The sequence below is a fragment of the Desertibacillus haloalkaliphilus genome, assembly GCF_019039105.1.
GTDB lineage: Bacteria > Bacillota > Bacilli > Bacillales > KJ1-10-99 > Desertibacillus > Desertibacillus haloalkaliphilus.
In genome coordinates, this window is the sequence record NZ_JAHPIV010000006.1 from 1 (window position 1) to 115,343 (window position 115,343).

Annotated in this window: 110 protein-coding genes, 1 pseudogene and 2 riboswitches (1 of these 113 running past the window's edge); of the genes and pseudogenes, 25 read left to right on the top strand and 86 right to left on the bottom strand. The window is 40.1% G+C overall.

The window, feature by feature from the left end:
* From KH400_RS07735 to KH400_RS07755, 5 genes are all read right to left on the bottom strand, one after another.
* A partial coding sequence (locus KH400_RS07735; protein ID WP_217223669.1) for a transposase occupies positions 1-293 on the bottom strand: 293 nt, incomplete at its 3' end.
* Positions 294-364: 71 nt separating this feature from the next.
* A complete protein-coding gene (locus tag KH400_RS07740; protein WP_217223671.1) occupies positions 365-2,473 on the bottom strand; it encodes an S-layer homology domain-containing protein in 2,109 nt (702 codons plus the stop codon).
* A gap of 193 nt (positions 2,474-2,666) precedes the next feature.
* Positions 2,667-4,688: an S-layer homology domain-containing protein gene (locus tag KH400_RS07745; RefSeq protein WP_217223673.1), complete on the bottom strand. Its 2,022-nt coding sequence runs from the start codon at positions 4,686-4,688 to the stop codon at positions 2,667-2,669.
* A 210-nt stretch (positions 4,689-4,898) separates the two neighbouring features.
* Entirely contained in the window at positions 4,899-5,402 is a 504-nt protein-coding gene (locus tag KH400_RS07750) for a VanZ family protein (RefSeq protein ID WP_312889087.1), read from the bottom strand.
* Positions 5,384-5,581 carry a YwzD family small protein gene (locus KH400_RS07755; protein WP_217223675.1) on the bottom strand — a complete coding sequence of 66 codons (198 nt, stop codon included), beginning with the start codon at positions 5,579-5,581 and terminating at the stop codon, positions 5,384-5,386. The genes KH400_RS07750 and KH400_RS07755 overlap by 19 nt, the downstream gene beginning before the upstream one ends.
* 627 nt (positions 5,582-6,208) lie before the next feature.
* Here KH400_RS07755 and KH400_RS07760 point away from each other — a divergent pair.
* The 5 genes from KH400_RS07760 to KH400_RS07780 all read left to right on the top strand — a co-directional run bounded on the left by KH400_RS07760 (position 6,209) and on the right by KH400_RS07780 (position 9,539).
* Entirely contained in the window at positions 6,209-7,012 is an 804-nt protein-coding gene (locus KH400_RS07760) for a hypothetical protein (RefSeq protein WP_217223676.1), read from the top strand.
* Between the two features lie 3 nt (positions 7,013-7,015).
* Positions 7,016-7,402: a GntR family transcriptional regulator gene (locus tag KH400_RS07765; RefSeq protein WP_217223677.1), complete on the top strand. Its 387-nt coding sequence runs from the start codon at positions 7,016-7,018 to the stop codon at positions 7,400-7,402.
* Positions 7,395-8,084, top strand: a complete 690-nt coding sequence (locus KH400_RS07770) for an ATP-binding cassette domain-containing protein (protein ID WP_217223678.1) — start codon at positions 7,395-7,397, stop codon at positions 8,082-8,084. Before KH400_RS07765 ends, KH400_RS07770 begins: the two co-directional genes overlap by 8 nt.
* A 205-nt stretch (positions 8,085-8,289) precedes the next feature.
* Positions 8,290-8,760 (top strand): hypothetical protein, encoded by a 471-nt coding sequence (locus tag KH400_RS07775; protein ID WP_217223679.1) that lies wholly within the window; start codon positions 8,290-8,292, stop codon positions 8,758-8,760.
* 290 nt (positions 8,761-9,050) lie between these two features.
* Positions 9,051-9,539 carry a VanZ family protein gene (locus KH400_RS07780; protein WP_217223680.1) on the top strand — a complete coding sequence of 163 codons (489 nt, stop codon included), beginning with the start codon at positions 9,051-9,053 and terminating at the stop codon, positions 9,537-9,539.
* Between the two features lie 40 nt (positions 9,540-9,579).
* Here KH400_RS07780 and KH400_RS07785 read toward each other — a convergent pair whose 3' ends face one another.
* The 5 genes from KH400_RS07785 to KH400_RS07805 form a co-directional block, all read right to left on the bottom strand.
* Positions 9,580-9,792, bottom strand: coding sequence for a methionine aminopeptidase (locus KH400_RS07785; RefSeq protein WP_217224064.1), 213 nt, complete (start codon positions 9,790-9,792; stop codon positions 9,580-9,582).
* A gap of 762 nt (positions 9,793-10,554) precedes the next feature.
* The gene (locus tag KH400_RS07790; RefSeq protein ID WP_217223681.1) at positions 10,555-11,238 is read right to left on the bottom strand and encodes a DUF4352 domain-containing protein; all 684 of its coding nucleotides are present in this window, start codon (positions 11,236-11,238) and stop codon (positions 10,555-10,557) included.
* A gap of 19 nt (positions 11,239-11,257) precedes the next feature.
* Positions 11,258-11,599, bottom strand: coding sequence for a hypothetical protein (locus tag KH400_RS07795; protein ID WP_217223682.1), 342 nt, complete (start codon positions 11,597-11,599; stop codon positions 11,258-11,260).
* A 346-nt stretch (positions 11,600-11,945) separates the two neighbouring features.
* Entirely contained in the window at positions 11,946-14,099 is a 2,154-nt protein-coding gene (locus tag KH400_RS07800; RefSeq protein WP_217223683.1) for an amidase family protein, read from the bottom strand.
* A 203-nt stretch (positions 14,100-14,302) separates the two neighbouring features.
* A complete protein-coding gene (locus KH400_RS07805; RefSeq protein ID WP_217223685.1) occupies positions 14,303-14,617 on the bottom strand; it encodes a hypothetical protein in 315 nt (104 codons plus the stop codon).
* A 172-nt stretch (positions 14,618-14,789) separates the two neighbouring features.
* Between KH400_RS07805 and KH400_RS07810 the strand changes: the two genes are divergently transcribed.
* The 3 genes from KH400_RS07810 (at position 14,790) to KH400_RS07820 (ending at position 15,494) form a co-directional block, all read left to right on the top strand.
* Entirely contained in the window at positions 14,790-14,999 is a 210-nt protein-coding gene (locus KH400_RS07810; RefSeq protein WP_217223688.1) for a DUF1659 domain-containing protein, read from the top strand.
* Between the two features lie 37 nt (positions 15,000-15,036).
* Positions 15,037-15,258, top strand: a complete 222-nt coding sequence (locus KH400_RS07815) for a DUF2922 domain-containing protein (RefSeq protein WP_217223692.1) — start codon at positions 15,037-15,039, stop codon at positions 15,256-15,258.
* Positions 15,259-15,338: 80 nt separating this feature from the next.
* The gene (locus KH400_RS07820; RefSeq protein WP_217223694.1) at positions 15,339-15,494 is read left to right on the top strand and encodes a YvrJ family protein; all 156 of its coding nucleotides are present in this window, start codon (positions 15,339-15,341) and stop codon (positions 15,492-15,494) included.
* A gap of 133 nt (positions 15,495-15,627) precedes the next feature.
* On the opposite strand, the gene KH400_RS07825 is transcribed toward KH400_RS07820, so the two are convergent.
* The 7 genes from KH400_RS07825 to KH400_RS24045 form a co-directional block, all read right to left on the bottom strand.
* Positions 15,628-16,020: a hypothetical protein gene (locus KH400_RS07825; protein ID WP_217223696.1), complete on the bottom strand. Its 393-nt coding sequence runs from the start codon at positions 16,018-16,020 to the stop codon at positions 15,628-15,630.
* Positions 16,021-16,201: 181 nt separating this feature from the next.
* The gene (locus KH400_RS07830; RefSeq protein ID WP_217223698.1) at positions 16,202-17,011 is read right to left on the bottom strand and encodes a LysM peptidoglycan-binding domain-containing protein; all 810 of its coding nucleotides are present in this window, start codon (positions 17,009-17,011) and stop codon (positions 16,202-16,204) included.
* 104 nt (positions 17,012-17,115) lie between these two features.
* The gene (locus KH400_RS07835) at positions 17,116-18,105 is read right to left on the bottom strand and encodes a dimethylarginine dimethylaminohydrolase family protein (protein WP_217223701.1); all 990 of its coding nucleotides are present in this window, start codon (positions 18,103-18,105) and stop codon (positions 17,116-17,118) included.
* 108 nt (positions 18,106-18,213) lie between these two features.
* Positions 18,214-18,768 carry a transposase gene (locus KH400_RS07840; protein ID WP_217223703.1) on the bottom strand — a complete coding sequence of 185 codons (555 nt, stop codon included), beginning with the start codon at positions 18,766-18,768 and terminating at the stop codon, positions 18,214-18,216.
* A 109-nt stretch (positions 18,769-18,877) separates the two neighbouring features.
* Positions 18,878-19,159, bottom strand: a complete 282-nt coding sequence (locus KH400_RS07845; protein WP_217223705.1) for a hypothetical protein — start codon at positions 19,157-19,159, stop codon at positions 18,878-18,880.
* A gap of 153 nt (positions 19,160-19,312) precedes the next feature.
* Complete coding sequence (locus KH400_RS07850; RefSeq protein ID WP_217223707.1) at positions 19,313-20,596, bottom strand: GntP family permease; 1,284 nt, start codon at positions 20,594-20,596, stop codon at positions 19,313-19,315.
* Between the two features lie 672 nt (positions 20,597-21,268).
* On the bottom strand, positions 21,269-21,382 hold the full coding sequence (locus tag KH400_RS24045) for a putative holin-like toxin (RefSeq protein ID WP_246589456.1): 114 nt from the start codon (positions 21,380-21,382) through the stop codon (positions 21,269-21,271).
* 278 nt (positions 21,383-21,660) lie between these two features.
* Here KH400_RS24045 and KH400_RS07855 point away from each other — a divergent pair, with 278 nt between their 5' ends.
* On the top strand, positions 21,661-22,206 hold the full coding sequence (locus KH400_RS07855) for a hypothetical protein (protein WP_217223709.1): 546 nt from the start codon (positions 21,661-21,663) through the stop codon (positions 22,204-22,206).
* Positions 22,207-22,252: 46 nt separating this feature from the next.
* Here the strand turns inward: KH400_RS07855 and KH400_RS07860 are convergent, their stop codons facing one another.
* The 4 genes from KH400_RS07860 to KH400_RS07875 all read right to left on the bottom strand — a co-directional run bounded on the left by KH400_RS07860 (position 22,253) and on the right by KH400_RS07875 (position 27,009).
* Positions 22,253-23,452 carry a phosphoglycerate dehydrogenase gene (locus KH400_RS07860; RefSeq protein WP_217223711.1) on the bottom strand — a complete coding sequence of 400 codons (1,200 nt, stop codon included), beginning with the start codon at positions 23,450-23,452 and terminating at the stop codon, positions 22,253-22,255.
* A 150-nt stretch (positions 23,453-23,602) separates the two neighbouring features.
* Positions 23,603-23,682: riboswitch (ZMP/ZTP riboswitch) on the bottom strand.
* Between the two features lie 121 nt (positions 23,683-23,803).
* Positions 23,804-24,898, bottom strand: coding sequence for a M14 family zinc carboxypeptidase (locus KH400_RS07865; RefSeq protein ID WP_217223714.1), 1,095 nt, complete (start codon positions 24,896-24,898; stop codon positions 23,804-23,806).
* 363 nt (positions 24,899-25,261) lie between these two features.
* Positions 25,262-26,044, bottom strand: coding sequence for a glucose 1-dehydrogenase (locus KH400_RS07870; protein ID WP_217223715.1), 783 nt, complete (start codon positions 26,042-26,044; stop codon positions 25,262-25,264).
* A 191-nt stretch (positions 26,045-26,235) separates the two neighbouring features.
* Positions 26,236-27,009 (bottom strand): zinc ribbon domain-containing protein, encoded by a 774-nt coding sequence (locus KH400_RS07875; RefSeq protein ID WP_217223717.1) that lies wholly within the window; start codon positions 27,007-27,009, stop codon positions 26,236-26,238.
* A gap of 377 nt (positions 27,010-27,386) precedes the next feature.
* On the opposite strand from KH400_RS07875, the gene KH400_RS07880 reads away from it, so the two are divergent.
* Positions 27,387-28,688, top strand: a complete 1,302-nt coding sequence (locus tag KH400_RS07880; RefSeq protein ID WP_217223719.1) for a TcaA NTF2-like domain-containing protein — start codon at positions 27,387-27,389, stop codon at positions 28,686-28,688.
* Between the two features lie 190 nt (positions 28,689-28,878).
* On the opposite strand, the gene KH400_RS07885 is transcribed toward KH400_RS07880, so the two are convergent.
* Both KH400_RS07885 and KH400_RS07890 read right to left on the bottom strand, forming a co-directional pair.
* Positions 28,879-31,200: a glycoside hydrolase family 2 protein gene (locus KH400_RS07885; protein WP_217223721.1), complete on the bottom strand. Its 2,322-nt coding sequence runs from the start codon at positions 31,198-31,200 to the stop codon at positions 28,879-28,881.
* A 233-nt stretch (positions 31,201-31,433) separates the two neighbouring features.
* Positions 31,434-32,819, bottom strand: coding sequence for a glycoside-pentoside-hexuronide (GPH):cation symporter (locus tag KH400_RS07890; RefSeq protein ID WP_217223723.1), 1,386 nt, complete (start codon positions 32,817-32,819; stop codon positions 31,434-31,436).
* A 129-nt stretch (positions 32,820-32,948) separates the two neighbouring features.
* Here KH400_RS07890 and KH400_RS07895 point away from each other — a divergent pair, with 129 nt between their 5' ends.
* Positions 32,949-34,172 (top strand): helix-turn-helix domain-containing protein, encoded by a 1,224-nt coding sequence (locus KH400_RS07895; RefSeq protein WP_217223725.1) that lies wholly within the window; start codon positions 32,949-32,951, stop codon positions 34,170-34,172.
* A gap of 40 nt (positions 34,173-34,212) precedes the next feature.
* On the opposite strand, the gene KH400_RS07900 is transcribed toward KH400_RS07895, so the two are convergent.
* From KH400_RS07900 to KH400_RS07935, 8 genes are all read right to left on the bottom strand, one after another.
* Complete coding sequence (locus tag KH400_RS07900) at positions 34,213-34,956, bottom strand: sulfite exporter TauE/SafE family protein (RefSeq protein WP_217223727.1); 744 nt, start codon at positions 34,954-34,956, stop codon at positions 34,213-34,215.
* A 524-nt stretch (positions 34,957-35,480) separates the two neighbouring features.
* Positions 35,481-36,611 carry a S1C family serine protease gene (locus KH400_RS07905; protein WP_217223730.1) on the bottom strand — a complete coding sequence of 377 codons (1,131 nt, stop codon included), beginning with the start codon at positions 36,609-36,611 and terminating at the stop codon, positions 35,481-35,483.
* 12 nt (positions 36,612-36,623) lie between these two features.
* A complete protein-coding gene (locus KH400_RS07910; RefSeq protein ID WP_217223732.1) occupies positions 36,624-37,859 on the bottom strand; it encodes an FxLYD domain-containing protein in 1,236 nt (411 codons plus the stop codon).
* Between the two features lie 324 nt (positions 37,860-38,183).
* Positions 38,184-39,596, bottom strand: a complete 1,413-nt coding sequence (locus KH400_RS07915) for a stalk domain-containing protein (protein ID WP_217223735.1) — start codon at positions 39,594-39,596, stop codon at positions 38,184-38,186.
* 101 nt (positions 39,597-39,697) lie between these two features.
* The gene (locus KH400_RS07920) at positions 39,698-40,318 is read right to left on the bottom strand and encodes a RipA family octameric membrane protein (protein ID WP_217223737.1); all 621 of its coding nucleotides are present in this window, start codon (positions 40,316-40,318) and stop codon (positions 39,698-39,700) included.
* A gap of 213 nt (positions 40,319-40,531) precedes the next feature.
* Complete coding sequence (locus tag KH400_RS07925) at positions 40,532-42,550, bottom strand: M14 family zinc carboxypeptidase (protein WP_281418662.1); 2,019 nt, start codon at positions 42,548-42,550, stop codon at positions 40,532-40,534.
* Between the two features lie 224 nt (positions 42,551-42,774).
* Positions 42,775-43,302 (bottom strand): hypothetical protein, encoded by a 528-nt coding sequence (locus KH400_RS07930; protein WP_217223743.1) that lies wholly within the window; start codon positions 43,300-43,302, stop codon positions 42,775-42,777.
* Positions 43,303-43,393: 91 nt separating this feature from the next.
* Positions 43,394-43,783 carry a nuclease-related domain-containing protein gene (locus KH400_RS07935; protein ID WP_217223746.1) on the bottom strand — a complete coding sequence of 130 codons (390 nt, stop codon included), beginning with the start codon at positions 43,781-43,783 and terminating at the stop codon, positions 43,394-43,396.
* On the opposite strand from KH400_RS07935, the gene KH400_RS07940 reads away from it, so the two are divergent.
* The 5 genes from KH400_RS07940 to KH400_RS07960 all read left to right on the top strand — a co-directional run bounded on the left by KH400_RS07940 (position 43,782) and on the right by KH400_RS07960 (position 47,916).
* Positions 43,782-44,615, top strand: coding sequence for a nuclease-related domain-containing protein (locus KH400_RS07940; RefSeq protein ID WP_217223749.1), 834 nt, complete (start codon positions 43,782-43,784; stop codon positions 44,613-44,615). The two genes, KH400_RS07935 and KH400_RS07940, sit on opposite strands and share 2 nt — an antisense overlap.
* Positions 44,616-44,690: 75 nt before the next feature.
* Positions 44,691-45,665 (top strand): Abi family protein, encoded by a 975-nt coding sequence (locus tag KH400_RS07945; RefSeq protein WP_217223752.1) that lies wholly within the window; start codon positions 44,691-44,693, stop codon positions 45,663-45,665.
* A gap of 441 nt (positions 45,666-46,106) precedes the next feature.
* On the top strand, positions 46,107-46,397 hold the full coding sequence (locus KH400_RS07950) for a helix-turn-helix domain-containing protein (protein ID WP_217223755.1): 291 nt from the start codon (positions 46,107-46,109) through the stop codon (positions 46,395-46,397).
* Between the two features lie 125 nt (positions 46,398-46,522).
* A complete protein-coding gene (locus KH400_RS07955; protein WP_217223758.1) occupies positions 46,523-47,038 on the top strand; it encodes a competence protein ComK in 516 nt (171 codons plus the stop codon).
* Between the two features lie 44 nt (positions 47,039-47,082).
* Complete coding sequence (locus KH400_RS07960) at positions 47,083-47,916, top strand: hypothetical protein (RefSeq protein WP_217223762.1); 834 nt, start codon at positions 47,083-47,085, stop codon at positions 47,914-47,916.
* 571 nt (positions 47,917-48,487) lie between these two features.
* Here the strand turns inward: KH400_RS07960 and KH400_RS07965 are convergent.
* The 3 genes and pseudogenes from KH400_RS07965 to KH400_RS24050 all read right to left on the bottom strand — a co-directional run bounded on the left by KH400_RS07965 (position 48,488) and on the right by KH400_RS24050 (position 50,231).
* On the bottom strand, positions 48,488-49,450 hold the full coding sequence (locus KH400_RS07965; RefSeq protein ID WP_217223765.1) for a hypothetical protein: 963 nt from the start codon (positions 49,448-49,450) through the stop codon (positions 48,488-48,490).
* A 47-nt stretch (positions 49,451-49,497) separates the two neighbouring features.
* Positions 49,498-49,657: pseudogene (locus KH400_RS07970) on the bottom strand (ATP-binding protein); the annotation flags it as partial.
* 472 nt (positions 49,658-50,129) lie between these two features.
* Positions 50,130-50,231, bottom strand: coding sequence for a putative holin-like toxin (locus KH400_RS24050; protein WP_246589457.1), 102 nt, complete (start codon positions 50,229-50,231; stop codon positions 50,130-50,132).
* A gap of 702 nt (positions 50,232-50,933) precedes the next feature.
* Between KH400_RS24050 and KH400_RS07975 the strand changes: the two genes are divergently transcribed.
* The 3 genes from KH400_RS07975 to KH400_RS07985 are packed head-to-tail and all read left to right on the top strand — an operon-like array spanning position 50,934 to position 52,855.
* Positions 50,934-51,284, top strand: a complete 351-nt coding sequence (locus tag KH400_RS07975) for a helix-turn-helix transcriptional regulator (protein WP_217223766.1) — start codon at positions 50,934-50,936, stop codon at positions 51,282-51,284.
* A complete protein-coding gene (locus KH400_RS07980; RefSeq protein WP_217223768.1) occupies positions 51,277-52,158 on the top strand; it encodes an ImmA/IrrE family metallo-endopeptidase in 882 nt (293 codons plus the stop codon). The genes KH400_RS07975 and KH400_RS07980 overlap by 8 nt, the downstream gene beginning before the upstream one ends.
* On the top strand, positions 52,148-52,855 hold the full coding sequence (locus tag KH400_RS07985) for a hypothetical protein (protein WP_217223770.1): 708 nt from the start codon (positions 52,148-52,150) through the stop codon (positions 52,853-52,855). Before KH400_RS07980 ends, KH400_RS07985 begins: the two co-directional genes overlap by 11 nt.
* Positions 52,856-52,916: 61 nt before the next feature.
* Here the strand turns inward: KH400_RS07985 and KH400_RS07990 are convergent, their stop codons facing one another.
* The 25 genes from KH400_RS07990 to KH400_RS08110 form a co-directional block, all read right to left on the bottom strand.
* Entirely contained in the window at positions 52,917-53,432 is a 516-nt protein-coding gene (locus tag KH400_RS07990; protein WP_217223772.1) for a hypothetical protein, read from the bottom strand.
* Positions 53,429-54,016 carry a recombinase family protein gene (locus tag KH400_RS07995; RefSeq protein WP_312889100.1) on the bottom strand — a complete coding sequence of 196 codons (588 nt, stop codon included), beginning with the start codon at positions 54,014-54,016 and terminating at the stop codon, positions 53,429-53,431. The genes KH400_RS07990 and KH400_RS07995 overlap by 4 nt, the downstream gene beginning before the upstream one ends.
* 131 nt (positions 54,017-54,147) lie before the next feature.
* Complete coding sequence (locus KH400_RS08000; RefSeq protein WP_217223776.1) at positions 54,148-54,864, bottom strand: IS1096 element passenger TnpR family protein; 717 nt, start codon at positions 54,862-54,864, stop codon at positions 54,148-54,150.
* On the bottom strand, positions 54,861-55,973 hold the full coding sequence (locus KH400_RS08005) for an IS3 family transposase (RefSeq protein WP_217223778.1): 1,113 nt from the start codon (positions 55,971-55,973) through the stop codon (positions 54,861-54,863). The genes KH400_RS08000 and KH400_RS08005 overlap by 4 nt, the downstream gene beginning before the upstream one ends.
* A 308-nt stretch (positions 55,974-56,281) precedes the next feature.
* Positions 56,282-57,448, bottom strand: coding sequence for a nucleotide sugar dehydrogenase (locus KH400_RS08010; RefSeq protein WP_217223780.1), 1,167 nt, complete (start codon positions 57,446-57,448; stop codon positions 56,282-56,284).
* Between the two features lie 103 nt (positions 57,449-57,551).
* On the bottom strand, positions 57,552-58,622 hold the full coding sequence (locus KH400_RS08015; protein ID WP_217223782.1) for a nitroreductase family protein: 1,071 nt from the start codon (positions 58,620-58,622) through the stop codon (positions 57,552-57,554).
* Between the two features lie 44 nt (positions 58,623-58,666).
* Positions 58,667-60,154 carry a lipopolysaccharide biosynthesis protein gene (locus KH400_RS08020; protein ID WP_217223784.1) on the bottom strand — a complete coding sequence of 496 codons (1,488 nt, stop codon included), beginning with the start codon at positions 60,152-60,154 and terminating at the stop codon, positions 58,667-58,669.
* Between the two features lie 45 nt (positions 60,155-60,199).
* Positions 60,200-61,411, bottom strand: coding sequence for a polysaccharide pyruvyl transferase family protein (locus KH400_RS08025; RefSeq protein ID WP_217223786.1), 1,212 nt, complete (start codon positions 61,409-61,411; stop codon positions 60,200-60,202).
* 83 nt (positions 61,412-61,494) lie between these two features.
* Complete coding sequence (locus KH400_RS08030) at positions 61,495-62,451, bottom strand: glycosyltransferase family 2 protein (protein ID WP_217223788.1); 957 nt, start codon at positions 62,449-62,451, stop codon at positions 61,495-61,497.
* A gap of 347 nt (positions 62,452-62,798) precedes the next feature.
* Positions 62,799-63,950, bottom strand: a complete 1,152-nt coding sequence (locus KH400_RS08035; protein ID WP_217223791.1) for a glycosyltransferase family 4 protein — start codon at positions 63,948-63,950, stop codon at positions 62,799-62,801.
* Between the two features lie 88 nt (positions 63,951-64,038).
* Positions 64,039-65,256 carry an O-antigen ligase family protein gene (locus KH400_RS08040; RefSeq protein ID WP_217223792.1) on the bottom strand — a complete coding sequence of 406 codons (1,218 nt, stop codon included), beginning with the start codon at positions 65,254-65,256 and terminating at the stop codon, positions 64,039-64,041.
* Between the two features lie 63 nt (positions 65,257-65,319).
* Positions 65,320-66,459 (bottom strand): glycosyltransferase family 4 protein, encoded by a 1,140-nt coding sequence (locus KH400_RS08045; RefSeq protein WP_217223794.1) that lies wholly within the window; start codon positions 66,457-66,459, stop codon positions 65,320-65,322.
* A gap of 31 nt (positions 66,460-66,490) precedes the next feature.
* Entirely contained in the window at positions 66,491-67,804 is a 1,314-nt protein-coding gene (locus KH400_RS08050; protein WP_281418663.1) for a nucleotide sugar dehydrogenase, read from the bottom strand.
* On the bottom strand, positions 67,776-69,071 hold the full coding sequence (locus tag KH400_RS08055) for a glycosyltransferase family 4 protein (RefSeq protein ID WP_217223798.1): 1,296 nt from the start codon (positions 69,069-69,071) through the stop codon (positions 67,776-67,778). The genes KH400_RS08050 and KH400_RS08055 overlap by 29 nt, the downstream gene beginning before the upstream one ends.
* 80 nt (positions 69,072-69,151) lie before the next feature.
* Positions 69,152-69,793, bottom strand: a complete 642-nt coding sequence (locus tag KH400_RS08060; RefSeq protein WP_217223800.1) for an acetyltransferase — start codon at positions 69,791-69,793, stop codon at positions 69,152-69,154.
* A 33-nt stretch (positions 69,794-69,826) separates the two neighbouring features.
* Positions 69,827-70,462, bottom strand: a complete 636-nt coding sequence (locus tag KH400_RS08065; RefSeq protein ID WP_281418664.1) for a sugar transferase — start codon at positions 70,460-70,462, stop codon at positions 69,827-69,829.
* 5 nt (positions 70,463-70,467) lie between these two features.
* Positions 70,468-71,577: a DegT/DnrJ/EryC1/StrS family aminotransferase gene (locus tag KH400_RS08070; protein ID WP_217224045.1), complete on the bottom strand. Its 1,110-nt coding sequence runs from the start codon at positions 71,575-71,577 to the stop codon at positions 70,468-70,470.
* A gap of 417 nt (positions 71,578-71,994) precedes the next feature.
* The gene (locus KH400_RS08075) at positions 71,995-72,411 is read right to left on the bottom strand and encodes a type II secretion system protein (RefSeq protein WP_217223802.1); all 417 of its coding nucleotides are present in this window, start codon (positions 72,409-72,411) and stop codon (positions 71,995-71,997) included.
* 146 nt (positions 72,412-72,557) lie between these two features.
* Positions 72,558-73,439 (bottom strand): UTP--glucose-1-phosphate uridylyltransferase GalU, encoded by an 882-nt coding sequence (gene galU, locus KH400_RS08080; protein WP_217223803.1) that lies wholly within the window; start codon positions 73,437-73,439, stop codon positions 72,558-72,560.
* A 104-nt stretch (positions 73,440-73,543) separates the two neighbouring features.
* Positions 73,544-73,855 (bottom strand): four helix bundle protein, encoded by a 312-nt coding sequence (locus KH400_RS08085; RefSeq protein ID WP_246589459.1) that lies wholly within the window; start codon positions 73,853-73,855, stop codon positions 73,544-73,546.
* A 230-nt stretch (positions 73,856-74,085) separates the two neighbouring features.
* On the bottom strand, positions 74,086-75,897 hold the full coding sequence (locus KH400_RS08090; protein WP_217223806.1) for a polysaccharide biosynthesis protein: 1,812 nt from the start codon (positions 75,895-75,897) through the stop codon (positions 74,086-74,088).
* A gap of 343 nt (positions 75,898-76,240) precedes the next feature.
* Complete coding sequence (locus KH400_RS08095) at positions 76,241-76,987, bottom strand: HI0074 family nucleotidyltransferase substrate-binding subunit (RefSeq protein ID WP_217223808.1); 747 nt, start codon at positions 76,985-76,987, stop codon at positions 76,241-76,243.
* Between the two features lie 662 nt (positions 76,988-77,649).
* The gene (locus tag KH400_RS08100; protein ID WP_217223811.1) at positions 77,650-78,417 is read right to left on the bottom strand and encodes a tyrosine-protein phosphatase; all 768 of its coding nucleotides are present in this window, start codon (positions 78,415-78,417) and stop codon (positions 77,650-77,652) included.
* Between the two features lie 348 nt (positions 78,418-78,765).
* Positions 78,766-79,455, bottom strand: coding sequence for a CpsD/CapB family tyrosine-protein kinase (locus KH400_RS08105; protein WP_217223812.1), 690 nt, complete (start codon positions 79,453-79,455; stop codon positions 78,766-78,768).
* Entirely contained in the window at positions 79,445-80,197 is a 753-nt protein-coding gene (locus tag KH400_RS08110) for a YveK family protein (protein ID WP_217224046.1), read from the bottom strand. The genes KH400_RS08105 and KH400_RS08110 overlap by 11 nt, the downstream gene beginning before the upstream one ends.
* A 396-nt stretch (positions 80,198-80,593) precedes the next feature.
* Between KH400_RS08110 and KH400_RS08115 the strand changes: the two genes are divergently transcribed.
* The gene (locus tag KH400_RS08115; RefSeq protein WP_217223814.1) at positions 80,594-81,094 is read left to right on the top strand and encodes a phosphatidylglycerophosphatase A family protein; all 501 of its coding nucleotides are present in this window, start codon (positions 80,594-80,596) and stop codon (positions 81,092-81,094) included.
* Positions 81,095-81,155: 61 nt separating this feature from the next.
* Here KH400_RS08115 and KH400_RS08120 read toward each other — a convergent pair whose 3' ends face one another.
* From KH400_RS08120 to KH400_RS08130, 3 genes are all read right to left on the bottom strand, one after another.
* The gene (locus KH400_RS08120; protein WP_217223816.1) at positions 81,156-81,926 is read right to left on the bottom strand and encodes a TIGR01457 family HAD-type hydrolase; all 771 of its coding nucleotides are present in this window, start codon (positions 81,924-81,926) and stop codon (positions 81,156-81,158) included.
* A 493-nt stretch (positions 81,927-82,419) separates the two neighbouring features.
* On the bottom strand, positions 82,420-83,064 hold the full coding sequence (locus KH400_RS08125) for a helix-turn-helix transcriptional regulator (protein WP_217223818.1): 645 nt from the start codon (positions 83,062-83,064) through the stop codon (positions 82,420-82,422).
* A 542-nt stretch (positions 83,065-83,606) separates the two neighbouring features.
* Positions 83,607-84,053 (bottom strand): DUF86 domain-containing protein, encoded by a 447-nt coding sequence (locus tag KH400_RS08130; RefSeq protein WP_217223820.1) that lies wholly within the window; start codon positions 84,051-84,053, stop codon positions 83,607-83,609.
* A gap of 203 nt (positions 84,054-84,256) precedes the next feature.
* Between KH400_RS08130 and KH400_RS08135 the strand changes: the two genes are divergently transcribed.
* Positions 84,257-84,523, top strand: a complete 267-nt coding sequence (locus KH400_RS08135) for a DUF3055 domain-containing protein (RefSeq protein ID WP_217223822.1) — start codon at positions 84,257-84,259, stop codon at positions 84,521-84,523.
* A gap of 147 nt (positions 84,524-84,670) precedes the next feature.
* Positions 84,671-84,898: a hypothetical protein gene (locus KH400_RS08140; protein WP_217224047.1), complete on the top strand. Its 228-nt coding sequence runs from the start codon at positions 84,671-84,673 to the stop codon at positions 84,896-84,898.
* Positions 84,899-84,982: 84 nt separating this feature from the next.
* Here the strand turns inward: KH400_RS08140 and KH400_RS08145 are convergent, their stop codons facing one another.
* The gene (locus KH400_RS08145; RefSeq protein ID WP_217223824.1) at positions 84,983-85,282 is read right to left on the bottom strand and encodes a YutD family protein; all 300 of its coding nucleotides are present in this window, start codon (positions 85,280-85,282) and stop codon (positions 84,983-84,985) included.
* Positions 85,283-85,414: 132 nt separating this feature from the next.
* On the opposite strand from KH400_RS08145, the gene KH400_RS08150 reads away from it, so the two are divergent.
* The gene (locus KH400_RS08150; RefSeq protein WP_217223827.1) at positions 85,415-86,065 is read left to right on the top strand and encodes a YhcN/YlaJ family sporulation lipoprotein; all 651 of its coding nucleotides are present in this window, start codon (positions 85,415-85,417) and stop codon (positions 86,063-86,065) included.
* 613 nt (positions 86,066-86,678) lie between these two features.
* On the opposite strand, the gene lipA is transcribed toward KH400_RS08150, so the two are convergent.
* Complete coding sequence (gene lipA / locus KH400_RS08155; protein ID WP_217223829.1) at positions 86,679-87,581, bottom strand: lipoyl synthase; 903 nt, start codon at positions 87,579-87,581, stop codon at positions 86,679-86,681.
* A gap of 223 nt (positions 87,582-87,804) precedes the next feature.
* Here lipA and KH400_RS08160 point away from each other — a divergent pair, with 223 nt between their 5' ends.
* Positions 87,805-88,800 (top strand): M23 family metallopeptidase, encoded by a 996-nt coding sequence (locus tag KH400_RS08160; protein WP_217223831.1) that lies wholly within the window; start codon positions 87,805-87,807, stop codon positions 88,798-88,800.
* 577 nt (positions 88,801-89,377) lie between these two features.
* On the opposite strand, the gene wrbA is transcribed toward KH400_RS08160, so the two are convergent.
* The 8 genes from wrbA to KH400_RS08200 form a co-directional block, all read right to left on the bottom strand.
* Positions 89,378-90,037, bottom strand: a complete 660-nt coding sequence (wrbA, locus tag KH400_RS08165) for an NAD(P)H:quinone oxidoreductase (protein WP_217223833.1) — start codon at positions 90,035-90,037, stop codon at positions 89,378-89,380.
* Between the two features lie 198 nt (positions 90,038-90,235).
* Entirely contained in the window at positions 90,236-90,688 is a 453-nt protein-coding gene (locus tag KH400_RS08170; protein WP_438821109.1) for a MarR family winged helix-turn-helix transcriptional regulator, read from the bottom strand.
* A gap of 303 nt (positions 90,689-90,991) precedes the next feature.
* The gene (locus tag KH400_RS08175) at positions 90,992-91,108 is read right to left on the bottom strand and encodes a methionine/alanine import family NSS transporter small subunit (RefSeq protein ID WP_217223835.1); all 117 of its coding nucleotides are present in this window, start codon (positions 91,106-91,108) and stop codon (positions 90,992-90,994) included.
* A complete protein-coding gene (locus KH400_RS08180; RefSeq protein ID WP_217223836.1) occupies positions 91,108-92,628 on the bottom strand; it encodes a sodium-dependent transporter in 1,521 nt (506 codons plus the stop codon). The genes KH400_RS08175 and KH400_RS08180 overlap by 1 nt, the downstream gene beginning before the upstream one ends.
* A 341-nt stretch (positions 92,629-92,969) precedes the next feature.
* Complete coding sequence (locus KH400_RS08185; protein ID WP_217223838.1) at positions 92,970-94,523, bottom strand: Na+/H+ antiporter NhaC family protein; 1,554 nt, start codon at positions 94,521-94,523, stop codon at positions 92,970-92,972.
* A 474-nt stretch (positions 94,524-94,997) separates the two neighbouring features.
* A riboswitch (Lysine riboswitch) is annotated at positions 94,998-95,177 on the bottom strand.
* A gap of 71 nt (positions 95,178-95,248) precedes the next feature.
* Positions 95,249-96,049, bottom strand: coding sequence for a sporulation protein YunB (yunB, locus tag KH400_RS08190; protein WP_217223840.1), 801 nt, complete (start codon positions 96,047-96,049; stop codon positions 95,249-95,251).
* Positions 96,050-96,119: 70 nt separating this feature from the next.
* Positions 96,120-96,611, bottom strand: coding sequence for a dihydrofolate reductase (locus tag KH400_RS08195; protein WP_217223841.1), 492 nt, complete (start codon positions 96,609-96,611; stop codon positions 96,120-96,122).
* Positions 96,612-96,632: 21 nt separating this feature from the next.
* On the bottom strand, positions 96,633-97,589 hold the full coding sequence (locus KH400_RS08200) for a thymidylate synthase (RefSeq protein ID WP_217223843.1): 957 nt from the start codon (positions 97,587-97,589) through the stop codon (positions 96,633-96,635).
* Positions 97,590-97,856: 267 nt separating this feature from the next.
* Between KH400_RS08200 and KH400_RS08205 the strand changes: the two genes are divergently transcribed.
* Entirely contained in the window at positions 97,857-98,345 is a 489-nt protein-coding gene (locus KH400_RS08205; protein ID WP_217223845.1) for a hypothetical protein, read from the top strand.
* Between the two features lie 160 nt (positions 98,346-98,505).
* On the opposite strand, the gene KH400_RS08210 is transcribed toward KH400_RS08205, so the two are convergent.
* From KH400_RS08210 to lhgD, 14 genes are all read right to left on the bottom strand, one after another.
* Entirely contained in the window at positions 98,506-99,603 is a 1,098-nt protein-coding gene (locus KH400_RS08210; RefSeq protein WP_217223847.1) for an HD-GYP domain-containing protein, read from the bottom strand.
* 263 nt (positions 99,604-99,866) lie between these two features.
* Positions 99,867-100,175 (bottom strand): YunC family protein, encoded by a 309-nt coding sequence (locus KH400_RS08215; protein ID WP_217223849.1) that lies wholly within the window; start codon positions 100,173-100,175, stop codon positions 99,867-99,869.
* Between the two features lie 111 nt (positions 100,176-100,286).
* The gene (locus KH400_RS08220; RefSeq protein ID WP_217223851.1) at positions 100,287-101,675 is read right to left on the bottom strand and encodes a bifunctional metallophosphatase/5'-nucleotidase; all 1,389 of its coding nucleotides are present in this window, start codon (positions 101,673-101,675) and stop codon (positions 100,287-100,289) included.
* 53 nt (positions 101,676-101,728) lie between these two features.
* Complete coding sequence (locus KH400_RS08225; RefSeq protein ID WP_217223853.1) at positions 101,729-102,550, bottom strand: sulfite exporter TauE/SafE family protein; 822 nt, start codon at positions 102,548-102,550, stop codon at positions 101,729-101,731.
* Between the two features lie 293 nt (positions 102,551-102,843).
* A complete protein-coding gene (locus KH400_RS08230; protein ID WP_217224049.1) occupies positions 102,844-103,632 on the bottom strand; it encodes an SDR family oxidoreductase in 789 nt (262 codons plus the stop codon).
* Between the two features lie 285 nt (positions 103,633-103,917).
* Positions 103,918-105,891, bottom strand: a complete 1,974-nt coding sequence (locus tag KH400_RS08235) for a TRAP transporter permease (protein WP_217223854.1) — start codon at positions 105,889-105,891, stop codon at positions 103,918-103,920.
* A 5-nt stretch (positions 105,892-105,896) separates the two neighbouring features.
* Positions 105,897-106,364, bottom strand: a complete 468-nt coding sequence (locus KH400_RS08240) for a DUF1850 domain-containing protein (RefSeq protein WP_246589460.1) — start codon at positions 106,362-106,364, stop codon at positions 105,897-105,899.
* A gap of 75 nt (positions 106,365-106,439) precedes the next feature.
* Positions 106,440-107,423, bottom strand: a complete 984-nt coding sequence (locus KH400_RS08245) for a TAXI family TRAP transporter solute-binding subunit (RefSeq protein ID WP_217223856.1) — start codon at positions 107,421-107,423, stop codon at positions 106,440-106,442.
* Between the two features lie 172 nt (positions 107,424-107,595).
* The gene (locus tag KH400_RS08250) at positions 107,596-108,963 is read right to left on the bottom strand and encodes a sigma-54-dependent transcriptional regulator (protein WP_217223858.1); all 1,368 of its coding nucleotides are present in this window, start codon (positions 108,961-108,963) and stop codon (positions 107,596-107,598) included.
* Entirely contained in the window at positions 108,941-110,983 is a 2,043-nt protein-coding gene (locus KH400_RS08255; RefSeq protein WP_217223860.1) for a transporter substrate-binding domain-containing protein, read from the bottom strand. Before KH400_RS08255 ends, KH400_RS08250 begins: the two co-directional genes overlap by 23 nt.
* A 686-nt stretch (positions 110,984-111,669) precedes the next feature.
* A complete protein-coding gene (locus KH400_RS08260; protein WP_217224051.1) occupies positions 111,670-112,413 on the bottom strand; it encodes a sulfite exporter TauE/SafE family protein in 744 nt (247 codons plus the stop codon).
* A gap of 322 nt (positions 112,414-112,735) precedes the next feature.
* Positions 112,736-113,668 (bottom strand): glutarate dioxygenase GlaH, encoded by a 933-nt coding sequence (gene glaH, locus KH400_RS08265; RefSeq protein WP_217223862.1) that lies wholly within the window; start codon positions 113,666-113,668, stop codon positions 112,736-112,738.
* Between the two features lie 322 nt (positions 113,669-113,990).
* Positions 113,991-114,320, bottom strand: a complete 330-nt coding sequence (locus KH400_RS08270; RefSeq protein WP_217223864.1) for a DUF3870 domain-containing protein — start codon at positions 114,318-114,320, stop codon at positions 113,991-113,993.
* A 45-nt stretch (positions 114,321-114,365) separates the two neighbouring features.
* Positions 114,366-115,343, bottom strand: partial view of an L-2-hydroxyglutarate dehydrogenase gene (lhgD, locus tag KH400_RS08275; RefSeq protein ID WP_217223866.1) — the 3' portion only. Its footprint extends 240 nt past the window's final position; the window shows 978 of its 1,218 coding nt (coding positions 241-1,218); the start codon falls outside the window, past its right edge; the stop codon is at positions 114,366-114,368.

Consider the following 115,343-nt stretch of genomic DNA (forward strand, 5'->3'; position numbering starts at 1 on the left):
TGTTTCACTATTCCTGGATTTGAAAGGTTATATTTAATGGCAACATCAAGATAAGACTCTCCACTAGTTTGATAATAATGTATAACATCTAGCTTGAATTTCCCAGAATAGCTCTTTGATGTTTTTCTTCTTTCTAACCCTTTTTCACCTACAGTATTATAGATACGAACCCAATTTCTTAGAGGTTTAGAGTCTGGCAACCCCCATTCTTTTGCCAATCTTCGGTAACCACCTTCTCCACTCAGATATGCTTTAACAATCCTTAACTTAAATTCATCATCATATTTAGCCATAAAAAACACCCCCAAAAGTTTGGTCTAACTTTTGGGGGTCGGCTCATCCCTTAGAGGTTTTTTTGTATGGTTTAGTTCATAAAGTTAACAAACTTGAGGAAGCGCTCTAAACTAGTAGCTACTTCTGCACGTACAATACTATCTTTTGGAACAAATTGATTGTTCGGACGGCCTTCAAGAATACCTGCTTGTACAAGTTTTTCTACTTCAGCTTGAGCCCAAGGAGCAACATCTGCTTGATCACTAAAGTGTGCTACTCGAGACAATTCTGATTCGTCATATGAAACAAAGTCCATGGCACGGGCGATCATTGTTGCTACTTGTTCACGTGTAATTGGGTCATTTGGAGAGAACGATCCATTTTCGTGACCTTCAATTAAACCAGCATCAACAGCTGCCATTAATTCATCTACGAACCACTCACTACCACTGACATCAGCGAAACGGTTATCATATTCTACGTCCGTTGCTAAACCGATACTTCTAGTTAGTAAAGCTGCTACTTCAGCACGTGTTGTTGTCTCTCTTGGCTCAAAGTTGCCATTTGGATAGCCTTCAATAATGTACTTCGAAGATAATTTTTCAATGTGATCCTTCGCCCAGTAACCTGCAGTTACATCAGAGAAGCTCACTTCATTTTCAACTACTGTGTATTTACTGTTTGTAAAACTCTTGAATGTTGCACGGTTTCCATTAAACACAGAAGGTACTGGAGTATATGAGCCATCTTCGTTTAAACGTACGACACTTGAACGTTCAGCATTAAAGTCTTCGCCACCCACAATATCACGGCTTACATATTGGTTGAAACGATTAACTGGTGTTGAGCGATCTCCAGAGCTTGCAGATACGCTGAACTCAACAACAGGTGATTTTGCATTTAAAGCATTTTGGCCAATAACATCATCTGTATCTTCTGACTGGTTAACTGAAACTGAAATATTAACTTCATCACTATCAGATAGACCTAACTGCGTGGCTAGCTGTTCACGGTCGATCTCACTTGCAGGTAGGCTGATTGATCCTTCTTGTGATGCCACCTCAACGACCGCATTAGGGTTCTTCTCTTTAACAACATCAAATGCATCAGAAGGGATACGGATCTCTCCTACTTCACCATCGCCTTTTTCGATGTTAAGTGTTACGCGGTCTACAGCCCCTTGGCTATTGACTTTTTCAGTTAATCTTTCGGTATTAACTGTAAGTGTTACTGATGGTTTGCCATCAGGTGTTGTTCCATGCTCAACATCTGCTGAATCACTAGCATCTATACTAGACTCGCCTTGTGATTGATCGTCTTGACCATCACCTGATCCAGAGTCGTCAGAGCCACTGTCTTCACTTCCACTATCTGATCCACCGCTTCCGCCTGAGCCGCCTGAACCTCCAGAACTACCTGAGCCGCCACTGCTGTCATTAGATGAGTCATCATTTTCCCCATCATCTTCCAATGTTGATAAAATGGCATTTGCAAATGCAGTTCTCAAAGCTTTTCTAGTTCCCTCTTCAAGACCTAGCTCTTGATCTAGTGGAGCTTTCATAGCAAAAATATCATTAAATGTAAGACCTGTTGCGTCTTTAAAATTATTCTCTAAATCTTCATATTCAGAATTTTCCTCAACAGTTTCTCTTACATTAGTACGGATAAACGATTCATAATCAAATTCTCCATCATTTAGTTGCTCTGAAATATGCTCTAATAATGATTTAGAACGAACATGGTCTTCAAAAGCAATGAAGAAGCCAAGAAAAGCATCAACCGTTACTTCACCTTCAAAGATTGCATGAAAATCTTCTCTGTGGTTATTTCTAAAATCATTAACTGCACTAGTTAAATCTGAAGCACTTGTTGAATAAACAATTTCTGCAACAGCCTCGGCAATTTCTACAGCATTACCGCTACTAGTTTTAGTGTCGATTTTATTTATCAAATCTGAACCTAGTACATTTCCCCAATTTACGCCATCAAGTTCTCCTTTTGCATCATTAATAATCTGCTTATCCGTATCATTCATCTCGTCATAGATGTTTACTAGACGATCGACAAAATCATCAGCAGTTACCTCTTCCGCACTTACAACTTGTTCTCCTACAGGAACAACGGTTGCGAGTGGTGTTGCTACTAAAGCCGTTGCTAACATCACATTAATTGCTTTTTTACTTAACGGAAAACGTTTCATTTACTTTTCACCTCAATAAAATTTTGTTCTATATTTGACTTAAGAATCCCCAAAGATTTAAAAATTTTATTATCTAGTCCTCTAATCTCAATTTCTATCATGGTACATATGAACAAGTATAGTCTCTTGAAAATATTACCACAATCACCTAGGATAAGTATACTATATTTAAGTGACTTCTAGGACAATAAGTCTAGTTTACAACTGTTATCTCTACATTATAAGTTGTTTTCTTGCTAGTATTGTTGCTATTCGTTAATTCAATAACGATTGCAAATGATTTTGTGTCACCTTCAATATCAGCACCAAAATTAATCAGGGTTGCTAATGCACCTGCATCTAAACTAGACAGATCATCTACCCCAGGTAAGAATAGTTCAAACAAATCTAATGTCTGCTCACCACTATCAAGTTCAACACTAGTTTCAACACTATTAGAATCATCAGTTAACAACCCTAAACGATTGGCACCATTTTGATTCTGAATCTCTTTAATTTCCACTTTAACTGGGACATTAAAATCCCCTGTTATACGTTGAACAGAAGTATTTGCATCAACCTCTGCTCTAAAGGTATTACCGCTTTTAGTAAAATTAATATTATTTATATCAAGGTTAGTTACTTCAGGTGTTGAGTCATTATTAGTATTCCCTTCTCCGCCACCGGCTCCACCAGCGCCATCCGAACCAGAATCACTGTTATCCTCACTCTCGTCTTCCGTTCCTTCGCTATCTTCAGTAGAATCTTCACTCTCTTCTACTTCAGCGATGCGGTCCTTGATGTCATCGAAGTTCTGAATGATATCTTCTACCTTCGAATCTTTTGGCACAGTTACTTTTTTAATCTCACCGTCACGGTCGATTGTGATTTTTTCACTGCCATTAATTGCGACGCTCTCGATATTTCCTTTACCCGTAAGCTTCACTTCTTTTGTACTGTTGAGAACAAGTGATGTTACCGCTGCGTTAATTTCAACATCTTCAGCATCACCTTCGACTGAAACAGACTCAATCGTTTGGCCTTCCTCTGCTGAAATTGATGCGCTCGTCTGCATGCTTACTTCTCGAATTGATGTTGAACCGGTTGCGTTTACACGTACACCATTTTTCTTGACTTCGACTTTTCCTAATGAACTATTCGCAAATGTCACATTCGCGTTTGTACTATTTAAAATGGAAACTTGCTGAGTCGTAAGGATTTTTTCTGAGACGATTGTATTCCCCTCAACGGTTAGTCCATCAGCAGCAAAACTCGTTTCAGAATAGATTTCTAAATCACCAGCCACCGCTAGGTTTGTCACTGATACGTGGTCACCATTTATGACAACATCACCGTTAACTGTATAGTCACCGCCATCAAGGACAAGGATGTCTGATTCCGTACCACCCGCATTGGTCTCAAGGTACGTTACGCTTGTTACCTCTTGACCAGAAGTTTCGACACGGACATTCGCACCCGCTAACGCGTCCTGATTATCTCCATTCAGTAACGCTTGAACATCACTAGCAACTTGATAAGACACACCATCAAGAACTATTTCCTCATTAGAAATGCTCTCAATTGTTTGCACTGGACTCTCCACCTGCTCGGCGCGGTGCAAAAATGTTGCCGCTTGTCCACGTGTCACATCATCCCCAGGTGAAAACGTCGTTGTCGTCGTCCCTGTTGTGATCTCGTGGTCAACTAATGGAGCGATAAATTCGCTGTACCATACATCTGCCCTCACATCTGTAAATGTGCGACTCGCATCGCCACCCTCTTCAAGTTCCGGGTAAGCAAGCACAATCATTTTAGCGATTTCAGCACGTGTCACTGTATCGCCTGGTCGGAAAGTCCCGTCTGGGAAGCCATTCACAATCTCAGCATCTACTAACGCTGAAATGGCGCCCGTATACCAAACCCCGTCTTTTACATCTGAAAAACTAGTGGCTGCAGAGTTCTGACTAGTATCGAACTCTAAAAGATCCGCCAGCATTACTGCAGCCTCAGCACGTGTCACCGAATCGCCTGGTTTAAACGTTCCATCCGGGTAACCTTTCAAAACACCTCTTTCAACTAACGCTTCAATCGCCTCAGCGTAGTAAGCCGAATCGTCTACATCCGTAAAACTCACATCAGCTGCAAACGTACTTCCAGCCACTGGTGCAGCAACCACTGCCGTTGTTGCCATTGATGCGGCTAAAAATTTACTAAAATCGTTTGGGGAATACTTCATCTAAACATCCTCCTATATAAATCTATCAAACCATATATTAATGATAAAAATGGTAACAAACTAGAACAAAATCCTCAGTCATATGAAACTACTTTAAGTATTTTACCACAAACAGTTTTAGGAAACATATTAAATTTCGGTAATGTTCTCTTATGTATCGTCTTAATTAAACGTTTGTTTAAGTGCTTCTGAACATTTCCCTTCAAACAATTATCGGCAAGAACACAATTTTTTTCGATAAACGAAAAGAGCTAACGCAATGCCTAGCATTCCGCCGATCGTATCTAAGACCACATCTTCAACGAGCCCCGTGCGATTCGGGTGCAATAGATGGCGAAACTCATCAACCGCGGCAAAGATGACGATAAAGCCAAGAGTCAATGTTGCACGAGTGATCGTTTTAAGTGAAAAGAGTCGTAAAAAACGATACATTAAAAACGCTAAAACAAAAAACACAACAAGATGAGCGCCTTTGCGGATAAAAAACTCAATAAACCCCGCTGTACCACGTGTTTCAATACTGACGATCGATTCCGAGTAAGTAAAAGAAACCCAAGAAAACCAGCGTTCAACCCAACTCAAATCAAAAGAACCAACGACCGGTCGAGCGTCTTGCTGTTCGTATGGCTGTGTCGATGCAAAAACGATCACTCCACCCCAAATAAACAGCGGCAAAAAATAATAAATGATACGCCCTACCTTACTTGACTGCACGTTGTCACCCCATGTTTTGAAACCTTGTTCGCTTCCACTTCTTGTACAAACGGCCGGAGCTGCTCTGAAATCTCTCCAACAAACGCAGATAGTTCAATCGACTCAGATTCACTATTCCCCTTTTGATAGGCCACTTTTAATATATCTAACAATATTTCCTGTTCACTCTTCGTTTTCACATCCACTTCCATCACCTACTTTTTCCAATTCCATTGCCTCAATTATAGTGGAAAATAACCAGATTGAGAATATCTGTTAATTACTTTTCTATATATATAGTAAAAAAAGGAAGCCGGTCCCCAACTAGAAGTGACCGACTTCCTTTTCTTTTGACTTGATTGACAATAGCTCAATTAACTACGCCAACAAAAAAGCAAGCATCGTGCTTGCTCCAAATTTTTATTCTTATAATTTATGTGAGTTACTGCTTTTAGAGGATCACAGGAAAAACACTCCTCTACCTTCTCCCTGTAATCCGTTTTAAATCCCTGTTTCTAAAGCGCATGTAGTAGCAACCATCATCACCTTTATATAGCTTAATCTTGAAGATCTCTAATGGCGTCCATACCGCGTTCATCTGAATCAAAGGCACTAGCCATACCCCCATTTATTTCCTTTTATACCAATTATACTACAACCATAGTAGAAATACTACCATTTTATTAGAATTATCAGAAAACGGAAGAGAAACGGTGCCAGGCACCCCCCATGTGGTGCCTGGCACCGTTTCTGCAGGTACTCTTGACAGTGTATTAACCAAATAGTACACTAATACTCATATACAATATTCAAAAATGGAGGCGTTCATGATGACCGCTTGGTTGAATTTAACGAAGAAAGAACTGCGTTTAGGGGTACCTGCCTTTATCATCCCACTTGTTGCTTTTGTTTTATTAGTAGCAGTGGCTGCTTATTTCGGACAACGCGCGGGGTATCCTTGGGAAGCTGTTGCCATTGTTGCCTTATCAGCGATCGGTGTCCAAGGAATGTACCTCGTCTATTACTTGCTTTACAGTTTAGCTTCAGAAAGAAAGAAGATGCATCTTTGGCTCCATACGCCAATGTCAGGCTATTCACTTCTTCTAGCAAAACTAGTAGCCGCACTAATTTCGATGGTCATTACCTTTGCTATTACTGGTCTTACGCTGATGGTCGCCGTTAGTAGCGTTGAGAACATCCCAATACAAATCCGTTGGATGGAAGTTGCAGATATCGGCCTTTTGGGTAGCATTCATATTTTTTTAATTGCGATTAATTTTGCGGTTTGGTTTTTATTTTTTTGGATGATTTTCTTATTACTCTCACGCACCCTCAGCACGTTCCTAAGTCTTATTGCAACATTTTTCTCATTTATTATCATTAATGTGATCATCTATGGCTGGTTTACCGAGACAGCATTTTATAGAGCGATCACGATGTGGGGGCCTATCAATCTAGACGAGATTCTCTTTAGCCTTAGTATGACGAGCAGTCTTGACGGCGGGACAGACGTCGCTACCGAAACCGGTCCACTAACGGTCTACTTCGGCTTTTACTTCACCGAAGCTTTATTTACCTTACTAATCTTTGTTGCGGCTTGTTGGATTCTCGATCGAAAGGTTGAGGTGTAGCCGATGGTTGATACATTTCATTCATCAAAACCGATTTATCAACAGCTCGCTGACCGAATTAAGCGAAAAATTTTACGAGGCGAGCTACACCCTGGGGATAAACTGCCGTCCGTACGAGAAATGGGAATCCAATCAAACGTCAATCCAAATACCGTGCAGCGAACATACCGGGAATTAGAAGCGACAAACATCGTTGAAACAAAACGGGGACAAGGAACATTTGTAACTGAAGATCGGGTGATTTTAAAAAATATGAGAGAACTGATGAAACAAGAAGAGATTTTGGAATTTGTTAAAAGTATGCGCGAACTCGGCTACGAGGATGATGAAATTGAAGCTGGTTTAAAAGCTTTTTTACACGAACAAACAGGAGGTATGGGCAATGATTAAGCTCGATCAAGTGACGAAGAAATATTTGCGAAATATCGCCTTGCGTGAGGTTGACCTAGAACTGACAAAGGGGAAAATTATCGGCCTAGTTGGTGAGAACGGCAGTGGAAAATCAACAACGTTAAAACTAATTGCCGGTTTGATCCAGCCGACGAAAGGAAGCGTAACCGTAAATGAGGTTCCTGTAAACCATCGAATCGCCAAGCACGTCTCCTACCTATCAGAGCTTGATGAGTATTATGGCTTCTACAATGTTGGGCAAACAATCGACTTTCATGCCTCCCAGTTCCCTGACTTTAACAGCGAAAAGGCAGAAGAAATTCTCAGATTTATGAAGCTAGATAAGAATGCTAAACTAAAGCACCTTTCAAAAGGGAACCGTGGCCGTTTAAAAATCGTGCTTACTCTCGCTCGTGAAGTGCCAGTAATTTTAATGGATGAGCCGCTTTCGGGGCTCGATCCAATGGTCCGTGACTCAATCGTTAAAGGCTTAATCTCGTTTATTGATCTTGAAAACCAACTAGTTCTAGTCACAACTCATGAAATCAAAGAAATTGAAATGATTTTAGATGAAGTAATCGCGATCAAAGATGGAGACATTATCGGACATCACAATGTAGAACAACTTCGAAGTGAGAAAAATATGGGCATTGTTGAATGGATGACAAGTATTTATGAATAAGGAAGAAATCCGAAAAGGCTGACTCCCTTTTCAGATACCATATTTGAAGTCTACGATGTGCCTAATTGCTCACCTTTAGACGAATAACGAACGAAGCCATGGCTAACAGCTTTGGCTTTTTTTCGTAAAAGAAAACGAAACATGAGACAACCATTCCCAAGCATAGACATGTTGTAACCAAGCTTTCGGAATGGGAGGGACACCAATGAAATCACTTGCTAGAAAGCAACCGAACCCTAAAATAATTGCAGTCGGCGCACTCGTGTTACTGCTCGTTGTGATTATTTCCGCTTGTACGATGATGCACCAACCTGAAACAAAGGTTGTAAAAAAGTTTTATACGTATGAACAGAACCGTGAATTTTGGCATTCTTATGACCTCTTCCACTCACAAATGAAAGAGCGCTTTTCAAGGGATGGTTATGTACAGGATCGCGATCACATCTTTGTTGAGCATTTTGGTGTCAGCACCTATGATTTAGAGATTGGCAGTTCGAATAAGCTGAGCGAATGGCAAATGTCTGAAAATCATGAACCTCTTGCCCCTGTCTATCAAGTGCCTGTCACCAAAACATATAACAGCTCCTATGGCGTCTTTTCAATTCATCAGGACGTTTTTGTCGCCAAGGAAGATAATGAATGGCGCCTGCTCTGGTCGTATAATTATGAGGAATAACGAAGAAATGGACAATTACGAACAAGCGGGTGCCGTTTGGATCTACCTCAATGTCTATTTGAGACGATTAATAGGAGTCGAAATCACGGATAGCGGGTCTTCGAGGGCCAATGCTGTCGAAGTCCTCAATCGTCGGAAATGAATATTCATCATCTGACAATTTCCAAGGAAATAATCCGACAATCCATTGTCGAACGACTATATTTCCACGTTGTCCTGCTGGCTAATTTCCATAAATAAGAAGATTGTGTTAAAGTGGAAATTAACTTTTAAAAAAGGACGTAACGATCGTGAAGCATATTCTACTATTTCTAATGGTCGCCTTCATAATAAAGTCCTCGATGACACCACAGTTACTGGTTACGGAGCCAGCAACATGGTTTCACCTCCCGCATTATGAAGGTCCCTTTCAATTATCTTTTCTCTTTAACGCTGACAGTCCGTTTTACCGATTCTACTCCCTTCGAGTTGAGGAGGAATTTTTATTACGGAAATTAGGACATGTGCTTTCTTACGCAACTCTTACATACTTACTCTATTTGAACCTGTCGATCAAAAACCTCTGGGTGAAGCTATTGGTTGTCTGGGGAGCGGTCACGTTATTCGGTTTCCTTGATGAAATAAACCAAACATTTATTTACTCACGCGACGGACGCTTACTTGATGTGATCCTTAACTCAACGGCAAGCCTCCTCACCGTCGTCATCATTTCAACCGTTGTTATGATTTCAAAGAAAAAAGCAGTGACAAAGATGATAAAAAATAAAAGAAGCATTTGATCAGGAATGAGATCAAATGCTTCTTCATGTTTTGAGCGCCTTATTCACTTGACCAATCAGTAAAAGAGCCGGTACCATTGCATCCCGGACAATTCAATTCATCGGCACTAAAATAACCATAATACTCGCTGATTAGCATCGGATCATACCCCAATCCACTGCAATCAGGGCACTTCCCCGATGCTTGTGCCTTAGCAATTCTCTTTTGGTACCGATCTTCTCTCCATTGATTGAACGCATTAAGTAATCCCATATTCATCCACCCTAAATATTAGTTTTCACTTAGGATGTGACAAATATCGAAAATTCATACATGGCAACCGGGGGTCAGACCCCTCACCAAAATCCTCATTTCATCACACAAAAAAAGAACCTGCGATCCTTGCAGGCCCCTTGTTATCAGCTTTATTTACTTTATCGCATTAATGCAGTGAGGGGGTCAGACCCCTAATTGTGGAGGGCTTTGTCCCCATGATTGGCCTTCGACAATGGATCTACCGAAGTGAAACAGGATCAATGCGATACCAAATGTGAGGGTCGCAACCACAAACTGCGCTTGTATAACCAATAAAAATGTTAGTAACACACTTAAAAATTGAAAAACGGATTGAAGAAGTATTTTTTGAAAATCCTTTTTATACGTCATCATTAAAATTTATCCCCACCTTTTAAGAATTTTTTATACTATTAATCTACCTTCTTTAACGTCAAATCTAAATGCGAAATGTCACAATCCAGCCTAAAAGCTTAACTTTTTTATTATCCTATTAATTAGTCTTCCACCCAACTTCATTATATAAAACCAATATGAACTAAATATGAACTGAATAAAGAAAATTATGTAATTGCACTGAACCCTATCATCATGAAAATCATATCACTCCTCATCTAGCAAATCCTTCAACTTGATAGATAACCTCCCAAAGAAAAAAAGAGATGAGGACCCTATTAACATAAAGAAGGGTCCTCATCTCTTATATATAAATGTGTCATCTTTGCATGAATAACACCACGGTTACTCCACTGACTCAAGGAAGATATATTGACTATCACCACCTGCAAACATCATTCCTGAATCAACTTCAAGGATAAATGGACGATCTAGATCGGGAACTTCAAATGCAACCATGCCATTAACCGTGAATTCTGGATTGACATTTTCCAAGAAAAACGAAAGTCCGCCAGATGCTAGTCTCGTTGCCGTTGAATCTGGGTCAAATGTACTGCCGCTATTGGCATCAATCACTTTTAACATCGCAGAATCTATCATTCTCGCTTCGTTATCATTATTCATAATATCCAGATCAACAATTAAAAACATCCCACTCGTTTCAGCGACTTCAAAATCACCTTCAATACGATCTTGTGCGTAAATTTGGTTCGCTACATATGTAAGCTCACCTGCCTGCACAGCTTCATTCATTCGAAACACCTGTTGTCCGTCATAAACGAACTCATCAGATTCACCTTCACCAGCTTGCTCTGTCTCATCAGCATTAGCTTCACCTTCATTGGTATCGGCCTCTTCCTCTGTTGCAGGTTCATCGGTTGTTTCAGCTGCTTCGTCTCCTTGATTAGATTCTGTCACTTGCTCCTCTGGAGTGGACGAAACCTCTTCGTCCCCATCACCAATAATAATACCTATAAAGACGAGAAATACGAAAAACCCCAAGCCACCTAATAATATCTTTTTAAACATATACTCTTCCCCCTTTCATTTATTGTGCAACGGGTTGCTTTTTGGGTTTACGCATAATGCCCATTAGCCCCGCTGCCACTAGGAATAAAGCTGGTACGACACCAAATAAACTAATAGAAATTAATATAGCTATACCACTAATCACCATCAACCAGCCTCCAGCTTTCGCCTTAAACTTAACAACAATCGCCCCGATGATCGCGAGAGCACTAAATAGAAAAGCACTAGCTCCCAAACCTGATATTTCACTGCTACCACTTACTGCCTCATCAATCCCGCCGATAAACAGTGCCAAAAATGCACCACCAAAACCAATAAGACCACCTATAATACCTAATACCACTTCCGTAGTCCTACTCACATTTCCACACCCTCTTCCATTTTCTGATAACAACACCTATATCATACCACAATAATGGTAATAAATAACTATAATTCGTCAATTATCTACTATAATTTTATAAATAATAGAACTTAAATAGTAAAACAAACCTATGTAATTAGCATTGTTATCGTTAGAAAGGCGCGAATGTAAAAAAAGAAAAAAGGGGTCAGACCCCTCACTAAAAATCACCATTTCCCCGCACAAAAAGGAGCCGCGTACCAGCGAGGCCCCTTTTTACTAACTTTATAAACTTTATCACATTAACGCACTGAGGGTCAGACCCCTAAGGAGGAGGGGAGATGACCCGAACATTTTTACCGAATTAATTCATAGCGTTGTATAAAGACTTTGCAAACTCAACCCGTGAAACAGTTTCTTTGGCCTTAAATTCCTCTGATTTTTCGAATATTCCTTGTTCAACTAAAGTCACAACATCTTCAGAGTGCGCGGGACTAACATCCGCTAGATATCCCATTTCTAGAGAACTCTCAGCAACCGGCGCGATGCCAAATGCCCTCACTAAAACCGAAGCGAGTTGTTCTCTTGTTAAGAATTGATCAGTCATAAATACAGCTCCATTCCCTTTGAACAATCCAGCTTCAGTAGTAGCTGCAATTGCTTTAGCAAAAGAGTGATTGGCATGAATGTCATTGTAATTTTCTAAAGCACCCTCTAAGTTTTCCGGTACATCTAATTGAAGTCCACTTGTAAACATCTGTGCTGCTTGAGAACGAGTAATTTTTTCATCTGAACGAAATTCCTTTGTACCATCCGCTAATTCATATCCATTGATAATCCCAGTTGCTACTAAGTCCATCACCACTTCATAATCGGGATGATTCGGCTGTAAATCAGTAAACGTAACTGGTGATTCAATTAATGTTGGGGATTTTCGATGCCCGGTTGCTTGCTCATAATCATAAGCCATCGCAATAAGGTCAGCTTCACTCCACATCTCACCGAAAAATGCCAACGCAAACGGTGATCCACTTTCGTAATAACCCGCCGGAACAGTTATTAGTGGCAAGCCACTAATGTTAATTTCAGACACCGTCGTCGCACCAATGTTTTCTCCCCCTAGCTCAGGTGTTTCTTTATACATTTGTGGGAATACAAACGCATCAAGTTTATGTTCGTCCATCACTTCATTGATGATTCGTAAGTACTCATTCCTAACCTCATTAAAATGGGTTAAATCTACTTCTACTTCTGGGTTACTTAATGCTTCATCAATATCGACACGTCCAACTAACCAGCTTAGTGGTCCATCCTCTGTCCAAGGGATTTCTCCCGCTTCTGCAAAGACATCGTCAATTGTCAGTGCATCATTATCTGGATCTAAGTTTTTCAAATAGTTTGCTAGATCGTAAAAGAATGACTCATAGCCGACATTCCCTGCTTCCTCAACATAATTTGCAAATTCAGAACCTGCAAATGGATCGTCGACAACCTCTGCCCCTTGGCTTTCTAGTTGTTGAATAGCGAGATTATAAAGCTCTGCTGTTTCTTCTGTCAGTTCGACATCACGCCACCCTGCACCAAAAAGCCCAATTCGTTTACCGTCAAGAGCAGAATCATCAAGAGCTGATAAGTATCCATTACTTGGAACGTTACCAATTGCTGCTTCAGTTAACGGATCCACTTCGGTGTAACCGGCCATAACGTCTAGCATCAACGCAGCATCCTCAACCGTGCGGGCATGCGGCCCTAGTACATCACGTGTACTTCCTGCTAGGGGTGTAACTCCTGTGATCGGTACAAGTCCAAACGAAGGTTTGATACCAACAACCCCTTGTGCTGCAGCCGGGTTTTGGATCGATCCCCCGGTTTCTTCAGCGACTCCCATGACTGCAAAGTTTCCTGAAACGGCCATAGCCGTCCCACTACTACTTCCACCTGGAGCAGCGGTCGGGTTAAAGGCATTATACGTCGGTCCATCCCAACTCGTACTTGCATGTGTACCTGTCGCACTAAACGCTGGAATATTTGTTTTCCCAATAATAATCGCACCTGCTTCTTTCAATCTAGTCACCACTGGTGCATCATTGGTTGGCATTAACTCAATGCCACCAGCTTCCTCACTGAGTGGAGCCCAGCCAAACGTTGTTGGAAATCCACTAACATCAACTGCTTCTTTTATAACGACTGGTATACCTGCTAAAGGTCCAAGCTCTGCTCCTTCCTCACGTAAGCGATCAATTTCCTTTGCATCCTCTAAAGCTTCATGATTCATAAACGTAAACGCATTATATGTTCCTTCGTATGTCTCAATCCTGTCAAGATAGGCCTGAATAATCTCCTCAGTTGAATATTGACCATCCTCATAACCAGATAACAGTTCATTAGCTGTTATTTCCTCAATCTTCAAACCTTCTGATGCAAAGCTCGCAGACCCGAAAGATAGTACCCCTGTCAATCCAATAATGGACGTTAACACTAGATACATTACTCGTTTTATTAACTTTTTTTGTTTCACGTTTTTAACCCCTTCCCTATTTAATAGATCTAGTAAAAATTTTTAGAATTAGCGTCCCCCACCTCCTTTTAAAAAAGGTAACATTTTTAACCATATGAATCTTTTAGATTGAGAGATAATATTTCAAAGAAAAAATGAGGGAAAGACCTCCCCTCATTTCTTCTCCTCACTTTTAACTTTTTATTCTCTAGGGTCAGACCCCATCAGTCCTCTTCCTTTTCCAAAAACTGCTGTAATTGGTCCAGGCGTTGGTCGAATTCTTTCGTATCAATCTCTTTTTCATTGAAAGTATCAAAGTTCCCCATGTCTGGGAATTGACTATTAGCCACCTCCCTACCCGCCGCACTCTGCTTATCCCCTAATTCCTCCACCGGTACAGCGGAAGCGATACTTGGGTCTCGTTGGTCAATCTGACGCAAACGAGTAAACAACCCATCATACTCGGCCTGAAGCTTCTCACGCTCTTGAAAAATTTGCTGCATCCGCAACTGAATTGCCGCTCTCTCATCGAAAGTCATACTATTATTCACCTCTGTTTTATAATTAATTTTATTTTCTAAATTATAACATAATTCAAGAAGGACGAAGTGACTGTAAAACTGCTAGTTATACCATTTTAAAAATTTTTTCTCACATATCACCTGAAACTCATCGTTCTCACTATATATAGAGTGAAAGGAGGTGAGGGTGATGGCAGTCATTAAAAACTCACGACTATCTCTTCAATTCGAAGTTGGGATTGATGATGATGGGTTACCGATCTATAGGACGAAAAGCTTTAACAACGTCAAGTTAAACGCCACAGACGAACAACTAACAAACACAGCACAAGCACTAATTGGCTTGCAACAGCATCCAGCGATGAGCATCGAACGAAACAATGTTTACAGCCTAGTGTAAGGCAAAATTATTTACTTAACGAAAGGAGGAGCTACTCATGGACAAGCAAATTCAATTACAATTTGAAAATGTCGAGGGGCGTACAGTAACCATTTCACTCGATGACCCAATCGAACCCGTTGACCAGGAAACTGTTCGCGCAGCAATGGATACGATCATCTCAGAAGGCGCTATTGCATCAACTCGAGGCGATCTCGTCGCTAAGAAAAGCGCACGCATCGTCGGTCGCACCGTAGAAATGGTCGATATTAGCGAGTAGAGTTGAAGCGGTGTGAGGGTCCTATCTTGGACGGCTCTCACCGCTCTTTTTTCACTATGTACTGAAAGGGGGATACGATTATGGAAGTTTGGTTGCCACTCCTCAGCGAATATGGCTTCCCGATTGTGGTCACACTCTACTTATTACATCGAGTCGAAAAAAAGCTTGATGCTGTCAACCATTCAATCATCGAATTGGGTGCCAGGCACCATAACGCCTATAAAAAAACCAGCTAATAAGCGGTGCCAAATAAGCGGTGCCAGGCACCTTAACACAGGTGCCTGGCACCCTTTTATCCACAAACAAAAAGAGCATCCCATTCAAGGAAAGTGCCCCAATAATTATCTCTATCTATTTTTAGGTTTTGTTTTATTGGATTTTCAAACGGTGAATTTCTAACTTGTTTTTTGATGTTTCTAAATACGTGTACTCAATGTCACTTGTCAATGTATCAAGACGGGTATTTACTTCGGCAAAACGGTCTGTCATCTCTTTTCGGATACTTTGTTGGCCAGCTTTGAGGACTTCAATATCAGCTTGCATTGCCTTTTGACCTTCTTCTAGATTAATCAGTCGACCTTCAATTCCTGTAAAACGCTTGTCCATTTCTCCAAAACGCTTATCCATTCCTTCAAAGCGCTCGTCCATTTCTCCAAAACGCTTGTCCACGGCTTCAAACTTCTCGATCATTTCGTTTCGAAAGTCCTTCAATTCCTTTTGAATAACCGACGTGAGCATTTCCTTTAACTCGTCCATGTTCATACACCATCCCCCACCTTTTTAAATTGGCATAAGACTAAGTGACAGTACAAGACTCGGGATCGAAACATTATTACCCGCAAAACAAGAACATAAGTTCCTTACATAAAATTATACAACAATCCATAGAATTGGTGCCTGGCACCGTTGTTGGGGTGCCTGGCACCAATTCTATACCATACATCTACGTATCAAACCTAATCCGCACTTCAACCAAATCCTGCACGGATCCATCCATCGCACTACGCGTATACACTTGTAGCACGCCAGCGTCGGCGGTTGGTTGATTGTCAAAGGGGATTCGATCTCGAAAACGGCTATAGGTGGGGGCACCGTATTCGGCGGTTGTGAACGTTTCTTCTGTGACTACGACTCCATTGTTATCCACAACTCGGTACAAGACATTCGCCTCAAATGCTCGGGCATACCCAGTGATAACTTGATTATCACGAATCATAAATCCTGGGAAAGGCTGCGTGACAACGATGTTTGTAGACATTGGAAGTGGAATGATAAGCCTCATCCCTTGGTAAAGAACATCAGGTGAAAACGTCAGTCGTCGCTCATTAGCTTGGAGGATAATTGGGATCCCCACCCCTATTCGTTCTGATATTGATGCAAGTGAATCGCCCTCCTCAACTTCATAGACAACAGCAGGAACATGAATTTGTTGATGTGGCAAAATAAAATTAGGATTGTGGATCGTCTCGTTGATCCCAACCAAAAGCTCTGGGTCAGCCGTAAATCGCTGTGCTAAAGCACCTATCGTATCACCTTGTTGAATGACGTACAATGTCAATGTTTCCGTTGCAACCTCTTTGGGGATCACAAGCAATTGCCCCTGATAAATCGTATACGGATCAACAAAAGGCGGATACAAAGCATTAGCACGGGTAATCGACTCCACTGTACTTTCGTAACGGACGGCAAGACTGTACACCGTCTCGCCAGGCTGAACTGTATGCAAAATATGTGTACCAAACATAATAGGCATTTGACACCGCTCCTTTATGAGTTCACTACTTATAGATATGAGTGAGCATGGCGGTGTTATGCCTAGGGTGCCAGGCACCACCAATGCGGTGCCTGGCACCCTCACTAAGACAACGGATCGCGCATCAATGGAAGTGTTAGGCAGTGAATGGCTCCACCTGCTTTTTCAAACTCTGATACATCAACAGCAATGACCTCTAATCCATGCTGTTCAAGCAATCTCATTGTGTTCACCCCTGAAGCTGGACAGACAACTTTACCGGGCGCAATTGGTAGGACGTTAATTGCTAACAAAGGCTCATTGGGGTCGACATGCAAAAGCTCAAAGCCCATTTGATGAAGCTCATCTAAAAACCAGAACGGCAATAATGATTTATTTACGAGCGCTTTTTGACGGTCCAACAACAAAAAAGCTTCATCTAAATGGATGATTGTGGATGGCAAATCAATCGAGATTAATTCGATATTTTGTACAGAAAGGACGTTTCGCAATTGTTCAATCCCACTTTTATTCACGCGTTCGGAGCGACCAATCAGGGCTGTTTGATTATCTAACATTGTAAAACTACCCCCTTCAACGAAACCATCCCCCTGAATGCACCCTAAGATTGGCATTCCTAATTGACTATAGGTTTTCGTTGCATGTAACGTTTCACCGTATCTGAGGTACAATGCGAGGCGCGGCAGTATCACCCCACCAGGAATCACCATCCCTAAATCTCTAGTAAACATCCGCTCCGGCCAATCGGTTGTGATTCCCTCTAAATAGACAACCTCAATCCCTTCATTTTGTAGTACTTGAACGAGACTGTCATGTTGCGACTGCATGAGATTCAAATTAGGTGGTGAGCTCGTATTGCTACCAGGAGTTCTTCCTTTGATATCACCACTTAACACTGATCCCGCTTCGATTTGCTTCGCATTACGTGGCAAATTGAAAATTTCCTGGCCAGGACGATGCATTAACACTTTCTTCACATTCCCGATATCATTGGGGACGCCCCAGTTTTCACCCCAGACTTCCTCTAATAATGTCTTATCATGGAACGGCTCGCTCACAATACTTCTAGACTGATACCGATTAGCACTACCCATATCGATCACTCCCTGCGTAACTGAAATTTTACATAGTTACACTTAGGATTCCCTAAAAATAGGTGAGTTATTAACAGGTAGGAGTACCTTGGTGGTGCCTGGCACCTACTATTGGGTGCCAGGCACCACATTAGTTCGTTCAACATACTTTTGGTAGTTGATTGGTTGTGGATAAGGAAAATATGAGAGAATTTTATTGGTTGTAATATGGGGGTTGTGTTCTTTATAAATGTACGTGCGGTAACTGCTCCAATGGTAATGCTCTGCTTTTTCAACCATATTTGCAGAAAGAGGATTCAGATGAATGTATTTACTCACATCGATTTCATACAACCTTGAATCGATCAGTTCAGCACCATAACGTCCTTGAAAAACGTGACCACTTAACTGATACTTCTGATTAAAATATTTTGCGTAAATAGTATTTAGTTGCAGCATGATTTGACTAATGGGGTCTTCAATCGTTTGTAATTGGAGGTGGATATGATTCGTCATGAGGCAATAGGCATGGAGTTCGAAGGGGAATTTTAACCTTGTTTGCTCGAGAAAATCTAAATAGGCATAGCGATCATCATCATCTAAAAACAATTCAGATCGTCGATTTCCACGCTTTGTTATATGATACATCGCATGCGGAAACCAGACTCTTTGCTTTCTTACCATAACGACACCTCTATTCAATTTTTAATTTTCAAAATAAATAGGTTGGAAAATGTCCTTTTGTGAGGATTTTATGCGGAGAGGCCCCCTTACGAGAAGGCATGCTCGGGGGTTAGTCTAAATGATGTCTTGCTTTCAACTTCTGAATCGCAGCTAAAACCTTATCCAAATCAGACAAGCCATTTGGTTCACTCGGATTTGGCGTCGTTAAAATATGGGCAACCCTGCGATAATTGATCGTCGTCCCGTATCTCATTAAAACGTAAATAGCATGTTCTGTCTGACCATCTTCACGCCAATCAACTTCACCATAACACACACGATAATAGCTATCAGCGCTATGCTGAGGCGCATAAACCTCAATAAAATCAATTGGTTCTTTATGGACAGCCATTCTCTCACCCCTTTCATGATATAGTCACTTACTCGTTACAGATAATTCATTCGACAATGTTTTAGCTTTTCCTTTATTTTTTTATTGGGTACTATTATTGGGTGCCAGGCACCTCCTTAATGGTGCCTGGCACCCTCCTTCCTCCTCCTTCCTCTAGTAGATTCCGATACTTGCTAAAACAATGGCTGGTATAAGCGACAATATCGGGATCGCAATCGCAATAACGGCAATGTCCTTATAACACTCCTTGTGGGTCATACTTGTAACAGCTAACAAGGTTAAGAGTGCGCCGTTATGTGGGAGTGCATCCAGGCCACCTGACGCAATCGAAGCGATCCGGTGAAAAGCTTCTGGGGACATCCCAATCGCGTGAGCCAACTCATAATACCTCGCTCCTAAGGCATCGAGGGTGATCCCGAGACCACCTGACGCTGATCCGGTTGCCCCCGCGATGACATTCGTTGAAACCGACAATGAAATCAACGGGTTTCCTTGCATACTTAAAAGCGAGTTAGCCAACCGTTCAAAGGCCGGAACAGCTTGAACCACGGTTCCAAATCCAACTGCAGCACACGTATTAATTATCGCTGTCACTGAGCCAACAGCTCCACTGTTCATTGCCGGTATAAATCCTTTCGCCTTTTTCAGATTGAAAAGCAAAATAAGGACAATCCCTGTAATCAACGAGATGATGATATCCCACTGCAATATATTTAACGTAAAAACAACGACCGCCAACGGTAATAGTGAGACCAAAACATGTGGATCTTTACCATCATTTTCAACCTTTACTTCATCTTTTGGCGGCGTATATGTCTCCCCCGCTTGAACGAGCTTTTTTTCACGCCATTTTAAGTAGGAAAACCCGAGCCCAAACATAAAGACTGCCGCTGAAAGTCCCATGATCGGCGCTGCTGCGGCTGTTGTATTGAAATATTCCATCGGGATTAAATTTTGAATTTGTGGCGCCCCTGGAAGTGCAGTCATCGTAAACGTAAAGGCCCCTAACCCAAACGTTGCGGGAATTAACCGTCTCGGTAAGTTCGCCTCACGGAACAAAGATAGAGCTAAAGGATAGATCGCAAAAATCGCGACAAAAACACTTACGCCACCATAAGTTAAGACCGCTGAAGCAATAACTACGCCTAAAATCGCTTGCTTTGGACCAATTAATTTTGTAATTCCGATGGCCACTGAACGTGCCATACCTGTAAACTCCATTAACTTTCCAAAAATCGCCCCAAGCATAAAGACTGGGAACCATGTTTTTGCAAAGTTAACGAACCCCTCCATGTAAGGACCAGTGTAGGTTTCTAGTAAATCTAACCCACCAAAAATTGCAACAATACCGGCACAGATGGGTGCCATCCAGATAATCGACCACCCTCTGTACGCTAGAATCATGATTAAAGCCAAACCAAGAAAAATCCCTAACATCGTATCCCCCCTTGGTGTGGTGCCAGGCACCTCTCATTTGGTGCCTGGCACCCTAAATGCGAACCAAATTGACAACGCTTACACATTTTGCGAATACTGGATAAGTAACTTGTTAACATCAAATAATTAAGGTAATTTATGTCTTGTTGAGGTTGTCGAGTTGAATTTTCTAAGTAATCTTCTTCTCTACCAACAGAACAGTTGGCGTGATATGAAAACTGAAACCGGTTATACATATACACCACTATCCTCGAAAAAGAAGAAAAGTCCTCCCCTGCGTTGCAGCCTGCACTTCTCAGCTAACAAATTGCTGATTCATTCTCTCTCACTCATAAAGTCAACACCGCCCTTCCAAAACGAAATTCATTAGGAAGTTATCAAACTAAAAACCTTGTATTATAAAACATAGTACGAGTAGTGCTGATTCATGCTATCTTTTTGTAGGGTGCCAGGCACCTCCTCAATGGTGCCTGGCACCGCTTCTCGCTGTTGCACCGTTAAATGAAGTTCATGTATAATATGGCTATAATCAGCGTAAAAATAAAAAAGACCGAGTGCGGGTAACACTCGGTCAATGCAACTACATGCCGCATGAAGAGCGGCGGCCTAAAAAGTATAGCAGCATTTTTTGAAAAGTAACCACCTTACTCTTTGGTCGAGAGCGGAAAGGGGTTACTTTTTCTTTCTACTGATGACAAGCGCAATAACTGCCACAATCGCTGTTAACGCTGTAGCTAAAAAAGCGCCAAATTGAAAGAGCATACTCATCGCTTCATACGTCACCATCTGATAACACCCCCTTTCAATCAGGGAGTGCCAACCACCCATCCGCCATTATGCAGTTGCTAATTTGATTTTAGCACATACGTTCGTGTTTTTCTATAAATATAATGACAACCTATATTAATTAGGAATAATATACCAATCATTTTTGGTGCCAGGCACCCCAACACAGGTGCCTGGCACCACACATCGGCACCACACATCCATCCCTTCATACATATTCCTAAAAGTCCGTTGGCATAATAAGTATTAAACAACCTAATTCATAAGGAGGAGACATTATGAAAAAGGCATTTATCGTTGGTCTCACTGCCATGATGCTAACCGCTTGCGGAGGTGAAACTCCTGTGGAAGAAGACAATGACCCGATAGAAACAGAAACACCAGAGGTGGATGAAGCGACTGAAGTCGAACCTGAGATGGAGGAAGATACAGCGGCAGAAGGGGAATTTTATCAGGAATTTAACGAGGAAATTGCTGACACCGAAAACATTCGTGCCACATTAATGAGTGTTGAAAAGGTGGTTGATGAAACTTGGGATGATGAACGGATCTTAGTCACATTCGAAGTAGAAAATAAAATGGAAGACACGATCGAAGTACAGGCGCGAGAGGTCTCTGCCGACAACCGGATGATTGATCAATCCATGTTATCGATGAGCCAAGAAGTTTCAGGCGGCAAACTTGCAGATGCTGTATTAACGATTCAAAACTATGATGGTGACCTTCCTGATATTGAAGACAATATTGAGATGATCCTCCATATCTTCTCTTGGGATGATTATGATTTTACAGAACAGCATGACGTTCACATTGATTTAAACTAAAAAAAGTGGTGCAGACACCTTCGTGCCTGCACCACTTTTTGTTTTATTAAGAAATGATATGTGCTGTTACCATGCCTTCAATTTGATTGATGTTTTCTTCTAGCTTAGGAATTACATCGCCGTTTACATCATTTTCAATATCAATGATCGTATACGCGTAATCGCCACGGCTACGGTTGACCATGTCAGCGATGTTCAAGTTAAAGCTAGAGATTGATGCAGTGATCTGCCCAACCATGTTTGGAACGTTTTTGTGGAATGCCGCCACACGTTTTTTCCCTGTGTAAGGAAGAGACGCGTTTGGAAAGTTCACTGAGTTTTTAACGTTTCCTGTTTCAAGAAATTCCTTCACTTGGCGCGCTGCCATAACCGCACAATTTTCCTCAGACTCTTTCGTAGATGCACCAAGGTGTGGGATCGGAACTGCATTTTCCATTTTTAGGATATTTTCATTTGGGAAATCGGTAATATACTTACCTACAATGCCACCCTCAAGAGCAACGGCCATATCCTCTTCATTCACAAGCTCACCGCGTGAGAAGTTTAAAATATGAACGCCTGGTTTCATAAGGCCGAATGTTTCTTCGTTAAACATGCCGCCAGTTTTTTCAGTGAACGGAACGTGTACTGTGATGTAATCAGCGTTCGCAAACACCTCTTCGATTGACATCGCACGTTGGACATTTCGAGACAAGTTCCAAGCCGTATCAACAGAAATGAACGGATCAAAGCCGATAACGTCCATATCTAAGTCAAGTGCATCATTGGCAACAAGTGCACCGATTGCACCTAAACCAATGACACCAAGTGTTTTTCCTTTAATTTCTTTACCAACGAACTGTTTCTTACCTGATTCAACTAGCTTTGGCACTTGGTCCCCTTCACCTTCTAATGTTTTTGTCCAGGCGACACCGTCAAATAGGTTACGAGATGATGCCATTAATGTCGTTAGGACAAGCTCTTTAACAGCATTGGCATTAGCGCCAGGAGTGTTAAATACAACAATCCCTTCTTCTGTACACTTGTCTACCGGAATGTTATTCACACCCGCGCCCGCACGTGCGATTGCTTTTAAGTTATCGCCGAATTCCATCTCATGCATGTTATAGCTACGAAGAAGGTAAGCATCTGGATTCTCACTGTCATTGTCGATCGTATAGTGATCATTGAATACATTTAGACCACGTTCTGCAATATTATTCAATGTTTTAATTGTTTTTACTTTCTCTAAAGTTAGTGTGCTCATAGTGAATTTCTCCTCTTTCCTTTTTTAAAATGTCTTCAAACCTAGTGACCTTCTGCATCAATTAATTGGTTGAAATCTTGTATTTACCAATACTATTAGAATCGACCAATCCCCCCTTAATAGCAGAAAAAGGCAAGGGACACTTTCCCTTACCTTTGCCCAGGCGAACGGCTACGACACTATGTGCTCCCTCGCGGTTCTCCGCGTTTTCGCCAGTCACACATAGCCTGTTAATTTCTTTTATCATATCAAATTCTCTACTAACCTTCAACCCTGAATTTTCAAAAAAAAAGAAGAGGGTGCCTGGCACCATCGCTTGGTGCCAGGCACCCCCTATGGCACCCTCCCCTCTTAATAATCAGTGAAATAGCCTGAAAGTGGTACGCTCGGGATGTCATACCAACGATCAGCATCTGCCTCTAGCATTTCGCCATTGGCAATGCCTGTAAGCAACGCTTCAATGCCTTCTGTGTTCTGACGAATCAAAGCGCCTCTCGATTTTTGACCAAGGTTACCATCTCTTGTGTTTCCTGATGTTTCAAAGAAAATCGCAGGGTGACTGTGATTTTCAGGGTTCAAATCATTATAATTCAAGCCAAGCATCATCGCTGACACGACTCCACCTTTAATATCAATTTCGTAATAGTTTCCAGGAGAACCTACATTATAACGATCAATGTTGATGTGACCGTACTTACTCAATGCATCGTACACATGAACTTGCATTTTGCGTGTGACTTCATCATAGTCTTCGATATCCGGAAGTGTTGGTCCACCCGGCGCTAGAGAAATCCCTAATGACATCGTCACTGGCTCATCAGAATCATACATCGTTTTTAAGCCTTGGTGATGAATATCAATCGCGTAATCTGGTTTAATATCAGCCCAAAATTCATAAAACGCTCGACTTTCTTTTGCTGCAAAACCATCTTCTGCCCAATCTCGGTTTAAATCAATCGAACCTTCCTCATCTTGAAGGATTGTTCGGCGGATATTCATTTCACTTCCGTCAGGGTTATACATAGGAATGAAATACATCGTTAATTCATCCAAGATCTCTTGATACTTAGCAGATCCATTGCTTCCTAAATTTTTTAAAATCTCAAGCGTCGCTTCTGTACCATAGGGCTCGTCCCCATGAATTCGGCTCTGAACCCATACTTTCGTCGGTCCGTTCCCGACTTTTGCCACATATAAATCTCTACCTTGCTCACTTTTATCGTATTCATACTTGTCCAATTCCGCTAGCGTAAATACGTCGATCTCATTTCGACTCGTATGTACTATCCGGTCTAAACTATTGATCATGTCATCATACGTAATAATACTGTCCATACTCGTCTTTCCATTTGTCGACGGTGCAGGACTAGCCATTGTCGCTGAAGTGAAGATTAAAACAAACACTAAAGGCAAAGCTAGTAAACTTCGAAATAAACCTGTTTTCATCTTAGTTCCCCCTAGAATAGAATATTGTATTAAAGCCATATCGTTTCATATCATTGAAACATGCTCCCCATTCTAGAGGTCTTATGATAAAAATGTTGTAACAATCTGTAGAATTGGTAATTTTAGTATAATGTACTCATCTGACATCGAATAGGTGCTAGTAAACGTAGGTACACCGATTCTGTCACGGCTGTCTCCTCCCAGAAAATAGACCTTTACACCACGACTCATTCCTTACAATTGAAAAAATGCGATTCGACAAAATCTGCGTTGTTCCCCTTCCACAAAAAACAACCCACACCATACAGTGTGAGTCATTTTGTGGTGCCAGGCACCCTCATGTCGGTGCCTGGCACCCATATCTTAATACTTATTAGACTGGCCGCCGTCGATTGGGATGACAGAACCGTTAATGAAGCTTGCTTCTCCTGAAAGAAGGAATGCGACAAGGCTCGCCACTTCTTCAGGCTTACCAAAGCGTTTCATCGGGTTGACACTGACGAACTCTTTGCCTGCCTCTTCCCAATTTTCTCCCGCCATCTGCTTTAAAGAGCCTTCCACCATCGCTGTCATGATCGCACCTGGCGCGATCGCGTTGATGCTGATACCGTACTGCCCATATTCCACTCCAGAGTTTTTCGTTAATCCGACGACACCGTGCTTACTTGCCGCGTATCCTGACTGGTTACCAACTCCGCGAATGCCGCCAACGGAAGCCGTATTAACTATCGCTCCAGACCCTTGCTCTTTCATGACCTCTAACACGTACTTCATGCCATAAAACACACCATTTAAATTGATGTTGACGACCTTACTGAATTCGTCACTACCGTAGTCTTCAGTCAAATTCTGCTTTCCTTCAATTCCAGCATTGTTGAAAAAGCCATCGATTCGGCCGAATTTGTCCTTCGCAAACTGGACGTAATTTTTTACTTCCTCTTCGTTTGCTACATTCGCTTCTACTAATTCAACCTGCGCTCCCGGAATTGCTTCCAAGATTTCCTTTTTGCTTTCCTCAAGAGCTTCTTTATTTAAATCGACAAGCACAAGGTTACCACCCTCTTGTGCAACTCGTACTGCCGCTGCTTTACCAAGACCTGAACCACCGCCTGTGATAATGACTGCTTTATCCTCGTATCGTTTCATGTATATCGACTCCTTTTAAAATGTGATAAAACATTATTAGCTTATATAATAATTGTAAGCGTATGCAGGAAAGCGTCTCAATCAGCAAAACATGATTTTCTGTGGACTACGTCGACAGATTCGGCGATTGTGTTGATATTGTGGTGCCAGGCACCGCTCAAGAGGTGCCTGGCACCCTAATCTCCCTAATCTTAAAACATAAACATCGATTGAATATAATCTCGTAGTACTTCAAATAACATGTCACTCATCATGCCGACCGTTATTATGGTGGCGATGTACGTGAGAATCGTTCCATATACCACATCGAGCCCTTCATGACTGCCTTTTTTAAAACTCGAGATCACTAGCGGCGGAACGGTAAAGATCGAACCGATAAAACCTATGACTAGTAAAAGCAAAAAGAACTCCACTTGTAAGAGAGATAACACGAGTGCCACAGCAAATAATCCTACAAATGGAATGAGGATGGTTCCAAAACGCGATAATACATCCTTATATCCGACATTCACTTTGCCTAGTTTTAGCGCAACAAACGTAAAGGATGCTACTAATAAAATGAAGACGGCATAAGCAAGCGTTGGTTTAACCACAAACGATACAAAAGGGCTATCCATATAACTCAAATAATCTTTAAAACCGAAATATATCATGAGCGGAATAAAAAGAGCGTAAATCGCTACCGTAATCATCGCATTTACAAATTGTTCGCCACCGACGGTTTGTGATTCAGAATAAGGTTTCTTCAACACTTTTATAAAAAAGCCCCAATACGACTTTGAAATTTGTTTCGCCTGTTCCAGATGCTGATTTTGCTGAGTGACTGAGGGTTGTGACTGATAAGTTACCTGAGGTTGATTAGGGGCAGGTTGATAGCTAGCTGCTGGTTCACTTACGAGTTTCGTCCCACATTTCACACAAAACTTTCCCCCATCATTCAGATGATCACAATTCGGACAATTCATGGTGTCGGCTCCTTTCAAACTTTTCCTTTTATAGACCTCGAACACAATCATTTCATAAAAACACCCTACCACTTCAAAGCGGTAGGTCCTCCTGCAGAAAGAAAAACATTAGTGATAACGTTATCTGGTTAATATTAGTGAGATACCTCTGATAATAGTACCAAATGAACAAAAAAATAATTGTAATAATCATGATATTTTTTATTATTATTTACAGAAATAGGTAGTTTTGCATGTTCGTAGACAAGGAGAACAAAACCATTAGACGGGTGCTTTTATGATCGATCACTTTTTTGTGAGGTCTTTCATATGAAAAACAGCTCATACGCTGAGTCCGTCTTCTCCAGATAAATCGCAGGCATAAAGGAGGAAGTGCAATGAACTTTTGCAAAGAGTGTGGCACCAAGCTAAACGAAGAGAACTCTTTTTGTTCGGAATGTGGAACCCCGACCACCTTGAGTAGCGCTACGATTCCCCCACCAAATCAGCAGGGTCCTCGTGAAGCCAAGGTCAAAAAGCGTTCGAAAAAGCAGAAAGTCGTTGTTTCTATTATTTCCATCATAGCCATCTTATCTATTATCACTTATCAGGTAGGGGCATACCTGACGAGTAAGGAAAAGGTAATCGAGACATTCGAAGAGGCGATGATTGCCCAAGACACAGCCACCTTATCCACGCTGATTACTTCAGAAGATCCGCGCTTGGTCATTGATGGCCAAACGATTGAGGGACTAATCACGTTCATCAATCAAACCCCAAGTTATTTTAATGAACTAATGAGCGATTTACATACACAAGCAGCTATAATCGATGAACAAACGAACGATGAAATCGCAGATGGCACTAATTCAAATGAGGATTACTTATTTACGTTAAAAAAATCTGGGAAGACAGCATTCCTTTTTGACCACTACCAGCTCTATATAAAACCCTTTTACCCTACTCTCCATACAAACTATGAAAATGTGACCCTTTCGATTAATGATGAAGATATCGCTACCTCTCACTCTGATTCGTTTCAGCAGGAGTTTGGTCCACTTGCCCCTGGCGTTCATAACGTCGTCGCTCATTACCAAAGCGGTGATCACGACTTTACGATCGAAAAAATGATTAACTCTTTCGATCATGGAGAGTATGCCAATGTGGAACTTTTCTTTGATCCTACCGAGATCGAAGAACAAACTGAAGAAAACCTTCATCAGCAAACACCTGAGATAACTGATCATTCTCAAGAACAAGTGCTGGAGACGAGCATAGAGACGAGTACAGACCCTACCGAGCAAATGACATACCAAAGTCCATCCTACACGTTTAATGAGATTGGTCGTTTTGTGGAGACCTATGTTTATGTCACGGTTGAATCTGTGAATAATGAAGATTTCTCAATTGCTGAACCACTGATCGACCCTAATGGTGATAAATATCAAGAACAGAAGGACTACACGGCTTATTTAATAGACCGGAAAATTACCCAAGAGGTGCTGTCCTTTGAGGTGATTGATGTCGCGCGGATCGATGACCGAACCTATGAAGTCACTGCCATCGATGAATACCGAATCGATTACGGAGATGAAGGGACGACTTCATTCAAAACCTTCAAAAGTCGATTTATCGTTACGATTCTCCCTAACGGAAATCTAGCTTTGAACAAGTTAGTCGAAACAACAGAAATCAACTAAAATTTGTGGAACCTCTGGTGCCAGGCACCCTAATTGTGTAGTTCCATGGTGCCAGGCACCCATAAAAGGCACCCATAAAAAAGAGAGAGCCAACCATTTTTATAAACGATTGACTCTCCTATTTGTGGTGCCAGGCACCGCTCAAGGGGTGCCTGGCACCACCACCACCTGGCACCCCCTTACTCCTCTTTTACTTAACGGCTTGCGGCTTTTTCACTTTTGTTAATTCGCGGTTTAGGCGTCTTAGCATTTGATCTGTGAATAAGTCATCTGCCATTTCTGCCATCATATTGACTTTCATCGATTTCATCATGTCATACATTGGTTTTTCACTGAAGTCGCCAAGGTAATGCACGAGTACTTTTCTCGTTTCTTCATTATCCATTAGCACTTCAAATGTATCTCTTGTTGAGTAGACATCATCTGTGATCGTAACTTCTTCGATTTCCTCGTTGTCATCGAGATCATCTGGCATTGTAAACCAGTTAGCGACAACGCCACCTTTTTCCTCAGGTGCTTCATAGCTTTCGTTTGGCTCGGAAACATACGTAACTAAAGCATGATCTTCAAACGTCTCCGTACCATAGCGGCTGACAACCGTGAGTTTCGTGTTCCCTTCCGTAAGAAGTGGCACATCTTTAAAGATGACACGGCCGTTAAATGGACTTAATGTTTGATAAGGATTTCCATTTACAAGCAATGTAACAGATGGAAGGTTCGTATAAACTTTTACATCCGTCGTTTCAGTTGCACGTTCGATGTAACGTTTACCTGTTAAATGAACAAACTTCTCGTCTGACCAATTCGCTTTATACATATAGAACGCATCTTTTTTGATCTTTCTGTCATACGTGATGAGGCCTTTATTATTTCGACCTTGAACACCGCCTTCATCGCGAATGTTTGCACCGAAGTCAAACATATTCCAGACATATGTGCTCCATAGGAATGGTCGCTCCGCAAAAATATCCCAAACTTTTTCGTGATACAAGGCATGATATTCCTCAGTGTAATCCTTCACTTGCGGATCATCTGTATGGTACTCGATAATACCCTCGGCACCATATTCAGAAATCCCAAGAGGAATGTCTGGATTCTCCTTGTGGAAGCCATCGATAAACGGTGCGAAGTCCTCTGCTTTACCTGTATACCAACCGTAATATTTGTTATAACCGATAATGTCAGTCATGCGGTTATAAGGGTCATCATTTTCAACAAACATCACATTCGCTTGCGTTGTCAGTCTTGTCGGATCAAGTGACTTCGTAAGGTCATGAAGCTCTTGGACAAGTCTGCGAACCTCGGCACGCTCTCCACCAATTTGAATCTCGTTTTGGACGCCCCAGAACATGATTGAAGGGTGATTAAAGTTTTGCTTCACTAATTCACGCATCTGTTGTTTTGCGTTAATCCCCTCAAGTTCACCTTTAGACATGACGGAGATGAACGGAATCTCTGCCCAAATCACCATTCCCTCTTGGTCACATAGGTCATAGAAAAATTGATCGTGCTGGTAATGGGCAAGGCGAATCGATGTTGCTCCAACTTCCTTGATTAATTCCATATCCTCGATATGGTCTTCCTTTGAAATCGCCCAGCCTTTCTCTTTTCGATCTTGGTGACGTGATACACCATTTAAGCGAAGTGGCTGACCATTAAGGATGAATCCTTGCTCTGCATCAACTTCAAAATATCGCACGCCAAAAGGAATTTCCACTTCATCGACCGTGTCGTTAAACGATTGAATTCTAACTGCTGATGTGTATAGGTAAGGATTCTCTTTTCCATTCCATAAGACCGGTGAATCAATACTGAATGGGATTTCAACAACCTCAGTTTGGTATGCCGCCACTTCAACCTCTTTGGCATTGTAAGTAACGACTTTTCCATCGGCATCAAGAATATCGAGCCAAACTCTAACCTTCTTGTCTTCGTCATTCTCATTTGTCAGGCGAGTGATCACTTTTACATCTGCCTGTTGTTCAGTCACTTCCTCTTGGACAACATAAACCCCTTGAGATCCTTCATCCATTAAGTCGACATGGATAGACTCAGTGATAACCAGTTGAACATCTCTGTAAATGCCACCGAAGAATGTGAAATCGGCAACCTGTGGATAAACATCATCAACAACCGTATTATCCACTTTCACCGCAAGCATGTTTTGCCTTCCGAATTCGATCGCATCGGTAATATCGAAGCGGAACGTTGAATAACCGCCACGATGATGCCCTTGATGTTTTCCGTTTACATAAACATCCGTTAAACTATTAGCCCCTTGGAATTCGATAAAAATACGTTTCCCTTCAGGTAGTTCTGGAATATCTAGTGGTCTTCGATACCAGCATGCTCCTTTATAGAACTCAAAACCATTGGCTCCATCAACTGCATTCCAAGAATGGGGCACACTTACATTTTGCCAATCCTTCGTATCATGCACCACTTGCTCAGCACCTGCGACATCTTCCTTCTTAAATACCCAACCTTGATTTATATTAATAATTTCTCTCATTCGTATCCCTCCAGACTTGAATTTAAGCGCATACATTTTTATATCAATTAATGTTTGTTTATTTCTATAATCCTATTGTAACGAAAGAACTTCATCTAGTACTCGGATAAAACTATCAAAAACAGGATTTTTATATCATTTTGAGAGGGGTCTCATTTTAGGGTGCCTGGCACCCTGTTATACACAAGAAATGGTGCCTGGCACCCAAACGGGGGTGACAGGCACCATTAACCCTAGCGTTTATCAAGGTCTGTTGCAATTTCGACCATTCGATCATCATCGAGTTTATAACCGAACTTGAAGATAAGTAGGCAGATAATACATGCAATGGCAGGGAAGAGAACCATCATCGATTGCAATCCGAATAATGTCTCTGCGGACTGCGCAACATTAGGAACATAACCGATAATAACAAGTCCTGTTGCACCTGCCCACCCTGCGATCGCCTGCGATAATTTACGCATAAAGCTGTACAGGGAATACGTTGTTCCTTCTTGACGCACCCCTTCCTTCCATTCACCATAATCGATCACGTCGGAGATAAATGCCCAGACGAGAATGTTCGGGATCAGGATTCCTTTCATTCCGATAACTAGTCCGATCATGATTAACCACGGATTGTCAGGAAGAAAGAAGACGATGAACATGGCAATAGCACCTAAGGCAAAGCTGTATAGTGCCAACGATTTTTTACCGATCTTACGCGATAGTACCGGAATAAGCGGTATAAGGATGAGTATTGTTGCGATATTTATCAAATTATAAACCGGAAATAGCATTTCATTTTCCAAGTAGTGAGTGAAATAATAGACACCGACAGCTTGGTTAATCAAGAGCGTTAATAGAATAAAGAATGACATCGCCGAGAGTGCAAGGAACGGTCCGCTTTTTAAAATTCGAAGCACCATTTCTTTATCAACTTTTTGCAGTCGGGAAGACTCTTTAACAACGATTCGTTCTTTCGTATTTCGGTACGTTAGATAATAAAAGAAAATAGCAATAACCCCAAGCATTGCTGCGACTGCCGGGAAGCCGATCTCCCTTGTCGGGAACAGAGCAACCAGCGGTAACACAACAACACCGATGATAAATGAACCGACCATGCTTCCGAAGCCTCTAAATGATGCAAGCGAAGAACGTTGAACCGGATCGCGAGTCATCGAAGCAGCTAGTGATCCATATGGGATATTAACAGCAGTATAGGCCATTCCAAAGAGAATGTATGTGATGTAAGCGTAAGCAAGTTTTCCACCATCAGAAAGATCGGGAGACATAAAGATAAATACCCCTAGGATTGCGACAGGAAAACCTGCCCATTTCATAAATGGTCGAAAACGTCCTTTCGGGCCATTTTTACTGTATTTGTCAATCAGTCCACCCATGATTGGATCATTAATGGCGTCAAAAACTCGTGCTAGTAAAAATAACAAACCAACCGCCGCTGCACCAATTCCAAATACATCTGTATAAAAGACCATCAAATACGTCGAAACCATAGCAAAAGTTAAATTATTGGCAGCGTCCCCAAGACCGTACGACAATTTTTCTTTAAAAGGGAGTTTTTCATTTGCTGTGTTGTTATTTTCCGTCATATCATTCGTGATTTTTGGTTCCCCCATTTTGTATTCTCCTTTCATTATACCCGTTGTAATCGTTTTCTTACATTTAGTATAATGAAAACGTATACATAACAGTAGGACTTTTATTGCATAAACCGAACTATTATTGCCCGTAAAGGATGTGGAAAAATGTCTCACTCTAACCATGCTGAAAACTTATTAGTCATGCTTCACGAAATAACAGATTTAAATGTTGTTCTGTTTCAAGACTCAGGTGTTGAAGTGTTCAGAGAAGAATCTGTTCATTTTCCTGAAGAAGTCATGAAACTATATAATGCTGATTTGAACGCTTTGTTCAAGTTGCTGCTTGAAAAGGACTCAGGTGTTTATGAATTTGATAGTACTTGGCAGTATAAGTTGCTCGGGAAAACGATCGAGGTTGACGGCTTACGGTATGTACTGATTGTTGGTCCATTTTTGATTGAAACGATTGATGTCTTTCAACACTCATTAGAACGAGGACTTAGTCATGACCAGCACCTCCAACTCCAATTTATTGCTGAGCAACTACCAATTATATCACCGATGAAAATGAACGCTTATGGAAAATTGATGTCTTTAGAACCTACCGTTTTTGATGAAAACTTCAAGATCCATGCCATCGATACAGGCGAGAAAAAGAAGAATCAAGACACACCTAATCAGATCGTGAAGATGAAAGAGACAGATATCGAGCTGATTGAGCTTCGCTATAAGATTGAGGATCAGTTGTTGGAGCAGGTCAAAAAAGGAAACAGTGCTGAGGCCGAACGACTAGTGATAGAATCATACAACTATTTTAATTTTGAGGAAAGAATGCCTAAACAGCCGATCCGTCTCTTGAAAAACCTATCGATTATCTTTCATACGCTTGTACGGAGAGAAGCTAGAAATGCAAAAGTTCCAGCCATCCTGGTTCATCGTACGTCAGAAAAATTTGCACGAGAAATTGAAGAATTAAAAAGAGTTTCTGAATTTGAAGAACTAAGAAGAAGAATGATCAAAACATACGCTGATTTATCAAAATCAGAAGCGTTGAGTGGCTATTCAGGAACCGTCCGAAAAGTGATCGAACATTTACAAGTTCATTTTGACCGGCCATTAAATAAAGATGAGTTAGCAGAAAAGTGTTATGTTCATCCTAGCCATTTGTCGAGGAAATTCAAGCAAGAAACAGGAATGACCGTGAAAGAATATCAACAGAAAATTCGCATTGAACGAGCGATTGAAATCCTTGATAATGAAAAGTTATCGGTTGAAGAAGTGGCCTGGTTTATCGGCTATGAAGACCCCTCCTACTTCACACGAGTCTTTAAGAATAAAACAGGCCTAACCCCATCTGACTACAGACTAAGACGCACCAAAACAAAGTGAATGGTGCCTGGCACCCTGTAGGGGGTGCCTGGCACCATTTTCACAACAATGATGATACCACCAGGTTAATCGCTGCTATTGCAACGACAATGGCTGATATTTTTTTGATATTTTGTTGAGGAATCTTTGCGAAGAAATGAACACCTAGACGCGAACCTACAATAACACTCACAAGCCCAATGGCAAAATAACCTAAAAACTCAAGCGAAAAGTCACCATTGACGCCATGTAGCGTTGCTGTAATGAAGTTCGTAAACAAAAATGAGATTTGTAGATTCGCACTGTATGCATACTTATTATCATGAAAAAGCAATAAGTAATAAAACACAAAAAACGGCCCGCCTACCGCATAAATGCCACCGATAAGACCCCCACCTAGTCCTAGAATAATCGGAAGCCACGTATTATTTACCTTCCTATCAGGGTTCGGTGGTTTACTGCGAAATAAATAAATGACCACACAAATTAAAAAGATACCAAGAAACACTTTTAAAATGTCTTGGTCCCCATACTGATCTAAAATGAAGAATGCGCCGATACGACCAACGAGCGCAGCGGACAAAATCACAACTAATGACCGCCATACAATATGCTTAAATAATTGCAATGCGATGCTGACTGAGAGAACAAGTGCTAATGACACAACGAGCAGCGTACTTTCTTTGACTGTAAACAATAATGGTAAAAAGCCCATCGCTAACAGTCCGAAACCAAAGCCACTCACTCCTTGAACGAAACTTCCCACAAACAGGATCAAAAATACGATTAACCATTCTATCCCCATAAAACGAGCGAACCTTTCTTTAGTGAAGTATCTTACTATAGGATTATATCACCCTATTATAACAGAATTGGTAATCCCACTAGATAAAGCTTCTACTAAGTGTTTCTCAGTTGTATATGCAAAGCGCATTTTGATTGTATTTCTTATTAAACTAAAACAGGATCGCTTAACAATTGTCATATAAACAGCGAAAATGCCCTTCATCTGCTTCATGAAGGACATTTCTCACCCTCTTCTAGCTAGATTTGTCCTTCATCTGCTTCATGAAAGACATTTCTCACCCTTTTCTAGCTTGCTTTGTCCTTCATCTGCTTCATGAAAGACATTTCTCCCCCTTTTCTAGCTTGCTTTGTCCTTCATCTGCTTCATGAAGGACATTTCCCTTGTTATCCTTACTAGATTTATCCTTCATCACACTTATGAAGGACATTTCTTACCCTCTTCTGCATACTTTTGTCCTTCATCCATATAATAGTGCCAGGCACCACCCGTTGGGTGCCTGGCACCCCATCACAATCACCCCATCAGATCTTCTCCGCCGTTCCGCTGATGATTTTTAATTGGTCATTTTCATAGCCGACCTGATACGTCACTTTATACTTACTGATCACGGTTACACCATCCCGGCTTTCTTCAGCACTAATGACGGCGACAACGGAAACATAATTACCATCTTCCCAAGCGTCCATCTCATCAATCGTAACAAACCTCGTATTTAAATAGCCCTCACGGAATGAGTCATAACTTGTACCCGTTTGCCAGTTATGCCCGAGTAGCGAGTAGGCGGTGACGTAATCATTTAAGTTGATACTTTCATAGAAGTAATAAATCAAGTACGTAGCAAGATCGATTTCCGACACATGATCGTACCCATAATCCATATACCCTGCAACATTAGGTAAAGAACTAAGCGGCGATGCGGACCAGCCTTCAAGCATCGTGATCACACTAGACATCGGGATGCTAAATCCAATGGTACCCTGGTCCATACCTGCAGAGTTGATCCCTAACACCTCACCCGTTTGCAAGTCAACAAGCGGTCCACCGCTATTACCAGGAGCGATCGGCGCAGATATTTGATAGACATTGTCATAATGATACGGTCCAAGTTCAAACGAACGATCGACACCGCTAATGATTCCTGTTGTTACTGTATTTTGCAAGCCTAGTGGACTTCCTAAGGCGATCACTTCATCTGCAATTTCAGCGTTTCGTTCAGCCGCAAGTGGTAGCGGTTCTACCCCCTGTAAATCCGGTACACGCACAACCGCAACATCGGTGTCCGTACTGATGCCAATCACCGTTCCCTCATACTCCCGATCATCCGCCATTCGAACGGTTACTTTTTCGGTACCGGCGACGACATGGGCATTGGTCACGATATCGCCTTTATCATTATATAAAAAACCTGATCCCGCTGAACCAGTCGATCCAACCTCAATCATAACAACTAATTGTTGCGTGTTTTGAATCACCGCTTTTGGATCGAATGAGTTTTCTCCTTCACTTTCACCCACTATTTCCTCGTCCGCCATATACACCGATGTCACAGCAACTTGATTGGGAATGGAATCAGCTAAATAAAAATAACCACCAACACCAAGCGCCCAGATCAAAACTGTAACCAAAATACTTATTACCCATTTTGTATTCATGTTCCCCACCCTTTAATCAAGATACCAAGTGGCGTCCTCTATACTAATTTCCATATTTTCATAGACTCCATAAAATGTTCCCGAAAAATAGCCGACCTCACCTGGCTCTATATAATATGGATAGACGGAAACCAAAGAACCACCAAGATAGATTCCCTCATGATCATAGACAGAAGCATAAAGCTCGACAGAATAGATCGGTTTCGTGGCGGTATTTTTTATTTCGCCATGAAAGTAAAGATCGCCCCACTCATCAAGATTGGAATCCATAGACACCACTTCTACTGCATCGGTTCGATTTTTTAAATCCTCTTCGGCTGCGGCTATCATCGCCTGTTCGATCCGCTGCTGCTCTGCTTGTTGAAAGGCGATTTGGTCATGTTCTATTTTTTCTCTAAAATTAAGTAGCTTCTCACTATCGGCTGCATGTTGAAGCCCTTTTTCCACATGATTTGAAGCCCCTGAGAAATCATGCTGCTGTAAAAGAGCACTCGCTTGTTCATACGTCACATCAACAATTTTAGTAATGATCTGTTCCTTGATAAGCCCAGCACCCTCTGTTCCCACTGATGATACTTCCGATAATTTAGTTGCTAGCTGTTCATAGGTTGTTAATTCGTCCAACTCATCCCTGATCAAAGCAACCGTCAACCGATCTTCGCTTTCTTGTACCATCGTGTGCAACGGCTGATAGAGTTCATTTGTCTCCTCGTTCAACTTCGCATTCAAATCTAGTAAATTCTCTGAGGCCTCATCGAATGATTTCTCTTGTAATAAAGAATCAACTTCTAGCAAATCCTGTTCGTACTGACTAGCCTTTTCAACGAGCAGCATGAACTGTTCGAGCTCCACATGTTCTGGACGTGTGTGCAAGGCACTTGATAATCGAGAAGCGGCCTCACTATAGTTCGACTCACTTAGCAATTGATCAACCTCTGTCACAATCGCATGCACTTGTTCATTTTTATTTGTTTCAGTGATATAAAAATAGCCGAGACCAAATCCAATAAGAATCATGCTAACAACTGGAATGAACCATTGGTATGCGCGACTCGATGAGGTTTGATCTTGATCCGTTTGCTTCTCTTCCACCCGTTTTTTTGCATCCGTATCTACAAACTCCGTCCCACAATTGGAGCAAAACTGAGCATTTTCAACCCTTTTTTGACCACAAGAATGGCAGTACATCCGTCTCTCCCCCTGTTCCCCATTTGCCTCTATTATAACTGCTTTTAGATCAAAAGTCATAGACAATTAGACTCTTACATAAAATGGGAGGTCGGTGCCAGGCACCATTTATTTGGTGCCTGGCACCCTCTAAACAAAAAAATTCACACCATACAATGTATAGTGTGAACCATTCGACAAAATCCGAGCAGTGCCTGGCACCCTGATTAGGCACCCTGATTAATCCTGCTGCTCCTCAGCGGTCTGATCGCCTTCTACTGCATTTACCTCTTATCCGTTCGTATCATCTACTTTATCCTTCCCCTTCACAATGCACACTGCAAATGGACAAAACTAGTGATTTTGTCCATTAAAGGGGTCTGACCCCTTCAACGCTTTACCGCTTTAATGAACAATCTCCTGCTTAATTTCTGCACTCTTGTCTGCTTGGCTCCATGTCACAGAAGCACCGAGCATTTCTGACACAAAACGAAGCGGAACGAATGTGACACCTTTTCTTATTTCCGGAGCTGTATCCATACCGACAGACGTACCGTTAACTATGGCTTCATTTTCGCCCGCTTTCATCGTGATTTTAATTTCATCATCAGTGATCGTAATTTCACGTGTATTCCCATCCCAACGAACATCTTTACGAAGATGCTCACTGACTATTCTTAGAGGGACCATTGTTCGGTTTGACTCAACAAACGGTCGTTCACCATGCTGCAAGTAGTCAATCTCTCCGTCAACAACAATTCTCCCAGGTGTCGTAAGCGTTAGTAAAAGCGAGATTTCCTCTACTTCCCCGTCATAATAATGTTCGTTCAGTTCAAAAAAGTCTACATCAAAAGTTAATGTTTCCTCTGCACCGTTTCGGGATTTAACTCCTTTCACATCGACCGTATAGACTCCTTCATAGCTCGAAATTCCTTCAGGGCGAAAAATAATTGCATTGTTTAGTCCATAGTTTCCATGATCGACCGTAAAGTACGCTTCAGAGCTCGTTATTTCTGAGTCCTCATGATTCATCACCCACTTTTCACCGTCAGACTCCCGTGTAATCGTCACTTCAATATCTTTAGCATTAGGTCTCTGATAGTGTTCAAGATTCAGAGAGACCGACCATGGATGATTACCACCAAATAACTCTGACGGAAACTCCCCAGCGGGCCAAGTGATGTGGTCATAATTAAAAGATTGCCCACGGCTTCGATCAAATACTTGCATAGCACCATATGAATCTACTAATCCAAAGCCAACTTTCTTAAGAGGCGGATGTAAAATCCAACGACGATGACCAACACGGTCCATATTCCTCCCGATATCGGGCATGTACCCATTTAAGACATTATGCGCTAAGTCTCTCCTTCCCACAGACAAGTTACTACTTGATGTCGAGCCATAGCCACGATCGTACATTTCATCACTCATATCTTCAGGTTGTGACGGATAATGAGTCAACTCACCGATTGCTGCTAGTACAAGCGCCCCATGTTGGGCTGAATCATTTAAGTCCTCATCTAAAACAACATCACCAGGCAACCCGGCTAACAGCCTCACAAAGTTGGTGGAGAGCAATGCCTTTTCTAACATGTTTTCACTCACTACACCAAGTTCATACGGATAGATACTATTTGGGTCCTCGTCATGGGTGATGGAAACATCGATGCTTTGCATTTCATTCCATATTTCTTTCATTTCATCTCTATCAATAAATTCTAGGTCATCCGCCAATACGGGTGCCCCAACAGTCAAATCCATAATGAAAAACACAACAAAAACCGAAAAAATAACTGACTTCCATTTCCTTTTCATTAGTTTCTCCCTCACTTTTCACAAATAACTTGTCTTATTCACCGCTTGTTATCCACAATTAAAATCATCACATTCCTATCAGCTGTTAGCGTCCATGCATACTAGTTATTATTAATAGACTGACTTTTAGTATGAATGATTACAAAACGCATAAACCATATGATGGCCACAATGAAAATACCAGCAACAATCAACCATGTGACGTCGTAATTCCAATGAAAGACTTCTAGGACTAGTGTTTTCACATAATGACCAAAGGCAATATATAATAAGGTAATCATCCAAAACACAAACATTAAATCACTAACAACAATAAGTAACCTTGATAACGAATAATCTCTCGGTCTTAGCAGCCTAATAATTTCATCCTGAGACTCAGTTACTTTTTGATAGAGCTTGTCATACCCATACAATTGCTCAAAATAATCTTTTGCTTTTACTTCCCAACTCTCTTGCCAGGCTTTACTACCACGGTTAGCCAATGTCCAAATAAATGAAAGAGCCACCCCCATTAATGCAGACATAAAGGTTAACAAAACATTTTTATCGTACAAACTAGCTACAGCAACAAACAGAGCCGCAATAAATCCCCAAAAAAACAACGCTCGCTTCCAAAGTAATTCAATTTCAAACTTGCGATTATCAATGGCAATTTCTAAACATTTTTTGAGACATTGCTCATCAAGCTGCTCCCGTTTCTCCTCTACTTCATTCCCCATCATTACACCTCTAAGCTCTTTTCTAATTACAATGTAATAGTACTATTTATCGTACCATAATTTACTAGTTAACCACACAAAAAAAGGCGATTATAGGCTAATCCATGTTCTAATTTCCCTTATTGTATTGCCTCCCCCTAGACGTGAACATTAAAAAATGAGTGGCATAAAAACCACTCACTTTTACTCTCTATTTGATTCAATTTAATGTTCTGATTAAATTTCTTCCTTCACCTTTTCTTGATCAACTTGCTGCTCCTCAGCTGTCTGATCGTCTTCTTCACTTATCTCTTCTTGACCATCCGACGACTCTTCATTCGACTGATCGCCTTCTTCTTCTCTTATCTCTTCTTGGCCATACGACGACTCCTCATTCGACTGATCGTCTTCTACTTCATTTCCTTTTTCTTGACCATCCGGCGACTCCTCATCCGTCTGCTCATCTTCTACTTCATTTCCTTTTTCTTGACCATCCGGCGACTCCTCATTCGACTGATCGCCTTCTACTTCATTTGCCTCTTCTTGGCCATCAGGCGACTCCTCAGTTGTCTGCCCGTCTTGGTCTTCATTTAGCTCTTGACCGTTCGTATCCTCACCTTGTTCTTCTGTTGCTTCTTCAAAATCAATAGATTGTATGCGTTGAATTAATGCGGCAAACTCAGCCCTTGTTAGAGGGTCCTTTGGGTTGAAAAAGCCATTTGGACCTCCTCTGAAAATACCTTTTTCGTTTGTATATGAAATCGCATTTGCTGACCAACGCGATGGGTCAACATCAGGGAAAGGTTTTTCTTCTGTCATTGATGCCTGTCCATTGAAAATTCGCGTTAAAATCACTGCTATTTCCTCTCTCGTCACTGGGGTATTCGGGTTAAAACGATTGGCATGCGTCCCTTTCATAATGCTGTGATGCTTCATCGCTTCGATTGATCCATATGCCCAATGACTTTCAGAAACATCAGAGAAACTTGAGTTTGCAGGCGCGTTTGTTGAATAAGAGAAAAGCCTTGAGATCACAACGGCTGCCTGAGCTCTTGTGATCGGTGCACTTGGTGAGAAATACAAATCATCTGTACCAACCATAATTTTGTTTTCAAACGCAAAATCAATGACACTTCTTGCCCAATGTGTATTGGAGACATCGATAAAGTTTTGTTCATGCAACTTTTCTTCAATATCTGAAATAGACACCCAGCGATCCCCCATGGATGTGGATACTAAATACCAATTCCCTTGTTTCTTATGAGCACTTACAACTTGCGCCGATAGTTTACTAGCAGTTCTTGACTCAAAAGAAGGTGATTTATAAAGGTAGTAATCCTTGTCTAATTGAATGTTCGCTTGAATCGGTATCGTGCTGTCACTGTGAAGATTTTCAGATTTAGAAGCCATCCACAGTCCTACTGTCCTATTTTCGTCCCAAATCCTCGAAAAGTATTCAGGCGGCACATGACGATTTCCAACATAAGGACTGATCTCTGGCGTAAATGCAGGTTTATTAAACTCTTGAATAAACCAATCTGTATAGCCTTTTCCACTAGGATTCGAGACTGGTGGAACCGGAGAATACCCTGTAATAGCACCAAGTTCCCGTACTAGTTGATAATCTCTTGATCTGTACTTGTTATGAAAATGCCAAAAGATAATTTCTCCAGAAGAATGGTAGGAAGAAGCCATGTCCGGTTTTATTTCATAAGTAAAGTCCCTTACGTACTGGGTTTCCTTTTCTTGAAATGGCTGTTGACCTTTATACCCGTGCCAATACGGTCTACTTACTGCAGTTCTAGAATGCCAATTTGCAGGGTATTGTCTATTTAAATCAACACCATTCGCATTCGATTTCCAACGTGTAAAGTCTCTACTTCCATCATTCATGTTGATTAATTGTTGATGCACTTCTTTTGGGAATGCTGATAGACCTTGCTGTTGAAGAGTCACACCGTCAGGATTAACCATCGGAATAAACCATATCGTATATTCGTTTAATAAATCATAGGCGCTATATTTACCAACAAGCGAATCATTTTGATAAGCGTTCGCGTATGTGTCAATCATCTTCATAAGGACTTGAGTCGTCATCCACTCTCTCGCATGGTGAGAACCGTTTAAGAAAATCGTTCGATCTCCATTCCCTAATTTAACCGCCCATACATCTCTGTCGTAATCTGTTTTTCCGAGTGAATGATAGTCAACGATCGATGGATAACGTTCCTTCAATGTTTGTAAATCGTCTACCATGACCGAATAAGTGTATATTCTTTCATTCGCAATTTCAGCATTTGCTTGTAAAGGTTTAAAAGCTAGTAGTAAAAATAAAAAGATTAATAGAACTCGAATCGTATTCTCCCCCTAACAAGTTATATATCTCCTTCTATTTTACCACTACGTGTGTCATAATGTGACGAAATTTATTGGCAAAATAAAAGTTAGGTGCCAGGCACCACTGATGTGGTGCCTGGCACCTACATTAATTGTTGGAGCCATTCTTCAAATTGATCTTTATATTTTTTCATTTTTTTATACTGGTCTTTATAAAAAGTCCCTTCATGTATGTCGTGTTGTACAGCATGCTGTTCGTGAACGTAAGCATACGTTTTTTCTTGTAGATATAAGAGATCTAATTTCAAATTTACATATGTTTCATGATGTTCATCTACTATTGAGTAGTGACTTATTTCTTTTAAAAGCGAGATGTACTTCTCAATATATTGTAAATGATAGTTGATTTGTTCACTTTTTTGTTCGTCTGAAACATCACTCTTTTTTATTTCATAAATAAAATATGTATGTGCGACAACTAAATTCAATACCGAATCAATAAGTCGGTAACTTTTAATAGATTGTGATATATGTTCTCTTTTTTCTTGTATTTTACTACTTTTTAAGCCAAGCATAAGGATAGTCAGTGCGGTTATTCCAATAACTATAGCCATTATGGCTATGAATTCTTGGGTGTTAAAATGATTGAAATAGAAAATGATTGTTTCCAAGTTTACCTCCAATAAATGCTACGATTAATTTTTATATCTATAGTAGCATGTATTGTCGAAATTTGTAACGATAATATAACTTTCTCCATGGTCAATAAGGTGCATGAAATCCGGTGCCAGGCACCCCGCTGAGGGTGCCTGGCACCCAATTATCCACAGCAGGTCGCTTATTCACATAGTTAATAAACTCATTCACGCGAAGGATTGGGCAGTCGTCGTCCTGTCGTCCCATCCACTTTCCAGAAGGGGTCGTTAGGATAACAACAGGTTTAACTTGTTGTTGATATCCCTGACTTACTAAGTAGTTTCTTAGATGCTTGGCATGGTAAAAGGATTGGTGTTGTGGATTCTTAAACGACCGTTTTCTTGCGAACATTTCCCCGACTATTGATCGGGTACCATAACCATCCTTCTCGATGTGGATAAAATCCCCATCAAAAGTTACAATAATCGTAATACCAACTAGCAAGGAGAAGCTCATGTTATTATTCCTAAACTTTTTAAAAAAGAAGAAAAAGAACGAAACCAAACCAAAACAAGCTAATGTAACCTCATCAAAACCAAAAAAGACAAGTGAACAGGTTGCTACTAGAAAAGGTGAAATAGGAGAATATAAGATTGACATTCAACTAGACCAGCTGCCAAAGGATTGTCGTTACTTAAGCGACCTCCTTGTAAAAAACCCCAAAGCAAAGTCAGGATATTCACAAATTGACCATGTGGTTTTAACTCCATACGGCATCTTTGCCATTGAAACCAAGAACTACCAAGGCACCATTTATGGTGGGAAAGATCGAAAAACATGGTTGATTAATGGGAAGTTTAAAATGATGAACCCTTTTGTACAAAACTACGGGCATATTAAGGCTTTAACATCTATAATTGATGAAAAGTACCATGATTTATTTATTTCAATGGTTTCTTTTACAAAACGCTGTACTTTTAAAGTAGACTTAGATTATCGTAAAATAGCTTCCAATGAATTAATCGTATATGACATAGAGCTATCGGATTTTATACATAGGAAAGTTTCTGTATTGAAACTACAATACAAAAAACCACTTCTGAATAAACAAGACGTCTCAGACATTTATAACGCTTTTTCAAAGGCAAACATTTCCGACCCTGAGATTAGAGAAGAACATAAACAGGCATTACAAGCAAAAACCACTTCTGATAAAATCACTAGCCCACAAGCTACTTGTTCCATTTGTAATAAGGCTGTTTCAGAGAAAGTTAAAACTTATTGTCTATCGAATAAGAAATTCAACGGTAAAATCTACTGCTTTGATCATCAGAAGACTGTTCGATAACTTAAAAAATTTGTAGTGTAGTTTTCCGAAAACCTTTATAATTAATTATAGTAGCTATTATATGGGAGCGATTGGATGGTAAGAGGTAAAACTACAAATGGGTTAATGCGCCACCTTAGAGATAAGCATGGCATTGCTATACAGGGAAGTAAAAACAAAAAAGATTTATTAAATATAGGATACTATCACGGCTACAAAGGGTATCGCTTTATTGGTCATTCACAAAATCAAATTCCATATACCAGTTTCGATGAAGTAGTTGGTGTTTATGAATTTGATACTAATTTAAAAACTATCCTATATCCAAGAATAATGTTTATTGAAACAGCCATTAAAAACTATACTCTAAATACCTTAATTGGTATAGGCCCAGTTGATTTTGATTATGTTTTTTCGCATTTGTTAAATGATTACAAGCAAGAAAATACGGGTAATAGTAAATATAGAGATAAGATGAAGAAAAGACTTGATTTAAGAAACAAGATTAACCAACAAATCAGTTATAATTATTCAGAAAAAAAGGCTGTTATTTCACATTTCTTTCATAACAATAAGCCTATACCACTCTGGGCTATATTCGAGGTAATTAATTTAGGTGAGTTTGGATTTTTTCTACAATGTTTAAATCAGGAAACAAGAAAAGCTATAGCAAAAGATTTAGATGTACACACTACCAACCATAACCAAAACGGAAGAATCGTAGAAGATATCATTTTTCTAATTAAGGAACTTCGTAATGCAGTTGCTCATAATTCCGTGGTCTTTGACTGTAGATTCAAAAAAACTAATCCTCCTTCCAGATTAAAGGGATATCTTCAAAGTGAGACAGGCATAGAGAATATTATGTTTGATAACATTGTTGACTATTTTATCATTGTAATCTTTCTGCTAAAAAAGCTCGGTGTTACAAAAACGGAATTAAAACAAATTGTTCGAAAGTTCTATTCTGAATCTGAAAAATTAAGAAGTACAGTACCAGTACCAGTTCACACCTCTATAATGGGGTCCGATTTCAGAAATAAAGTAAACAGTTTAACCACTTATATTTAGGCTTGTACTTTACGAATAAGACAAACTGTAGTATCATAATATATAACTAATAGCGGTGTATAGCTTCGGCTTACACTTAAGGGGACTGGATGCGTCTGGTCCTCTTTTAATTTTGTCTAAAAACATAAATAGCTAAACAACAAAAATGCCACCACAATCATCACTTTGAAAAGCAGTGATTGACCCGTGCCTAGCTAGCACACCCTATAGCGAAAAGCAAAAATACTACCAAACGTTAAGTCACACGCAACTAAAACCTCATCATATACACATGCATATAAGCCCCCATCTAACCGGTTCCTACACTAACTCTTAATCTCTAAATCACATTCAAAAAAATTTATTTTCTACAAATACCATTTTATGTAAAAATATGGTCTGTAGTCCGTCGAGCTTTCTGTTTAAGCACTAGATAATGGTCTTAAAAAGGAGCTAGATGTTTTGACGAATGAAGAAATGACTTTAGAAGAACAACTCCGTAAAAACATAGGAAAGCACATTCGTGGAATAAGAAAGTTAAAAGGTATGTCTGTTGACGACCTCGCCTACTATTCTGAAATCAACAGATCATATATTGGTGATCTTGAAAGAGGCGAAGCAAACATCTCACTATTTTACCTTTATAAAATTAGTATTGGTTTGAATTTACCTAGTCCACTTGAGCTAACCTTTGAAGCAGAAAAGGTCATTTATACTGAACTGAAAGAGGAGCTATGGAAGGAAAAATACTAGTATGACTCTCTACCTGCCCCTTTCCCCGAACCACATCGCTCATCTGTATAACTTCTTACGCTAGCTTCTCCATACCCTTACTGCATTTGTAATTAACCTATTCCCCCTCCAAGGAGTGAATTCCAATGACAATAGCCATACTAGAAACCTACGAAATCACCCGCGACACGATCGCCCTCCTCCCTGCCAAACATACTGACTATGACACGATCGCTCTTGAATTTGATCGAGAGCTATACATAAAACAACCCCCCCTCAGCCTCATTAAAACCGCCTGCCTTGAAGGTGGCTCGACCTATGATGGCAGGCGCGATGCCGTTACTCATCTCACTGGTGCGCAGAACAAAGTACCGATCCCGATTGACCCGATCGAACAAATCTATGCCTTTCCAACGAATTCCCCGAGCCAATTCGATTGCATCTGGATCTTCTACCCACACGTTAAATCGATTCAGCCAGACCATACAAACATCAACAATTCTTCCATTACGTTGAAAAACAACCGAACGCTAGCCTTAAATGCTTCCTACGCGAGCTTAGAAAAACAGGTCCACCGCACGTCATATTGCATCATCCGCTTCTCCCAACCGTTTCAACACCCCGCTTACACAGCTAGAAATCACGCTCTCACCCAGTTATAAAAATGATCCACAACCATCCCACTAAAATCCCAGGAGGTCCTCACATGCGCCCAGGCCACATCAACAACTTCACTCATTTAAGTCAATTCCAATCAAAAGACGAGTTCAACGAAACGATCCGCCAATTTCTAAAAGCACACGGTGATCAGTTCACAAAGTCTGAAAAAATTGCCTTCGAGCGACTCACCCGCTTTAGCATTAAAATCTTAGGCGTCTGCAATGCGCGCATTGCCAAACTTGTTGCTGCATCTGAAGACGAAGTAAAAGAAATCTCACGCTCGACATTTGAGCGGATGCTCAGAAAGGCAAAAGCGCTCGGCATCATCACGATTCATCACACCAACCGAGACAAAGGTGGCTATTCCCATAGCGTCTACGTCTTTCAACCATTTGACGGAGCGAAGAGCGAAAAATTGACAGAGCGCGGGAACAAGCCAAACACTAGCCAGAAAGGGGATGATTCGACAAAACTTGCCCCTGAAACTAAATCTTTTAAACAACAAACCAATAATCAAAACCATCGTCTAGATAACGAACCTACCCTAGACACGCTTGATCATACATACGTGCCCTCTAGCATCCCAACACCGTTCATTAACGCTGTTAAACCATTCTTCAACCAAGCAACAAAAATCTGCGCCCTCTGGGACCGCGCTAACATCGCCTACCGCTCAGCAAAGCTAACATCACCAGTCCAGGAACACACAGTCCAAATCATCAAAGCCTTTAAAGAAACCGTATTTAAGTACAAGAGTGGGAAAATCCATAAATCATTTATGCAGTATTTTTACGGGGCAATGGCAGGGGTATTTGTGGTGGAGAAACGGAGGGAGATGGCAGAGGTAACTGAGGGGTTTTGTGGATGGTTATTGGAGTGAATCAATTCCGTATAATTATTATCTTTTTTCATGACGCTTAGCCCTACACCCACTTCCTGAGTACCTTCTCATATCTAGGTGATTTAGATCCAAATGTATGTTAAAGAGTTCCATCCCGAGTGGGACTAGTCACCGATCCAATATAATCACGGTAATGCTTTCTTTTTTCTAAGTTCGTTCCGGGGAAGTAGTTCAAGACATAGACATGGTAAGTTTCAAGATAATTTGAAGTCGTGACCGTTGACAAAAAATAAAACGGACATCTGCTCCAACGGTAATGACCTGGGAGGAGATCTTCTTCACTTCGATGGAGTTAAAATGAACATAACAACTGACCTCAGAAATTTTGACGTGCCATCAATCGCTTCGGAGTAAATGTACATGTGGGATGATGTGAAGAAAAGAATGAAGTAACAGCTGCCTCTATAGTAGCGCGCGATCCCCCATAATTGAACGACTACTATTCGGCAAATCTTGGGCGGTCTGTGCGAGATTCCGGTATTTTTTTGTTGATGGTTGTTGTATGGATTCATTAAATTTTTTGTTAAATGCCCGTTCATAAACCTTTGACCTAAGGTGTCATCTCATAGGATTTTAAAATAAAAGGCTTTATTTGTTCCAAGTCTTTTACCCATCGAAGATCTATATATGTTTCATGGGTGTATCTGGTACTCTCAGCTTTACTTCTTATGTATTTCTTCCCAAGTAAACAATCTATTTCTTGTTGGACTTCTTCTCCTTTTTTACTTCCTTTACTCCCAAACCTAAGAATTAAACAACGTCTGTCCGTGCAAAGTTTACCGAAACCCGCACGCCTATTATTTCTTTTATAAGCGATTCCTCTTTTTGTGTTGCTAGGTTCAAAGATGTCTAGAGCACTATTCCATAAATATTCGTCTAATTCTTTTGCTAGCTTTCTAGCCTTTAATGAAAAATAGTTAAAATAATGTTCGCGTGTTTTCCCACCAATTCCATTAATCTCACAGAATTGCTCAAATTGACGCAATAGAAAACCAGTAGAAGTATGATTGGGATATTTTGAATGAAACGTATTAAAGTATTCTCTTATTTTTTTCCATGTGAGAAACTGTATTCTCTCTTCATAAACTTGGGATTCATGAAACTTTTCTTGATGCTTTTTAATTTGAGCTGTATCTAACAAAACGTTATTGCCAACTTTCGTTTCAATCAAAACAGCAACATCTTCTGACACAATGGCAGCATCAGGAATGCTCTTCTTTTTCGTATAATCACTTGTGTATGTTTCCCTCGTTTCTTCCGCTATCCCTAATAGATAACCCTTTAAACCGACCTCATCCATTTTATCTGTTACTTGAATTACATATGAATATTTTTTATCTTGCTTAACTTCAAGTGTTTCATCTACTAATCGAAGAAGTCCGTCGGTTAATTCTTTTGGGCTATGCTGCAAGACATTTACTAAAGCCTTGGTTACGTTATTTTCTATCTGTATATTATGAGAGTCTTCGGTTGATGCTCCCTTAAAATAATGAAAAATATTATCATACTCCATAGTACTTCTCTCCCTAATTTCTACTCGATTCTTTTATGACCTATATTCTGTTCCTCTTTTGATAATCGAGGAAAAATTGAAGCAAACGTTTCAGCAAGAAAACTCTTCCCGCAACCAGGTGGCCCATCCATCATCACATGATGATTACCAACCGCTGCGATTTCAAGTGCTCGCATTCTTATGACCCATTACTTCTTGAAAATCACGTTAATAACGTGGACCTCGGCTTGACCAAGGTACCCTTCTAACCCTTTTAAACCAACATTATTCACTTTGGCAGACAAATCAAAATCTCTCCCTTAAATAGTAGTTCCTTTTCTCTCGTATAGGATGTTGTAATTACTGATATGAGAAGTGAAGAAATGAAGATAAATGAAAGATAATCTGGAGAAAATACTGTGAAAAAGCTACCTCAATCCTATCACGACCACACCCGAAAATGAACGCCTACAAAAATTTCGGGTGGTAACAGCACCGAAACTTACTGGCCCTCCTTGCACCACTACTCGGTATTTATGTATAATGTAACTATAATCAACGTATATTAAAAAGTGACCGAGTGCTGGTAACACTCGGTCAAGGCAACTACATGCCGCATGAAGAGCGGCTGACCTGAGATATTAAGTACTTCACTTAAAAAAAGTAACCACCCATTATCCATTGGTCGTGGCGGGGACGGTTACTTTTTTCTTTCTTTGACGAAAATAAGAATCAATGTAATTACACTTATCAAAACTAAGTTTGATTGTAGTGCAACAGTTATTGCTTCGTATGTCGTCATCTTTACCACCTCCCTTCTCTTGGGAGATGGTCAACCGCCCATCCGCTTCATATAGTTGCACTTTCATTCTAGCACACCTGTTCTCATATTACTATAAATGCTATAGATGAATTACCGCTATTTCAGTTTACAATAGCCAACCTTTGCTCACCACTTCACAATACCCCTAAAATAAAACAAATCACACCATACATCGTACAGTGTGAGCTATTCGACAATATTCGGGTGGTGACAGTCACGCATCCCACGCATCCCATCAGTACTAGACTGAATTGTGCTACTAGACTAAGTGCTTGATATGTCGTCATCTGCCTCACCCCCTTTCGTTCAGGGAGTTCAGCCGCCACCTTGCAATATATAGTTGCTCCTTCGATTCTAGCACGCCTGTTCTCATATTTCTATAAATGCTGTAGATTACTTTCTTCAGGTTACAATAGCCGGTACTTGCTCATCATTTCACAATATTTCTTAAATAAAACAACCCACACCATACATCGTACAGTGTGAGTCATTCGACAAAATTCGGGCGGTTTCGGGTGGTGACAGGCACGAGAAACAATAATTCATTTCAACAATATGTTATTTTAAATTACATTTTTAAATTTATTTTAATATTTTCATCCTTCAATTGTGTAATGTTGTTATTTTTAGTATCATATAATTAAGAAAGGTCATACTATGTACTGAAAGGAGGCCATATACATGAAAAGATTATCAACTGCAAAACTGGCTGAAACCGTTAAGGAAACACGTGAGGAAAAAGGCTTAACACAAGAAGAACTCAGTAACCTTACCGGCATTAACCGGATCATGATTGGCCGCATAGAACGGGAAAATTTCATCCCATCCATCACTCAACTTGAAGCACTAACCAATGTTCTAGACTTTGAAATAACGGACATGTTCATCGAAAAAAAGGAAACAAATTCGTTTATTGCATTACGTAGCGAAGCACTAAGTGAAGGTGAAAAAGAGGGTGTGGACCGATTATTTGAAATGATGCTTACTCTCAGACAACAAATTCTGTTAAGGAGAAAATTTGAAAATGAGTAAGATAACACTGGATGAGTTCGAGCTTGAAGAGATCCGTAAACTAGCTAGGGATGAGCGACAAGCATTAGGATTCGTTGGAGAAACACCAATTGCCAACGATATATTTACGATTATTGAAAACTTGAACATCAAATTGCTGGAGTATCCAATCGAATCAGAAGGGGAGAAACCGGCTTTTTCTGCTGCTCTTATGTACTCAGAAGAAGGCGGAGAAGAGCTTGTTTTTATTGGACTAAATACAGCGGATCATTTTGATAAGCAAGTTTTTGCTTTAGCACATGAACTGTATCACTTTTACACAAAAACAGGCTCACATTTAAGCCGCTTAGAAGATGAAGAGAATAATCTAGTTGAAGCCAAAGCGAATCGATTTGCTGCGGAATTCTTATTACCTGAAAGTGTGTTAGAAAGTATCGTACTTACAGAATTTAAGAAATCATCCCTTCAAGAAGTACAAACTAAAACCTTATTACGTTTTATCGCTAGACTCCAATGTACATGGTGGCTACCTTACCGTTCATTAGTTAAAAGACTAAAAGAAATCGAAGCGATTTCAGATAGTCAATATACCCAACTATACGCTGTTAATGAACGCAATCTTGAAGGTGAGTATGGTCGTTTAGGACAAGCCATTAACAGAGAAATATTTCTCAAACTTAATGCAATAACTTCTAATATTGGTTTATCACCTAAAGATATTGAAGTAATTATTCGTAACTTTGAAGATAACATCATTGATGAGGATAAGTTCTCCGACACTTTACATTTATTTCATAAAACACCTGATGAATTCGGATACGAGTTTACAATTACTGATGAAGATATGGATGAATTTGATGACTTCTTTAAAGAGGAGAGTGACAATGAAAGTTGACTTAACTTCCTCTAACCCAGGCTTAGAAAGTATTTTTAAGCATCCTGATCAAATTATTACACTGGATGCTAATTTTCTTATTCCTCCAGATAGAAGCAAGCATGCTAAGTATAGCTTTAACTTCCCTAAGTTTAAAGACGTCTGGCTAGATCCTATCTTTAAAGCATTCCCTAACTTAGCCATACACGAAGCCGTTTATGACGAGTTAGTTCTACCCTCTGTGCAATTTTACATTGATGAGATGTTTAATGGAACACCACCGCGTGTTATCGTGCACCAAGACGAAGCTCTATCCGAAGAAGAGAAAGTATTAAGAGATTCAATCGAAGAAAGAATTTATCCTTTAACCAAGTACGAACCGCTACTGGATAATAAAGAAGATCGTGGTGAGGTTAAATCATTGGCTTATATTGCTGTTAAGGAATTACTGTACTTTGCTGCCCATGATTCAAATGCGATTCAATTGGTTGAAAAGGCAGAAGAATGGACGACTGGTCTTGATAATGTTCAAGCCATCAAAATGTATGAGCTTATTTATTATTTATACAAGTTAGATATTGGTGATAAAAAAGCCTTAAGAATACTGTACAAGTATCAATATCATTTAACACCTAAAGAGAAACAGTACAATCCAGAATGGGGACAATTTATCTCAGGAATGGACTCCCTCTATTCCACTGTTTTGGATGAGAATTAACCAACCCACCAAGTAGCCATCTTAAACCTAGACGCTAACTCGGTGGGTTGTTTGTTGTTCGCTATTTTCTTTTCTTCCTTCTCGGTCGTTTCACCTTCAATTTATAAGCTAGTTTGTCTTCAAGATAACACTCCCACTCAATTCCTGTGGAGAGTTTATAGACAATACGACCATCGGGATGAATGGTCCCACTTTCTACAAGCCGTTCAAAGATATCCGCTCTGAAAGCAATGCGGTGCTTCAGTGGATCAAACTCTGGTATGTCCTCTAGCTCATTCATAAGCCACTCTAATTCAGTTCGGTACTTTGCCGCTTGTTCTTGTCGTTCCTCAAACGCATCAAGTTGATGTTTCAACTTCACGATTTCATTCGTTAAGGTTTCAACCTGCTTTGTATCTTGTCCAGCTTGATTCAGCTCTTCATCTACCGCTTCGTATAATTCTTGGTTGAGTTGCTCCATCATTATCTCTATTTCTTCGACCTCGTGTTCTTTATTAGTTAGGTCTGTTCTTTCCGCTACAGCTTCCGCTTCAAGTTGAGGGAGATCATTTGATTTCATTTCTAGCAAAGCACTCATAAAGTTATGCTCCACATACTCCTCACGAAAACTTTGGGAGGTGCATGTACCGGAAAAGTTTTTACCATTGGCGACCCTACATCTCCAATAACGGCGAGCTTTTTTCTTGTTTGCATCCTTTTGTTCTTGTTTGCATCCTTTTGTCTATCGTAATTTTCGTACTGACTGATAATCCCTCCACACTCACCGCACCGAAAAGTCTGGCGAAATGGCTGTGGAGCATTGACTGAGGGACGAGTTGTTTTAGGTTGGTTCAACTTTCGGATGGTTTGGACCTTATCCCAATCTTCCGGTGTAATAATCGCTGGATGGTGATCCTCAATATAATATTGGGGCAGTTCCCCTTTGTTAACCACTTGTTTTCTCGTAAATGGATCCTTCACATACGTTTGCTGATACAGTACGCAGCCTTTGTAAACGGGTGATGCTAACATTTTCCCTACCGTGTTTGGGTGACAATATTTATTTCCATTGGCAGTTTCAATATTATCCTCACTTAACTCGCGTGCAATCTGTACGATACTTTTCCCTGCTGCATAGGAATCATACATTCGTTTCACCACAGACGCTTGTTTTGGCTCAATACACCAATTTTTATGTTCATCAGCAGTATATCCATTCTAGCAGGATCCTATTAAAAAAGAGCCTTACCAAATCCTCTTCAACAAACATTCGGGTAGTGACCGTAACTAAGCAGATACGCAATAAACCATTCCTACTTCCTTACCCTAATCTCAATCGAAGCTTGATTTGCATATTTCCCTAATAAATCCTCCAGGTCAGATACACTAATAGGGCCATGATCTGTACGAATGTACATTCGCCCTTCATCAATTGACTCTATCGCACCCTCGATCCCATCTTCTAAACGTAATTCACTTAAACTAAAATAATAATCAATTTTCCGGTTCGCTGCTCGCTTGTAAAAATACTCCGGATCAAACTTTCTGCCATGAGTATCCCTCTCTGCAGCTACGAGCATTTCTTCATGCTGTGGATGTTCAGGATTATTGACTACATCTAAAAAAGCTTGGTAACTCTCAACCGAACGAATAAACTCTGGCGGTCGAGAACGCTTTCCATCGATACAAGGAGACATAACCGAGACATGACACCCAACCTCTTGATTGGCTACAACTTCAACCCCATGCTTCCAGCCTAAGTAGGTATAATCAATTCGTTCCTTTTCAGCAAAAATATCTTTTAATGATTTATCCATTAAATTCGAATCTACATCAAAATGAGACGGTCCACTCGCAAGCCACTCAAATGCCCCCTGAATAAAAAAGTGCAAATCATCTAAGGTATGATTTGCACTAATCGTTAGAACTCTATAAACTTTTGGCGAAAGCCCCTCAAGAGAAATGTTTAACGTGATGAACTCTGTTCCTCTATATGTAAAAACCCCGCTTGAATCGGTATAATGAATCATAAGCTAGCTCCCTTCAAATAGACATCGCTTGGCGTCAACCCGTTCAAGCCAGTGTGTCCTCGGTAATAATTGTACTCATAAATATATTCATTGATTAATTGATTCGCATGATCAATCAATCCTATTTCTTCATGATATAACTTCTCTTGCTTCAAGCTGCGAAATAAACGTTCAATCGCTCGATTATCATTCGGCTTACCTTTACGGTTATAGCTAATCGTAATCTCGTTTTCTATCAACAAGCTTTGATAAGCATTTGACGTAAATTGATGTCCGTTATCACTATTCATGAACTCAGGAACTCCGTATTCCCCTAACGCTTCCTCCATCGTTTCAATAACATTATGTAAATGCATCGTAGGGGCTAATTGCCAACCGACAACATAACGACTATGCCAATCTATGATCGCAACTAAATAACAGAAACGATCAATCATCCCAATATAGGAGATATCAATGCTCCACACATGATTCGGATGATCAATCGTTAGATCCTGTAAAAGATAACCGTCCGCCATCTCTACATTTTGCTTTGCTGGGATTTTGATCTTCATCTTCTCCATCAAACTACTTGTTCGCTTTAAACCAATCTTAATCTGGTATCGTTTACGAAGACGATCATTGATTAACCGCACCCCAAACCCCGGAAAGTTAGTATGTATTTCATCAATCTTATTCATAATCAAAACATCATCCAAAGAAGGCTCCTTGGATGATGTGTAATAAGTAGACTGTGAAATTTTAAGAAGGTCGCATTGCCGGCTGATTGAAAGCATCGGATATTTCGGCTCTATTAAACATTTGCGATCTTTAACCCGCATCCCTCTTACAACCGTACTCTGTAAATAACCTAGCTCAACTTCCTTCTTATTCAACTGATCTAGTAATCGACTATTTTCCTTCTGTAACTCACGAACCCTACGATCTCCTGCCGTTTCTTTATATAAAACTAGCGGCAACCTATCCAAAGCTTCCTCTTTCCATTTCCGCAACGTTGGATAAGTGATCCCGTACTGTACACAAATGTTTTTCATCGTTTTATTATTACAAAAAAGGTCTAAAACGACCATTTCTTTAAATTCAGGAGTATATTTTTTGTGATTTTTCATGGCTCAAACTATAGCATAATCTGTCATTTTTTGTCCATGTATTTGGGTACAGTACGCCCCCTTTACGTAAATAGAAATACACCACAGTTTATGTTTCGATATTCCGAACCATACATTTATTATACATCCAACAAATATCCATGTCCATTATTTGGATAAAAGTTTTCCAATTTTCTGCACATCTCGACATCCAAGAACATACGTTCGTTTCATTGGTATAAAAAATACCCCCGCCAAGTCATCAATTCATAACTTAACGGGAATCTGTATTTCATGGAATTTATAAGCTACCTGAACACTGACTTTAATTAATCTCTACTAAATAAATCTCTTGTGTATACTTTATCCTGTACTTCACGTAAGTCGTCTGATAAGCGATTAGCCACAATAACATCACTAATCTTCTTAAATTCTTCAAAATCATTTACTACTCTTGAATTATAAAACTGATCCTCGCTTAAAGCTGGCTCATAAACTACGACTTCAATACCCTTTGCTTTAATACGTTTCATAACCCCTTGAATAGCAGATTGCCTAAAGTTGTCCGAATCCATTTTCATTGTAAGGCGATAAATTCCTACAATTTTAGGGTTTCGTTTAATGATCATATCCGCAACATGGTCTTTTCTTGTTCTATTGGCATCGACAATTGCCGCCATAATATTGTTTGGAACGTCCGCATAGTTAGCAAGTAATTGCTTTGTGTCCTTTGGTAGACAGTAACCTCCATATCCAAACGATGGATTATTATAGTGATTCCCAATTCGAGGATCAAGTCCTACACCTTCAATAATCTGCTGAGCATTTAACCCTCTTACCTCTGCATATGAATCAAGTTCGTTAAAGAAAGCTACTCTCATTGCCAAGTATGTGTTGGCAAATAATTTAATAGCTTCAGCTTCCGTAGAATTTGTAAACAAAACATCAATATTTTCTTTTAGTGCACCTTCCACTAGTAAATCAGCAAATACCTTTGCTCTTTCGGACTGCTCTCCTACAATTATTCGAGAAGGATATAAGTTATCATATAATGCCTTACCTTCTCTTAAAAACTCCGGAGAGAAAATAATATTATCAGTTTCAAATTTTTCACGGACTTTTTCTGTATAACCTACTGGGACAGTAGATTTAATAACCATTACTGCATCAGGATTAATAGATAGTACACTGGCAATAACTGCTTCCACTGTTCTAGTATTAAAGTAATTCTTGTCTGGATCATAGTTTGTGGGTGTAGAAATAATTACATACTCCGCATTTTTAAATGCTTTATAATTGTCAGTTGTAGCAGTTAAATTCAATTCTTTTGTTGCTAAAAATTCTTCAATTTCATTATCAACAATAGGTGATGTTTTATTGTTAATCATATCTACTTTCTCTTGAATAATATCTAAAGCTATTACTTCATTATGCTGAGCTAATAATACAGCATTGGAAAGACCAACATATCCTGTACCAGCAATTGTTATTTTCATTTATACATGCACATCCTTGTTAACTGTTTGGGAGAATGTAGCCATTATCAAAAATAAAAAAATATATGTTTACTAAATTCATTTCCCTACCATAATCATTTTTCTATTGAATTGACGTCTCAAAATTATGATCATCAAAAATCGCTAATTCTTTTGTAGTTTTCTTTGCAGAATATGCTACTTTTTCATTTTCATCAGCATAACCAAAAGCTACTAACATAATTACCCTTTGATTATCTGGCAAATTCAATAGCGATTTAAGTTTTCTTTCTCTTTCTGGGATATCTGGCCAATTAATGATACATGAACTTACCCCTTGGACTTCAAGTCCATAAACCAAACTCATTGTTGCCAACGAAGAGTCAATATATATTAGATGTCTATCCCTTTCATCAAAGTAAGCTTCTAACTCTCCTACAACTACAGCTACACCAGGAACATTATCAGCATATCCTTTCGTTCCCATTGCACAGTTTAGAATTTTATTTCTCATTGGGTTATTCAAGAAGATTTTGTAATGAAAGGGTTGCCTGTTACATGCACTAGGAGACTGAGCTGCTACTTTAATTGCATTTTCTATTTTATTTTTTTCAACCGGTCGCTGCTGATACCACCTTACTGATCTGCGATAATAAGACAAATTTAATAATTCATCAATTGTCCCTATATTCTTTTCTTCCATTTTAATACGAATGTAAGGTACTGATGAATTATTTCTTGAATTAAATTTAGTATAAGATTGATTCGCTTCCTTAAATACTTTAAGAGATTCTTCTACTACCCTGTTTTGCCCTGAAGTTTTAAAATAATTATTTAACACATCATAACACCATTGGTGTTCTACTTCTGAAAGTTGATTTTTCGATAATAATGCGCTGTAATTTTGAACAGTATCATAAATATAGTCTAAACCAAAAACTTCTTTTCTATTTTTCATAATTAAGCCTTTTTCGATTCTGTGAATACTTCTTCTTAAAAAGTAGGAATTATTATTACTTGAAATATCTTTAATGTGCTTATTTTTCCCTACCATCACAGAGTACATTTCATTATTAAACTCTTTTGAGAATAAATAATAAATCTTTGTAGCTAACATAGACTTACTACAAAATGTCATTATTTGTGATTTGATTTTCTTTTTAAAGTAGTATAACCTTTTCCTTATTTTCCTCATGGTTGGTGCATCCTCCCTAATACGCTTCTACCAAACAAAAATATTTATTCCCTATTAGTTTTATAAACTATAGAAATATTTTTATGAACAAAAGCTGACTTCAATTCCAATAATGTACCCTTCTCAAATAAAAATGTAGCTAAGATATAAGTACTAATTCCAAAAAATACTGTAATAATAAATTGGATTATATATTCTAATCCTTCAGGTAGGAGTGATTGAATTATTAAAACTGATAAAACAAGTAAAAAAGAAATAAATAATATAGTTTTAAATGAACTCAAATACTCTATAAAGGTATTTAATAGATATTTACTTGTTTGATATTGTAAAACCGTCGTTTTCACTAAAACGTATCCACAATATAGTGATAGTACTACATAAATCCCTAAATGAGTAAAAACACTTAGACAGAGTATATATATAACATTAATAATAAGATCTATATAAAAGACCTCATTTGGCTTCCCAACAGAATATAGAAGAGAAGTTGATAGATTAGCTGTTAATACTAACGGTATCAACGCTATAGAGAAAACTTGAAAGAAGAACACACTTTCTACCCATTCCTCTCCAAACAATACTGGTACAAAAAGGTGTGCAGTTAAAGCAATACCAATAAACACAGGGAAAGAGAATAGTGCAACGTAACGTGAAATCTTTTGATATGCCACAGTTAACTTTTCTTTGTTATTTTTTAATTTAGATAACAACGGAAACAGTACTTTAGCAAAGGATGACGTTATTAAACTTCTTAGTCTTTCTAGCATATTTTTGGCAAAGTAATAAATCCCTAGAATCTCCGGTGCTAAAAAATAGCCTATCAACAGTTGATCTACACGGAATGTAAGGAAACTAATAACTTGTTTACCTGACACATATAAACCAAATTTAATAAACGGCTTCAATTTATTAAAACTAAAATAAAGTGATATATTGAGAATATCTTTTCTCTTACTGACAATGAAGATAATTAGTACCTTAAATGCCGTAGAGACAACCTGTCCTATAATGACACCCAAGAGTCCTAGTCCATTAATAAGAAATAAAATCGTACCAACGATTAATATTAATTCTGAGACGATTTGAATGATAGACAGCTCTTTAAAGTAAAGTTGCTTTTCTAATAGAGCCCTAAATAATAAAGAGGGTCCACTGATTACAAACATTAGGCTTAGTATTTTCAATAAAAAACTCAATTCATTTAAAGAAAAAATATTCCCTATGGAATCTGAAAATGAAAATAAACATATACTTAGAAAACTTGCTAAAAATATGTTGAAAAAAAATAAAGAAGACAACTCCTGTTTAGTTAAATTATCCCTTTGAATCACTGCTTGGCTTATCCCGAAATTATTCAAGGTTTGAAATAGACCTATAAAAATTGTTGCGATGGCTAATACTCCAAATTCAGAAGGTGTTAAGAATCTGGCTTTAACCATTAATAAAAGTGGAGCACTTACTCCTAAAAATATTGTTTGAATTGTTGTCCATTTAATACTATTAATAGCTTTAGCTTGTAATCGACTCAAATTTATTTTGCCCCCCAATATCACAATTAGTACCTATAACAGTTATCACAGTTCAACTAAATCCTTATTGGGAAGTTCTTTTAATTTATTTTTTATGACTTGCGATTCATTTTTATAATTGCTCAACATTTCATCTAACCGCTCTAATACTTCAACTTCATTTTGTTGATCTCTAACATCAAATAAGTATTTTTCCTGACAAAAGAAGTTAAGTAGCTCTTGATATTTAACTGCCCACCCAAATACTAAAGTTGGTACTCCATTTTTATAGGCGTGAATTATTGAATGATATCTGGATGCAATTAAGAAATTAAACTGAGCCAATAATTGATCTATTTGTATACAATTCAAATCATCTTCTAATAAAATGACATTCGAATCATTTTGAAATTCATTTTTAATCTTTCTACATATTTCTAAATCCTCATAGGAGTGTCGAATAAGGTATACATGTTTATTTTGTACTAGAAGTCGGTGAATTAATGTTTTGTAAATATTATATTGTGCTAATTCATCACCATGATTCATAATTTTCACATTTGGGATTATAGCAACAGAATTCGATTTTATATCAATGTTCAAGTCTATATTTTTTTTAGAATTGTAAATATTACTTATTGTAAAATCTTTATCACTTTGTAGTACACTATCAAAACTTTTTTCCACAGTGCTTAAATTAAAGGGGGCTAAATATTCCAAACCATCATATTCTCTCGCATAAATTTTTTTAGGATATGCTAAATATTTTTTTATTAAAGGCATAATTAGTTTTTCAGCTTTTTTACCATAATTAAAAGGGCCAAAAGATTGAGGAAATAATATCATTGGTATTTGATACTTTTTAGCAATCATTATATTAAACAAATAATTGATTGAGGCCATATACCCTCTTTGAGATGATAATGCATAACCACTAACATCAATCATCATAAATGCATTGTTTAATATTTCTTTGATTTCTTTTAACTGATTATTTGAAATTCCAGTACCTTTAATTAGGTATTTACTGTATTCTACAAAACCAACATTGAATGAAGATGGCGGCCCTATTATCCTCATTTTAGCCCGTATAGGCCAGGATAAAACTCTGAAATTTAAGTCTCTTTTTTCTAACTCATCTCTTCTTCTGTATACAGAAGCAAAGAGTACCACTTCTTTATCTGGGTATTTTTTTTTGATTTCATCTACTACTGTATAGGTCATAGCTTGTGCACCCTTATTCCGAAGTTGGCCTCCAACTACAATCACATATTTCATATTTCTTCCTTCTTTCTTATAAATTGTATTGATGTAAAATTATATCTAATACATATAACCCTATTATCATTTACAAATCTTAGCTACTTCACAAGATATTTTTTTTGCTTTTTATGGTTCCTATAATGGTATATACTTTTTTTTATAAGAAACACTGGATTAAAAAAGCGCAAATCAAAGACTTCTATATTATTATTTTTTAAAGTAACATATATGGAAAATATTTTTCTGAATCCCAGTCTATATTTAACTGCATTAATTATCATAGTACTCCCTCTAAGATTAAACATTTCTAGCTCTTCCTTATTTAAATTTGCCTTTAAAAATTGACAATAATTTATATAAACCCTTAGCCTCGAATCGTATACTTCTAAGCTTGTATTTGTTGTTAAGGTGCCTCTACTTTTTGTAACACAATAAATTATATCTCTCGACACTTCAAACTTTTTCATGTAATAGCCTGCTTTTACAGAAAACATAACATCATTTGAAGCAATTACCTCGTCAAAATATATTTTATTATCTTTTATAAAGTCACTTCTAATCAATTTCGACCATGGAACAAAAAAACGATACCTTAATGATACCTCTGATTTATAGTCACCTTGTTCAAGGAAACTAGTAATTATTTTTTCTTTTTGCACATGTCTATCTGACTTATTGCCAGTATCAACTTCGACGCTTGTCGGACTAAAGAAAACTATATCATTATCTGTAGAGAAATATGAAGATACAGTGTCGTAAAATCCATCAGTAAAAAAATCATCAGAATCTGCAAATAAAATCCACTTTCCTTCAGCTATATCTAAACCAATATTCCGACAGACACCCGCTCCCTTTTGATCTGTATTGTTATTTGTAAAGAGAACATGATTATATTTATTATTTGATATTAATGAATACAATTTATCAACTTCGAGGTTGCTTCTATCGTCTATAACAATAATCTGAATTTCTTCTTTTTGGGGGATAGAATCAAGTAACTTTTTTAGTGACCTCGGAGAATTGTAATGCGGGATTATTATGGAAAGATACACCATATATTATATCTCCTTCTTTAACCATTAATTAATTAATAATCCAAGTTTGCGTTTTTCAAAATATAATTTCAAACTCAAATGGTAGCACTATTATATTGCGAAGTACCTATTTAAAACTAGTACTATAACTAAAACTAAAAAAGTCCTTATTATAGCTTAATAAGGAGCTTCAATGTCGCTTATCTTCTTCATGTCATCCTCAGTTGAAATTTCTATATGCTTTTAAATAAAATTAGTTAGCTAGTTTGGATTATCTTGTAATAACATTAAAATAAAATCGATATTAGTTCAAACCTCTATTCAACATTAAGTAAGAACGGGAGTAACTAACTATTAAAGTTTTAAAATTATTCTAAGAGACTTTTATATAGACTCCGATGCATCTCTATATTTCTGTTATATCCAAACTTTTCGTGATACCTATCATAAAATTTTTCCTTATGACTTTGTAATTCTTCCTCATTGATAAAAAGTTTTTCTATAATTTCAAATGCTTCTTCAGCAGTATCAAAAATATAATTTTTATTGCCTATCACTTCAGCTAAACCATCTACATTTGTGCCGATTACTACATTTTTTCTAGCCATAGCTTCCACTGCAGTTCTACCAAATGATTCCCACTTTGAAGTTAGCAAGAAACAATCCATTGCATAGTATAGATCAGCTACTTCATTATTATTAAGGTTTATAAAGGCATTTATTTTCTTTTCTCCGACTAGTTCCTTTACTTTCCTTATATATTCTTTTGCTTCAGCATTATTAGCTTTAGAATTATCTGTTCCTAAAATTATCAAAAATCTTAATTTATCAATTTTACTTTTACACTTTTCTAATATCTCATAAGCTAGGGGCCAATTTTTTTGTTCACTATATCTACCACAAAGTCCAATGACAAAATCATTTGAATCAATTTTGTACTTTTCTTTGATTTCATCTCTTTTAGTAATATCGTAATAATCATATTCCTTACCAGCAGTATTATATATAACTTTAAATTTCTCTTCGTATCTCCTGTATTTAGGAAATTGATTTGCGTAGTTAAGTTTATTCACTGAAGTTGTCGTAACTATTTTTTCAGCCTTTTGGACGATACTATTTATGGATAAATTCGTAATTTTTCCATACTTTCCATATACTCCTCGATCTGTATAAACTATTTTTGTTTTTTTATCTATAGCTCCTACACTTAACAGAAAGTTAATAATAACCATTGTAGCCGGCATTTGAACATGAATTATTTGTGGATTAATTTTACGTACTACATTCAGTATATCTTTTATCATGAGAAGAACTTTATAAAAGTTTTTCCTTCTTAAAACAAACTTATGATACTTATCCAAACTAATATGATATTCACTGAATTTTCTTCCACTGGGTGTCACTATATATATATCATACTCTGAAACTAACCCTTCCATTAATACCTTCATAGATTGTTGGGCTCCACCAGCCTTCGTTATGTTAGTATCACTTAAATATAATATTTTAGGCTTATTCATATATATCACCGCCCCCTCTATTTTTGTTGACAATAAGCGCTCTATATGACATATCTTTCTCTATATAATCGCATAACTCTTACTAATACTATCCAGTAAGTTCTACTTTAGAATTTCTTTTAATAAAACAGTAGTTCAGTACCAATCCCAAAAATATCCAAAAATTTATATTTATTAGATAAGAACTACTAACCATTAAAGGGATTAAGCCTAGGCTTAACCAGATGATAATCATACTGTATTTATGACTGTCTTTGACAAATAAAGACTTTAAGATCAGTAGTAACAGTACTACTAATAAAATACCCCCTAATACTATTCCGTAATTTGCTAATATTTCTAAAAAAATATTATGAACATATCCTCTTCCACTAACTAACCTATCTCCACCAATACCAATTCCTAACAATGGATTGTCCATAATTTCTCTAATAACGTTTTGATAAATATTATCCCTTCCACTTAAATGTATATCTTCTCTTAAAAACAACTGAATACTCCTACTTTTAATACCTAAATTTAAAAGAAAGTTATATGCAAATTCGAGAATATAACTAAGGAATAAATATAGTAATAAAATTCCCCCAAAAGTAATCCACTTATATAGTAATCTGCTAAAATTTAATTTGGATTTAGACCTTATTAATTTAAGAACGAAAAATACAACCACACATAATATCGCGCCTCTGGAACCTAAAGCGAGTATTACAAGTAGTGAAGATACTACAAAGAAAAGCGCGCTAAATGAAAACTCTTCTAAGAAATCGTCTAAATAAATTACTATAGGCAGCAACATATAATATGATAAAGCCATACTATATTCCCCTATTGATAAGCTTCCTGAAATAATAAGGGAACCCAAAGTTGCTCCAAAAATAAAAACAATCAGACTAGCTTTTTTCATAACCCTTTTTAGTATATTCCATTCACTAAGACTCATGCTGTATACAAAAGCAGGAAGTGACATAAAAAAGACCGGAAATATCAATTCTTTAAGGTATAACCTATTCTCAGGAAAAATAGAATAATTAATTAAAAAAATAAAAATAGCAATAAGATATATAACTATAAATTTAACTTTACTTCGTTTTAATACACTAGGAAGAGCATAAACAAAGGCTATTCCTACTAAAATTTTTGATACTAGTTGTATCCTTGAAGCATCTGATGTTCCCATTAGTTCAAAATAAACTAATATAAAAAATTGAATGGTTAGTATCACAAAAGAAGTAATCAACGCTATACTAATTTTTTGGTCACCAGATTGTTCTATATGTTCATTGCCTTTTTTCAAAATATCTAGCATTTTAAGCCTCTCTTAATTAAATTATTAAAAACTAGCTTACCTTTATTAGAAAAATTCTAATATTTATTTATCGCTTGCACTATATAATTGTAAATATTTTTCAACAATAATGTCCCATTTAAAATCTTTTGACCTTTTCACACAATTATTAGAAATATCATTATAGTTTTTTAAGATATTTAATATAGCTTTTGTAATTGAATTAATATTCGACGGTTCAACAGAATAACCTATTTCCCCCTCAATATAAAAACCATCGATACCTTGACCTTTCGAATAAAGAACAGGTAATCCCACAGACATAGCTTCAATATAAACTAAACCGAAAGTTTCCTTAAATGAGGGCATAACAAAAATATCACAATGACACATAATTGATAAAATCGTTTGTTTTTCCCTAATATATCCATGAAATACCACCCTTTTTTCAATATTTAACCTTTTAGTCATATCCCTACATTCATCTTCTAATGGTCCCTCACCTATAACATGTAGTTTAGCATTATAACCTTCTTCACAGAGTTTAGCGCATGATAATATTACAGACTCTAAATTTTTATTTCTATCAATTAACCCGATAAAAAGTAGCAAAATCTCTTTTTGAGGTATGTGATTAACCTCTTTAACTAAATTATTCTCGTGCCAATAGTTATCAATACCATTGGGGACTACAATAGACCGTTCCTTAATCTTAGATAAAACACTGTAAGGAAGTAAAGAAAACATTTGATTTTTGTATGCATGTGAAATAAAAATAACTGCCTCCGCATTTAGCAGTATCTTATACATAAAAGGCCTTAAATGGATTCCATATTTATAAAAGGAATTTAAATCAGTATTTCGTACAGTAACAATGTACTTCATTCCATATTTCTTATTTAACTTATATGCAGTACCACCATCACTAAATACAGTATGGGCATGGATGAATGTAACATTTTGATTCGCTAGTATCGACCTTTCAATTTCTTTGAGTTGCTTATTAATTTTATTAAAGTACAAAAACTTATCATGTTTTTGTAATATGTTTTTATAATAATAATTTATATTATTATCGGTAGTTAGCTGATTTTTTCCAATAAATTTTTTATCTTTTAATGGAATGAAAATATGTTGTTTCACTCCATTTTCTGAAATCTCTTTAATTAGATTTTTATATAGTTGGTTACCTATATAATATGAACAAATGTGTAGTATATCCATAATTTACACCCTTATCAATGATTGAGTAGCCTCACAAACTCCAATAAACAAAACCACTTGTTTCATATTCTTTTTTATTTAATACACTTTTAACATCAATTAAAACTTTATTTTTGTCAGCATATAACCCTTGAAAGAAATCAACACTATAGCTCTCTTTAAATTCCTTATGTGCTACCGCTAATACTACTCCATTAAGATTAACCAATGCATCTTTATCTACAAGGTTAATTCTATATTCTTCCCACACATCTTCTTTGTTTGCAACAGGATCGTGAACTAACACATCTACACCAAACTCTTCTAATTCATTAATAATATCTATTACTTTTGTATTTCTGACATCAGGACAATCTTCTTTAAAAGTTATTCCTAAGATAGCTACTTTTGCACCTTTAATTGGTTGCTCAGCTTTAATCAGCTTCTTAATTATATTATTAGCGACATATTTGCCCATATCATCATTAATTTTTCTGCCTGCTAAAATTATTTGTGAGTGATATCCTAACTGTTCAGCTTTATAGGTAAAGTAATATGGATCTACTCCAATACAATGACCACCCACTAATCCGGGAGTGAATTTAAGAAAATTCCATTTAGTTCCAGCTGCTTCTAATACTGCTTTTGTATCAATTTCCATTTTATTAAATACCATTGATAATTCATTCATAAAGGCAATATTAATATCTCTTTGAGAATTTTCAATTACCTTTGAAGCTTCTGCCACCTTAATTGATTCAGCTCTATGAACCCCAGCTTCAATTATTGCTCCATATACACTTGAAACTTCCTCAAGGGCTTCTTCATCTGAACCAGAGACCACTTTTATTATTTTCGTTAATGTATTAATCTTATCGCCTGGGTTTATCCGTTCTGGTGAATAACCTACTTTAAAATCAATTCCGAACTTTAAACCTGATTCCTTTTCAAGTATAGGAATACAAATCTCTTCTGTTGTACCAGGATAAACTGTTGATTCAAAGACTACTATAGATCCTTTTGTTAGGTTTCTTCCAACTATTTTACTAGCCCCGATAACTGGTGTTAAATCCGGGGTCTTATCACTATTTATTGGAGTTGGCACAGCAACAATATGAAACTTACAATCTCTTAACCTACTCTCTTCACTTGTAAATTGCAAAGTTGTATTTTTTATTGCTTCATCTCCAACTTCATCAGTGACATCTATACCATTTAAATATTTCTCTAATTTTTTTTCGTTCGTATCGAAACCAACAACCTCAAATTTATTTGCAAACTCAATAGCTAAAGGAAGACCAACATACCCTAATCCAATAACTGATATTTTTTCTGCTCTATTTACTAGTTTCATATATAGACTCATTAGAAAATCTCTCCCTTTCACAATTACTTTCAATAACCTCAATAAGCCTTTCTGTTAACCTTTCAAAATCAAATTCATACGCTGCTTGTCGGGCGTTCTTACCCATAATTTTGGTTTTTTCTTCATCACTACAGGCTGTTATTACCGCCTTTGCGATTTCTTCTGCATTTTGTCTAGGTGCACTAATTCCACATTCATACCTTTCACAAATACTATAACCAGTAGTATAAGTTTGAACAATACACTTCCCTGCTGCCAAATATTCAAAAAATTTATTTTGACTTTGGCCATATTTATCAAGGGAAGTACTTGAATTATGAAGTATATTTATATAAGCCTTCTTTAGAATTGAAGGGACATATTTTTTTTCAACACGGCCTTTAAAAATTACATTATTAATATGTTCTTCTTCGCACCTTTTTTTAAGAATTTCACTTTCATCACCAGCACCGTAAATTAAAAATCTTATATCATCTATTCCTTGAGATTGAATAATTTTAGCTGCATCTAATAGCATTCCTAAATTATTTACTTTCCTTATAGACCCAGCATAGATTACGTTTTTATAATTTTTATTATCTAAATCTGTATCAATTATTTGATTTTCTTTATTATTTCTATCAAATGTATCTATAATCACACCATTACTAATGTGTTTTATTTTCGTTACATCAATTTTTTTATCCCAACCTTGATCAATAATATAATCTTTTCCGCCTTCCCAAGTCATAATTACAGAGTCGGCTCTATTATAAATCCATCTTTCTCCTCTATATAATACTTTCGTAATGATATTTTCTCTTTTCAATACGCCATAAGCTACTAGACTTTCAGGCCATAAATCTCGCACTTCACAAATACATGGTACTCCAAATTTCTTGGCAATTTTTAAACCTGCTACTAAGGTGAGTGGATGAACGCTTGAAGCAAGAATAATGTCGGGATTTCCATTAATTTTTGCATACTCTTGCGCAACGGGAAAAACATTCCTATAGAAACTAAACATATTTTTGATTCGTTGTTTGCCATTTCCTTTATACTTTGGCGCCTTGACAAAAATATAAGGAATTTCATCTGCTTCATCTTTTTTATAGTTATCAATTCCTATCTCAATATTTTTATTACTATTATGTCTAGTACTAGCACAAAAAATTGTAGGATTATAACCTTTCTTTAATAGGTTTTGAGCAAACCAATGATGCCGTCCACCTCTATTAAAAAACATATTTGTGGCATAATGATTCATTATCCAGATTTTTTTAGTCATAAATGAAACTTCTCCTTATTACCCGATTTATTAAGTAATACCATTTCGTGCTGTGTCACATTCATCCCTTATTATTATGGTCAAATTGTTTCTTTAATCTTTTTTGCTGGTACACCTACATAAACACAATTTTTTTCAACATCCTTTAAGACGACTGCACCTGCACCAATTACAGAATTTTGACCAATAATAGAAAGACCGGTAACAATTGTAGATCCCATCCCAGTAAATACATTATCTTCAATCTTTATAGAAGCTCCTACACCTGTAAGAGTTGAAATCAAACAAGCTTTACCAATTATAGAGTGATGGGCTATAACAACACCTGGACTTATGATACAAAAGTCATTAACCTTAACCTTCGTCCATATATATGCATTAGCTTGTATATAAACCCCTTGACCAATTTCAGCACTTGGACTTATAACAGCTGTCGGATGAATAAGTGTCGGGGTCCTTCCACCTAACTTATTAATTTTTCTCATGATATTGTTTCTTACTTTATTGTTACCAATAGCTACAATAAACTGTTTATCTTTTATATCTTCGTTTAGAAGATCGGAAAACTTTCCAATAACTTCAATACCCATAATAAACTCATTTTGTTTATTGTCATCTTCATCATAAAATGCTTTAACTTTATAGCCTAATATTTCAGCCAATTCAAGCATTGTTTCACCGTAGGTTCCTGCACCAACTATATATATTTCTCTATTATCCACAGGCTTATTTCCTCTCCTATTACTCTTACTTTATTACTTACTATCAAAACTTCCTTTAAATTTCTCCATAGTTACAGTCTCACTACTATTGACTCCTTCTCGCTTAAATACCTTTAAAAATGTCTGTATAATGATTTTACAATCTAATTTCAATGATATACTTTCGACATATTGAACATCATAGTCAAATTTTTCTTCCCAAGTAATTGTGTTCCTTCCATTTACTTGTGCTAGACCTGATAATCCAGGTCTCACTTCATGTCGACGTTTTTGGTGCTCATTATACAGTGGTAAATATTCTATTAGTAATGGTCTAGGACCAACTATAGACATATCACCTTTTAAAATATTGAAAAGCTCAGGTAATTCATCTAATGAAGTAGATCTTAGGATTTTACCAAACCTTGTTAACCTCACATTATTTGGTAACAACTCCCCATTCTCATCCTTCTCATCTGTCATTGTCCTAAATTTATACATCGTAAAAATCTTTTCATTTAAACCCGGTCTCTCTTGCTTAAACAGTACTGGGCTTCCCAACTTAGTTTTTACAAGGAATGCTACTATCCAGAGAACAGGACTCAATACTATAATTGCTATAAGTGCCAAAGTAAAATCCATCGGTCTCTTTAAAAATCTTCTATACAAGCCACCTTTTGAACGCTCCATTTATATCACCACAATCTCTTAATAATTCCTACAATTTTCTCCAACTGTGCACCCGTCACCTTCGTATCAGAAGGCAAACAAACACCATTATCAAACAGTTTCTCCGAGACACCTGCCCCCATAAAATCATACTTCTCAAAGAACGGTTGCATATGCATCGGTTTCCAAATTGGTCTTGACTCGATATTCTCAGATTCCAACGCTTCAAATATATCAATTGGTCTCACCTTACCACTTAAAGTCATTGAACTTAACCAGTAGTTTGGCTCATCCCATTCATTACTCGGCATGAACTGCACACCATCAAGACCGCCAAGTTCTCTTTTATAAAACTCAAAGATATACCGTTTCTTTTCCACTCTCTGGTCTAACACCTTAAGCTGTCCTCTACCAATACCAGCAACCACATTACTCATACGATAATTAAACCCTAATTCGCTATGTTGATAGTGCCTTGCTTGACCTCTTGATTGAGTAGCCCAGAACCTCGCTTTAGCAATTCTCTCTTCATTATTAGAAACAAGCATCCCACCACCAGAAGTTGTAATGATTTTGTTTCCATTAAAAGAGAAGATGCCATAGTCGCCAAAAGTTCCAGTATGCTTACCTTTATAGTAAGTTCCTAAACTTTCAGCAGCATCTTCTATTAAAACAACATTATGTTTCTTACAGAGTTCTACGATTTTATCCAAATCTGCAGACAAGCCATATAAATGAACAACAATAACTGCTTTAACATCTGGATACTTCTCAAAAGCTTCTTCCAATGCTTTTGGGCACATATTCCAAGTTTCATAATTACTGTCTATGAATACTGGTTTTGCGTTTTGATAGATAATTGGATTAGCTGTAGCAGAGAATGTAAGTGTTGGGCAGAACACTATATCCCCTTCACCAACTCCTGCCGCTCTTAATGCTAAGTGAATAGCAGCTGTTCCAGAAGAAAGTGCTGCTGCAGCTTTAGAACCCACCTTAGCGGCGAGTTCTCTTTCAAAACCATTCACATTTTCTCCAAGAGGAGCAATCCAGTTTGTATCAAATGCTTCCTTTACATATTCCATTTCATAACCTTCATCACTCATATGCGGTGATGAAAGGAAAATTCTTTCGTTCACTTTTATCTCCATCCTATAGACTTCCTTCCATCGTTAAGTTAATATTTTAGTAGATTAGGACTTGCTTGGAACCTTTATCATAGTTATTCCAACCAACTACTAGACTACTAAAATGGTTATCTACTTCTGATAGCCACCTCGTAATATCTATTCAATCAACAACATTCAATCACGAAGTTCTTTCATTTTAACACTAATCTCAACCGTGTTTCTTCCTATTAAACTACCATTCAATCAAACCTTAAAAACTATCAAAAACACTTCAAACCCTTATGTCCCAAGGCTTTCAGCATGTTATCTAATTACGATAGTCAGTTCCTCTTCACCATTCAATCATTATGTGCAGAAATTGTAAAGTTGAATAAGGAAAAACCGTACCATTCTCTGATACGGCTTCGATCACCAATGTTCAACTTTTTATAAATAAGGTTCACCATCACCCTTATTATCCTCAGGGTCACCAGTGATACCCTCAGACTGCTCACTACACATGACCTTACCATCAACATAAATAACTTCACAATCCTCATCACAAACAGGCTCACTATACTCTTCTAGGAACTGGGTGAAAATTTCATCGGAATGCTTAATGTTCTCCATAAGCAAATGTGATTCATATCCTCGTTCTAATTGCAAAAGGTTAACCTCACAAACTCGTTCTTTACTGTTTTCAACTACCGCAGCAACAGATGGAACAGCGATACCTGCTATAACCCCAATAATCGTCACAACAGCCAACATCTCAATTAACGTAAAACCTCTTTCCTCTTTGACACGCGATGACCTCTGAATTTTGTTCAACCAACCTGAGATAAGCTTGCTTACCTTTACCATGTTCTATCACCTAATTTCTATTATTTAGAACATAGTATAGACAAGAAACTATTAATTTATTCAGGGAATTAGTTGGTTAGTGATTAGTAGGTAGTTGGTTAGTTTTTATGTTTCCCTAACCCCTAACCGACTAAAACGACTGTCCACTACTTCACCTTCTCCTTCTCCATAACTCCTTCAAGATACTCTAGTAATTCCGCTCGTATTTCATCATTCTTCAACGCATACTCGATCGTCGTTTTTACAAACCCAAATTTTTCACCAACGTCGTACCTCACGCCTTCAAAGTCATAGGCAAAGACGCGTTGGACTTCGTTTAGCTTTTGGATTGCATCAGTGAGCTGAATTTCGCCACCTGCTCCGATCTCTTGTTTATCTAAATAATTAAAGATCTCCGGAGTTAAGAGGTAACGCCCCATAATCGCTAAGTTAGACGGCGCTGTTCCTGGCTTCGGTTTTTCGACGAACTTGTTGACACTATATCTACGACCAACGTTACTTACCGGATCGACAATTCCATAACGATGTGTATCATGATCAGCTACCGTTTGTACACCGATCACAGAAGCACCCGTTTCTTCATATTGTTCAATCAACTGCTTTAAACAAGGTTTGTCTGCCTCAACGATGTCATCACCTAATAAAACGGCAAAGGGTTCATCGCCGATAAATTTACGCGCGCACCAGACAGCATGTCCAAGGCCTTGTGGTTCTTTTTGACGAATATAATGGATATCGACCATTTTAGATGAATATTGTACTTTTTCTAGTAGATCTGTCTTTCCTTTTTCAAACAAGTTTTGCTCTAGTTCAAATGCATGATCAAAATGATCTTCAATCGAACGTTTCCCTTTTCCGGTAACGATAATAATATCCTCAATCCCTGACTTTACAGCCTCTTCAACGATATATTGAATCGTCGGCTTATCAACAATCGGTAACATTTCCTTCGGCATCGCTTTAGTCGCTGGCAAGAATCTCGTCCCAAGCCCTGCTGCCGGGATGATCGCTTTTCTGATTTTTTTCATAAAAAAACCTCCGTTTACTTCGAGTTGGAAAGTTGGAAAGCTGAATGTTAGAAAAGGTTCTTGTATAGCCATAATCTCAGTTGTTGAATGATTGGTCACCCTATCTACTTTCCAATGACACCAACAATCCATTTAGCATACTGCCTACTTCTTTCGCTCGACTTATTAATTCTTGATACTCTGCCATCTATATATTTCAAATCTCGCGCTAACAATAGCTGATATTTCACTTCTTCTAACGAACCTCGGGCCTTACCTTCTACGATATTACTTGGCACAGATACAGCTGCTCTCCTCAACTGTGAAGTTAGACCAAATTGTTCATCACGAGGAAAACTACTTGTAATGTCGTACACCTTTAACACTAAAATATGTGCCTTTTTCCAGACGATTAGCTTGTTGGTGTTTCGATCCATTGGAGCACCTCCAATTTTAGGTGGAAGAGGTAGTAGAGTTAGAAGTGTTGGATGTTGGAATGTAGAGTAATTTTAGCTAGACCTTCGATGATTTATTTGTTCGATTAAAGAGTTTCTTCAGAGTCTAATTCCAACCCTTCCACCCCAATGTTTCAGTTTACTGAAACAAGTTCCAATTCTTCCACTTTCCAACCCAATGCTTCAGTTCACTGAAACGAGTTCCAACTTTCTCACCCCACCACTTCCAATTCCTTTTTCCTAAAGTTCGCGATATCTAGTAGCTCTTCTCGGAGTTGCTCTTTACTCATCGTTTCAAATCCGTTAACAAGATCGTAGGCGACGTTGATGTTCACTGGTGGTGTCTTTCCTACGTAAATTTTCGGGTAGACTTGTTCTTCATGAACTTCGTCTTTGCTCAGTAGCTCTTCATACATTTTTTCACCTGGGCGCATGCCTGTGAATGTGATTGGAATCTCGTTTTCGGTATAACCTGATAAGCGAATTAAGTTCTTCGCAAGATCAACGATTTTAACCGGTTCGCCCATATCGAGCACGAAGATCTCTCCACCTTTGGCAAGTGCACCAGCTTGGAGGACGAGGCGTGATGCTTCCGGGATCGTCATGAAGTAACGAATCATCTCAGGGTGCGTCACTGTCACCGGTCCACCAGCTTTAATTTGCTTTTTAAAGAGTGGAATCACACTCCCACGACTACCAAGGACATTACCAAATCTGACAGCGACAAAGCGAGTATCTGAGATAATATCCATATGCTGAACGACCATTTCTGCAAGGCGTTTCGTTGCACCCATTACACTCGTTGGATTCACCGCTTTATCCGTTGAGACCATTACAAACGTGTTGACGCCGGCTTCGCTTGCAGCTTCAGCAACATTTTTTGTCCCAATTACATTGTTCTTCACTGCCTCTTCTGGGTTACGTTCCATGAGTGGCACATGTTTGTGAGCAGCAGCATGATAGACAACATCAGGCTTACGTGCACTCATAATCGTCATCATCTTCTCATGGTCTTGCACATCAGCAATTTCTGTGACAACATCGAAATCTGGGTAAGATTTTTTCAGTTCAAGTTCAATTGAATAAATGCTGTTCTCACCATGACCTAATAGAATGAGAGTTTTTGGATTGAACTTTGCAACTTGGCGGCAAATCTCTGAACCGATAGACCCGCCTGCACCCGTAACAAGGACCGTTTTGTTCGTTAGCTTTTGCTCAATTTTATCAATATCAAGCTCAACCGGATCTCGTCCAAGTAAATCTTCAACTTCAACATCTTTAAATTCATTTACCGAAACTTTACCCGTCATGATATCTTCGAGCTTTGGAATGATTTGTGTTTTTGCGTTTGTTTTCGTACACTCTTTGAAAATATCATTGAGCTCATTTCTATTTAATGACGGAATCGCGATCACGATGTTTTCAATATCCTGGTCTTCAACAACCTTTGCAATTTGATCTGAGCCACCGAGAACCGGTAGTCCTAACACCTCAAGGTTTTGCTTTGTCGGGTCATCATCAATGAACGCCACTGGGTAGAGCTCAGAATCTGGGTTATGCAACAATTGCCTCGCGACCATCGTTCCCCCTGCACCTGCACCAACAATGAGCGTATTCGTTTTATTTTTATTCGGCTTAATATACGTATCTCGGACCATTCGCCAAACAAAGCGCGAGCCCCCAATAAAGAGGATGTGCATCATCCATGTTACGACTAGCGTCCGTGCATACACATCTTGGACGAGTATGAGCTGGACAATTGCTGTGACAGCAATCGAGAGCGTAACAGCTTTTAGAATCGCTGTTAACTCATTTATACTTGCATACTGCCAGACTCGTTTATACAGCTTAAAAATTGAGGCAAAAATATGGTGACTTGCTAATAGTGTTATTGAACTAATCATTAATACAGTTGAAACAACCTCTGATGTCGGCATGATCATGAAGTAAACAAAATAAATACATAAAAGCACAATTAATGAATCAATAAGGATTAAACCCATAAGTCGATTTTTATAGGCCAACGATGAACTCCCCTTCCCCTTACTAGTGGTTAGTCGGTTAGTAGTTAGTTGGTTAGGGTGTGGGTAACTCAGTGAAGCAACTATCTGTTGCTCTTTTTGTTTTACTAAATACTAACCGACTAACCAACTGCATACAAAAATAAATAGACCTCTAAGCCCAACATTCATACGTTTGGTAGAAATGCACGGCTTAAAATTCTATTAATGGTGAATTATGAATTGTGAATTATGAATTGTGAATTGTGAATTGAAGATCTTTTTAATTCGACATTCAGCATAAAAAAATAAGCCACCTTTCCCCAAATCCGAGAAACATAGCTTAACTTTCTAAATAAACTGATGATCACAGTTCATCATCTTCAAATTGTTTTTTCATTTCTGTAATTAAATCACCAAACAACTTGGCATAGTCTTCTTTAATGTGTTCGAATATAGCTAGGGCTATCTCTTCATCATAGGTGTGAGACGTTCGATTACGATCTTCTAACATCGCAAGCCACTTATCACCTTCTGTAATGATCCCTTCTTTAAACGCTTGTTTCATTGTTTTTCTTGGGCTCGGAACATCGGTAACACCATTGTATTCCAAATACGACTTCATCAACTTCCATGACAACTCGTACGTAAACTCAAATCGTTGAATCGTCGCATCAATGACAATATCATCAGCACGTGGGTCACGTTGCAAGCTTTCTTGAAGCTTTTTAAATGCTTTTTCAAGATCAGATAACTTATCTTGAAGCTTATTCACATTACCCATCTCCTCTCCTTGCGAGTTAGACAAAAAGATCGTCTTGCCCTCTTTATCAATATAGCTTTTCAACTTCATATTGCTTACCTTGTCATAGTCAATAATATCAAACGTGTAGATAATATTTTCCCTAGAGAGGTCATCCTTCATTTGATACAACTGCTCATTGTTGTTCCTTCTAAACTTAATGGCTAAATCGATATCCGAGGTTTCCTTATAGTCTCCTCTAGCTCTAGAGCCAAATAGAATCACTTCCTCAACCGATTCTTTGTACTCTTTAAACAGATTAATGATCTTATAAAACGTCGCTTTGCTAAGACCATACCTCGTTAGACTCATGCATCATCACCACTTATAAGAACTTATCCATTATTTACTATGATCATACACTATAACTTGGTTGAATCACAATGAATGGCAAACTTTAAATTATGATTGATGAATTGTGAATTGTGAATGTTGAATAGATGGCAATGGCTCCGCACGCTATTCGCCTCTAGGAGAAAACCATTCCTAGAGGCTTAAGACCAATAGCGATAGCGGCTTTGCTCATTGCTACGAGTCAATTCAAAAGGAAAAACCACCCTTTTCAATTGACTCTGAAAAAAAGGGCATCTAACCCTTCCTCACGTCCTGCCAGTGACAACAAGTGTCTAAGGTCCTTCTATTAAAGGGCCCACAGCATGACCGAGTGCCTCCGTCGATAACGGCAAGGAGACATTGCCAGTAGAGTATTTAGTTGGTTAGTTGGTAGTTGGTTAGGGTTTGAGTTACTCAATGAGGCACTTCTTTGTTAGTCTTTTGTTTTCCTAACTACTAATTACTAACCGACTGTCCAACTGTTTTTGACCTTGCTTTTCCTAACCACTAAATACTAACCAACTTTCCCAACTGCCTTTGATCTTGCTTTTCCTAACTACTAATTACTAACCGACTCACCGACTGCTTTTGACCTTGCCTTTCCTAACCAATAACCAACTAACCAACTGTCCAACTTTCTTTTAGAATATCCCCAAAAACTTCTTCCTCTTCACCCTCTCCGGTGGTTCCATGTATGGGTGTTGGCCATCGAGGATAAATTCGGCGTTCTCTTTGAACATGTAGACGGCGTTTGTTCCAAATTTTTTCTCAATTTCGAGATAAGCGGCGTTCATGTGGAAGGCGCGGCTTGTGACGTTATGAGCATCTGATGCAACAAAGTGTGTTAGGTTGGCTTCGATCAATTGTTCTGAGAACTTTTTAATCTTTTTCCCAAATAATCCCGCGATACTTGATGCGGTTACTTGGGTAAATGCTCCGTTTTTGACAAACTTGTACAACATATCAGGGTGTTCGATCAGTTCACTGTTACGCTCAGGGTGAACGATGATCGGGGTTAAGCCTTGAAGTTGCAAGTCAAATAGCATTTGACCGGTATAGCGTGGCACATGATTGGATGGCAATTCGATCAAGACAAATTTACCACCGTCTCCTATTGTTAAGATCTCACCTTTGCTAAAGTCTTCTATTAATTCACCGTAAATGCGGTTTTCTTGACCTGGGATTACCTTAAGGTCAATGCCTTCTTCTAATAACCGTTCATTTAATTGTTCCGTTGCTTCAATGATTTCTTTTTTCGTATTTTCATATTGTCCATTTTTATGATGCGGGGTGGCAATGATTGTCGTAATTCCTTCCTCAACTGCAGCTCGAGCCATCTCGAGACTAGCGTCTATATCTTTCGCCCCATCATCAACGCCCGCTAAGATATGACTATGAATATCGATCATTGCGAACTCCCCCTTTAGTATCGAAGACTAAAGTCACCTTTTAGGTCTTTAGTCCCTACCTATCATTTCCACTATTAGCCGATGATTTTCTCAAGGCATATCATAACATGTTTTTAATAAATTTTGGATATTCTTTTACAATTTTTTCACAATTCCTATGACTTTTTCTAGTGCTATTGACATTCATTTGTCGCAGGTGTTTATCCTCAGAATTTCTGAAAAAATTGTAAAAAAATAAGAGTTGAAACAAATTTTCCAACTCTTATAATCATACAAACGAGGACTACTAGTTAATAGATGGTTAGTCCTATCAACACCTAACCACTAACCAACTAACTAACTGAACTATTAACTACTTCCATAATAGTAATAATATTGACTCTGCTTTAATTCTTTCGCGTTTAAGACAGCACCGAGGATTTTTGCATTGGCATTGTCGAGTAGTTCTTTTGCCTTTTTTGCCCCATCTTGTTCTGTTTTTCCGCTACTAAGAACGAGGACGACACCGTCACAAAGGTTTGATAAAATTTGTGCATCTGTCACAGCAAGGACAGGTGGTGAATCAAATAAGACGATATCATAATCAGCAAGTGCATCACTGATGAAGGACTCCATTGATTTTGCACTTAATAATTCAGCTGGGTTCGGTGGTACCGGACCACTTGTGAGTATATCGAGACCAAGCACATCAGATGGGCTAATGACCGCATCAAGGCGAGCTTGATGGGTAAGCACATTCGTTAGCCCTTGGTCATTCGATTTTCGAAACGTGTAATGCACGGTTGGTTTACGTAAATCACTATCAACGAGTAGGACTTTTTTGCCTTGCTGCGCCATGACGACGGCAAGGTTGGCGACTGTGGTTGACTTCCCCTCACCAGGTCCAGCTGATGTGACCATAATCGTGCGAATTTCACGATCCACAGATGCATATTGAATGTTTGTCCGAATCGTACGATATTGCTCAGCAATCGGGGATTTCGAATCATTGTAAGTGACTAGGCTGCGGTTTTGTTGTCTAGATTCCTTACGACCCAACGCGTTCACCTCTCATCTTCTTCGCGTTCTTTGCGGATTGGTTATTTCCTTTCATATTGACGTCTCCATCCATGACAGGGATTGTCCCGAGGACAGGCAAGCCAAGGAGGTCTTCGATGTCTTTTTCTGTTCGTACGGTATTATCAAGAAACTCAAGTAAAAATGCGAGTCCGACCGCTGCCATTAAACCAACGACAAAACCGATTGCCATATTTAATGGCGGGTTTGGACTGACAGGTGACGGTGTTTCTGATAATTCCGCTTGTGCTAGTACGACCACATTATCTACGCGAAGCAGGCTCGCAACTTCACGCTGGAAGACCATCGCGGTCGTATTGGCGATATCGACGGCCATCGCCGGGTCTTGGTCCTCAACTCGGATCGAGACGACTTGTGATTGCCCTTCTTGGGAGACATTAAGTTGGTTGTTCAATGCATTATGTGAACGGTCTAGCTGTAATTCTTCAATCACTTGGTCTAGGATGTAAGGACTTTTCATAATGACGTTATACGTATCAATGTACTTCGAATCGGTATCAAAGCCAACGGATTGCAGCGCTGATGAGGCGCCTGTCGCTTGTTGGCTGACGAGAATTTGCGTTGATGTTTGATACATTGGTGTTAGGAAAAAGTAACTAATAACTCCACTGGCACCTACGGCCATTACTGTAATCAGGATGATCATCACAATCCGCTTTTTCAGCGTTTCAAAGATCTCTTTTAGACTAATTGTTTCCTCCATCATTTCCTCCCACGACTGCTCTTTTTATTTTTTAATCAATCACCACAGACAACTCACGCGGAATTGCTGTCTCGTGTTGAATTGTTTTTCATTCGTTCCAAGCAAAACTATTTGCATTATATCACAGGATTTTGTCACTTTGTGACTATTTTTTGATTCTTTTTCAAGATGTTGTTCTCAAATGACGTACATTTTACTTATTTGTCCAGTGATAACCAATTCGGTCTTTTACCGGCATGATGGGGCTAGGTGGGATTTTTTACCTTTTGGTGATGTGGTGTGAATGGTCCAGAAAAAATTGTCCTATTTTTTGGTATGCGCGAATAAGAATGTGGTAATCGTCAATAATTAGAAAGTGTATGCAAGTGATACTATACGTGGAAATTAGGTGATAGCATGGATATTGAGAGAGCAAATGATAAAGTTGAGGAAACAGCCCGTAAATGGCTTCAAGAGCGCGGGGTTACGATTGATGACATTGCAGATCTCGTTTATTTCTTGCAGGTGAAGTACTACCCTGACCTTGAAATGGAGCAATGCAAGGACAATGTCAACCGTGTGTTAGGAAAGCGTGAAGTACAAAATGCGATCATCACCGGAATTGAGCTTGATCGTCTTGCTGAAAAAGAAATGCTGCAAGAGCCGCTGTTAGATATCGTGAAGCGTGATGAGGGCTTATATGGCGTTGATGAGATCCTCGCCTTCTCGATTGTAAATGTGTACGGTTCAATTGGTTTTACAAACTACGGTTATATCGATAAGCAAAAGCCAGGCATCCTTGAGAAGTTAAATGATAAAGAATCGAAAGAATGTCATACGTTTTTAGATGATATCGTTGGTGCGATTGCCGCAGCCGCATCAAGTCGGTTAGCGCATAGCCTAGCGAATGTGGAATAAGATTGAGGTGGTTAGGATGGTTGGTGCCAGGCACCCTAAAGAGGGTGCCTGGCACCATTTTTTATTCAAATGGCCATTCGGCGAGTGTGTTGACCGCATGTGTTGGTTGGATTTCTACTGTTTTTAAGTGTTCTTTAGTCGTTACACCAGTGTGGACAATGAGTGTATCAATGTCCGCGCGGATGCCTGCAAGAATGTCAGTATCATAGTTATCCCCAACTAGGAGTGTATCTTCTTTTGATGTGCCAAGGACGTCGAGCGCTTGGTTAACGATGATGGATTCCGGCTTACCGATGAACGTTGGCTTGACCCCAGTGGATACGGAGATGACCGATGTTAGGGAACCGTTACCTGGGAGTAGTCCACGCTCGGTTGGGATCGCAACATCTCCATTCGTTGAGATGAATGTCGCGCCGTTACGGACTTCAAGACAACCTTGTGCAAGTTTTTCATATGTAATCGTACGATCGATACCGATGACAACGAAGTCCGCTTTTTCCTCGACGAGCTTGAGTCCTTTGTCAGTGATCGCTTGCTGGATCCCCTCTTCCCCAATGACATAGACAGCATCACCTTTTTGTTGATCGGCGATGTAGTTTGCTGTAGCTTGGCTCGTTGTGAAGACGTGCTGAGGCGTTGTCGGCACACCCATGTCGACGAGTTTTGTTGCGACTTGCTCCGGTGTTTTTGATGAATTGTTCGTTACAAATAGATATGGTAGATCGCGTTCGTTTAGTTGTTTGACAAATTCTACAGCTTCATCGATTTTTTCAGTGCCACGATACATCGTGCCGTCAAGGTCGATTAAGAAGCCTTTGTAGTTTTTAGACATGTTCGTTCATCCTCTCGTTTGTTGATACTTAGTCTGTTCAAAAAGGGGTGTTTTTTCCCCCGTTTGAACAGACTTGAAGCAATGAGCGGAGCCGCTGCAGCTTTTTAAAAACCTGCTAGAAGTGTTTTTCCCTAGCAGGCGCGCAGCGAGTGGAGCCATTGCAACACACTTTTTAAATACACACTTATAATATAGTTAGCTAATTGGGGAGATGTCAAACATTTAGGGGAATTGGGGATGGTTGTGAGGTTTACGATTGAGGTACGTTGATGGCAAGGTGCTCTGCCCGCGTGGAGAATTTGAGGAGAATAACGGAATGTCGGTCCACTACACCCTATCATCCACCCCCCCTCCTCGAGTGAACCTCTCCTTCCTCAATGAAACACATCAGCATTCCAATCTTAGGCGTTGCTAGTAAGCCAGCTTTACCGAATTTTCATCCTTGCTGGCGCACTCCGCCCCGTAACGACAATAACCGCTTATCAATAAGCGGTTATTGTTCGTTCATTGGTTCTTTAATTTTATAGAAGCAGTGTGGAACATCGTCGATCGCCATGCATGCTTCACATTCGATCTCTTCTGTGCCGAGTATTTCTTGGAATAGCTCTTGTTCGCATGCGCAAGCGACTGGGTATTCCTTGGCGATTTGTGAGATCGGGCAGTTGTATTCTTTGAACACATATGTGCCATCGCCTTCTTTTTCCCATTCGACCATGTAGCCGTGATCGTTTTGTACTTTAGCTAGGGCATCTAAGCGGTGCTCGAATGTTGAATCTTTGATTAAGTCTTCATATTGAGCTTTCATGCGTTCTTTACGTCTCGCAAATAGTTCGTCAATCATATCATTACCGCCTAGTTGTTCAATGTCCTTTAGAAAGTCGATGGTGACATTGGCGTAGTTGCGCGGGAACAACTCCTGGCCTTCCGCGGTTAAGTAGTATACATTTGTCGGTCGTCCCATCGCTTGGCGGACGAGTGATGTACTGACGATGCTGTCCTTCTGTAGTGTATTCAAGTGTCGTCTGACTGCCATTTCGGTAATATCGAGTTGGCGTGCGAGGTCAGCGACGGTTAGTTGTTTATGCTTTTTCAAAAGGTTTAGGATTTGATCTTTTGTCGTGGGGGTTTCTCTTGTCATATTTATTCACCATCCCTTCTTCTATTGTATTCAATTTATGGAGATAAGTAAACTTTTTCAACATATAAGTTTAGAAAGAGAAGTTGGGTAGTTGGTTAGGGGGTTAGGAAAACATTTAACTGCTCTCCCCGATACTGCGGAGAAATACTTAATCCCTTACCAACTAAATACTAATTACTAACTACTAAGTTCAGTTGGTTAGGCGGGCATGAATCGTATTATGGTTAAAACGTTGAGGATAGCTGATTCCAGGAGTTGGTTGAGGTTCGCCCCTGACGTAGTCTCGATTCCGAGGGCTTTCGTAAGCCAGAAGCAGGCTTACGACGCTCCTCCTCATCGTTCCCACTACGCCAACTTCGTGTTGGCGCAAACGGTTATCACCGTTTGGGTCTTACCTCTGTGGTATGCAGTTCTTTTTTTAGGTGCTCACGATTGTAGTGCTATTGTTTTCTGAATGCCTGCCCGATTTGGGGATAATGCGTGGTCCTCTTTGAAAAAAAAAAGACGCTTACCTTTGTTAGATAGGCGTCCTCGTTGTTTTTTTATTTCTCATTCGGCAAAAATGCGGATACGGGGCCGAGTTCGTTTGTGAGGTAGTCGCGGACGGCTGTTGGGAATGCGTTTAGGTGTGTGCCTTCCGTTGTGAGTGCGTCAGCGAGTTCGTTATGGTTGATGTCCGTGTAGTCTTGGACGAGTTGTTTTCGGTAGGCGATCACCTTTTTTAACGACACTGCCATCTCGGTTGTGACGACTTTTTCATCTTCTAGGATGTCGACAATGTCCTCGTAGCTGCCTGGGTCGCGCATGATGAAGCCGTCGATCATGCTGTTGCCGGTGTCGATGATCGATTCAATGACGACGTGAGCGATGCGCTCAACTGCTAATTTTTCAATGGTCGTGTGCCATGACTGTTGGTCTGCAAATACGTTTAAACATTCTTGCATATACGTTAAGGTTTGTTCGATTTTTTCGCGATCTACAAAATACATCGGGTTCACCTGCCACTAAGATTTAAAGGTTTTACTATCATTAAGTATAGCATAAGGAAATAAGCGTTTTCAGTATTGTTTTTTACAGTGGTGGGACGAAAAAATTAGTGTAATGTGTTAGCAAACGATTTCTTAATTCACACGTTTTTGATATGATTAATGTTAGAATCGATGCAGCGCACGTGCAGAAAGGAGTCTGTCCAATGTCAGAACGCTTTTATCTTTATGATGATACTGAGGAAACGAAAACGAGGTTTGTGAGCTTCATGGGGGAAAACCAACGCTTTGACCTTGCGATTACGTCAACGTCAAGGCATTACGGCAAGCACCTTGTGTTAGACATGCTTTCAAACCGCTTTGCGATTATTGGCTCTGATGACCTTGATGAGCCTGGATATCTTGAGCAGGTGTATAACATTAGTGAAGAAGATGCTAGTGAACTTCGCTCGTTCTTATATGAGGTTGTCTAACGCTGGTAGGAATTGCAATTGAGCAAGACAGATAAAAACCACTTCCTTTGGGGACTCTACCCGTAGGAGGTGGTTTTTTTGAATCGCGATAAAGAGAGAAAAGGTGTCACTGATGAAGAGTACACTGACTTTTCTAACGTGGAAACGATGCACAACTTCCTTACGGCTGAAGAGTTTGCGGATGGACCTTATGGCTCTCCCATCAATCGTCCATTAGGCAAAAGTACGTCGTGGGATGAAGGGCAACGACCATATAGTGCGTTTAACTATGAGGATAAATCGTTCCACGAAAATCTACCGCGTCAATTCCCTGGGGCCCATCCGACGCACGATGACCCTGATGTGGATGCAGAACCACCTTATCGCCAGAGATAACTGTCTCAGGTGCAATGAATCGGGCGACTTTCGCTCATTGCTTCTAGGGTGTCCTAAGGGTAACTCCCATTAGGACACCCTATCTTATGCCTTCGCTTTTTCACGACTCTGCTCTTTGACCTTCTTTACGACAAAGTAGGCGCAGCCGAAGTTACAGTATTCATATAAGTATTCAGGTAATGTACTTATTTTTGTATCATAGCTTGATTTGCGGTTTTTATCATCGAAAAAGCCTCGGAGTCTGAGCTGTTCGTACCCCCAGTCACCGACGATATAATCATATTTATTAAGAACTTCGCTGTAGCGCGACTTAAATTCTTCTTCATTCCAGCCGTCTTTGACATCTTCAACGACTTCAAAATTAATTCCGTTAATGCGAACCAATGTAAACACCTCATTTCCGCAGTTGTGGTTTTTATTTTAACACATCAACCGCAACGTTACATAAGTTGTCCAGTAATTTCTAACGTAAAAATAAATCGATTCGGTCATGCTAATGGCGAGGAGGTGCTTTGAATGAAAAAATCGATTGTCGCTGTCGGCTTATGCGGGGCATTGCTTGCGACTGGGTGTAATCAGGTGATCGATAATCAATCACCAAATACGGTGCGCGACCAAAATGTTACTGTTGCTGAGCGAAACGAGCGCACACAAGTGATGAATCATACACCAGGTACGAAAGATGAGCATAGCCAGTTTGGGTATGTACGCCAACAAAAAGCGAATAAGAATGGTCACAATCCTATGACCGAGTCCGCTTATTTTGATCGCGAGTTAATGGCAGAAACGATTACAAATATGGCGGTTTACTTACCGGGTGTCCATGATGTTGCAACGCTTGTGACTGATAAATATGCGTTAGTCGTTTATGATGCTGAGGCGGATGACGATGAGCGCGAACGCGTAGCCGATCAAGTAAAGCGTACAGCTTACTCTGTATTACCACGCTTCTATGACGTGTATGTGTCTGATAACCGCGAAAATATGGAGGCGATTGAGCGCTTCAGTTCACTTGGTAGCCACTCCCCTGAAGTGAACGATCTGCTTGAGCCAACGATTGAAGAGATGAAACAATCTCCTCAAGGCTATGATGATGAAGCCTATCGTGAGATGCATTTGAATCGTGATGACGGCGGTGTAACAGCTAAATCGAATAACAATAGATAAGACTAGCCAACTTTGTTAGCTAGTCTTGTTTTTGGTTGATTGTGAGGATGGCGGGGATGCTAGGCGGTCGTTGTGGGCAAAGTGCAATGCTTGCGGATCCTCAGTCCGATTACGGGTGCTCATGCAGTCGTTCCGGACCCTCAGTTCGCTATTCATTCCAAAATGATGCTTCTTTAAGGTGGCGCGGACTACAGGTGCGTTATTTGTCCTAAGTTGCGCGGAGTTCGGTTGGTTGATGAGCATTAGCGGAATCAGGGTCCGCTACTTTCTTGAGATGAGCTATTTTTCGCCGAATAGCGGATCCTCAGTCCGCTTACCCCTGCTCGTGCGGTCGTTCCGGACCCTCAGTTCGCTATTCATTCCAAAATGATGCTTTTTTAAGGTGGCGCGGACTACAGGTGCGTTATTTGCCCTAAGTTGCGCGGAGTTCGGTTGGTTGATGAGCATTAGCGGAATCAGGGTCCGCTACTTCCTTGAGATGAGCTATTTTTCGCCGAATAGCGGACCCTCAGTCCGCTTACCCCTGCTCGTGCAGTCGTTCCGGACCCTCAGATTCGAAAAAAAACGGAAGCCCCTCCTTCCAAAAGGAGAGGCTCCCGTCCGTCACTCATACTTATTCAGCTTTTCTTGCTGCTTCGCGTACTTGTGCTTCGTTTACTTGCTCGTCGGCGTGGTAAGACGAGCGCACGAGTGGTCCAGCTTCACAGTGGCTGAAGCCTTTGCTCATTGCGATTTCTTTTAGCTCGGCAAATTCATCTGGGTGGTAGTATTTTTGAACTTTCAGATGTTTACGTGTTGGTTGTAAGTATTGGCCGATCGTCATAATGTCGACATTGTTGGCGCGAAGGTCATCCATTGTTTCGATGATTTCTTCTTTCGTTTCGCCAAGTCCGATCATTAGGCTTGATTTTGTTGGGATGTCCGGCTGCATTTCTTTTGCGCGACGTAAGAACTCTAATGAGCGTTCATAAGTTGCACGAGCACGGACTCTTGGTGTTAGTCGTTTTACCGTTTCAATGTTGTGGTTTAGGATGTTTGGTTTTGCGTCCATTAGTGTTTTTAAATTATCATAGACGCCCATCATGTCTGATGGTAGGACTTCGATTGAGCACAACGGCATACGTCTGCGCACAGCGCGAACCGTTTCAGCGAAAACCTCTGCCCCACCGTCTTTGAGATCGTCACGAGCAACGGCTGTAATAACGGCGTGCTTTAAGCCCATCGTTTCAACCGAATCAGCAACGCGTTCTGGCTCTTGTAAGTCAAGTTCAGTTGGAAGGCCTGTTTTAACCGCACAGAAGCGGCATGCACGTGTACACGTTCCACCTAAGATCATGAATGTAGCGGTTTTACGTTCTGCCCAGCATTCATGGATGTTCGGACATTTTGCTTCTTCGCATACCGTATGTAGGTTGTTTTCGCGCATCATTTTTTTCAAGCCTGTATAGCTCTCATTAGTATTGAGTTTAATTTTTAACCAGTCCGGCTTACGGATGTATTCTTCTTTTTTTGCCATTCAAATCCACACTCCAGTTAAAATTTACCTTCTATTTATACAGCTACAGGATCGTCTGCTATCCTTTGGTATTATACTCGTTTGAGCGTATCTTTAATGTAACATGTTTCACATTCCATCACAAAATTTTGACCTCGGCAATTGCCAGTATTTAACGATGATGTTTTCTCTTGATTGCAACAAACTATAGCTATGAGTAGGCTAGAAAGGAGCATATCATGTCATGAGAAAAATCGCAATAATGTTCATGATCCTCACATTACTCTTACCGATCGTTCCATCTGTGTCTGCTGAATCCATCGAAGATATGAGTAATGAAGAGATCATTGAGAAGCGAATGGATTTATACCAAAAGACCGAAGCACTTACGAACATCCCGTGGTACTTCATTGCTGCGGTTGACTACTATGAACGCGGACTTCGCAAAGCCCTGCGCGACCGCCCGAAATCCGATGGCGTGATCAACATCTTTTTCTCGCCTCGCCAATGGGTCGGTCCACTCAACCCTGACCTAGAGGACGAGAATCCGCTATCGATTAGTATGTTTGGCGGTTGGGGAAAGGACGGAAATGGTGATGGCATTGTTAGTCGCACGGACGACGAAGATGTCTTATATTCATTTGCTAATTACTTAGAAACCTATGGTTATGATGAAGAAAATATTCGTATCGCTCTTTGGGATTATTACCAACGTGAACAAACGGTGAATATCATTACGGGACATGCTCGAGTCTTTAAAAAATTTGATACGGTTGACCTGAGAAACACCAGCTTCCCAGTCCCATTACGCTATAATTATAGCTACAAAAACACGTGGGGCGATCGCCGCGGTTGGGGTGGCCGTCGCATCCATGAAGGTACCGATATTTTTGCGAACCATAATGTCCCAGTACGCGCGACTGCGTACGGTGTTGTTGAGATCAAAGGCTGGAACCGTTATGGCGGCTGGCGCGTCGGTATTCGTGACATCGATAATGTCTACCATTATTTCGCGCACTTAAGTGGATTTGAGAAAGGCATTGAGGTTGGTACGATTGTTGAACCAGGGGACGTGATCGGCTATGTCGGAAGCTCCGGTTACGGTAAACCTGGTACCCAAGGGAAGTTCCCACCACATCTGCACTACGGCATGTATCGTGACAACGGCATTACCGAGTGGTCATTTGACCCGTATCCATCATTAAAATCTTGGGAAAAGAAAGACCGCGCAAAAAAATGATATATGAACGGAGCACTAGGCCGGGATTTGTTGCCTAGTGCTTTTTTCATTGATTATGAAGGACATTTCCCTTCCAGCTCGGCCTAGTTTTGTCCTTCATCATCCTTATGAAGGACATTTCCACTTCCGCTCAGCCCATTTTTGTCCTTCATCGCCTTCATGAAGGACATTTCCCAGCCAACTCGGCTCTCTTTTGTCCTTCATCACCTCCATGAAGGACATTTCCCAGCCAACTCGGCACGCTTTTGTCCTTCATCACCCTTATGAAGGACATTTCCACTTCCGCTCGGCCTAGTTTTGTCCTTCATCGCCTTCATGAAGGACATTTCTCTCCCAACTCTGCACTCTTTTGTCCTTCATCACCTCCATGAAGGACATTTCCCAGCCAGCTCGGCTCTCTTTTGTCCTTCATCACCTCCATGAAAGACATTTCCCTTCCAGCTTGGCTCTCTTTTGTCCTTCATCGGCTACAGTCTCTGTATCAAAGAAAAAAATGACTACTAATTGAGATACAATTAGTAGTCATTTTTATTATTTACGAGTTATCGGAGCCCATTACAAGAAGGAGGCTCGCTCTTTATTGATTTCCTTTTTTGATCCATTCAGCGACTTGGACTGTACGTTTTGCTTGGTATTTAGCAGCGTCTTGTACGTCTTCTTGCATGTTGCCGTCTTGGTCGACTGTGACACTTACACCGTATGGGTTACCGCCTGATGCAAATTGTACTGGGTCTGTGTAGCCTGGTGACGCAACAATCGCCCCCCAGTGGTGCATTGTTGTATATAATGAAAGGATCGTTGCTTCTTGACCACCATGCGCATTGTTGGCTGATGTCATTGCACTTACCGCTTTATTGGCTAACTTGCCGTTAAACCAGAGACCGCCTGTTGTGTCTAAGAATTGCTTCATTTGTGCAGGTAGGTTACCGAAGCGTGTTGGCATGCTGAAGATGATTGCATCTGCCCACTCAAGATCGTCAAGGCTAACTTCAGGTACATCCTTTGTTTCATCAAGGTGAGCTTTCCACGCTGGATTTGATTCAATCGCTTCTTTTGGTGCAAGCTCAGGCACTTTTAAGACTTTGACTTCTGCCCCAGCAGCTTCTGCTCCCTCTTTGGCCCACTGTGCCATTTTGTAGTTTGTACCTGTTGAACTGTAATAGATCACTGCTAATTTAACGTTTGCCATTTCGATCGTCTCCTTTTTGTTTCCAAATAAATTTTGTAAAAACCCCATTATTTATTTCTCCCCTTTTCCACAGTAGCTGTTATTCCCTAAATCTGTAATGGATAACCCTCAATTTTGAATATCTCCAATTCGAGATATATTCTCAAAAAAATATCTTATTCCTTTTTGTTGTGTTTCTCTGTTATTTCTCTATTTTGAATAATATCATATCGAACATTTCGAATTCAAGATATTTACTAAAAAAAATTAGAGATCTTTTGCGTGATACCCTAATTTTTTCAATTGTTCGATCATCACTTCTTTTTCTTCTGTTTGTAAACCGCCAAAGATGTCAGCAATCGCTTCACGGTGACTTGGAAAAATGTTATCCATAAGTTCCGTCCCCGCCTCAGTAATTGTTGCATACGTAATGCGTCGGTCTTTTGGACATGGCTTTCTCGTTAAAAATTCTTTCTTTTCAAGCTTGTCAACGACATACGTAATGCTGCTGCTGGCGATTAACACTTTCTCACCAATTTTTTGGATCGGCTGTTCACCTTTATTATAGATGAGTTCAAGCACGGCAAACTCAGTTGGATTGAGTCCATGCGTTTTAATATCCTCTTCGACACGCTTGCGAATCGTTTGAAACGAGCGTGAGAGAACAACAAATAATTTTAACGCTAACTCCTCTTCTGTCTGTTTGTGGTTATCCATCATGATCATCCTTTTATATTATCTCGAATTCGAGATAAGTATACAATAGTGTATGGTTTTCTGTCAAGAAGGTGTGTGCACTAAACTGGAATAGTAAAATTTTAAGCAAAATAATAATTCTAGCGAAGACGCTTTTTTTATCAAAAATCTAGTCAGGAACTTAACACAAACTGCTCATGATGTAGCGTTTAAGAATTCTATACTTTTGGGCTCTACATCAAATGGGGAGGCCCCCTGCCTTATCTCATCCACACTTTGAAAAGTAAAGCACGCCAACTACAATCAGTCTGGCGTGCTTCGTCGTTACTAATTATTTGCTTTCTTTGCTCGGGCAACTTTAACTGCGTTGCGGATGCTTAACGCTAAACCGCCCCAGATAATTGCCATACCGATCAGCATCATTGTGATTGCGCCGCCACTCATTACTGACCATCTCCCTTCGCATCTGAATGATCTGGAACTTCTAAGTCTCTGCTCTTCCATTTAAATGCCGCTAAGATGAAACCGATAATGATGACACCTACTGCAACGAGCCAACCAAACGGAATGATGAATGATGTCGGATAACCTTCGTAGTTTGATTGTAAGTTCGTTACTAGGTTTTGAATGAACATATAACCAAGGACGATCGGTGTAATCACGCCTAGGCAGATTTTCCACCATAAACCTGTACGGAAGTCACTAATGTTGTTGTGGTGTTTTTGCAATGTTGATAAGTGACGTAAGAACCATGCAACGGCCACAACTGAAATCAGACCTGCAAGTGCGACACCAAATTCGTTAATAAAGTAGTCAACCGCATCTAGGAAGTATAGACCACCTTGTGTCGCATATAAAATCGAAACAAGTGCTGATAAACCTCCACCGAATAGAACGGCTTTTTGACGTGTAATTTTGAACTTATCTTGTAAGGCTGATACATAAGTTTCTGTAATAGAAATCAGTGATGATAGACCAGCTAACACGAGTGAGCCGAAGAATAAGACCCCGAACAAGCCATTCATGCCTGGGAATGAGTTAATAATCGCTGGGAAGACAACGAAGGCGAGACCTACACCTGCTGTTGCTACTTCATCAACGCCAACACCAGCAGCTGTTGCCATGAAACCTAGTGCAGCGAAAACCCCTATACCTGCTAAAAGCTCAAAACTTGAGTTACTGAAACCTGCGATAAATGCGTTGTTGTTAATATCTGACTTCTTTGATAAATAACTTGAGTACGTAATCATAATCGCAAAGCCGACTGATAAACTAAAGAAGATCTGTCCGTACGCTGCAACCCATACGCCTGGGTTCATGATTTCACTCCAGTTCGGCTCAAAGAATGAATTCAAACCGAGTGCTGCGCCTTCTAACGTAAGTGCGCGAATAACTAGAAGTAAAAACATCACGAGAAGCGTTGGAATGAAGATTCTGTTTGCCAATTCAATCCCGCGCTTAACCCCTTTAAAGAGGACACCTAGTGCAATCACCCAAACAAGAATTAATGGAATGAATGCCGATGGAACGAGTCCACCCACATCACCAGGAGTGTCTGCTAACTGCAAATAATTACTAAATAAAAATCCTTCCGTATCCGTTCCCCAGCTCTGGTTCACGGCGAAGACTGTGTAGGCCATCGCCCACGCGATGATCACGGCATAGTAGGTGGAGATTACAAATGAGATCCCGACCTGCCACCAACCGATCCATTCTGCTTTCTTGTTGATTCGTGCAAATGTTAATGGTGCGGAGCCACGGTACCTTTGACCCATCGTAAATTCCATAATAAGTAGCGGAATCCCCGCTGTTAAGAGTGCAAATAGATAAGGAATAAAAAATGCTCCTCCACCATTCTCATAGGCAACATACGGGAATCGCCAGATGTTACCTAGACCAACAGCTGAACCAACTGCCGCCATAATAAAGCCGGCACGTGTACCCCACTGTTCTCGATTGTTCATGTCCATACCCCTTTCTGTTTTAGCGTTACTCATTTACCAAGAATTCTATTCCACTCGGACGCTAACTATTATTATTCTTGACGATTTTGTCAAAATAGTTTGACATTTTAGAGCGAAGTGAGCAACTATGATTCTATCAAGCGTTAAAGGAAAAAAGAATAAAAGTAAAGGATTAGGCCTTTAAAGCTAAATAACTGATTCGTTATCTCATTATAATAACTAACGTCCCACTTGTCAAAATATTTTTTCAATGATGGCGCTTTCTGTCGAAAAAAGTAGAATGGCTTAAAAGGGGAGCCCCCCTCTTAAGCCATTCTTGGGATTTTTACCTCTATATTTTTTTATGCATTAGCGGCTTTAGCGCCAACTAATCGTTTCAGAACTGCCACAACAATCACAAATAAGATAATCGCTGCCACAAGTCCGATGAGCATACTACCTGTAAAACCTAACACAAGATACGAAACAAATGTAATTCCAGCAACGATCAGTGCATACGGCAACTGCGTAATGACGTGATCGATATGGTGACTTCCTGCCCCTGTTGACGAAAGGATCGTCGTATCTGAAATCGGTGAACAGTGGTCACCAAAGATCGCCCCAGCAAGGACTGCAGCTAGTGCTGGCAGCATCATCTCAACATCAACGACCGCAGCAATTTCACCGGCGATTGGGAGTAACATCGCAAACGTTCCCCAGCTTGTCCCAGTTGAAAAGGCCATAAACCCAGCAAGGATAAAGATCACCGCAGGCAAGAAAGCGATGTTCATATGCTCACTCACAAGCCCTGCTAGATACGTACCCGTACCAAGTCCGTCGATAATTTCAATGATCGTCCATGCGAATAGTAAAATATAAATCGCTGGTAGCATCGATTTAATCCCAGCCCAAAGACCAACACCAATGTCTTGAGCGTTTACTTTGTTTAAAGCTGTTAGTAGAAGCGCAACAATGAGACCGATCACACCACCGTATAATAACGCTGTCGCTACATCGGTATTTTCAAAGATAGAAAGAAGTGTCGCTTCTTCCCCAGACGCTTGGATTCCCGTATGAATCATAAAGTAAACCGTACCAACGATAAGCGCAAGGATCGGTAACACAAGATCACGAACTTTGCCGTGCTTGTTTTCTGAAATGGTATCTTGTTCACCAGGAATGGCGCCTTTGTTCGGATCAACCACTTCACCTGTCTTCATTGCACGCTCTTCATGCGTCTTCATCGCCCCGAGGTCAAGCTTAAAGACGGCTACCGCAACAACTAGTAGTAAAGCAATGATCGCATAAAAGTTCATCGGCACCATGAAAAGGAACGCTTGTAGTGGTTCATATTGCGTCACCCCATGTGTCACTAAAATTCCGCCGATGATCGTGATAATGTAGGCACCCCAACTTGATAATGGTGCGATTACACACATCGGAGCAGCCGTTGAATCGACTAAATAAGCGAGCTTCGAACGAGAAATTTTATGACGGTCCGTTAGCGGTCGACTAACGTTTCCGACCGTTAAACTATTAAAGTAATCATCAATAAAAATTAAGATTCCAAGTAAAACCGTAACGAGCTGCGCGCCGACACGTGTCTTCACACGGCGAATCGCCCAGTCACCAAACGCACGGCTTCCTCCTGATAGTGCAATTAGTGAAGCCATCATTCCTAGTAATAGTAAAAAGAATAAAATATATAATTCCCACGTATTCAAGGCACCATCGACGACAAAGACGGCTCCAACGATGCTAGCAATTTGGCCGATACTAGCGACAATTGAAAAGTCGTTGATCATCAGTGCACCAACGATAATCCCAACCCCAAGCGATAACAGCACGCGACGAGTAAAAATAACCATCACTAGCGCTAACACCGGTGGGAGTAACGATAAAATTGAGTTTTCCATGATGTAAAGTTCCTCCTAAAATTTTTTGCATGATCTAGCTGTATAAAATGTTCACTCGCCGACCTTAGATTGGTGAGCGAAGAACGGATTGGGAGCACATGTGTTTTTGGCGGGGAGTCCAGCTGTAGGGCGCGGTGGGCGATGGGTGGACGCTCAGTACCTTATTTGTGACAAATCACCAGGTTTTAGAGCTCTTTCGGACCCTCAGTCCGCTATCGATACCAAACCGACCTTTTTTACCTCGGTTTATGGCAAATAACGGCTTCTCGGTCCGGTTACTTCCCCAATTAGGCTCTTTTTTCACAAATAGCGGATACTCAGTCCGAAGCGTCTCGCCCGCTTGCTACCGGCGAATCCTCAGCCCGCTCACGCCTGCACTACCCCAGTACAGACCTTTCCCCAAAAAAGAAAAAAAGGCAATGACAGGGCGCTCCCTGTCATTACCTTATAACCGTAAACGACAAAGCCCCATCATGTCTGAGTAGTTCTCCACGATCATCTCTAACCGTGACAGTGCTGCACTTCTTAAGTACAACCCCAGCAATGCTCACCTGACGGAGTTCACATCGCTTCGGCAACCTCCCCTTTTTGCAATTCTCATCGTTCGTCACACTCGAATTACATACTTATGAAGGCCGCGCCTCTACCTCATTTTTACAATGAGGCTACTGCATTCAATTTTTTCGCAAGACTCATTATAACAAGGCTATCTGCGCGTGGCAATGTTAATTTATCCCTGCATCAATCTCCTCTTCATCTGGCGGGATAATCGCCGGTGCTGGCGCATTACTGTCACCACCATGGTTATAGAAGTAAGGGACTTCTCCAGGTACGAATATCATGCCAATTGGGATCGTCGTGCCAACCGTTTGTTCTTCAGTTGCAAACGGAATAACGACTTGCACGTCAACTTCAATGTCCATCGCGACACTAATGTACGTATTGTTGATTCCCGATGGCTCGATCGTTTCATTCAACTGCGCTTTTACATCACCAATTGCTGTGAACTTGACGGGAACTTGAGGCCCTAAGTGAGCAAGTAACGCATTATTTGTTGCTTGCCCTAATGGAATCGTATGAATAATGCCATTATCAGAAAAGGTTTGTTCATTAAAATCAACCTCAACCCCCTCGGGGACGCTAAGGCTTTCAATTTGGCCTTGCTCCACCATCTTCAAGTACTTTTGCACACGAATAATCGCTTCCGAAACGACACGATTATAAATTTGTGCATCAAAACCAACCGATGTGATGTTGTCATTATTGTCTTTTTCAATGTTAATCAAGTCTTCCATCCCCGTATTATCGACGATTTTCTTTGAAATCGCATCATTGATCGCCTGGGTTGCAATTTTCTGTGTCTCTGTTTGCGCAATCTCGATCAACGTTGGGCGAATTCCTTTTTCAACTAACCAAAGTCCTTGTACGGTCATCGCAACAAAAATAACAAATGATAATAAAAAGACGTAACGAAAAGGCAGCGGACCTTTCCGTTTACGGGGCCGATGTATTTTAAATTTTGCCAACGCCACCCCCCCTTTGCACTAATATATATGCAAAGAGGGGGCTCGGGTTAACCACTATTTCGGACAAAATTTACGCTTGTTTAGCTTTTCGCTCATAGACAAGGAAACGGTGCTTGTGACGGTTCTTCTCATCTGTCGTGCCACGCTCCTCAGAGGTCAACTCCCACTCATCCTCTTTAATCTCAGGGAAATACGTGTCACCTTCAAATTCTTCTTCAATCAACGTTATGTAGAGGCGGTCTGCAATCGGAAGTGTCTCTTTAAAAATTTCCGCACCGCCAATGACAAACACCTCTGTGTCATCATCAAAACGTTCAATCTCAGCAACGGAGTTCACAACCGTACAGCCTTCAGCTTGATAATCTTCATTTCGAGTAATAATGATGTTTTCTCGCCCTGGTAATGGGCGTCCGATTGATTCGTGCGTTTTTCTGCCCATCACGATTGGCTTGCCCATCGTTACTTTTTTAAAATAAGCGAGGTCAGCTGGCAAGCGCCACGGTAAATCATTGTCTTTTCCAATCAGGCGATTCTGGTCCATCGCCACCATAAATGAAATCATGTATGATAACCTCCTTTTCCTCTAGACTGCTACTGGTGCCTTAATCGCTGGGTGCGGATCGTAGCCACTTAACGTAATATCCTCTAGGTCAAAATCAAACACAGATGTAACGCCCTTGTTTAGCGTCAACGTCGGTAATGGACGTGGATCACGCGCGAGCTGTGTTCTAACTTGCTCGAAGTGATTTGAATAAATGTGCGCGTCACCGAGCGTATGAATAAATTCACCAACACCTAGCCCACATTCATGAGCGATTAAGTGTGTTAGCAGCGCATAACTCGCAATGTTAAATGGTACACCGAGGAACATATCCGCACTGCGCTGGTATAACTGACAGCTCAACTTGCCATCTGCGACATAAAATTGAAAGAGTGTGTGACACGGCGGTAACGCCATAGATGGCACATCTTCTGGATTCCATGCTGAGACAATCAAACGGCGTGAGTTTGGATTGTTCTTGATCATATCGATCACATCTTTGAGCTGATCAATCGTTTCACCATTCGTCGTTTTCCATTCCCGCCATTGCTTGCCGTAAATATTACCAAGATCGCCATACTTACTTGCGAAGGCATCATCGGTTAAAATTCGCTCTTTAAAACTTTCCATTTCTTGTTCATAGAGCGCCTTAAATTCATCATCTGTTTGACTGCGTAAGCCAAAATCAGTCATATCCGGCCCAGTGTATTCATCACTAGTAACCCACTTCTCAAACGCCCATTCATTCCAAATGTTATTGTTATGCTGTAATAGATAACGAATATTCGTGTCACCTTTCATAAACCATAGCAATTCGCTCGCAATTAGTTTAAAAGGAACTCGTTTTGTCGTTAACAGTGGAAAGCCTTCATTTAAATCAAATCGCATCTGCTTGCCAAATAAAGAAGTCGTCCCTGTTCCGGTACGATCACCTTTTGTTTCACCCGTCTCTAAAATCTCTTTGCACAATTCTAAATAAGCTTGTTCATTTTGACTCATCGCGTTATTAACTCCTCCATCTTGCCGGCTTCTCAGTTAGGTTCTCCTAACAGCGTCGTTTTCATTTTATCACAGCTTCGTACTCACCTATAGGTTTTGTCGAGTTTTAGCACACGATTGTGCCATCTCGACGATTTCTAACCGAAGTGAACTTTTCTAAGGCGGTGCGGATTCTATCGACCTATATGCTGGCGTTAGAATCCCCATCCCAATCTATTGGTAATTTATGTTATGGTTAGCAGAGATCGAGTAAAGGGGTGTGAGGAATTGAAAAAAACAACACTCATTTCAGTTGTAATAGTTGCTGTTCTAGTCATTGGACTATTTTCTTTCATAAAATTAAACCCACCATTAGCAAGCGGCACGATTGGTTCAACAAGTGAGAAACAAGGTGTGCTAATTAGTATCGGTAATAAAGGGTTTAGCAATATAAAAATTAACGATGTGTTAATCAATAATCATGAAGAGCCACTAGATAAAAAAATTCAATTGAGCAACCCGTTAAAAGGTTTTTATATCGCTGCTGATTTTGATGGTGAGGCGAAAGAGTTTGACCTGACAGACATTGAAGATGTAAGTATCGAGCCAAATACCGCTCCATCATCACAGTTAGATAAAGTGAATGATGGTACGGCTACAGAAGATGATAAAAGCTACGGTTTAAGTGTGATCAACAATGAAGAAATAAATGAGGTTATCATCCATTATAGCTATTTAGGACTTTCTTTTGAAAAAGTTATTCCGATTCGATTTTAAATGTAGATAACGGAGGCAATTGTTCAATTAGGAGGGCAATCGCTTTTGTGTGTGTTAACAGGGCTGGTTAATTGGAGAAGTAGCAATTGGATATCACGAAAAAAGAGGTCAGAACACAAGGTTGGTTAGTACCTTTTGAACTGCCTCTTAGCAATGAGCGTTATCCATCTGCTAACGTTGCTTCTGTTTCAACAATCGTTATGTTTGTTTCTACCATTAAGTCGATTTCGTATGGCTCAGGTAGTTCTTGATCGTTTTCCTCGATAATTCGTACGACTGGCCTTGCACTCATGTGTTGATTTTGTTTGACGACAACCGCCTTTCTGCCATCGCTTAAATCAACAGTTAAGCCAACAGGGTACATCGCAACCGTGCGTGCAAATGCTTCAAGCATGTCTTTATCAAACTGTGTGCCAGCTCCAGCATATAAAATTTCAAGTCCTTCATGCGGTAGCATCGCTTTTCGGTAGACACGATGTGAGGTTACTGCATCAAAGACATCGGCAATTCCGATAATTTTTGCGTATAGATGGATGTCACTGCTCGTTAAATTCCTTGGATAGCCTGACCCGTTAAGTCGTTCATGATGCTGAAACGCACAATGTGCGGCTAGGAGTGGCATGTTCGGGATGTTCCTCAGTAAGTCAAAGCCTGCTTTCGGATGTCGCTTAATGACGTCAAACTCTTCATCCGTTAAACGTCCAGGCTTATTTAAAATTTCTGGTGGGATCGCCATCTTGCCGACATCATGAAGCATCGCTCCGAGACCGATCTCCTTAAGCTGTTTATCGGATAACTTCATTTCCAGCGCTAGTCCTAGCGAGTAAATCGTAACATTGAGGGAATGCGCGAATATGTAATTGTCATACAAAAACACATCAGAGAGAAGCGAGATCGCTTCTTTATTACTTTTGACATCAGCTAAAATGCTATCGACGATCGAGCTGAAATTTTTCCCTAATTGATCGCGATTAATTGATTTTGAGAGACGCATCTCATCCGCAATCGATTCAAATTCGGTTTTGATTGTTTGAAACGCGCGCTGACGCGTCTTCTCGGTTATGACATCATTGACTTCGATATCGTCTGTTTTCTCATCTTTGACATAGACGAAAGCAACACCAATCTCAAGAAGGCGGTCGATCATCCGTTGTGATAACGGAACTCCCGAGCGTATCAATACTTGTCCGTTATCATTGTATATCGCTTTTCCTAGGCTGTCATTTTCATGTAGTGATTTCGTTGCTATTAGCCTCATGCCAAAGTCTCCTCACTTTATTCCATTCTTTTTTCCGACCAGTTGTTTACCTGTCAAAAAACGACATTTTTTGCCAAAAAGATAAACACTTTACCAATATTCTACCAAAAATGGAGTGGAAATTCTATAAAAATTTGGCAAGCCCTCTAATCTACTTCACTTACCTCAGTCCAACCTAAGGCGATGAAATAAGCTAGCTTCGGCTGTTAGCACACTCCAACAATAAAAAAAGGAGGGGCCTTTTCCCCTCCCTGTACTGAAATCTAAAGCATTTTCAGCAGTGCTTCTTTACCAGTCATCCCAGCCTTGATCCCTAAAGATTCGGCTTCAAGCGTTACCGATTCTAACGGTGCCTCAATTAATTGCTCAATCGTACGAACACCGAGGGCACGACCTGCAACAATACCTCGTTCTTTTAACTTTTCATTCGTATTAAACAAGGCAACATCGAGAGCCCCGCACATGATGTATCCTTTATCACTCGTTACAGCCATAAAATTTGTCTTCGGGAGCTTAACCGTTACGGCTGTAAATTGCTGACCTTCAATCGTGATCGGCGTCATTTCTACCATGAACGTTCACACCCCTTCTTTGAAAAGCGTCTTCACTATACGTTATGACACCTGCCAAGCATTAGTGCGAACGTTGGGCGCCCATCACCTCTCTCTACGAATAAGCCCTATTTATATTTTCTGAAGCTTCCAAGCGAGCAGGTCACGAAGCATTTCTGGCATAAAATACTCCTTGTCTGCTGCCGCTGCAATCGCGGGATATAAGCGCCCGAATGTATACATATCAACGGTTGCAAGCTCATAGTCACGTTCGGCATCGAGCGGTTCACCGAGAACAGTGATTGATTCGACATGATTCATGCCATCAGCTAACACCTTCAAACGAACATCAACACCGCTAAACGCCATGACACCAAGCACTTTGCCACGGAAACCATACCCTTTTAGCTCAAGGTTGATCATTTTTTCCGTGAACGCATGCTGAATCGTTTCCTTTAACAAGCTTCCTTTTAAGGTTAGCTTACATGGATTGATCGGGTGAGGACAAATGCGGTGAAGATCACCTTTTGTAACATCACCAGCCGGCAAGCTTGCAAGCAGAACGCCAGCATTGACCATACTAATCTCTGCATCGCACCACTCTTTCAGCGCCTCAGCCAACAGCTCTGGAAACGGAGACGGTTCGTACCATGAGACAGGAAGTGCTTCTGATAAGGTCGTCACTGGCTCACTGAGAATCTGATCAGCCTCGATTTTTAGACGCTCAAGGCAATCACTCGTGTGCTGATCTGGGGCTTGTTGACCGACTTCAACGGTTCCAAGGTTATAGTCAACGATCTCGCCCGTCTCGTCATCATAACGAATCAGCATTTGACCTAAATAATGACCAAATTTCCCTGCTTGACCAATTAACGTGTCCTCAACGACCTTTCCATTTTTCAACAGATGGTGCGTATGGGCACCAAGGATGATATCAATTCCCTCACAATGACGCGCCAATTCCTCGTCCTTATTCAAACCAAGATGTGAGACGAGAATGACAAGGTCCGCCTGAGCACGAACTTCCTCTAACAACGGTGGGAGAATTTCAAAGGCATCGCTGACTTCCCAGCCTAATTTTTTATAAAACGGGTAAAACGCAACCGTCATCCCAATCACGGCAACCTTCAAGCCACTATCTAGTTCACGAATCTCATAAGGCTGTGCCCAATGCGGACGCTCCTCTCCATCAAAAAGGTTAGCGACGAGAACCGGAAAGTTGGCATCATCGTAAAGCTGATTGAGCTGTTGTTTTGAAAAAGTAATTCCTTCATTGTTCCCGATCGTCGCATAATCAAGCCCTGCCTCATTCATTAACTCAACATTCGCCTTGCCGCTCGTTGCTTCGGTAACCGGATGAAAACGATCGGCATGATCTCCAATGTCAAAGAATAACGCCTCTTCGTTTTGGAGCTCGTGAATGTCTCGTTGCTTGTTAAAGAATGCAACAATCGAGGGCCACTGCTCAAGGTGGCTATGCAAATCATTTACATGGTAAATATGAAGTTGTCTAATTGCCACTATCTATCACCTCACCCAATAACTAAAAACCTAAATTTAATAGCAAGCCACTGTTAACCGGTGATGCCTTGCCAAATTAAACGCACACCGATGATGATTAACATCAGTCGCAGCAAATGAACAACAGTATCATTCGCTAAGCGCTGATTAATATAAGCACCAAGCTTGCCGCCAAACCATGCGCCTGGGACTAGTGCGAGCGCATACAGCCAATCGACATTTCCTAAGCTGATATGGGAAATCGAGCTCACGATCGAGGATAAGAAAATCATAAACATTGAGGTCGCCACGGCCGTATGGGCCGGAAAGCCAAACAGCAAGATCATCGCTGGCACCATGAGCGAACCGCCACCAATGCCAAATAAGCCTGAGAACATCCCGACAACAAATGAAATCGCGATTGCCAGAACCGGCTGATATCCGTATTCAATCTCTTCTCCTGATTCGTTAATATAGGTTCGCTTAATCCCTTTTTGCCTTATCTTCAATGGTTTCAAGTGCTTACGAACCATCAAGACAAACGAAACAAACACGATAAAAATCCCAAAATAGACGAGGAACGTGTCTACATTAATATCCTTATTTAACCATACGCCAAAAATGGCCCCGGGACCACTACCAATAAAAAAAAGTAGCCCACTGCGATAATCAACCTTCTTCTGCTTTATGTATGCTAGCGTTGAGGATAACCCGGTAAAAATCATAATTAACAATGATGTTCCAACCGCCACTTGCGGTGTCATCCCAGATAAAATTGCCGTATAACCGCTTAGAACCATTAATGCAGGAACGATGATAATTCCGCCACCAAGTCCCATTAAACTGCCTAACGTACCGGCCGCTAAGCCGATAATCACTAATAATACCCATTCCATTTAAAATCCAACTTTCCTGCTTTTTCATCTACGCTGATTTACTTCTATTGTACCACACAGCGCGAATGAGCGACCCAATGATTTCCTTTGCTTCACTATAGCTACCATTAGAGTGATCATTGATATAATCCGAGGCGAGGCACGGATTAGGGATCCTTGGGGCGGCGCGGGCGGGCTCGTGGACTCTCATTCCGCTATTGCCCATAATCACAAGATTCCCCTCAGAACCCGCACGCTCTCCCCGCTACCAAAAGAAAATGACGCCGGACATTCCGTCCAGCGCCATCATTACCTTAAAATGCTTTTGTCATACCACCATCAACCGTAATGGCTTGGCCTGTTACGTACGAGTTCGCTGGTGAGCCAAGGTAGCAAATCGTGTTTGCAAATTCTTCTGGTTCACCGTAGCGTCCTAATGGGATGCTTGCTTCTGCTTGTTTTTTCACGTCCTCATAGCTGAGTCCTGTGTTATTAGCTTTTACCTCATCAAGTTCAGCGACACGGTCTGTGGCAATACGGCCAGGTCCAACCGTGTTAATAAGGATGTTATCAGATGCAAACTCTTGCGATAAGCTTTTTGATAGCCCTAAAATCCCTGCACGGAATGTGTTTGATAATAGTAAATTATCGATTGGTTGCTTGATCGATGATGAAGCAATGTTGACAATATGACCACGGTTTTGCTTACGCATATGTGGTAAAACTTCGCGGATCGCACGGACGAAGCTAAGCAGGTTCAGTTCAAACGCATGCTGCCACTGCTCGTCTTCGAATTTATCGAAAGTCCCTGCTGGTGGTCCACCTGCATTGTTGATAAGCACGTCAACGGTACCGTATAGCTCAACTGTTTTTGCCACTAATTGCTTCACTTGCTCGCCATCTTTAATATCACAAACGAATGAATTCACTTCAGCACCTGTAGCTTCTTTGATTTCATTTGCTGTTGCTGATAATGATTCCTCGTCGCGGCTTGTGATCATCACACGCGCGCCCTCTTGAGCGTATTTTGTCGCAACCGCTTTCCCTAAACCTTTACTAGATGCTAAAACAAGCACTGACTTCCCTTGTAACTGTAAGTCCATCATTGTTGCCTCCTCTGTTTTTTATTTAATTGCTCTTGCTTTCTATGTAGATTTGATACTACCTATACTAATTGAAACTTCGGCGATAGTCGGCGTAGTGAAGACAATGAAGAGGACATTGAAAGCTGCCTTTGCTTTCATAAGACCTCGGAATTTTCTTCACGATTAGGGTCGAACGTCAACTTTCTTTGAGAATATAGCTCCCCTGTTCACCTATTCTTAGTCTACATTCTATTTGATAGTAGAAAAGCTGTCAGAATAATTCTAACAGCTTTTTGGAAATTTTTATACCGTTGCGCTTGGAGGTTCTGCTTGATTTGTTTTCTTCGCCTTGATCCATTGCAACGCCACAATCACTACGATAATCGCTAGACCAATTAAATCTTGGAACACATTAGGGTTCATAAACAATAGCGCCCCAACGAACAATACGATTCGATAGATTGGATTCATGTGTGTAAAGAAGTAGCCTTCCGCAGCTGTTCCGAGCATAACCACCCCGGCGACTGAGGTTGCCACGACAAGAATCCCTTCTGTTAACGTTGTATTCGTTAATAGTAACGAATCATTATAGACAAATAGGAACGGTACGATAAAACCGGCAATTGCTAGCTTCATTGACATAAAGCCGGTCCGCATCTCCTGACCGCCCGATATCCCGGCGGCGGCAAAGGCTGCGAGTGCAACTGGTGGTGTAATATTCGCAAAAATCCCAAAATAGAATACGAATAAATGCGCCACTAACGGCTCAATTCCTAATTGGACAAGTGCTGGTGCTGCCATCGTTGCTGTAATGATATACGTTGGGATACTAGGTAAGCCCATCCCAAGCACGATACAAGCGACCATTGTGAATAGCAATGTTAGCATTAAGCTTTCTCCACCTAAAGTAACGATCGCATTTGCTAGTTTTAAACCAAAGCCTGTTAACGTTGCGACACCGACGATGACCCCAACGGCCGCACAGGCAATCGCGACACCGACAGCTGTTCTTGCGCCTGTCTCAAGCGCATCGATAATATCGCGTAGAGACATACGCGTTGTCTTTCTCATCATCGCAACAGCAATCGTCACTAAGATCGTTAAGAACGCTGAGAAGATAATCGTTTTACCACTAAAGAATAGCATATACATTAAGAATAGAAGCGGAATGAGTAAGTGACCGCGTTCTTTCATAACTTCCTTGATTCGTGGAAGATCGGCACGTGGAATCCCTTTTAAGCCTTCTTTAGATGCTCGTAAATGGATTTGCGTGATGATCCCGATATAGAATAATAAGGCCGGTAATAAGGCTGCTAGTGCGATTTGACTGTATGGCATCCCAAGAATCTCAGCCATGATAAAGGCTGCAGCCCCCATGATTGGTGGTAAAATCTGTCCCCCAACCGATGCGGATGCTTCAACGGCACCAGCAAAGTTTTTCTTATAACCGATTTTTTTCATTAATGGAATTGTAAATGCACCTGTTGTTACAACATTGGCAACGGCTGCTCCGTTAATACTTCCTAAAAATCCACTCGCAATCACCGATACTTTCGCTGGTCCACCTTTTGTTTGCCCAGCGATTGCCATCGCGAGGTCGTTAAAGAATTGCCCCATACCTGACTTTCCTAAAAAGGCACCAAATAAAATGAATAGGAAAATGTATGTTGCGGAAACTCCAATCGCTGTCCCGTAAATCCCTTCCGTCGTCACATAAAGGAAGTTAACGATTTCATGCCATTCATAGCCACGGTGACGGAAGATTCCTGACATTTCACGACCAAATAAGCCGTAAAGGAAAAACAACGCCGCTAGTAATGGAAGCGCCCAGCCAGTCACTCGACGTGCGGCTTCTAGGACGAGCACGACTAACATCACTCCGAAGACAAGGTCAAGGGTGTTTGGTAAACCACCACGTTGAACGATTCCTAAATAGTCGCTAAAAATGTAGACCGTCGTAGAAAAGGCCATCAGTGTGAATAACACATCATACCAAGGCAATTTGCTCCGGTTTGACTTTTTGAACGGCGGATATAAAACGAAGATCAAGGCAAGCACAGCCGCGACGTGAAGCGAGCGGTGCTGCAAGGTTACAGGTGTGCCAAAATAAGACGTATATAAATGATAAAGTGATAACCCTACAGCTAAAATCGTAACGATAAGGGCGACAATACGGTTATCAAATTTACGAAACCGCGACTCGTTGTCATATTTTTCTAACACCTGTTGCTGTTCTTCATTTAATTCAGGTTGCTCCAACTTTGTTTTATCAGTCATACGACTCACCTCTTTTCTATATGAAACTCCAATTGGTGATGATGGGGGAGTTCATATGATTCAATTATGTTTTCGTCATTTAAAAACAACTGAAAATCTGCGTCATGGGAATGAACCCAACTAAATTGTTCGACGACTCGATCGATCCCTGTCATGACTGTGTAGCCATCCTCGATGGTCGTCTCGCCATTGCTCTCATGCGGAACCCCAGCACCAAATGACTGAAACCGCGTTTCGATGAGCTCTAGTTGTTGGTTGTCAACAATTTTATACGTTTCCTGCCATGGGGTTCGTTCAACTGAGTGAATCCAAGAGACGCTGATGTGATCGCCGGGTTCGACGGTCATGCGGTAATACTCTTGTTGTGTTCGTTGCTCTTTAATGACGAGCTCATACGTATCCTTCGCCTGAACGAAAAAATACCCACTGACAATAACAAAACAAAATATAAGCAATCGTACTTTTTTATTCATAAAGATGGAGGGGCTGTCCCCTAAGTGAGTATATCACTAAAGAGGGCAGCCACAGCCTCCTTCCTATTTAACTATTTACTCAAGTGCGCCTACTTCTTCAAAGTATTGCTCTGCACCTGGGTGAAGTGGAATTGGCATCCCTTCTGTCACTGTATCTATAGTGATGTTCGTTGCTGCATTGTGTGCACTGTGAATTGATTCGATATTTTCAAAGATTGTTTTTGTCATATCGTAAACGACTTCATCTGAAAGGTCACCATTTACTAATAGTAGGTTTGTAATTGCTGCTGTTGGAACAGCTTCTTCATTGTCATAAGCACCAGCTTCAATTTCACCTGCTGAGAAGAACGGATAGTTCTCTGCTAGGTAGTCCATTGCTTCACCTTCGATTGGAAGGATCACTGCTGTTTCTGTTGTTGATAAGTCAATCACTGTTGCATTTGGAACACCACTTGTTACGAATGCCGCATCAACCATACCGTTTTTGATTTGGTCAATCGCTTCAGCGTAAGATAAGTAGTCTTCATTAATATCTTCATAGCTCATGCCATGTGCTTCTAAAATGATACGTGCATTTAATTCAACACCAGAGTTTGGTGCACCTACACCAACTGTACGACCAGCTAGATCTTCAATCGACTCAATGCCAGAGTCTGCTGTTGTTACCACTTGAACATAGTTCGGATATAGTGCTGTTAACCCGCGTAGGTTATCTTTTGGCTCCTCACCTTCGAAAGCACCACTTCCTTCATAAGCTTGTAAAACTGTATCAGCCATTGTGATCGCTAATTCAGCACGGTTTGTATCAAGTAAGTTAACGTTTTCCACTGAAGCACCTGTTGATTGAACAGATGTATCAAAGCCAAGCTCACCTTCTAGTAAACTAGCAACCGCACCTCCGATTGGGTAGTAAACACCTGATGTACCACCAGTAGCTACCGTTACAAATAAGTCTTCATCACTACCTTGTCCACCATCTTCTCCGCCCGCTTGATCGTCGTTACCACCGCAAGCAGCTAAGACAAGAACAAGTACAAGAAACATCAAATACTTTTTCATTTCTCTTTCCCCCTAATTGTTTTTGTTTTACACCATTTTTATATTGCAAATTCCATGCCAAAACGAAAAAATGTGATAAATCCCGACAAACGTGTAAACGGATACAGTTAACGGCACAAAAAAACCGGCAAAAAGTGCCGGTTCGGATTTTTTTGCCGGGTCAAAACTGCCGTTATTGTTCCTCTTGCCCTTGATAGAGCTTTAGTTTCTCCCGCAAATTACGTTCACTAATGCCAAGCATTTCTGCGGTGTTACGGCGATGACCGTTATTGTATTCAAGTGTCGCTAAAATCAGCTGTTTCTCGACTTCTTTCGTCGTTAGCCCGACAAACGAGTCAATCGAGACATCTTCTGGTGGTTTACGTGGTTGTTTATCTTTTCGCATGACTGCTGGCAGGTCCCCAACTTCAATATAAGGTCCATCAGAAATAACAATCGCTGCTTCGATCGTATTGCCAAGCTCACGAATGTTGCCAGGATACTCATAATCAAGCAAGCACTCTTTCGCTTCAGCGCTTACCCCCTTGATTTCTTTTCCTAAACTCTCATTAAACTCTTTTATAAAATATTGAATCAAGTACTCAATATCTTCTTTTCGTTCCCTCAGTGGCGGCAGGCCAATTTCAATGACATTTAAGCGGAAGTATAAATCCTCTCTGAATTCGCCTTTTTCAACCGCTTTTTTTAAATCTTTATTCGTGGCAGCAATCACGCGAACATCAAGCTTTAATGTTTTTGTTGAGCCAAGCGGTGTGACTTCCTTACGCTGAAGAACGCGCAAGAGCTTGACTTGAAGAGCGAGTGGCATATCACCGATCTCATCTAAAAAGATCGTACCATGATTGGCGAGCTCAAACTTCCCTTCTTTTTTACCAGTTGCACCTGTGAACGCGCCTTTTTCATACCCAAACAATTCACTTTCGAGCAAGTGTTCAGGGATGGCCGCACAATTGACAACTTCAAAATGCTCACCACTACGCTTACCAGAAAAATGAATCGAGCGTGCGACGAGCTCTTTTCCGGTCCCACTTTCCCCGACGATTAACACGCTCGTATCAACATCTTTTACTTTTTCAATCAAACGGAACACCGACTCCATTTTTGGGCTTTGACCGACGATGCCTTCATAGCGATACTTGCGTTCAAGTTGGCCTTTTAAATATTCGACTTGATCGTTGAGACGTTTAAACTCTAACGCTTTATCAATGACCGCATACAGCTCGTCGATATTAATCGGCTTCGTTAAATAGGAATACGCCCCTTTTTGCACAGCTTCGACCGATGAAGAGATCGTTCCATAAGCGGTGATCATGATGACAACAACATCCGCTTGCACTTTTTTGATTTCTTCTAACAGCTCAATCCCGTCGACATCACCAATTCTTAAGTCGAGGAGGCAAAGGTCAAACGGCTGCTGCTTGATTTGCTCAACACCATTAGCCGGATCTGTCGTCGAATAAACGTCATAACCATCTTCTAGAGCAAATTCGAGTGACGAACAAATCGACGCTTCATCATCAATGATTAGAATTTTTTCCACTTACGTCATCCCCCTTCTCCTTCTCAAAGCGTAATAAAATCGTTGTTCCGACGCCCTTTTTACTAAATACTTCTAACTGACCGTCATTTTCTTTGACATATTGCTTAGTAATCGCCAGACCAAGGCCTGTCCCTTTTGGCTTCGTTGTAAAAAACGGATCAAAGGCGATTTGAATATCCGCTTCACTCATCCCTACCCCTTGATCGGTCACCGCAATCACAACATCATTGTTTTCTTCATACGCACGAACAGTAAGTGCTAATGGTTCAGCTGTCTCTTTAAGCTCGAGTGCGTCAATACTATTAATCAGTAAGTTAATCAGCACTTGCTTCAACTGGTTACGGTCAACCTTGATCCACAGGTTTGAAGCAAGGTCGGTATGCAGAGCAAAGCCTTTTTTTCGAATCGTCGCTTCAAATAAAACGAGTGATGATTGCACGAGTTCTGCCGTTTCGACTAACTCACGGTTAAGCTTGCGTGGTTTCGTATAATCGATCAGACCCTCAATCAATTCACTTAAGCGTTCAATTTCCTGCGGGACATGAGTCGCAATTTCCTGGCGAAACCGCTCATTGTCAAATTTGCGTGGGATTAACTCCACAAATGTTTTAATCGATGTAAATGGATTGCGAATTTCATGGGCGATCCCTGCAACTAGTCGGGTTAACGCTTGATTCTTTTCCTGCTCAAACACTTGCTTGCGAAGCTTACTCTCTTCGGTTATATCTTCAAACGTCAAAATCAGACCGATGACTTTCTCTTCAAAATTATAGAGCGGATAAACAAAGTAACGGATGAAAAACTTTTGCCCGTCATCTCTTTGCCATTTCGCTTCTTTAGCCTGGTTTTTCGCCGCATGTGCCGTTTCAAAAAATGTCGGCAGTTCGTCCTTGAGTAAGAGGTTCACGAGCGGAACATCGGTTGCCTTTTTACCAACAACATCAGTGGAAACACCGGCAAACGCCTCCGCCTTCGGATTGATTGACGAAATCACACCATCACGATTACACGAAATGATCCCACGCGGACTGCTATTTAGCAGTTGCTGGCTAAAGAGGTGACTATTTTTTGTCTTTTCAATCTGTGTTTGCAGATGACGATTGACGACATGTAAATCACGTGTTTTTCGTTCGACTTCACGCTGCAGTTGCTTGTTCCAACGGTACCCAAGGAAAAAGAGCAAAAGTGCCACCAAGAAAAGTCCGACTATGATTTTTATAATTAAGAGCAGAAGATCTGCGAGTTCATCTTCCGGCTGCTGAAGCCATTTATCGTACAATTCATGGTACGTGCCATCACTAATGACTGTTCGTAAGCCTCGATTAAGCTGCCCCATCAATTGAAAATTTCCTTTTGGAACACCGATCGTATAATCAATCGGAAGTAAATAACTTTCAACGAAATGATAGTCATCTTCAACGCCAGCATCACGTAAAAATTCACTAGCAACGAGTGTATCCCCAACAAACGCCTGACTTCTCTCAGCGAGTAATAATTCAAGCGCATGGACCGCATTCGTTGTCGTTAAGTAGTGGATGCCACGAATATTTTTCATAAAATCATATTGTGCTGTCCCACGCTGAATAGAGACGAGCGTTCCTGACAAATCAGCAACACCCGTAATCTCCGCATCACTCTTCGTAACGACCCCAATCGATGAAGCAAGGAACTGATTAGTAAAATCCACAGATTCCGCATGCTGCTCTGAAAACGGCATCCCTAAAATCAAATCGATATCACCCCGATCAACCGCTTCCACAGCATCTACCAACGTCATTGGTACAAATTGATACTCAAGCTCCTGCACACGAGCGAGCTCCTTGAATAACTCAACCGCAAAGCCTTTGTATTCACCATCTTCTTCAAATTGAATCGGCGCAAAATCACGATGTACAGCGACAAGCAACGGTTCTGTCCCCTGCCCGCCAGGCTCAAGCGCATCCTCGGCAACAGCAACCTGAGTAATAATAAAAAAACAAATAAGTGCGAAAAAAATGAATGAAATTCTCTTGCTGCCCATAGGTTCCCCCTTCTTAAAGCCTAGATCTTTCTATTATAACTGAAAATTGAGATCGCTACATAATAAGAGGGAGTGGTTAGGGATTAGCTGGTTAGTTGTTAAGGGGTAGGGGTTAGGAAGGGAAAGGGGCTCGCTTCGGTGATTATATAGTAGCTGCCAGGGAGTTTGTCCTTCAGCTGCATTGTGAAGGACTTTTCAGGGGATGATTCTGATGGCTTTGTCCTTCATCACCCTTATGAAGGACTTTTCTTTGGCTGATTTCGCCCGCTTTGTCCTTCATCGCCCTTATGAAGGACATTTCTATAGCTGGTTTCGATTCTTTTGTCCTTCATCGCCTTTATGAAGGACTTTTCCATATCACCGAGCGGACACTCTCCCCTTCATCCCAACACCCAACATTCGTAACCCCCCTTCAAAAAGAGAGAGACTTTCCCACCCACGATGAGTGAGACCCCAAACGGTGTTAACCGTTTGCGGCGACGGTAGTCGACGTAGGGGGACAATGCAGAGGGCTTATGAAAGCCCGCCCTTGGTTTGCATAAGCACTCGTAATTGGCTCCACGTCCAGGGTCGAACGACTCCACTCAATATATTTAGTAGTTAGTTGGTTAGTCATTAGTGATTAGGAAAACACTTCATCTAACCTTCAATAAGCCTTTCCTATCCAACTAACCAACTATCCGACTTCACATAAAATAATCCCACAAGTTTTTCCCGATAAAAATGACGGTAATTGTGATAAAAATAACCCGAATATACGAAACCCCTTGCCTAATCGCAAAACGCGCACCGACAAAAGCACCAACCACCATCGACGCACCCATAATCAACCCATACGTCATATGAACCGAATCTAATAAACTAAACGTCACAAGTGCTGCTAGATTACTCGCAAAGTTCAACACCTTCGTATTCCCGGCTGACTCAACAAAGTCAAACCCAAGTAACAAAAAGGAAAATAATAAAAACGAACCCGTTCCCGGCCCAAGAAAACCATCATAAAAACCAATCACAAAAGCAGCTAAAACAATTAATACTGATGATTTCTTTGATAGACCGCCGTATGTAGAGACTCGGCCCCAGTTTTTGTTTTTTATCGTATAGATCGCCACAAAGACTAAGAGAATCAACACAATTGGCTCTAAAAATTCTGATGGGATGGACCACGCGATATAAGCACCAATCGCTGAACCGATTAACGATAACGGGAACAGTTTTGCGACCAGCGAGAGGTTCACTTTCCCCGAGCGCATAAACGTAAGCATACTCGTAAACGAGCCCATTGAGCTTGCTAGCTTATTTGTCCCTAATGCTTGTGCTGGACTCATCCCGGTAAAAAGCAGTGCGGGTAGTGAGATCAAACCTCCGCCACCGACGACTGAGTCAATAAAGGCGGCAATAAATCCTGCAATAATTAAAAATAAGATCATTTCTAGACTAGCTTCTACGAACAAACAGTTCCCTTCTTTCCTCTTGATCGAATTTTCATTCTATTAAAGTCTATTCAAAAAGGGGTGTTTCCCCCTTTTGAATAGACTTGAAGCAATGAGCGGAGCCATTGCAAAACACCATTTGAATACGATCTATTATAACAATTTTTCTCATTATTACTAGTTTATTAGATTCCTAGCGTCTGAGTACCTCTACCCGAATGAACCTTCTGAAAAATATCAAAGCAAAATGAAAGAACGCGTTTCAGATCAACCGAAACACGTTCTTGTCTGGGGTAAGAGAATAGATTTAATGCACCGATTATTTTGTAAAACGTCCGCGTAAACGCATAAGCTCGCGATTTAAGTTCGGATCTTTTTCAAAGGCTGCACGCCCATGCATCCAGAACAAGTTATTAACTAAAACTAAGTCGCCAACTGGTAATTCTAACTCAATCACACTGTCATCGTTTTCAAGTGACTCAGACATTTCTTGTAGATATTTCGCTTGGTCCACTGTTTCAGGGTAAACAAATTGATCAATAAAGCAGATGCAATGTTTGTTGTTGTCTTTAAAGAATGTTGTACGAAGCACATCTTCATCGACATTTTTACTCGCTGGCGCTTTATATGTGAATTGGTGGCTACCAAGTGGATCATTCGCGAACTTATCAAGTTCATCCCAATCATCTAGGTGAAGGAGACGAGACTCGCCACCCTTCGCATTCTCTTCATGCATTTTCATCATAATTAGCCAATCCGTTGGCTCATTGACGAATGTTCCATCTGTATGAAGCGTAAATGTGCGGTACGCTTGACGCAAGTACGAATCACTATTGTCTGTATCTTTCACCGTAAAGCGCGCATAGTATTTGCCGCTCATCGCATCAAAGTTCGGAATGCCGGCAATGTAAGCAAGAGCTGTCCCAAACTTCACATACTCTTCTTTGTCCTCAGTGGCACCTTGAACACCGATTGTAAACCCACCCGATTCACGATCATGAATGATGCTGCGAATTAACTCGCGGAAGTTTTCACCCATTAATGTTTCTAGCGTATTCGCAACAATGTGGCGCATATACGGGACATATTCTAACCGTTGGACAGAAATATCACTCACTTGATCTAGAAAACTTTTTACAACCTCTTTTTTAATTTCAATATGATAGAGACGGTTACTTTGCGGATGTGGTTTCACCTCAAATGCCTCTTTTGATTGTACAAACTTCATTGCTTTTTGCTCGACAGTTGCCATTATAAATTCCTCCCTGTATTTGGATAGTTGTTTTGGCCTGATAGGAGAAAATAAAAATGACCAGCCATATTAAGGAGCTACGCGTAGCGTCCAAAATACAACTGGCCATTATTTACTGAACTGCTCTACGGCAAGTAGAGTCATAGTAAATCGTACAGTTTCGTTTATTCTTTTTTCACCCTATTATGTGACCTTATCTATTCGTACTCACGATTTTGAAAGGGTAATCAATCAAAGGTGAGTATGTGTTCTTCTTTATACTTTATATTATAAGCACAGTGAATACAGAAGTCAATGGTTTTATCTAAAAATTTTGAATGATTCAATTCTTTTCTTCAGCTTTCACTTGCTGGAAATGCAAGTGTAGATCCTTTAAGGCCGCAGCAAGTGCGTGTGTCGCCTTACCGCGATAATAGTTTTGTAATGCCTGAAGCGGCTCTTCAATTCCATCATTTAAGCTAACCCCTTTGAGCAAGGAACCTACAAATTCTCGGCCATGCTCGGTTGCAAGTGTACAAGAAGCCTCTAAGATAACGCCATACTTGCGGTCCACTTCCGCTGTAATGGTTAGTGTATCAAATACACTTTTCGCCGCCATCCCTTGTGGCAAACGCGCGTGCCCCGCTATAAACATCGTATTTGTATTAATCATCGCTGCCAATCTCCCCTTTCTTCCTTGCTGTAGGTCACCTAGACGTTACGAAATGATCGCTGCAGCTTTTAAATGCTCTTGTGCCGGAATGCGGCTGACTACTTCCTTACCGATCTCAATCGATGCGGTTGCTGCTGGTGATGGCGCATTACAGACGTGAACACTTTTCTTCCCTAAAATAATGTGGAAGTCATCTACTAATCCACCATCATGCTTTAGAGCTTGCGCGCGCACGCCCGCTGGTCCTGGGACAAGGTCATCTGCGGTAATTTCAGGAATTAATTGTTGCAAGCTCTCAACAAATCTCGCCTTACTGACTGATCGATACATTTCTTCAAGCCCTTCTTTCATAAACTTGCTCGCAAGCTTCCAAAATCCGCCGTAACGCATCACTTCTGAAAAATCTCTTGCACTAAAGTCTGTCTTTTTATAACCTTCACGTTTAAAACTTAAGACAGCATTCGGCCCCGCATCCACTTCCCCACCAATCATGCGCGTGAAATGAACACCTAAAAATGGGAAGTTCGGGTTAGGAACCGGATAAATTAAGTTTTTCACTAGGTAGCGTTTTTCAGGCTTTAGCTTAAAATATTCGCCTCGAAACGGAACGATCTTCATATCTGTTTGGTAACCGGTACTTTTGGCAACACGATCACTATGAAGACCAGCACAATTAATGACAACACGTGCACGGTGCGTATCTTTATCTGTCTCAATGACAACACCGTCGTCATTTTCATGAATCTTTTCAACTTTTGTACCAAGCTGGATTTCGCCACCACGCTCACGAATAATCTCACCGAACTTTTCACTCACTTGACGATAGTTTACAATCCCCGCCATTGGTACACGAATCGCACCAACACCACGAACATGTGGTTCAATTTCCTTTAATTCATCAGGGCCTATTTTTTGAATCGCGAGCTCATTTTCCAGGCCACGATTATACAAGTTTTCTAGTAACGGTAGTTCCTCTTGGTTTGTTGCGACGATCACTTTTCCACAGATATCATGTTCAATGTC

What these genes read in the sequence shown, in the direction of transcription:
- KH400_RS07740 (WP_217223671.1), bottom strand. Translation starts at nt 2,473, where the DNA reads ATGAAACGTTTTCCGTTAAGTAAAAAAGCAATTAATGTGATGTTAGCA.
- KH400_RS07745 (WP_217223673.1), bottom strand. Translation starts at nt 4,688, where the DNA reads ATGAAGTATTCCCCAAACGATTTTAGTAAATTTTTAGCCGCATCAATG.
- KH400_RS07760 (WP_217223676.1), top strand. Translation starts at nt 6,209, where the DNA reads ATGATGACCGCTTGGTTGAATTTAACGAAGAAAGAACTGCGTTTAGGG.
- KH400_RS07765 (WP_217223677.1), top strand. Translation starts at nt 7,016, where the DNA reads ATGGTTGATACATTTCATTCATCAAAACCGATTTATCAACAGCTCGCT.
- KH400_RS07770 (WP_217223678.1), top strand. Translation starts at nt 7,395, where the DNA reads ATGATTAAGCTCGATCAAGTGACGAAGAAATATTTGCGAAATATCGCC.
- KH400_RS07775 (WP_217223679.1), top strand. Translation starts at nt 8,290, where the DNA reads ATGAAATCACTTGCTAGAAAGCAACCGAACCCTAAAATAATTGCAGTC.
- KH400_RS07785 (WP_217224064.1), bottom strand. Translation starts at nt 9,792, where the DNA reads ATGGGATTACTTAATGCGTTCAATCAATGGAGAGAAGATCGGTACCAA.
- KH400_RS07790 (WP_217223681.1), bottom strand. Translation starts at nt 11,238, where the DNA reads ATGTTTAAAAAGATATTATTAGGTGGCTTGGGGTTTTTCGTATTTCTC.
- KH400_RS07805 (WP_217223685.1), bottom strand. Translation starts at nt 14,617, where the DNA reads ATGACTTTCGATGAGAGAGCGGCAATTCAGTTGCGGATGCAGCAAATT.
- KH400_RS07810 (WP_217223688.1), top strand. Translation starts at nt 14,790, where the DNA reads ATGGCAGTCATTAAAAACTCACGACTATCTCTTCAATTCGAAGTTGGG.
- KH400_RS07815 (WP_217223692.1), top strand. Translation starts at nt 15,037, where the DNA reads ATGGACAAGCAAATTCAATTACAATTTGAAAATGTCGAGGGGCGTACA.
- KH400_RS07820 (WP_217223694.1), top strand. Translation starts at nt 15,339, where the DNA reads ATGGAAGTTTGGTTGCCACTCCTCAGCGAATATGGCTTCCCGATTGTG.
- KH400_RS07825 (WP_217223696.1), bottom strand. Translation starts at nt 16,020, where the DNA reads ATGAACATGGACGAGTTAAAGGAAATGCTCACGTCGGTTATTCAAAAG.
- KH400_RS07830 (WP_217223698.1), bottom strand. Translation starts at nt 17,011, where the DNA reads ATGCCTATTATGTTTGGTACACATATTTTGCATACAGTTCAGCCTGGC.
- KH400_RS07835 (WP_217223701.1), bottom strand. Translation starts at nt 18,105, where the DNA reads ATGGGTAGTGCTAATCGGTATCAGTCTAGAAGTATTGTGAGCGAGCCG.
- KH400_RS07840 (WP_217223703.1), bottom strand. Translation starts at nt 18,768, where the DNA reads ATGGTAAGAAAGCAAAGAGTCTGGTTTCCGCATGCGATGTATCATATA.
- KH400_RS07845 (WP_217223705.1), bottom strand. Translation starts at nt 19,159, where the DNA reads ATGGCTGTCCATAAAGAACCAATTGATTTTATTGAGGTTTATGCGCCT.
- KH400_RS07850 (WP_217223707.1), bottom strand. Translation starts at nt 20,596, where the DNA reads ATGTTAGGGATTTTTCTTGGTTTGGCTTTAATCATGATTCTAGCGTAC.
- KH400_RS24045 (WP_246589456.1), bottom strand. Translation starts at nt 21,382, where the DNA reads ATGGTGACGTATGAAGCGATGAGTATGCTCTTTCAATTTGGCGCTTTT.
- KH400_RS07855 (WP_217223709.1), top strand. Translation starts at nt 21,661, where the DNA reads ATGAAAAAGGCATTTATCGTTGGTCTCACTGCCATGATGCTAACCGCT.
- KH400_RS07860 (WP_217223711.1), bottom strand. Translation starts at nt 23,452, where the DNA reads ATGAGCACACTAACTTTAGAGAAAGTAAAAACAATTAAAACATTGAAT.
- KH400_RS07865 (WP_217223714.1), bottom strand. Translation starts at nt 24,898, where the DNA reads ATGAAAACAGGTTTATTTCGAAGTTTACTAGCTTTGCCTTTAGTGTTT.
- KH400_RS07870 (WP_217223715.1), bottom strand. Translation starts at nt 26,044, where the DNA reads ATGAAACGATACGAGGATAAAGCAGTCATTATCACAGGCGGTGGTTCA.
- KH400_RS07875 (WP_217223717.1), bottom strand. Translation starts at nt 27,009, where the DNA reads ATGAATTGTCCGAATTGTGATCATCTGAATGATGGGGGAAAGTTTTGT.
- KH400_RS07880 (WP_217223719.1), top strand. Translation starts at nt 27,387, where the DNA reads ATGAACTTTTGCAAAGAGTGTGGCACCAAGCTAAACGAAGAGAACTCT.
- KH400_RS07885 (WP_217223721.1), bottom strand. Translation starts at nt 31,200, where the DNA reads ATGAGAGAAATTATTAATATAAATCAAGGTTGGGTATTTAAGAAGGAA.
- KH400_RS07890 (WP_217223723.1), bottom strand. Translation starts at nt 32,819, where the DNA reads ATGGGGGAACCAAAAATCACGAATGATATGACGGAAAATAACAACACA.
- KH400_RS07895 (WP_217223725.1), top strand. Translation starts at nt 32,949, where the DNA reads ATGTCTCACTCTAACCATGCTGAAAACTTATTAGTCATGCTTCACGAA.
- KH400_RS07900 (WP_217223727.1), bottom strand. Translation starts at nt 34,956, where the DNA reads ATGGGGATAGAATGGTTAATCGTATTTTTGATCCTGTTTGTGGGAAGT.
- KH400_RS07905 (WP_217223730.1), bottom strand. Translation starts at nt 36,611, where the DNA reads ATGAATACAAAATGGGTAATAAGTATTTTGGTTACAGTTTTGATCTGG.
- KH400_RS07910 (WP_217223732.1), bottom strand. Translation starts at nt 37,859, where the DNA reads ATGACTTTTGATCTAAAAGCAGTTATAATAGAGGCAAATGGGGAACAG.
- KH400_RS07915 (WP_217223735.1), bottom strand. Translation starts at nt 39,596, where the DNA reads ATGAAAAGGAAATGGAAGTCAGTTATTTTTTCGGTTTTTGTTGTGTTT.
- KH400_RS07920 (WP_217223737.1), bottom strand. Translation starts at nt 40,318, where the DNA reads ATGATGGGGAATGAAGTAGAGGAGAAACGGGAGCAGCTTGATGAGCAA.
- KH400_RS07925 (WP_281418662.1), bottom strand. Translation starts at nt 42,550, where the DNA reads ATGGTAGACGATTTACAAACATTGAAGGAACGTTATCCATCGATCGTT.
- KH400_RS07940 (WP_217223749.1), top strand. Translation starts at nt 43,782, where the DNA reads ATGTTATTATTCCTAAACTTTTTAAAAAAGAAGAAAAAGAACGAAACC.
- KH400_RS07935 (WP_217223746.1), bottom strand. Translation starts at nt 43,783, where the DNA reads ATGAGCTTCTCCTTGCTAGTTGGTATTACGATTATTGTAACTTTTGAT.
- KH400_RS07945 (WP_217223752.1), top strand. Translation starts at nt 44,691, where the DNA reads ATGGTAAGAGGTAAAACTACAAATGGGTTAATGCGCCACCTTAGAGAT.
- KH400_RS07955 (WP_217223758.1), top strand. Translation starts at nt 46,523, where the DNA reads ATGACAATAGCCATACTAGAAACCTACGAAATCACCCGCGACACGATC.
- KH400_RS07960 (WP_217223762.1), top strand. Translation starts at nt 47,083, where the DNA reads ATGCGCCCAGGCCACATCAACAACTTCACTCATTTAAGTCAATTCCAA.
- KH400_RS07965 (WP_217223765.1), bottom strand. Translation starts at nt 49,450, where the DNA reads ATGGAGTATGATAATATTTTTCATTATTTTAAGGGAGCATCAACCGAA.
- KH400_RS24050 (WP_246589457.1), bottom strand. Translation starts at nt 50,231, where the DNA reads ATGACGACATACGAAGCAATAACTGTTGCACTACAATCAAACTTAGTT.
- KH400_RS07975 (WP_217223766.1), top strand. Translation starts at nt 50,934, where the DNA reads ATGAAAAGATTATCAACTGCAAAACTGGCTGAAACCGTTAAGGAAACA.
- KH400_RS07980 (WP_217223768.1), top strand. Translation starts at nt 51,277, where the DNA reads ATGAGTAAGATAACACTGGATGAGTTCGAGCTTGAAGAGATCCGTAAA.
- KH400_RS07985 (WP_217223770.1), top strand. Translation starts at nt 52,148, where the DNA reads ATGAAAGTTGACTTAACTTCCTCTAACCCAGGCTTAGAAAGTATTTTT.
- KH400_RS07990 (WP_217223772.1), bottom strand. Translation starts at nt 53,432, where the DNA reads ATGAGTGCTTTGCTAGAAATGAAATCAAATGATCTCCCTCAACTTGAA.
- KH400_RS08000 (WP_217223776.1), bottom strand. Translation starts at nt 54,864, where the DNA reads ATGATTCATTATACCGATTCAAGCGGGGTTTTTACATATAGAGGAACA.
- KH400_RS08005 (WP_217223778.1), bottom strand. Translation starts at nt 55,973, where the DNA reads ATGAAAAATCACAAAAAATATACTCCTGAATTTAAAGAAATGGTCGTT.
- KH400_RS08010 (WP_217223780.1), bottom strand. Translation starts at nt 57,448, where the DNA reads ATGAAAATAACAATTGCTGGTACAGGATATGTTGGTCTTTCCAATGCT.
- KH400_RS08015 (WP_217223782.1), bottom strand. Translation starts at nt 58,622, where the DNA reads ATGAGGAAAATAAGGAAAAGGTTATACTACTTTAAAAAGAAAATCAAA.
- KH400_RS08025 (WP_217223786.1), bottom strand. Translation starts at nt 61,411, where the DNA reads ATGAAATATGTGATTGTAGTTGGAGGCCAACTTCGGAATAAGGGTGCA.
- KH400_RS08030 (WP_217223788.1), bottom strand. Translation starts at nt 62,451, where the DNA reads ATGGTGTATCTTTCCATAATAATCCCGCATTACAATTCTCCGAGGTCA.
- KH400_RS08035 (WP_217223791.1), bottom strand. Translation starts at nt 63,950, where the DNA reads ATGAATAAGCCTAAAATATTATATTTAAGTGATACTAACATAACGAAG.
- KH400_RS08040 (WP_217223792.1), bottom strand. Translation starts at nt 65,256, where the DNA reads ATGCTAGATATTTTGAAAAAAGGCAATGAACATATAGAACAATCTGGT.
- KH400_RS08045 (WP_217223794.1), bottom strand. Translation starts at nt 66,459, where the DNA reads ATGGATATACTACACATTTGTTCATATTATATAGGTAACCAACTATAT.
- KH400_RS08050 (WP_281418663.1), bottom strand. Translation starts at nt 67,804, where the DNA reads ATGAGTCTATATATGAAACTAGTAAATAGAGCAGAAAAAATATCAGTT.
- KH400_RS08055 (WP_217223798.1), bottom strand. Translation starts at nt 69,071, where the DNA reads ATGACTAAAAAAATCTGGATAATGAATCATTATGCCACAAATATGTTT.
- KH400_RS08065 (WP_281418664.1), bottom strand. Translation starts at nt 70,462, where the DNA reads ATGGAGCGTTCAAAAGGTGGCTTGTATAGAAGATTTTTAAAGAGACCG.
- KH400_RS08075 (WP_217223802.1), bottom strand. Translation starts at nt 72,411, where the DNA reads ATGGTAAAGGTAAGCAAGCTTATCTCAGGTTGGTTGAACAAAATTCAG.
- galU (WP_217223803.1), bottom strand. Translation starts at nt 73,439, where the DNA reads ATGAAAAAAATCAGAAAAGCGATCATCCCGGCAGCAGGGCTTGGGACG.
- KH400_RS08085 (WP_246589459.1), bottom strand. Translation starts at nt 73,855, where the DNA reads ATGGATCGAAACACCAACAAGCTAATCGTCTGGAAAAAGGCACATATT.
- KH400_RS08095 (WP_217223808.1), bottom strand. Translation starts at nt 76,987, where the DNA reads ATGAGTCTAACGAGGTATGGTCTTAGCAAAGCGACGTTTTATAAGATC.
- KH400_RS08100 (WP_217223811.1), bottom strand. Translation starts at nt 78,417, where the DNA reads ATGATCGATATTCATAGTCATATCTTAGCGGGCGTTGATGATGGGGCG.
- KH400_RS08110 (WP_217224046.1), bottom strand. Translation starts at nt 80,197, where the DNA reads ATGGAGGAAACAATTAGTCTAAAAGAGATCTTTGAAACGCTGAAAAAG.
- KH400_RS08115 (WP_217223814.1), top strand. Translation starts at nt 80,594, where the DNA reads ATGGATATTGAGAGAGCAAATGATAAAGTTGAGGAAACAGCCCGTAAA.
- KH400_RS08120 (WP_217223816.1), bottom strand. Translation starts at nt 81,926, where the DNA reads ATGTCTAAAAACTACAAAGGCTTCTTAATCGACCTTGACGGCACGATG.
- KH400_RS08125 (WP_217223818.1), bottom strand. Translation starts at nt 83,064, where the DNA reads ATGACAAGAGAAACCCCCACGACAAAAGATCAAATCCTAAACCTTTTG.
- KH400_RS08130 (WP_217223820.1), bottom strand. Translation starts at nt 84,053, where the DNA reads ATGTATTTTGTAGATCGCGAAAAAATCGAACAAACCTTAACGTATATG.
- KH400_RS08135 (WP_217223822.1), top strand. Translation starts at nt 84,257, where the DNA reads ATGTCAGAACGCTTTTATCTTTATGATGATACTGAGGAAACGAAAACG.
- KH400_RS08140 (WP_217224047.1), top strand. Translation starts at nt 84,671, where the DNA reads ATGCACAACTTCCTTACGGCTGAAGAGTTTGCGGATGGACCTTATGGC.
- KH400_RS08150 (WP_217223827.1), top strand. Translation starts at nt 85,415, where the DNA reads ATGAAAAAATCGATTGTCGCTGTCGGCTTATGCGGGGCATTGCTTGCG.
- lipA (WP_217223829.1), bottom strand. Translation starts at nt 87,581, where the DNA reads ATGGCAAAAAAAGAAGAATACATCCGTAAGCCGGACTGGTTAAAAATT.
- KH400_RS08160 (WP_217223831.1), top strand. Translation starts at nt 87,805, where the DNA reads ATGAGAAAAATCGCAATAATGTTCATGATCCTCACATTACTCTTACCG.
- wrbA (WP_217223833.1), bottom strand. Translation starts at nt 90,037, where the DNA reads ATGGGGTTTTTACAAAATTTATTTGGAAACAAAAAGGAGACGATCGAA.
- KH400_RS08170 (WP_438821109.1), bottom strand. Translation starts at nt 90,688, where the DNA reads ATGATGGATAACCACAAACAGACAGAAGAGGAGTTAGCGTTAAAATTA.
- KH400_RS08175 (WP_217223835.1), bottom strand. Translation starts at nt 91,108, where the DNA reads ATGAGTGGCGGCGCAATCACAATGATGCTGATCGGTATGGCAATTATC.
- KH400_RS08180 (WP_217223836.1), bottom strand. Translation starts at nt 92,628, where the DNA reads ATGAACAATCGAGAACAGTGGGGTACACGTGCCGGCTTTATTATGGCG.
- KH400_RS08185 (WP_217223838.1), bottom strand. Translation starts at nt 94,523, where the DNA reads ATGGAAAACTCAATTTTATCGTTACTCCCACCGGTGTTAGCGCTAGTG.
- KH400_RS08195 (WP_217223841.1), bottom strand. Translation starts at nt 96,611, where the DNA reads ATGATTTCATTTATGGTGGCGATGGACCAGAATCGCCTGATTGGAAAA.
- KH400_RS08200 (WP_217223843.1), bottom strand. Translation starts at nt 97,589, where the DNA reads ATGAGTCAAAATGAACAAGCTTATTTAGAATTGTGCAAAGAGATTTTA.
- KH400_RS08210 (WP_217223847.1), bottom strand. Translation starts at nt 99,603, where the DNA reads ATGAGGCTAATAGCAACGAAATCACTACATGAAAATGACAGCCTAGGA.
- KH400_RS08215 (WP_217223849.1), bottom strand. Translation starts at nt 100,175, where the DNA reads ATGGTAGAAATGACGCCGATCACGATTGAAGGTCAGCAATTTACAGCC.
- KH400_RS08225 (WP_217223853.1), bottom strand. Translation starts at nt 102,550, where the DNA reads ATGGAATGGGTATTATTAGTGATTATCGGCTTAGCGGCCGGTACGTTA.
- KH400_RS08230 (WP_217224049.1), bottom strand. Translation starts at nt 103,632, where the DNA reads ATGGACTTACAGTTACAAGGGAAGTCAGTGCTTGTTTTAGCATCTAGT.
- KH400_RS08235 (WP_217223854.1), bottom strand. Translation starts at nt 105,891, where the DNA reads ATGACTGATAAAACAAAGTTGGAGCAACCTGAATTAAATGAAGAACAG.
- KH400_RS08240 (WP_246589460.1), bottom strand. Translation starts at nt 106,364, where the DNA reads ATGAATAAAAAAGTACGATTGCTTATATTTTGTTTTGTTATTGTCAGT.
- KH400_RS08245 (WP_217223856.1), bottom strand. Translation starts at nt 107,423, where the DNA reads ATGAAAAAGTATTTGATGTTTCTTGTACTTGTTCTTGTCTTAGCTGCT.
- KH400_RS08255 (WP_217223860.1), bottom strand. Translation starts at nt 110,983, where the DNA reads ATGGGCAGCAAGAGAATTTCATTCATTTTTTTCGCACTTATTTGTTTT.
- KH400_RS08260 (WP_217224051.1), bottom strand. Translation starts at nt 112,413, where the DNA reads ATGATCTTATTTTTAATTATTGCAGGATTTATTGCCGCCTTTATTGAC.
- glaH (WP_217223862.1), bottom strand. Translation starts at nt 113,668, where the DNA reads ATGGCAACTGTCGAGCAAAAAGCAATGAAGTTTGTACAATCAAAAGAG.
- KH400_RS08270 (WP_217223864.1), bottom strand. Translation starts at nt 114,320, where the DNA reads ATGATTAATACAAATACGATGTTTATAGCGGGGCACGCGCGTTTGCCA.